The following is a 115,343-nucleotide window of genomic DNA, read 5'->3' on the forward strand; positions in this document are numbered from 1 at the left end:
TTAACTACGTTTTTCATCAATTATTCTACATATAAAGATGCTTTGCTTCTTGCCCATCGTGAAATGGTGGAAAACTTATCTGTCCCGATCATCCCGATCAATACTTCCGTCTGCATTCTTCCGCTTATTGGATCAGTGGATTCGTTCCGCACATCGATTCTCGAAGAAAAAGTTTTGATGGAAATCGGCAGATCCCGCATCCAGACATTGATCATGGATTTGTCTGGCATCGCTGATATGGAGCAAGAAGTGATTTACCATTTGATGAAAATTATCGATGGCACGTCAATGATGGGCTGCAGAACCGTCATTACAGGTTTGCGCGCTGAAGTTGTCCGGAAAATGATCCATCTGGACCTCTCTTTCGACCCAAAAACGCAAACGCTTGGCACTTTGCAGCAAGCCTTAAAAGAATATCTGGTGGTTTAAGAACATAAAAAAAGCGGCAGGATAACCTGCTGCTTTTTCATTTCCTTTATGCATACGTTTTTCTCGGTAAGATCTACTGGAATTTCCCGGCGCCCCTGGCGAGAAAAGCTGGCTTGACCAGGAAAATGGCCGGTTATCGGCTTTTATATCTGTCCCAAAAAGCATCGGCCATGGCTTCATAGCCTTCGCGATTTGGATGGATATCGGCTGCATTCGGCAACTTGTCTATGGCATTTTCACCGAATTCCTCATCTACTGGGACAAATTTTGCTTCCTGTTGCTCCGCAACCCCCTCCAGTATTTCATTGAGCCGATCCAGCTGATCCTCAAGTTCCGCTTTTTGGTTATCTTGAAGATGGGGAAAGGGAAAATAATAACCCAGCACATATATATCGGCAACCGGCGCTTGTTTTCTCAATTCCGCCAGCATAGTTTCCATGTTTATACGGACATCGTCGAGCTTTTCTTCCGCTTGGCTTCTATCAAAGCCCAATTCCCCGCTGGCCGGATCTACCCGCACCAAGCGAAGAAGGTCATTCGCTCCAGCGGAAATGGTGATAAGATCCGCTGTCTGCACTGTTTCTTTTGCATTTTCGGTCTCCAGCTGCTTGAGTATATCGTCAGTTGTATACCCTGGAACCGCCAGCTCTTTCGTATACTTTTCCAATTGTTCTTGGCTTTCAAGTTCTTCGGCAATCAGATCCGCATAGCCGGCATCGATTTCCGAGTATGGGGTCTGCCCTGCCGCCAAAGAATCCCCAAGAGCAACGTAATCGACTGTGGAATCGATTTCCTGCTGTCCGCATGCCGCCGTGCCAAATAGAAGGATGACCGTTAACACCGCTCTTTTCTTTATCACGCTTCCACCTCTCCACTTTCTAGGGTTCCATATTCTTTCTCCAAACAACTTTGAATAATTCATGCAATTTAGTTACAATTAAATATACATACCCAGAAAATTCAAGAAATACGCCACAACGCTATATCAGGATAGGCAGTGATACCAGGTTCTTCCTGCTTGAGGGCTAATTTGTTTTTTCCATTTTAACTTCCTTACTTTTAGACTCCGCTAACTTGAAAATTGCACAAAAGGGGGATGCCCATTGGATCCGTTAGAAATTCTTGAAAACTTGCATAAAGTCCGCCCTGCCTTCCAACCCATTATAAGTGCAGTAAAGCATGATGTTATCGGCTACGAAGTGCTTGGCCGTTATCAGTGTGAAAATGGCCAATGGACCAGTTTGGGCGATTTTTTCCATGATGGTGATGTTCCGGATGAATATAAAACCGAAGTTGATCAGCATATCTTGCATTTGGCGATCACAAAAATGCTTGAAGAAAAAAATGAAGGCTCGCTCTTCATCAACCGCAACGCCAAACAGCTGCTTATAAACAGCGGCGAAGATTTTTTGCAGACCTTAAAAGCCTACGAGAAAAAAGGCTTTGCGATGAACCGGATTGTACTGGAAATCACAGAACATGATTTTGATGAAGATTTTGGTGTACTGGAACATTTGTTGATTTATTACAAAACGTATGGGATTCAAATTGCAGTGGACCATGTCGGTGCGAAAAGCTCGAATATCGACCGCATCCGGCAGCTTAAGCCCCATATACTCAAAATCGATACGAGCATTGTTCGCCACCATAACCCGGAAGTATTTCAGGACATCATTTATTCCTTATCTGTTTTAGCTCGGCGAATCGGCGCGAAATTATCTTATGAAAATATCGAAGACAATCATCAGCTCTATTTTGCCTGGAAGCACGGCGGCCATTATTACCAAGGATTCTATTTGGCGCATCCTGATTTCGGCTTTTTGTCGACCAATTCACTGGCGGTCAATGTAGGTGAAAAAGTGAAGGCGTTTGTGCAGCTGGAAAAATCCCGCGTTGAAGGGCGTTTGGCATTTACCCTTTCCTGTGAGGAGAAAGTCAAAAAACTGTTAAATCAGTGGCAAGGGCCTGAAACGGCCGATTCTTTCATAGAAGCGGTGAAAAATTCGTTCAATGAGGAAAGCTTCCGTATATACGTATGCGACAGCAACGGACAGCAAATTTCTTCAAACTTCAGGAAACGGCTTCAGTCGTGGGAAGTGGAAAAGGACCAGCATGGTTCCCATTGGGCGTTCCGCCCATATTTCCTGGAAAATACGATGCATATGAAAACATGGAACAAAGGAATATTGTCTGATACATATTCGGATATCGAGACCGGCGAAATGGTGCGCACATTCAGCTATCCATTATCTGACCAGTATTTCTTGTTCATTGACATCAGTTATTCCTTGCTGTTGGAAAACGATTATTTGTATTTCCAGTAAGAAGACATGAAAGAGGTACAAGGGAAATCACTCGGTTTCCTCTGTACCTCTTTTATCTTTCTTCTGATCCATAGACATCTTTTTTTGAATGGAAGCCGTCCGCAATGATGGTATCTTCAATATTCGCCTTATCCACCGCCACAGGAGGCAATAAAACGGCCGGCACTTCCACCTTTCCATTGTTGATCTTTTGTTCTGTTTCTACGCTCCCGCCTTTTGCCAGGCGGACCACAAGCTCTGCAGACTCTTTGGTCAGCAATTTGATTGGCTTATATACGGTCATGGTTTGGGTGCCTTCCACAATGCTGCGTACACCAGCCAATTCTGCGTCTTGGCCGGCAACCGGAATTTCGCCCGCCAGCCCTTTTGCTTCAAGTGCCTTTATAACGCCTGCTGCCGTAGCATCGTTGGCTGCAATGACAGCGTCAATCCGGCCGCCATTCGCTTCAAGTGCATCCATCATATTCTCCTCTGCACTTGCTGGCGACCAATCTTTTGTCCATTGGTCATAAGCGACCGTAATCTTTCCGCTGTCAATAAACGGCTGCAAGACGTTGAAAACGCCCTTTTTCAATAGATGGGCATTGTTGTCCGTGTCAGCACCGCCAATATAAACATAGTTCCCTTCCGGTACCAGCCTGGTCATGGCCTTTGCCTGCAGTTCCCCCACTTTTTCATTGTCAAATGAAACATACAAATCAACATCGGCATTTTTGATCAAGCGGTCATAAGCAATAACCTTAATACCCGCTTTATGGGCTTTATGGACAATAGCTGCAATGGCTTCGGCATTATGGGGCACCACAACCAAGAGATCCACGCCTTCATCGATTAAGGTTTCCGCTTGGGAAATTTGCAAAGCGTCATCTCCACTTGCTGCCATTATTTCAATTTCCGCCCCCAACGCTTCCACTTCTTTTTTGAACAAATCCCTGTCTTTCAACCAGCGCTCTTCCAGCAGGGTATCCATGGAAAAGCCGATTTTTATCTTCTCTTCCGCCTCTCCAGCTTTTTTCACTTCAGTGGACGGTGTAGGGGAAATTTTCTGCTGAACTACTCGTTCACCTGTTCCGTCCTGCTCACATGCGGAGGCACCAAGCATCAACATCAGCAAAAACAGAGCAATTCTGCAACTGATCCAAAATCGTCCCATCGGGCTCTCCCCTTTTTTGTCAATTGTCCCCAACGGGTAAACTTTTTTTGCTTAAAAGTGTTCTCCGATACTCTTTAGGCGAAACTGCCGCTATTTTCTTGAAGACCTTGCTAAAGTAGTTGGGTTCATGATAACCGACTTCAAATGTGATTTCTTTAATGCTTTTCTCTGGGTCTCCAAGCAGTTTTTTCGCTTTTTCGATCCGGCATTCTGTCAGAAAATCAATGTAATTGACGCCCAGCTTTTCCTTGAACATTTTGCTGATATATATCGGACTGAGCTTCACTTTCTGCGCCAGTGCTTCCAATGAAATATCTTGATGGGAGTGCTCCATGATATACTGCTTGATCTGGTAAATGGTATCAGTTTCGAGATCGCCGTAATGGGCGAAATAATGCTGCTTCATGCGTTCCAGCAAACGGCTGGTTTCCTGGCGGAGCTGCCAGTAATTCTGCGCCTGAAAAGAAAACAGCGGCTTCTCTGTCTCAATGCCGATTTCATCCATAACCCTGGAGACGATCCACAGCAATTCCAGCACACGCTGCTGCGTCTGCAGGAGGTCCGCTCTTTCCGTTTCATAGCATTGAATCAAATCAAGAGCATGAAGATCGACTTGCTCCCATTCCCCGAGACGGATCTGGTCGAACAGCTCTTTTTCCCCGAGCTTTGCCAAATGCCCGCACCGAGCAGTTCCTACAGCCGGTACATCCGAATAGAATCGGTATTTCACCGGAAGGCTCGAATCCATCGTCGCAATCAAAGACTCCTGGTAAGACTGCCTAATTTGGCCAAGCGAACCGCACACGTTCCCAATTCCGATAAACCAGCCGGTTTCGCCATCCAATTTCGCAACGGATAAAATTTCGTTCGCCAAGGAAACACCTTGCGAGCGGAATGATTCCCCCGCTTCCCGGAATACGATGATAGGAAGCTGGCGGCCATACAAAGCACCGACCCATCCGCTTTTAGATTGGCGCACTTTTTCTTTGATTGCGGAATAATAGGCGCCCGAACCTTCAGCCAGCAATACGCTCATGACAAATTTTTCGTTTGTCGACTGGATATCGAGCATTTCAACCAACATATCCAAATGCACTTCATGGACATGGTCAAACAGCAATTGTGTAACAACGTCGGTCTCGACGAGTGTCAGCGCTTTTTGCAGCGCTTCTTTCTGGGACATGCTGACGGCCAATACCTTTTGTTCTTCTTCGTTCTGGTTCAGCACTTTCCCGACAGTCGCGATGATTTCACTGGCCTTGCTCGGTTTCAGCAAATAGTCCTTGACGCCAAGCTTGATCGCCTGCCTCGCGTAGTCGAACGTATCAAAAGCCGTCACCATGACGAATTTGATGGCGGGATGGTCGGCACTAATCTTTTCAACCGCCTCTAATCCGCTCATGCCGGGCATCTTAATATCCATTAAGATTAGATCCGGCTTGAATTTCCCGGCCAGCTCCACCGCAAGTTTACCGTTTTTTGATTGTTCGATGACGAGATCAGGATAGGCTTTCTGCAAAATCATCTGCAGCCCTTCACGCTCGATTTGTTCGTCATCCACAATTAGGAGTCTAGTCATTTTCGTCATTTCTCCTCTTTTTCGGTATTTTCAGTTTCACGTTCGTACCTTTCCCTTGCATACTCTGGATTTCAATTACATCTTCCAGGCCATAGAAAAGCCGGAGCCTTTTTACGACATTGCTAAAACCGATTCCTGTCGACTGCCCTTCGGTTTGCTCAGAATCGCCTCCAAGAATTTGTGCAATTTTCTCTTGCACCATTCCTTGTCCATCATCCTCGATTTCAATTGTCACCAAGTTTTCGCTGTCCAAGATGCGAAACCAAATGTTGCCTCCGTCCTCTGAAGGCTCAATTGTATGAATGACGGCGTTTTCAATAATCGGCTGCAGCGTTAATCCTGGAATTTGCACGCTTAGAGATGCTTCGTCAATTTCCATATGCAAATGCAGCCGCTCCGTGAATCTTGCTTTTTGGATTTCCATGTATTGTTTCAGAACAATCACTTCCTCATGCAGCGTCACCGGTTTGTCCAAACGTTTCAAGTTATAGCGAAGCAAGCCCGCCACACTTACAAGCAAATCGCTCGTTTCTTCCGCGCCTTCTAAATATGCTTTTTTTGACATGATGTTCAATGTATTGAACAGGAAATGGGGATTGATCTGGTTTTGCAAGCTTTTCAGCTGGCTTTCCTTCAACAACAGCTTGTTTTGTTGAAGCTCCCGTTCAAGCTGCGCTTTTTCTTGAATTTCCAAAAACAAATTGTTGATGTTGACCCGCATCCGGTCAAATGTTTCCGCAAGAAAAGAAATTTCATCGTTGGATTCGACTTTGATCGGCAGATCAAATCTGCCTTTTGCCAGCTCATTCGCTGATTGAGTCAACTTCTGGACAGGCTTGGTGATGCTTTTTGAAAACCAATAGGTCATCAACAACAGTAAAAAGGTGATAAGCAAGAGCAGCCAGATTCCAAGCCGTTTCAGTTCGTTCGATTGCTCGATAACTTGCCGGTAAAGGCGTTCATATGTTTTCAACTCGGTATCGATCAAAGTCAGCGTCGTTTCAGAAATGTAATTGGAGATGCGCGCCGCTTCGGAAAAATCATTTGTCGAGGCTTCAGTCTCCTGTTGTTTGTGATGCATAAGCGACCGGTCTGCTGTTTCTGTCAAACTGTCGATCAAATTCATGTAATTTGCCATCGCAAATTCATTGTCCTTATTTTTCAAGATGAGAATCTCGCCTTTCGCATCTTGGACATTCGCTTTGCTGGCATCTACTTGAGTTAAATTCGCCTCAGAAGGCTGAAGCAAATAATCATTCAAATCGGTTATAAGGTCTTGGCTCGCAACCGTCACTTCGTTCAAACTTAAATAACGCTGCAAAATAGCATTATACTGGTCCTGCGTTTTTTGATTGTAATAAGTCAAGGCAATCCAAATAATCGCCATGATGAACAATACAACTAAGGTAAGCGACCATATCTTCTTCTGGATTCTATTCATCGCGCTTCCTTCTCTTTCAGCATCCGGATATCGGTGAGATATCCTTCTTTATCAAAAGGAACCTCCTCATCCCTCAGCAACTTGATGATCAGCTCCGCACTGACATTGCCCATTGTTTTCGGTGATTGCCCAATTATTCCATCCAGTTTTCCTTGCTCCAGCAGCTGCAAAGAATCAGATCCGTCATCAAATGAGTAAATATAATAAGGTTCAACTTGAAAGCGCTTACTAATTTCCTGGACTATCACTCCTGTAAAATCGGCATTTACTGCAATAAAAGCTTCAGCATCCGGTTTTTGGTTCAGTACATCCTGAGTTGCAGAAATGATTTGTTCCCTTGAATCGGAGATCTCAACGTTGACAGCATGGATATCCGGATAGTCTTTTAATCCATCCTGTATGCCTTGGAGCCGCTGCTTTTGGTAATATTCCTGGTTGCTGTCACTCATTAATACGACTTCTCCAGCCGGTCCCATATCAGCCAATAGCTGCTTGGCAATCATCTGCCCGGCCAAATACTGGTCTGAGCCCACATACGTTCTTCTTAAACTTTTTTCTATCGGCACATCATTCGCCACTGTGATAATCGGGATGTTATAAAAAGAAGCTTTGATTTTTGTTAACTCATTGAACTCTTCAGAATCCATGCCTTGGACGATAATGCCATCCACTTTCGAATAAATCGCCACTTCAATTTTTTTCAAAAACTCATCTTGGTTGTTGCCGTAGCTGCCCCATACTTCCAGGCTAACGCCTTCTTTTTGCGCTTGTTCCCGGGCACCTTGGGCGACTTGATCCCAAAAAGGCGTATCCAGATTTTTGGTGATCAGAATCAAGCGATGCTGATTTACAGGTTCGATGGCATGTTCAGGCATTTCCCAATTCGACCGAAAAACTTTTCCCGCTGACTGAAAGGTAAAATAAAAAAGGACAAGACCTAAGAAACACAATAAAACTATGCCTGTTTTCCGCAAGTTGAGTGTCCCCTTTTTTGAATAATTAATTATTTTCATCATACCACATGCTTTATCTTGCACAAGACCTTATTAGCCTTTTAGTCCTATTAATCCTTCGCAGTAAATTCAGATCGGATGCCAATAAAAAAACAGAAAGACCTTTTACCGCCTTTCTGTTTCTTTCCAAGTCATCCTCTTTTTCTGCGGGTCATAACATCAAAGATTACAGCTGCAGCCAGCACGCCGCCCCGGATGATGTACTGATATGATATTCCGACACCCATCAAATTCATCCCGCTTGTCAATGATGCCATGACGATGGCGCCGATGATTGCACCTGTCACTTTCCCGACACCGCCAGCTGAAGATACGCCGCCGACATAAGCCGCTGCAATAGCATCAAGCTCAAATAAGGTGCCGGCTGTAGTGGTCGCCGACTGGAGACGGGAAGTGAACAAAATTCCCGAAAGCGCAGCGAGCATCCCCATTGAACCGAAAACGATATAAGTAATTTTTTTTACGTTGATCCCACTCAAGTGAGCGGCTTCCGGATTGCTTCCAACTGCATATATATGCCTGCCAAGAACGGTCTTCGTCGTAAGGAAGTGATAGATGACAACAACTGCCAACATGATGACAACCGTCCATGAAAAGCCGTTATATCCAGCCAATATCCAAGTGATATAAGCAATAACCGCCGAAACCAAAACCAGCTTCATGGCAAAGATCCCTTTGGAAACCACGTCAAATTGATATTTTTTCTTGTTTCGCCGGTTAGAAAACTCGCTGTAAATGTAAAGCAAAATCCCGGCCAATCCAATAATTAATGTGAGTAAGTGCAAGCCGTTCACTTCAGCGATCGACGGGATAAATCCGTTGCCAAGTGCATTGAATTTCTCATCGTTGACGATAATCGTACCGGTTCTTTCCGTTACTCTGAGAAGCGCCCCTCTAAAGATAAGCATGGCTGCCAATGTGGCAACAAATGCCGGAATGCCGATTTGAGCGATCAAAAATCCATTGAATAAGCCTGCAAATATCCCGAAAACGAGAATGACAGGAATTGTGATGTACACGGATACACCCATTTGCGTAAGAAAAATTGCTGCGATTGCGCCAAGAAATCCAGCCGCAAAACCGACGGACAAGTCAATATGGCGGATGACAATGACGAGGGTCATCCCGACAGCCAGCACCGCAATATATCCTGCAGAATCCAACAAATTGCTGATGTTCCGCGAAGACATGAACAAACCATCTGTTAAAATCGAGAATGTCAGCAAAATGACGAACAATGCAATATACATTCCATAATCCCGTATATTTTCTTTTATTAAAAACTTTGCCTCATTGAAAAATGTCACCGAAATCCCCCCTATTGCGTAGCAAGATGCATAATCTTTTCCTGGCTGGCCTCTTCAATTGCCAGCTCTCCTTTAATTTCACCTTCACCCATCACATAAATGCGGTCGCTCATTCCAAGCACTTCTCCAAGCTCGGAAGAAATCATGATGATGCTCAAACCTTCACTGATCAGCTTGTTCATAATCGTGTATATTTCAAATTTCGCGCCTACATCGATGCCTCGCGTCGGCTCATCAAGAATCAGCAGTCTCGGCCCGACGAACAGCCACTTGCCGATTGATACTTTTTGCTGGTTTCCGCCACTTAAATTGCCGACATTCTGTTCGAGCGAAGAGGCTTTGATGTTGATCGATTTTCTATACTCACCAGCCACTTTGATTTCTTCGTTGTCGTTAATAATGCCGTTCGAAGAAATACCTTTCAAGTTTGCGACCGTCACATTGTTTTTAATGTCTTGAAGCAAGAATAGGCCATTGCCTTTCCGGTCTTCCGTCACATATGCAATTCCCGCTTTGATGGCGTCTCTGGTATGCGGCAGTTTTTTTTCTTTGCCGTTCCACAACAGTTCTCCGCTCAGCTTGTAATTTTTCGGATTCCCGAAAATACTTAAAGCAAGTTCTGTTCGGCCTGATCCCATCAGTCCTGCGATACCGACAATTTCTCCTTTCTTGATATGGAAATTGACGTTTTTCGCGACATACCGACCTAATTCGACATCATAAGCATTCCAGTTGAATAATTGCAGAAGATCGTCCCCGATTTTTTTATTGAGCCGTTTTGGATAGATATCTTCGATTTCCCGCCCCACCATGTTTTTGATGATGACGCTCTCGGAAATCGGTTCCTCGGCTGCGTCCAATGTACAAATGGTCTTTCCGTCCCTCAACACTGTCGCTTTATCTGCAATTGAAATAACTTCTTTTAACTTATGCGAAATCATAATGCAAGTGATGCCTTGCTGTTTCAAGTCCTTCAACAAGTTCAATAAGTTTTCGCTGTCATCTTCGTTAAGGGCTGCAGTCGGCTCGTCCAAAATAAGCAGCTTCACGTCCTTGCTGAGCGCTTTGGCAATCTCAACCAGCTGCTGTTTGCCGACGCTCAAATCTTTGACCAAGGTTTCCGGATTGACCTTCAACTTCACTTTTTGCAGCAATTTTTTTGCTTGTACGATAGTTTCGTTCCAATCGACAAAAGAGCCGCGTTTTACTTCATTGCCGGCAAAGATGTTTTCATAGACAGTCAAATCCGGAAATAATGCGAGTTCCTGATGAATAATAACAATGCCTGCCCCGACGCTGTCGTTTATTGTGTTGAACTCTTGCGCCTTTCCTTCATAGATAATATCGCCTTGGTATGCACCATGAGGATAGACGCCGCTCAATACTTTCATCAACGTAGACTTTCCAGCCCCATTCTCACCGATCAAACAGTGAATTTCACCTTTTTCCACCTTGAAATTCACATCGCTGAGCGCTTTGACACCTGTAAATTCTTTGGAGATTCCTTTCATCTCCAAAATATATCCGCTCATCAAATTCCCTCCTTTAAGCAAACCGCCACAGCAATAGCGAAATAGTGATAGATGGCTCTATCACTATTTCAGGCATCACTATGGGCAATGTTATTGCAGTCCAGTAAACTCGCTTGCTTCATAATAGCCGGAATCCACAAGCTCTTCTTTTACGTTTTCATTGTCAACAGTGATAACATCTGTTTGTTTCGCTTTCACTTCTACAGCTCCATTATCGTAAGAACCAGTTGTTTCAGGCTCATTTCCTTCGAGAACGGTCACAGCCATATCCATTGCATCTTTGACCAATGTACGAACATCTTTGAATACGGTCATCGACTGTTTTTCGTCGATAATGTATTGAACAGAAGCTTTTTCCGCGTCTTGCCCAGTGATGACATAGTTTGTCACTTCATCATCAGAAGCAAACACGTCTGCAATTGCACGGGCAGTCCCATCATTTGGAGCCAGTACCGCTACATCGCCCTTCAAATCAGCTCCAACACCAGTCAAATGTGTCTGTGCTTTGTTTTTCGCTTCATTTGGATCCCAGTTCGTTGTAACTTGGCCCAGTACTTTGCTCAGCTGATCACGCGAAAGTTCAGCTGTATCTTTCAATGCTTCCGCTTCGCTTGAGTTGGCGATTTTGAATGTGCCATCAGCGATTTTCGGCTGCAGCACACTCCATGCCCCTTGGAAGAACAAGAAAGCGTTGTTGTCAGAAGAAGCTCCTGCATACAAGTACAACGGAACGCCAGACCCTTCAACATTGTCGATCAAGTATTGTGCTTGAGCCGCCCCAACCGCAAGGCTGTCAAACGTCACATAGTAATCCACTGCCTCTGTATCAGTGATCAAACGGTCGTAAGCAATGACAGTGACATCATCTTGTTTGGCAGATTCTACTGCAGCTGCCGCCGCCGCACCGTCATGCGGAGCGATGATCAGCACTTTGATGCCTTTGTTCAACAGGATATCAACATTCTCTTTTTCTTTAGCTGAAGATCCTTGGCTGAACAAAATTTCGGTGGAATAATCCGTTTCAGCTAATGCATCTTTGAACCGCTGTTCATCTTGGACCCATCTTGGTTCATCTTTTGTAGGCAATACGATTCCAACGTCGACTTGGCCACCTCCGCCACCTCCGCCTTCGCTGCCGCTTCCGCCTTCACTGCCTCCTCCACACGCTGCTATAACGAGCGTCACTGCCATCAGCACCAGCAGAAGAGAGAATTTTCTCCAAGTTTTAATCATTTCCATTCCCCTTTCAACTTGTAGTTTGTTTTGCTACATATTCATTATATCCAGAGCGCCAGCTAATGTAAGCGCTATCACTAGCAATCTTTTAGCATTGCCTATACTTTTTTAACATAGAAGGCTTTATAGTAATCAAGCAAATTTCCGCATGAAAAAACCCGCTGCGGAAATTGTTTCCCGCTGCGGGTTATGTGCATTATTCTTCCTTTTCGAGAAGTTTGATCGCCTCATCAAGTTTTTCTTTTTCCTCGCCGGACATCGAAGGATATTTAGGGTTGATTTTTTCAAGCAGCTCCACCATTACTTCCGAAACAATATATCGTGAGTACCATTCATCGTCAGCGGGCAGCACATACCAAGGCGCATACTCGGTCGAAGTATGGTTGAGCATATCTTCGAATATATGCTGATAGCCATCCCAATGCTGCCGTTCCTTGACATCGTTGAACGAAAACTCCCAATTTTTGTCCGGATTCTTCATCCGTTCGAGCAGCCGTTTTTTCTGCTCTTCTTTCGACATATTAAAAAAGAACTTAACAACAGGAAAACCATTTTCCACAAGATATCTTTCAAAGTTATTGATTTGGCGATAACGGATCGCCCAAATGTTCTCATCAATCAGTTCATCAGGAAGAGGCGTCGATTCAAGCAAATCATGAATACGCGGCGCAATCACTTCTTCATAATAAGAACGGTTGAAGACGCCGATTTCCCCCCTCGCCGGCAACCCTTTGTGGAAGCGCCACATATAATCATGTGCAAGCTCTTCATCAGTCGGCTTTTTGAATGAGGTGACCTTCAGCCCTTGGGCAGTTAGGTTGGAAAAAATATAGCTGACGGCTTCGTCTTTTCCTGCTGCATCCATTGCCTGCAGGACGACAACCACTCCTTTTTCCTCTTCCGCCTGGAGCTTCAGATGCAATTCTTTCAGTTTTTGAATGCTTTCAGGAATCAGCTTTTCCTTCAGTTCTTTCTCGGCAATGCCATTCTTCACTGAGGTCGGATACATTTTCAAGTCTATTTTTTGGTCTTGCTTTGCTAAATATTTGCTTGTGTCCATTGAACCCCTCCTCGCTCTTTTCAACTGTCTATCAATGATGTTATTGCCGTTGTGATAGGAATGAAACATCTTAATAATTGGTTGGGCAAAGTTTTTTTCAGTTTACAATATCATATTTTTATCTTTTCGGCACATCATTGATTAACCTTTCGTTATCACCTATACTTCTTTTAACAATAAGAATAGTTTCTGTAATTTCCATTTCCCTTCGACATTCGCCTGCATAAAAGAGGAGGAAATCATATGAAATCGACGAGACGGGTTCCATTTGTTCTTTCCACCCTTTTGCTTGCTGCTCTCGCTTTTGGCGTCTTTTGGTATAGATCCTTTACTTCAGCTGACGATGCACCGAAAGAAATGGTAATCGATGAAGAAATAACGAATTTGGAAGTCAATGCCGAAAACACCGATATTCTTCTTCTTCCGTCCGAAAATGAAAATACGAAGCTGAACGTTACCGGAGACAGCAGAAATTTCAGTTTGAATACACATATACAAGGAAAAAATTTATCGATCGAAACCGAAAACAAAACTCAAGCCTTTGGTGCAGTTTTAGAAAAGCAACCGCTGCTGACTGTTTATCTTGGACAGCCACATCTGCTTTCGCTTACGTTAACAAGTACGAATGGAGACATACGAGCCGGGGATATCGAGGCATACGAAATTTCCGCTGAAACCAGCAAAGGCGATGTGGATTTTGAAAACATGAGTATGAAATATATCATCGCCAGAACGGACGATGGAAAAATCAGCATGAGAAAATTGGAAGCTCATTTGATAAAAGCAGAATCTGACGGAAATCTGGACATGGAGAATATATTCGGCTCCCTGACAGGAATAGCTTCCAATGGAAACATCGATATAGCACTGGATGGAGTAGCGTATTCCATGGATCTTACCGCGGAAAATGGAGGAATTGCCATTCGGAGTAAAGAACCTCCCACAGATGTCCGGTTTGAGGCGCAAGCCGAAAATGGAGAAGTTGATATTATGGGGGAAAACTCCAACAACCTTGTTTATGGTGATGGAATCTATCTGATTAAATTGGCAGCGGCAGACGGCGATATCCTCTTCACTAGCGAAAAGTAGGTAAGTTTCTTCTATAAATAACATATTGGACGGGCTGTGCCTTGATGGTGGAGGCCCAGCCCGTTCAAGCATTCATTTTAAAATCGTTTCAAATACAGCTCAAGGCGGTCGTATGTTTCGCCCATGCCTTCAATGGCCCCCATTCCGACTACTTTTTGCAGCTCTTCTTGTGAGGCAAACAGTGTCCGGCTGATAACTTTTGTGCCGTTTCCTTCTTCTAAAAAATCCGTTGTAATTTTCATAACTGGCATCCCTTCGGCCTCATTGCCGTTTTCATCAGAAAAAGCGTCTGTGTATACAAGCCGTTTCGGCCTTGTTATTTCTTCGTATACACTCTTTCCCCATGCCTCCTGTCCATCATCCGAACGCATGCAGTAATGCCACACTCCTCCGGGACGGACGTCCATTTGAGAAATGATTGTTGTCCAGCCCACCGGACCCCACCAATTCACAATATGCTCCCTTTCCGTATACATTGAAAACACCAGCTCCCCTGAGGCCATGAAAAACCGTTCCATGATCAATTCGCGTTCTTCAATTCTCGTAATTGCCGTATTTGATCCATTGTCGGCTGCCATTGGACATCCTCCTTAGTATTCGCTTGTTTCCAGCGTCAGGCAACGGGCAAGACAGCTTTCCTTTCCGATTTCTGTACCTTTTCCATCCACTCTGTTGGCAGGTTTGGCAGTGCCAGTGAATTCGTTAAAGTTCCATATCTACGATATACCCGGAAAGGAATGTTCCTGTCAAGTTGCATTCAGACTATTCAGCAAGTTTTTCCAGAAGAAAAACCGCTTAGGAAGCTTTCTCCTAAACGGTTCTCGATTTTAGCATCTTAAGATTTCGGTGCAAGTTCGACCGCTTGGCGCAAAGCTTCAACCAGGCTTTTCTCATCCGCAATGCCTGTCCCGGCAATATCGAATGCTGTTCCATGGTCAACGCTTGTACGGATGATCGGCAAGCCGACTGTAATGTTGACGCCTGACTCTAATCCAAGAACTTTGATCGGTGCATGTCCTTGGTCGTGGTACATTGCAACAACAATATCAAAATCTCCTCTTCTCGCCCGGAAGAACAATGTATCCGCAGGAAGCGGCCCTTGGACATCAATGCCTTGAGCCACAGCCTTTTCTACTGCGGGAATAATTTTCTCTTCTTCCTCCCCGTAGCCGAACAAGCCATTTTCGCCTGCATGCGGGTTGATGCCGCAGACAGCGATTTTCGGTTTTTCAATACCGGCTTTAGACAGCGTATCATGCGCCAATTGAATAACGTAGAAAACCCGTTCCGGATTGATCATATTGACGGCATCAATAATGCCGACGTGCGTTGTAACATGGATAACTTTCAAATCCGGCGCGGACAACATCATGGAATAGTCTTTTGTGCCAGTCAATTCCGCCAGAATTTCAGTATGCCCCGGATACATATGCCCGCCTTTTTGCAAAGCTTCTTTGTTCAATGGTGCTGTGCAGATCGCGTCGATTTCTTTGGCATTCGCCAGAGAGATCGCTTTCGCCAAGTATTGGAATGCTGCATTTCCGGCTTCGGGCGATACTTTGCCAATCGGAAGATCGTCTGACAATAAGTTCAGATCAAGACAATCAATAACCCCTTTTTCGAATTTCGCTTCGGAAACGTGGGTGATACGCCGAATCCCTTTTGCACTGCCGGTAAATGTTTTTGCGCGTTCCAAAATTGCTGCATCGCCAATGACGAATGAGCGGCTTGTTTCATGAACGGCGTCATGTTCAAAACTTTTCAGTATGATTTCGGGGCCGACTCCGGCCGCGTCCCCCATGGTAATCCCGATAATCGGTTTATTTGCTTGCATGCAACCCCGCTCCTTTCAAATAATCGACGGCGTTGGCAAGAGTACCCGCATTCCCGAATCCTCCCGCCTTCGTAATCGCCACTAACTCTTTCTTATTCCATTTTACCATTCCAAGAGGCACTCCCGCTTCCACTTCAAAACGCAGTTCCATATCTAAAATGTCCAATACGTTGCAGATGTCCTTGGCAGTGTCCCCTCCCGTCATGATGATGGCATCGAATTCCGCCAAGTGCAAGGCTGATTGCACCAGATGCCCAAGACCCTGGGAGATGCCTTTGCCTGTCTGGTTGACTGACCAGTCGTTTTCTTTAGCCCACGCGCTTACTTTTTCACGGTTCTCTTGTGAACCGCTAACATAAATGACTGCACTGTCCCACTTTTCGAAGTCATCCAAAGTCGCCACTCTTTGGCCTGCGTGCACCGGATCAATCAATAGTTCCAATGGATCGATTTCGATCATTTTTGTTGCCGGCCTTGCTTTTAGCACTTCTAATTGTTCTTGTGTTCTGCCCGATAAACTGCCGGAAACGACCAATACTTTGCCGATGGAGTGCGAAAGTGAATTTTTGTGGCCGCCCCTGGACAAATCCATGTACAGATGGTCAATCATCCCCGCCGATCCTGCCCAGCCGATGGAAAGCTTTAAGTTTGCTTCGATTTGTGCAAGTACCGGAAAATCTTCATCTTTTACTATATCGCACACAATCCATTTTACACCTGCCTCCACTTGTTCAAGCACCCAGTTTTCGGGATTGGCTGCATGTAAAATGTTGCGGCTCAAAACAGCCGTTTCAATGTTTTCTGCAGCGAGCAAATCCGGGATATAGCTATGGAGAACAGGGGTTTTCGGATCTTTTGCAAATTCGGTTTCCGAAACCGGAATGCCATTGACGTATAGCGTTCCTCCCTCTACTGTCCGGCCCATGCTTGGAAATGAGGGGGTGATGAATATTACATCCATTGCCGCCGCATCTTGCATTGCTTTCAATTCGGCAGCCACACTGCCGCGAAGCGTGGAATCGACTTTCTTATAGAAGGTCATGACACCCAGCTTTTTCAGCCGTTCAATTTCTTCGTATACAGCCCGATAGGCGTCTTTTGGCTGCATAGCCCGACTTTCCGTATCCACAATCCATACATCTATATCCGCATCCAACACAGCCGCACGGTCTGTGCTGTCCGCTAAAAGAACACGCGATTTCAAACCTTTTTGCGCCAGCCGAACGCCGCTGTCATTCGCTCCTGTAAAATCATCCGCAATGATGCCGATCTTAGTTGCCATAGTCCGCCACTCCTTTAAACACCTTTTCTCATCAGGCTTCCATTGTTAAAGCTGAAGCCCCGTTTTTCCAAGCGTTTCACTAAGAACGCAATGTATAAAGGCAGTAAAATTGCCGTTGTTACTGTTGAAGCCGCAACCTGTACAGTTGCAATATCAACCATTGAAGCAAAGCTCGCATTTGCCGCCGCAATAGCCGCCGGCGTCGCTACCGCATTGCCGGCCGTCGAACCTTCCGCAGCTCCAACAATCGGATTCCATTTTAATGCTTTGAAGATGAAATATCCCGCAGTTCCTGTGATGAATACGGTCATCAAGCCTAACACAATACCGCCAAGTCCGCCTTGGATAATTGCATTAAAGTCGATGCCCATTCCAAGAGCAAAGGCAAAAAACGGAATCAGTATTGAACTCCCCTGATCCAGGAAAGAACGCATATCCTCATCCAGGTTTCCAAGAATCATCCCGATTAAAATCGGCAGCAGAACGGCAATGAACGTAATTGGCGAAAACAGGCCTTCTACAAACCCCATAAAACCGAAAATAACTAAAGCTACCATCGTCAAAAATGGTCCATCGTTCAATGCTAGCAGAGAATAAGCGGCGCGGTCATCTTTGCCACCGTATTGGCCGACAAGTGCCATATACAATCCGCCATTGCTGTTGGTCATAGCTGCGATTACGGCAATCGGAGCTATGCCAAGCCACAACCCATTTTCACCGGCAAACATATAAGCGATAAGCCCGACAGCTGCACCGACTACCCATTTTGTCGTTAGTAAGGTTGCGCCTTTTGCAAGGGAGACGCCAAACATTCTTACGTTGATCTGTGCACCAGTACATAACAGGAATAAGGCAATGAGAGCGCTTGCACTATCGACGAAAAGCGCCTCTGTAAACCCGCCAATCCGAAGTAAATTCGGTGCAAAAGTATTGATTGTAGCTGCCAAAAGCAATGGAACGACCATCATTCCGCCTGGAATCCGCTCAAGAGTTGCTTTGATTTTCATTTCTTTCCCCTCTTTCATTTTTAATGAACGTTTTAAAGAAAACGCTTTCAATAATCACTATAAAACATTTGTTATAAAAAGCAACATGTAACTAATATTTTTTAGTCTAAATTTTAAAATAGTTTAATTTTGCAACATCAAGCAGAAAATAGAAACGCAAACTTAGTTTTTAAGTTTGCGCCATAGTGTCGCCCGATTTATTCCTAACCGCTTTGCAGCCTTGGTTTGATTGAACTCTTCTTCCTTCAGGACTTGTTCAATAACTTTCTGTTCTATTGCTTTTAAATCATCTTCCTTATTCAGAATAAGGAAGCCCTCATCTTGGCGCATTTGAGATCGGACAGGCACCTTAAGCAATGTGCTTTTTTCAATCACATAGTCTTTTTCAATCAGAGCCAGTTTTTTCACATAACCCTTCAATTCATCGATATTGCCGCTCCATTGAATCTTTTCCAATTCCCTCATCGCCTCATCCCGTACTTTGATCGGCTGCGTACCGAGTAATTGATGGAATTCTGTTAGAAATTGGCGTACAAGGAACGCAATATCTTCTTTCCTTTCGTTCAACTCCGGCAAATCCACTATAATGGCATCTTGCAGGCCTAATTTCTCCAAATTCTCCATTGGCATTTCCTGGACCAGCAAAATAAGCTGTACACCTGTTTCTTGGAGCGCCGTCAGTATTTTCTTGAAGTTACGCAGTTTAGTGCTTTCAATAAGCCTTGGAAATTTTAAAACTAAAGTAGAAAGGTGAAAAGACAAGAGTTCTTCCAAAGATGCTTCCAATTTCTCAACAGGCAGTGTCGCAAAGCCGCCTGTTTTCCGATGAAAGGCATGGACATAACGTGCCGTGATTTCTTTTCCGCTTCCTGTATTTCCGGCCAGCACAATTGATTCATTTGCAAGTGCCGGCTGTTCAAGCAATTGTTTGATGGCTTTCATCCGCAGGCTTTCCGCTACTAACGGAGGCAACTGCTTGATTTCTTCGAATGTCACTCCGTTCGGGTCGTGCATTGAAACGGGAAGACGCTTGAAAAAGAAGGAAACGGTTTTTCCATCTCGGTCATCGAACAAATCCGCACGTACACTCACAGCCTCCCCCTTATCATAGATGGTCCTTTGCATAGGGGAATTTCCCGCAAATGCTTGCTGGGCCAAAGAAGCCAGCTCTTCTTTTGAAAGAGGTGCCTGTTCAAAAGAAGTCCAATTCTCAAAAAGACTTTGTCCTTGATCGCCAAGGATAAGAACGTCTTGCTCCCGTTCCTTCAGCAAATGCCGCATGATTCTAAAAAGCTGCTGGTTTTTTTGCTGTGATTTGAACAGCCGGCGTGCTTCTTCAAGCGATTCCAAAATGGCTTCCCGCCCTGATTGAATCAGAAGGCCGTTCAATCCAAGCTGCGCCGCCGCATTGACAGTCACAACATCCCCCAGAATTTGCGTATATCCATCATTTTTCAGCTTCGACAATATTTTTTCCACTTCAGCAGCTTCTGTTATGGTGACAACTTTCATATCGATTTCCAATAGACTGACAATCGAAACAGCCCCTAAGGTAATATTCGAAAACCCGACCAACGCCTTTTTCTCCTGCGAATGGCCGCTTGCCAGCATGATAGAACGCAATAGATCGTAGCCTGACATATGGACATCGATAACGGGCAATCCCACAGATTCACGGATCAGCTTGGCCGTCCCACCTCGGCTGATGATGATATCAGCGCCTCCGCGTTCCATTTCACGCGCGAATTCCATTCCTTTTTCCAGATTGCCCACCTTCGCGGTTATATTCAGATCGTCATGGCCCCTCTTCAACTCTTCAATCATCGGAACCATCGCCTCGTATGGTGAAATAAATCCTATGTTGATTTTTCTCATCACGACAGCCCTCCTTTTTATTTTTCTTTTCCCTCATTATACTTCTGTTTTCAAACCTAACAGTAAAAATTATCAGTATAAAAAAACGTTCCTGAGAACAAATCCTCAGAAACGGCTGACAGTAGTGGAAGTTATATGGTTATTGGAGAAATTTTATCATCTGTCATTAGAAATTTGCGACAGTTCAACAGCTTTGTTCTGAACGATTCTGTGAGCCTGTCATCATCGCAAGCGCAAACCGATATTGCTTATGTTTCAGGCATCTTCTGTTCAATGCATTTTTTAAATTCTTCTATATCATAGATGATTTCCTGTTCATCTCCCCACTCGATATGTCCTCATGTCCAGAAAGAGACTCCTTTTTCAATGAAGGAAGTTTCGATATCGGAAAAGCAAGCTAAAATAGTGGGCGGGTAAAACTTGCCGTTTTGCCGATGAAAAGTGAATCTCTTCTTTTAAATTCAATTGGCCCCTTTGCGAATGCATTATAGCCATTTGTACATTCCTGAATTTTTTTCTATAGATTATATAACGCTAAAAGTACAATAAGGAAAATTTCAGCCTTTGCCAGTACATTCTGCCTCCTGCCTAAAAAGCCGGCCATGATTGTTCATGGCCGGCTTTTTCTTTAGAGCGCCAAAGTCATCGATAAGATGCTGTATCAGGCGTTTCAGCAGTCTTAACTTTTGCCAAAAGAACATTCGCTAAAACAAAACCTCCGGCAACGGCAATGAGCATGGTGATCAAAGAACCGAGCAGCGGCAGCTTGACCGCCATCAGGAAAAGGATGCCCACAATGATCATTGACATGATTGATACTGAGGTCCATAGAATACGGTCCCTCACTTTACTAAGCAATTCAGCGGATGGAGCTGAATTCGTTTCGGAATTAGCGGCGCTCAAAATGCCCTTTAGCCGCCGCAAATTGATGACCGGCCCCAAAAAGCTGTTGGCGAGAAGCGCTGCCAGCGATACATTTATCCACGCCATTCCCCAGCCCCATGCCGAGAACACTAAATATAAAGCCGGCGCCAAAATGATCAGCGTGCTCAACGGAAACAAGGCATCGATTTTCACAGCCAAGTTCGACCATAACCGGATTTTTTCCGTTTCTTTTGCATACAGCATGGACAACATTGCCGTTGCTAGTATGGCTATCGCCATAAACATGATCACCGCTCCTAATATGTGGAGAAATAAAACGACGTTATAGAGCATTTTACTCTTCTCCTTCAAAAAGCTTTATCCAGAAGTTTCAATTACCCTTGTATTTCAATGCCGTATTTCTGGGCAGCCGCCATCAACTTATCCATATCAGGAACGACAGTATCCGGAGGCAATTTATACTCATCTGCCGGTACACTTGCTTCAACAAAAAACTGTTCAAATCCAGCTGGCGTTACCATGAGCAAAATTCTTGAAGGAACCGTTCCTTCGCTCTTATACATATGGGCAATGCCCCGCGGTGCATAAAGGAACGTTCCAGGTTTGGCCATGATTGTTTTTTCTCCGACGGTGAATGTCAATTCTCCTTCTAAAACATAAAAAACTTCATCTTCATTCTGGTGAACATGCAACGGTGTTGCGTAGCCAGCTGGATGCAGGGATTCAATCATACCAAATGCGCCGTCCGTGTCCTTGGCAGTCGCCTTCATTTCCAGTAAGGTGCCAAGAAACCAATACGCTTTGCCTTCATCACGAGCAAATGCAAAAGCGTTATTCAGTTGCTGTCCCACTCTTCTTCCCTCCTAAGAGTTCAGCCGGATAAACGGCATTGCCATTCGTATTTTTTTACGTGTTGAAAAAAAAGCATTTCTCATAGGCCCCGGAATCTTCTAGAGCAGCTTTTCTTGATGCGTCTCCTGTATTTCTCTTGAATCGCTTTACAAAACCCCCTCCTTTAGGCAAGAGACTCATAAACAACAGCGGCAATTGTAACATCAACATTATTTTTCATCGCTTTTGAATAGGGACATGCCGCATGCGTTCTGTCCGCCAGCGCCTGCACCTTCCCCCTCTCCATGCCTTTGATTGCCACTTCCAGCCGCACCGCCAGTTTGAATCCGTTGTCTGATGAATCTGGCTGAAGCTCAACGGTCGTGGTGGTCATTGGTTCGCCATCAAGCCCTTCCGCTTTCATGATTCTGGCTAACGTAAAATTGAAACTGGTGCTGTAACCGAGCGCCAAAAAGTTTCCGGGATTAAGCCCTTCCCCAGATCCCCCCAATTCGGGTGGATGGGTAACCTTGGTGGAAAATGAACCATCCCCTAAATAACTGACTCCCTCCGGTCCGCCGACATTGGTTGCTGCTGTCTGAAATATAAACTCAGAACCAGCCATTTCGAACATCTCCTTACACGTTTTAAATTCGATTTTATTATACGCCTTTTCTTATCCAATCTCTACAATATTCAAAATATTCAATTTAATATTACAAAAACATTTACAATAAAAATTTTAATTATTTAGTCTAATCTGACTTTTTTGTGTTAAGATAACTTCATTCATTACACAACCATCAATCCAGGGCTAAGGAGGCCATCATATGACACAAAAATTGGATGCACTAAAAAAGTTGGTAGACAGCCTGCTCGAAGTTTCAGAAAAAAATGGCCACTATATCGTTGCCGAACCTTATAATATTTACTTGCGCGATCTTCAGTATTCGTTCCTTTACAAAAATTATTCGGTTGAACAAATCCAGGAAATGATCCAGATGAATTCAACGCCCTTTTCCATTGCAGAAGATGCTGAAGCCGCAGACGCTGAAAGTTTTGAAACCGAAGCCTCTGCCCCTCTCCTTCAGGAAGTGACAGAAAAATATAAAGTGATTTACAAAATCATGGCTGTTGTCGATGCAAAAAACATCAATTTTCTTGGCCAAAACTATAATATCTTCTTCAAAGTGGACACAGATGAAGATTTGATTGAAAACTTTACTGTCACCCAGCTTCAAAATATTTTAGAGCTTGTCGAAAAACAGGATGATGTTGCCTTTATCAAAGAAAGAAACCGCCAGGAAAGCAATGAAATGGATGCTTGGTGGCGAAAAAACAGCCCTTCGCGCGCCTTGAAAATTCTTCCTACCGACAGCATGGAAACAGTGTACGGCAAAGCGAAAGCGGTGCTTGAAAAAACCTCAAGCAGTTCGCCGGCCTATTCAAAAATCTTTGACTATATGAATGATCTTTATGAAATGATAGAGGCTAGCGAAGAACAGGAAAACCGTGATGAAACACTAACCTAAAAAACATCTTGGAATTTTCATTTCCAAGATGTTTTTTTTATTGCCTGCAAAAGCTGGTAAGTTACAGCAATCCGGTCTTTTCTAGCCCCCCCTCTTAAACAAGGAAATATTATTCATGCAAGTTAAAACCATCTAGTCATTTCAGCTTACATGGAGTACGATATGTTTAAAGTTTCATTTTGAACAGAAAAAATCGATTCATGAAGTCCTATATCTTCTCAAATCTTTTTGATACTTATTGCAATATTCCCTTTTAGGAGTGAAACCGTTGAGACCATTTCAATTCCTGTCCCTGTTTTTTCTGCTGATCCTTTCTATTCTGTTGGGAGCTTGCACGGCTGCCGAGGAAAATTCCTCGAATGAAAACATAGAAATGGCTATCCGCAAAACTCCTGCCGCCATTATGCCGAAAGACCTTTCTAAAACAGCGACCGCTTCTTTGTCGGCTATTGGCGATGTACTGATTCATGATTCGGTTTATTTGGATGCTGAAACAGAGAGCGGGTATGATTTCAACCCGATGTTCGCTAAAATAAAACCTTACTTGGAAAAATCCGATATTACCGTCGCCAATTCCGAAAGCATCATTGGGGGAAGCGAAATCGGGGTTTCCACCTATCCTTCCTTCAACAGTCCTTTCGAGGTGGGCGATGCATTAAAGACTGCTGGAGTGGATGTAGTAACAATGGCCAATAATCACACACTCGACCGTGGTGAAAAAGCGATTGCCAACGCCATCAATTACTGGGACAAGATTGGAATGACCCGTACCGGATCGGCTCTCTCCATTGAAGAAAGCGCTAACATAGCCACCCATACTGAAAACGGCATCACCTTTTCCTTTCTTTCTTATACTTATGGAACAAACGGCATTCCTACACCAAGCGGAAAAGACTATTTGGTCAATCGGATCGACAAAGCAAAAATCAAGGAAGATATAAAGCGGGCCAAAGCGCAGTCTGATGCGGTCGTCTTAAGTCTCCATTTCGGACAAGAATATGAACGCCTGCCTAACGATGAGCAAAAAAAATTAGCAAAGTTTTCAGCCGAACAAGGCGCGGATATCATTCTCGGCTCCCATCCGCACGTTCTTCAGCCCCCAGAATGGATTGAAACTGCAGACGGCCGGAAGAGTTTTGTCATTTACTCGCTGGGCAATTTCATTTCCCATCAACAAGACGTATATCGAAGAATCGGAGGCATTCTTCACATTACAATTGAAAAAACAGTGGATAAAGACGGATCGGAAATTCGGTTGAAAGATCCGGCATTCACCGCCACTTACGTGAAAAACACCGGCAATAGAAATTTTAAAATCGATTTGCTCGCAAATATCGATCCTGGCAGAAACAAGGAAATCCAAAAACATCTCTCCACTTGGACAAAAGATCTGAACTTCGAGTAAGTTTTCCGGCAAAGCAAAACCGGCAGTTTATCTGGCTTTCGCTGACAGCTGGATGAAAAAGAAGAAGCTGTTGCCGGCTTTGTATAAGAGTCTCAAAAGGCGCAGCAGACTATGTCTGTTGCGTCTTTTTTGATCTTCATAGCAAAAGAGAGCCGCCTCCAGCAATCTCTCGCCAAACTCCATTATCAAGTTATCAGAATATATCCGACTACTTAGCATGAACAGGGTATATTAACCTATTATAATCCTTATATTTTTAATAATAGTTTTAGAAAAAAGGTTAAACCTGTCTTTTGTACTTTTATTTAGGATGAATCAAGTAAGTCTGTTGGATATAAATTTGATATTTTGCTCTTTATACTAGAACTAGTCTCCATTGCTCTATGGATGGAAAGGAGAGAAAGAATGAAAAAGATAAAGGTAATTGTTTTCGGGTTATTATTGATCGGATTTTTTGGTTTTTCTCAACTTGAGGCCTCGGCGCATGATTCTGATCTGCATAACGGTTCTACTGGACAACAAGTAAGCGAATTGCAATCAACATTAAAAAAATTAGGGTATTTCAAAACAGGTGTTACGGGATATTACGGTCCTGTCACAGCAACCGCAGTCACGAAATTCCAGCGGGACTTCGGGATTCCTGCTACCGGCTATACCGGACCGCTTACCAATGGAATGCTTGATAAATTACATATGATGGCCCGTGTCGTTCATGGCGAGGCACGCGGGGAAAGTTATACAGGCCAAGTTGCAGTAGCGGCGGTCATTTTGAACCGTGTGGATTCTTTCCGTTTCCCGAATTCAATCAACGGCGTCATTTTCCAGCGAAACGCCTTCACTGCTGTGAACGATGGCCAGTATTGGCTAACGCCAAACACTTCTGCCTACCTGGCAGTCAAAGACGCGATGCTTGGCTGGGACCCTTCTTCGGGGGCGACATATTACTATAATCCCGCGCAGGTTTCCGACAATTGGATCTTCACACGCAACTTCATCAAACAAATCGGCAAGCATCACTTTGCCAACTAAAAAAGCTGCCCTAATGGGGCAGCTTTTTGATTTAGTTCTTATTGTCCGACCAATTCCCTAATCTGATCGACGATATTCTTGATTTCGCCAAGGGATTTGAACGCCTCATTATTCTCAAGCACGGCAGGATCCAGCGTTCCGTCTTTGATGTTATTCAAGTACAGATCAATGCCATCGAGCGCTTTGTTGTTCTGGTTCATCACCTGCTGGTGAAGGTTCGCTGCCATTTCCGGCGGTTCCAGTTCGTTGAATTCTTCTATATTGGTTTTCATCACTTGCAGACTTGCTTCCAGTTCTGCAGCCGCTTCTTTATCGCTGACCGCTTGCTTCGCCAATGCCGGTGTATCTTTTGCGAAAATTGTAGCCTCATTCGCAAATTCCGTCACTTCCGTTGCATATGTCAGTGTATTGCTTGCTCCTTCAAGGGCTGAGCAGCCGCCAAGAAATGCACCGATAAGCACCCAAAAAGCGATAGCTGTTTTCTTCAAGAAAAACCCTCCCCTATTGTTCCTATTCCAGTTGATTATACCATGAACACCGGCCACTACATAAAAAGGCGGCTTTCCATTTTGAAAACCGCTATAATGGAAAATATAAAAATGTGTATTTGTAAGGAGAAAAAAATGGCTGCTATTAAAAATTACGGAGCAATCGGCCTTATTCCCGGCTTGATCGCTTGTTTCATCATCATGCTGGCAGGAATCTATGGGGCAAAAGGAATTGGGGAACTGCTGCTGGCAACCGGCGTTTTGCCGGAAGGCAGCGCAAGCCCTGTTTCCGGGATATTTGTAGCGATACTGCTCGGAATCCTCATCCGCAACACTATCGGATTGCCAGACCTCTTCAAAACCGGCATCGGCTTTTCCGTCAAATACGCTTTGCGCGCCGGGATCATTCTGCTTGGCCTGCGATTGAGTTTAACGGAAGCCTTGAAGCTTGGCGCTTGGGGGCTGCCACTTATTGTCGCATGCATCTCAGCCGGGCTTTTCGTCACGTTATATTTTACAAGCAAACTCAATCAGTCCCAACGCCTTGGCACTTTGATTGCGACAGGAACCGGCATCTGCGGTGTGACTGCCATCATGGCGACAGCTCCAGTCATCGGGGCAAAAGAAAACGAAGTTTCCTATGCGGTTGCGAACATTACGATTTTTGGCTTGGTCGGCATGTTGTTTTATCCATATCTGGCGCATTTCTTTTTTGCCGAAGAACCGATCAAAGCAGGCTTGTTTTTGGGTACCGCCATCCATGATACAGCGCAAGTGACCGGCGCGGCCCTCATCTATGGCCAAATATACGAGTCGCCTGTGGTTGTCGATGTAGCGACTATCACAAAATTAACGCGCAATGTCTTTATCATCGCTGTGGTGCCGTTCATTTCCTTTCTATTTTTCCGCAGCAACTCAAGAAATGGCCAAGAAAAAGCTGGAACTCTCCCTAAATGGTATAAATTATTTCCCCTGTTCATCTTAGGTTTTCTGTTCCTGGCGTTCGTGCGGACAGCCGGTGATGCTACTCTTTCAGCAAGCGGCGAGGCATTCGGTTTGTTCGGCTCTGGCGCTTGGGAAAGCTTCTACAGCTTTTGGAGTTCATTCGGTTCGACGTATATGCTCGGCCTTGCAATGGCGGGTGTCGGTTTGTCGACGAATCTGAAAATCTTTAAAGGGCTCGGCATCAAGCCATTTTATATCGGATTTATTGCAGCACTATCCGTCGGTGCAGTTAGTTTACTGTTGATTTCGCTGTTCGGGGATTTGATCACAATCTAAAAAGGAGCCGCTCTCTTAGAGCGGCTCCTTTATTTCTCGCTAAAAGCGATATTGAAGGCAATAAGCGCAAATAGCGATCCCTGCAGCTGGTTGATCCGTTTAGACATGGAAGGGCTTTTTTGCAGGAAAGCGCCGACACTTCCGGCAAACATGCTGATCAAGGAAAAAATCACGAGCGCTTGAAGCAGAAACACCAGTCCGTAAACAAGCATCTGTCCCGGGATATTGCCCAGGGAATAATTGATGAATTGAGGGAACAGCGCGAGAAAAAACAGCGAAACTTTCGGGTTCAGGAGATTCATGATGACCCCTCTTTTATACAGTGCTGTGTAGCTCAAGGAACTTTCCCCGTCCAAAGAAAACCCGGAACTTTTATCGCGGAAAGATTTATAAGCCAAATACAGCAAATAAGCCGCGCCCGCATACTTGACAAGCGTAAAGGCCAAAGACGATTGGTAGACCAAAGCGGACAAGCCTACGGTCGCGGCCCCAATATGAAACAGCAGCCCCGTACACAGGCCAAGTGAAGTGGATAGCCCTGCTTTTTTCCCTTTTGCGATGCTTTGGGCCAGAACAAACAAATTGTCCGGACCAGGCATCAATGTCAATAATACTGCCGCCCCTAAAAATGCGGCGATCGATAGAAAATCCATAAGTGCCCTTTCCTTTCGCGAATTACAGAATTTATGCCATTATAGCAAACAATCTTGGCGCTGTGGACAAATTTCAGCGCAATGGATTGCAAAGTTCAAGATCGATATCAACCGGCTTGCCTGTTGCGATGTCGGCTGCCAGTTTTCCGATATAAGGGCCCATCGCTAAACCGGAAGGCCCCAATCCCGTTGCCAGCACCAATCCCTTATAAGGTTTCACTTCCCCAAGCAGCGGCAATGCATCCGGACCCATCGGACGAAAACCGATCCGGACATCTTCCAACACTCCTGCAGAAAGGCCAGGCGCCACTTTCAGCGCTTCTGACAAGACCTCATGAATTCCTCCAGCCGTTTTGCGGTAATCAAAACCTGATCCGGTTTCCCGGGTAGCTCCGGCAACAACTCTCGAATCATCAAATGCCAGCATATAATGGGTGCTTTCAGGGATGACGACCGGCCAATCGGCTGTATCTTCCCCAGGCAGCTTGATATGGGCAATCTGTCCACGCTGCGGCTCCACTTTCAATGGGATGCCGAGCGGTTCAAGAAGAGCGGGTGCCCAAGCCCCAGCAGCTGCCAGTACGGCATCCGCCAGTATCGCTTCTCCGTTTACGCTGCCGCCTGTTATCCGGTTGCCTTCCCTCAATAACACCGCTTCTCCTGAAATCAGTTCAGCGCCGTTCTTTTGTGCTGCACGCAGCAGCGCCTTCTGAAGCAAGCGCCCGTCTACACGCGCGCCTCCCGAAACAAATACCGCCTCATCAGTTCCATTCAATGGGGGAAACAGCTTTCTCGCTCCCTGGTTATTCAGCCTTGAAATCTCCCCCACTTCCGGAGCTTCTTTCTTGTTCGATTCCAGTTCGTTCTGGATCCTGTCCAATTCCTCACGTATGGAACTGATGTAAAGGGCGCCCGTTTTCCTATAGCCGAACTCCGTTTCCCCTTCTTGTTGCAAATCGGCGATCAATGACGGATAAAAAGCCGCGCCCCGTTTGGCCAGTTCGTACCAATCTTTTCCCCGCTCACTCGGGCCCCACGGACAGACGATGCCGGCACCAGCGGATGTTGCTTTTCCGGGATGTTCCTTATCTGCAATTACCACCTCTATATTCTGCTTCGCTAAATAATAGGCGGCGCTTGCACCCGCAATGCCGCTTCCTACTACAAGTACCTTCACATAAACACCTCGCCAATCGTTAGTATGTATGAGCAGTTTTTTCCTGCTTATCGGGATTCAACTGAGATTTGTATAAAATCATACCATTCGCAGAAAAATCAACCAAGGGGCAACCTGACAGATATCCATTCAAACATCCTGAACAGGTAAAGGCACCAAAAAGAGGGCACCCGTAAGGAACCGCCCTCTTTTCTCCAGATATTGATCACAGTGCCGGATGATGGCAGGCTGCCCAGTGCCCGGGCTCCACTTCCTGCATGGCGGGAGCTTCCATTTTACAGCGGCTTGTCGCGGCTGGACAGCGTGTATGGAAACGGCAGCCGGAAGGCGGTCTGGAAGGAGAAGGGATTTCGCCTTGGACAGAAGCCAGCTTTTCTCTTTTGCCTATATCAGCGACCGGAATCGAAGAAATCAACCCTTTTGTATAATGATGGGCCGGACGTTGGAATAAGGTTTCGCTGGCCGCGATTTCAACGAGCTGGCCCATATACATGACGCCGATCCGATCGGAAATGTGGCGCACGACATTCAGCCCGTGGCCGATGAACAAATACGTCAATCCAAGATCTTGCTGCAAGTCTTTCATCAAATTGACAACCTGGGCTTGTACCGAAACATCGAGTGCCGATACCGCTTCATCCGCTAAGATGAATTTCGGGTTCAAGGCAATGGCGCGGGCAATCGCAATGCGCTGGCGCTGGCCTCCTGAGAATTCATGCGGATACCGTTCATAGGCATTGCCGCTCAAGCCGACTGCATCCAGCAATTGCTTTGCCTTTTCTTGGTTTTCCTTCGCATTTGACGGCTCATGGACTTTCAGCGGCTCTTCAATGATATCCCCCACCTTCCAGCGTGGATTTACCGAGCCGTATGGGTCTTGGTAAATCATTTGCATATGCCGGCGCTGCTGGCGCAAGTCTTTGGCGCCAAGTGAAGCAAGGTCAGTTCCTTCAAACAGGACTTTTCCGCTCGTCGCTTTTTCAAGCTGCAGCAAGACACGTCCGAGCGTCGATTTTCCGCTTCCCGATTCACCGATAAGGCCAAATGTTTCGCCTTCTTTAATGGAAAACGACACATCTTCAACCGCATGCGTATAAGCGCGCGGGCGCCAAAATCCACGGCCTTGTCCAATCCGATAAAATTTGCTTAAGCCTTCCACCACAATCAAATCTTCCCCGCTTGCAGAAACAATGGCTTTTGGCGGAAGCAACACCGGTTCTGCTTTTGTTCCGGAACCCATCCAGTCCGCCCGGTCAACCAGCTGTTCAGAATGCCAGCAAGCCGTTTCCCGGCCATTGACGGTTCGCAGCGGAGGCTTTTCGTTTCGGCATTGTTCGGTGGCAAAGGGGCAGCGCGGATGAAACGAACAGCCTGAAGGCAGATCAGAGAGGGGCGGAATGGTACCCGCGATTGAAAACAGCGGCTTGCTTCGATCGCTATCGAGCTTGGTCACTGATTGCAGCAAGCCGTTCGTATACGGATGATGCGGCAGTCCGAACAATTGGGCAGTTGTCGCTTGTTCCACAATTTCGCCGGTATACATGACAACAATGCGGTCAGCAACTTCCGCTGCAACACCCATATCATGCGTAATCAGTAAGATTGACATGCCGAACTCCAGCTTCAATTCTTCCAATAGCTGCAAAATCTGCGCTTGTATTGTCACATCAAGCGCAGTCGTGGGTTCGTCCGCAATCAGCAAATCAGGACCGCACGCCAGGGCCATTGCAATCATGGCCCGCTGCAGCATGCCGCCCGACAATTCATTCGGGTATTGCGCAAAGCGCAAGCTGGCATCCGCAATCCCTACCCGCTCCAACAAGTAGATTGCCCGCTTTTTCGCCTCAGCTTTGTTCGACTGCCTGTGGGCTAGAATCGTTTCGACAATTTGCTGTCCGATTGTGAACAGTGGATCGAACGCTGACATCGGCTCCTGAAAAATCATCGCCACTTTTTCTCCGCGGATGGCACTCAACTCTTTTTGGGAAAGACCGGTCAATTCCGTACCGTCCAATAAAATGCGCCCATCCGCAATCCTGCCATTCTCGTGATCAATGAGCCGTAAAATCGATTTTGACAGGACGGTCTTCCCGCTGCCGGATTCGCCGACAATACACACCGTCTCCCCTTTTTTCATTTGCAGGGAAACGCCTTTAAGAGCAGTCAAATCCCTGTCCTTTGCAGCAAAGTCCACCTTCAGGTTTTGTACTTCCAGTAATTGAGGCATCCCATTCACCTATCTTCCCTTGCTCGTTTTTGGATTTGCGAAATCCTGTACTTTGTCTCCGGCAATGTTGATCGACAGCACAAAAGCGGTAATCGCAAGGCCGGGGAATGTCGCCATCCACCAGCCGGCCGTCAAATAATTCCGTCCCTGCGACAACAATGCGCCCCAATCCGGCACTTCCTTAATGACGCCAAGCCCGAGAAAACTAAGGCCGGCACCTGTTAAAATCGCCGAACCAAGACCGATTGTCGCCATGACGAGAATCGGGGACCAGGCGTTAGGCAAAATATGCCAAAAAAGGATCCGTGCGTTTGACGCGCCAATCGAACGCGAAGCTGCAACATACGGACGCTTCTTGATGCTGATCATCTGCCCTCTCATGATGCGGGCATATCCCGGAATTGACGAAATCGCGATAGCCAAAACAATATTCTTCAAACTTGGTCCGAGAGCCGCTGCAATCGCAAGCGCCAGCAGAACTCCCGGAATAGTCATCAATATCTCGATGACGCGCATAAAGATGGCGTCAATAATTCCGCCGATGTAACCGGCTAGCGCCCCGATCCCTCCGCCTGCCACGGCGCCGATCAGGACTGCTGAAACACCGATGATCATTGAATCACGGCTGCCGTGGACAACCAAGCTGAAGACATCCCGGCCGAAATAATCGGTTCCAAACAAATGGGCCAAGCTCGGCGCAACCAAAATTTCATCTGAAAACATGAATGTCGGCGCGTATGGAGCAATCCATGATGGAACAATGGCACAAACCGTGATAAACACTAAAACGAATCCGGCTATTAATACGGAAAGGTTGGAAGCCGATAATCCCCCTTTTATCTTGGTGCCTCTCCACTTCGGCAACCTTACGGCCGAACGTTCGCTAGTTATGTCTTTCAAAGTGAAGCCTCTCCCTTCTTATCTCGTCCCGGCGGATTTGCGGATCCGCGGATCAATTACGGAATAAGACAAATCCACTAACAGATTGATGATGACATAAACGATGGCGCTGAAAAAAATGACTCCTTGAATAACTGGCATATCTTTCGACATAATGGCGTCAGCCACGATGCGGCCAATTCCTTGACGCGAAAAGACGGTTTCAATTACGACAGTGCCTGCGAGCAATTCACCGATATGCAAGCCGATGACAGTGACTGCTGGAATCAAGGCATTCCGCAAAGCATGGCGATACATGATCAGACGTTCAGAAAGGCCCTTCGCCCGAAGCGTCAAAATGAATTGTTCATCCAACACTTCCACCATACTTGACCGGACCATGCGGATGATAAACCCGGCACCGACAAAACCGAGGGCCAACGATGGTAAGACGAGCGCAGCCAAGCTATCAGAACCCATTACTGGCAGCCAGTTCAATTGCACAGAAAAAATCAGGATCAGCAAAATTCCCGACCAGAATGTCGGCATTGAAATTCCGAACAATCCAATGATCCGCACCGCAGAATCCAGCCAGCGATTGCGGTAAACTGCTGACAATACGCCAAATGCGACACCGATCACGATGGAGAAGATGACGCTTGCCAGTGTCAAAGCCAGCGTTGCTGGCAGGTGCAGCAGAATTTTGTCGAGAACCGGTTCGCTCGTTATAAGGGACTGGCCAAAATCTCCTTGGACCATATTGGTGAAATAATCAGCAAACTGCGCATAGAATGGCCGGTCAAGGCCAAGTTGGATCCTCATGTTTTCAATAGCTTCCGGTGTTGCAGTAGACGGATCCAGCATGGAGAGGACCGGGTCCCCGGGCATCATGTAAATAATGAAAAACACCAGTACCAGCGATCCTAAAATGGAAAGTGCCGCATTCAGCAGCCGGGCGAACGCTTTATTGAACAACGCCATCTCTTCCCCTCCTTTTATTGGCTGACGGTTGCGTCATTGAATAACGGATAGCCCAATGCGTCAAAAACGATGCCGTCGACTTTGTTGGAAGCAGCAACTGTATAAGGGAAAACGTAAATCGGGATGATCATCGCTTGTTCAATGATGATATGCTGGGCTTCTTTATAAATTTCTTCACGTTTCGCAGGATCGGCTTCCACCGTCCCTTGTTCAAGCAATTCGTCCAATCTGTCGTCATAGCCGCCGACCAGTGACTCCAACACCTGGGTTTCCTCCGGTGTATGGTAAATGCCTCGAAGAGCGTTCGGATCAGAGTTCATCATGCTATTGCCGTACAAATCATAGTCGCTGTTTTCATAAATGACGCTTCTAAAATCCGGAGTGATATTCACTTCAACTGCAATGCCGACTTTTTTGAGCTGCTGCTGGACAATAACGGCAATATCGTTGCGTTTTTCCCGATTCGGAGATGAATCGACATAATTCAAGGTCAATTTTTCGCCGTTTTTCTCACGGATGCCATCTGCCCCAACCTTGTATCCTGCTTCATCAAGTAATTTGTTCGCTGCAGCGACATCGACTTTCCAGCTGTTTTCAAGCGACTTGTCATACCCCAATATTCCTGGGGTCAACGGCGACCAAGCTCTATCATATGTCCCCATATACAAAGTTTTGACGATAGCGTCAACATCTACCGCCTGCAAGACAGCTTTCCGGACATTGACATCGCTCCATGGCTCTTCGCGCTGGTTGAAGAATAAGGTATATGGAAGGCCAAGTGTATTAACTTTAAGCAGGTTGTAGTTTGGATCTTTTTCCAGCGCTGCAATATTTTGCGGCGGCACCGTCTCGGCTGCAAGCACTTGGCCGCTTTGAACGCTGCCGATGCGCGTCGCTTCTTCCGGTATGATTTTAAAGGTCAGAGTATCCAAATACGGTGCCCCTTCGTTTTTCACATAAGATGGCGCCCAGTTATAATCCGTATTTTTTTCCACTTTGATTTCTGCATTCTCTGTCCAGCTGACGAATTCAAAAGGTCCGGTGCCTACAGGATTTTTCCCGAATTGCTCGCCGTATTTTTCAGCTGCCGTCGGAGAGACGATTCCGAGCATCGCTTGGCTCAAGTTGCTGAGGAACGATGCCGAAGGCGATTTCAAGTTCAGTTTAACGGTATGGTCATCGAGCACTTCCGCTGATTCGTATGGAGCTAAAAGCGCAACTGAATTTAACGCTTTTGTTTTTGGATCGATAATCCGGTCGAAGCTGTATTTCACTGCTTCGGCGTTGAAAGGTGTACCATCATGGAATTTCACATCTTCCCGAAGTTTGAACGTGTAGCTCTTGCCGTCTTCTGAAACTACCCATTCGGTTGCCAGCCAGGGCTGGATTTCATTGTTTTCGTCTTGAACAACCAAGCTGTCGTAAATGGTCCGGAACGCCCGGACTGAAACTGCTAAACTGCTGCGATGCGGGTCAAGCGTATCTGGTGAAGTTGCCAATGCATAAGTCAAATCGCCTCCTGCTGGCGGGTTGCCTCCACTTTGGCTTGCAGAGGCTTGGCTATCTTTCGCTGCTGACTGAGAGCAGCCTGAAACAATCAACAGCAAACTGATCAATATGAATAAGAACTTCGTTCCGCCTATAATTTTTTTCATCCTTTATCTTCCCCTGTCCTATTTTCTAATTGACCGCTCCAACCGCTTGTTGCGCCGCTTCTTCCAAAGCTTTTTCCAAATGTTCAATCCCTAGTTCTATTACACCTTTATAAATGCCGTCCCAGCCGATTTCAACGACCGGTACATAACGCACTCCATATTTAACTTCCAGAATATCGCGGCGGTCGTCGTGTTCCGTGACATCCACTGTTTGATACGGCAAGTGGTTCGCTTCTAAATATCCTTTGACTTCTGCGCAATAATGGCAGCCTTGTTTTGACCAAACTATGATAGATAATGCATTTGACATTCCAAATTCCTCCTCTTATTGATAAATCGTTTGTTTTTGGTTGGCGTAGCGATTTTCGATGTACGGCAAACCTAATTGGCCGCGCAAAGTCCCGCTTTCATAGCTGCGGCTGTAATATCCACGGCTCTCAAGAATCGGAATGACGTTGTCCAAGAAAGCATCAAAATCATTGCCGAGCACAGGAGGACCGAGAATAAAACCGTCCGCTCCCCCTTTTTCCACCCATTGGATCAATTGTTCCGCAACTTGTTCATATGTACCGAAAAATGCGCCTCTCCGTGTTGTTTCTTCCATTGCCACTTCACGCAAAGTCAACTTTTTTTCGCGGGCTCTTTCTTTGATCTTATCGGTTGCCGATTGGAAACTGTTTTTTCCAACGTCGCCGATATCAGGAAACGGTTCATCCAGAGGAAACTGGCTAAAATCGAAATGGTCGAAATAACGCCCGAGGTAGCTCAATGCTTCGTCAATCGTCACCAAGTTTTGAATGGCTTGATATTTGGCTTCTGCTTCTTCAAGTGTTGCACCGACGATAGGGCTTAAAGCGGGATAGATAAAGACATCGTCACGGCTGCGTCCATTCGCCTCCGCTTTCCCTTTGACGTCATTATAGTAAGCTTGCGCTTGCGCCAACGTTCCAGCCTGTGCAAAAATCGCTTCTGCATGCTTTGCCGCAAAGCTTTTGCCGGATTCTGAAGCCCCTGCTTGAAAAATGACCGGCTGACCTTGTTGGGATCGTCCAATATTCAATGGCCCTGCGACTGAAAAAAAGCGGCCTTTATGGTTCAACTCATGCATCTTTTCCGGATCGAAAAATTGGCCAGTTTCCCGGTTCCGCACAAATGCATCGTCTTCCCAGGAATCCCATAAGCCTTTGACCACTTCCAAATATTCATCGGCTATTTCATAACGCACCGAATGTTCCGGGTGTTCACCTTTGTTGTAATTGGTTGCCGAACCTTCCAAAGGGGACGTGACAACATTCCACCCCGCGCGGCCGCCGCTTATTTTATCAAGTGAAGCAAATTGCCGAGCGACCGTAAACGGTTCGCTGTAAGAAGTGGATAAAGTGCCGACAAGCCCGATTTTGGACGTGACTGCAGCTAGCGCCGATAATATTGTCAATGGCTCAAAACGGTTCAGGAAATGAGGAATCGACTTTTCGTTGATGAAAAGCCCGTCCGCTACAAAGACAAAAGCGAGCCCAGCTTCTTCCGCTTTCTGCGCCACCCGCAAATAGTGCTGGAAATTGACGCTGGCATCTGCGGGAACAGAAGGATCTTTCCAAGCATTCATATGGCCGCCTGCACCATGGAGCATCACCCCAAATTTGATTTGTTTTTTAGTAGACATAGACAGTTTCCTCCTTTTTTATATTTGAATGGATGGGGCTTAAAAGTTCAAATGAGCGGAGACGCTCTTGCTGTTTTTCAATCGGTGTATGGATGATGAATTCGGCTATATTGAATTGCCGATGCAACTGTCCGAAAATTTCATGGATTTTTTGGGGTGTTCCTTTTAAAATATTTGCCTCCTGTGTGGTAACTGTAAAAGCTTCGCCTGCTTGTTTGCCAAATGCCTGGGCACTCTCGGCCGATACGACGGTTACGCTCTTGCCGCTTTGAAGATGCACTTTATAAATCTTCTTATCACCGGCTAACCGCTCCGCTTCTTCTTCGGTATCGGCAGCTACAACTGCAGCTGCGACAAAGAGACGGCCGTTCTTGCTTGAACCATGAAAAGCGGCAGCTGCTTTTTCAAGCGTTTTCCGGTCGCTATTGATAAACAACGCATAGACAAAATTCCAGCCAAGATTTGCCGCCAGCTCCGCGCTTTCTGGACTAGCGCCCAATAAATAGTTTTCCGTTTTCTCAGGGGGAATCGGAGTCGCCTTTACTCCCGCAAGCGGATGGCTATCTGCTACAGTTCCTTCCAGCAAATCATTCAACAAACCGATTCGTTCGTTAAAGTCGATGCCTTGGTTTGCAGATCCAAAATTCAGCGCCTTTGTTGAAACCGGAAGGCCGCCGGGCGCCTTGCCGATACCAAGATCGACTCTTCCAGGCGCGAGTGACGACAGCAGATTAAAATTTTCCGCTACTTTATATGGGCTATAATGCTGGAGCATGACACCCCCGGAACCTACACGAATGGTTTCAGTCTTTGCGAGCAAATGAGAAATCAATAATTCCGGCGACGAACCGGCCAATAGTTCCGTATCGTGATGTTCCGATACCCAAAAACGCTTATAACCCCATTGTTCTGCTTGTTGTGCCAACCGGATAGTATGCTGCAGAGCATCTGTACTTGAATTCCCTGAAAAAATTGGGCTTTGGTCTAAGATCCCCAGTCGATAGCTCATCTTTTTCCCTCCATCTGATTATTTATTAATCCTATAAAAATAGTCGGCTTTAGCCATAAAAAAAAGCAACGACCCTTCTTGAAGAAGAGCCTTTGCATGGTTATACAAATTATCTTCTTATCTATCAAGTAAAAAACTTGCTGGAATTAGCACCTTTGCCGTCTTTAGGGACGGCAGGTTGCTGAGGTTTCATCGGACCAGTTCCTCGACCTCTCTTGATAAGAAAAATTATGGAATTATTTGAATAATTGTTGTTTTTTACCTTATCACCTCTCTCGGGATAAAGCAATGCTTTTTTTAAAATTAATAAGTATAATCGATTTTTCCGACAATCTGCTGCACTTTCCATAAGGCCTGTTTGATATCTGCGAGCAGATCATCAATATGCTCAAGTCCGACGGACAGACGCAGCAAACCTTCGGTGATTCCGCGTTTTTCGCGCTCTTCTTGTGGCATGGCGGCATGGGACATTGTCGCCGGATAAGATAAAATCGACTCGACCGCACCGAGACTGACGGCAAATACCGGAATCCTTAGGTTTTCCTTGAAAATTCGCGCCGCTTCTTTTGAAGGCAGTCGAAACGACAAAACAGCGCCAAAGCCGCTTGCTTGCCGGGCTTGGATCGGGTAGCCGGGATGAAAGGAAAATCCGGGATAGTACACGTCTTCCACTAAAGGGCTTTTATGCAGATACTCTGCTATGGCCTGCGCAGATTCAGAGGACTGATTCAGACGCGCCCCCAATGTCTTGATGCCTTGGAGCAGCAGATAAGAATCCTGTGCGCTCAATACTGCGCCAAATGAATTTTGGATAAAAGCGAGCCGGTTGCCGAGTTCTTCATCTTTTGTAACAGCAAGGCCCGCGACGATATCGCTATGGCCCGACAAAAACTTCGTAGCACTGTGCAAAACAATATCCGCCCCAAGGGCAAGCGGGTTTTGATAGAGCGGCGTCATAAAAGTGTTGTCGACAAACGTCAAACAATCATTCGCTTTTGCCAGTTTCGCCGCAATTTCAATATCGGTAATATTCATCGTTGGATTTGAAGGCGTCTCGATGTAGATGACTTTCGTATTCGGGCGGATCGCTTCAGCCATCTCCCCGAGGTCGGTCATGTTGACAAAAGTATATTCCACTCCGAATTTATTCAGCACTTCAGTAATAAAGCGGTATGTGCCACCGTAAACATCTTCCGATACCAGCACATGGTCGCCGGCAGACAGCAGCATGAAAGCGGAAGAAATCGCAGCCATTCCGGAAGCAAACGCGAAACCGCGGGTGCCCCCTTCAAGCTCAGCAATCGTTTCTTCCAAGGCAAGGCGCGTCGGATTGCCTGATCGGCTGTAGTCGAAAGGCCCGAATTTATCAAAGTTCTCTTGATGGAAAGTTGATGACAAATAAATTGGAACATTGACCGCCCCTGTGGTCTTGTCCACACCGGCTGAGTGTATGAATTTTGTTTCCAAATGATCGGTCATAATTGAAGAGCCCCCTTTTCTAAAGTCACAAAAGCTTGCTTTAAATCAGCGATCAAATCTTCCACTTCTTCAATCCCTACAGAGAATCGCAGCAATCGGTCGCAGACTCCTCTTTCCACGCGTTCTTCATATGGGATTTCAGCGTGAGTCTGAGTAGCGGGGTATGTGATAAAACTTTCAACCCCGCCAAGGCTTTCGGCGAAAGTGATGAGGCTGATGTTCGTCAAAAAAGCATCTACCCATTCCGCTTTCTTCAGACGAAACGAAACCATTCCGCCTTTTCCTGGATAAAACACATCTGTGACAACGGATACTTCTTCCAAATAGGCGGCGATTTTCTTGGCGTTTTCCTCATGCTGACGCATTCTTAACGGCAGGGTTTTCAACCCGCGCACCAATAGCCAGGAATCGAAAGGAGAAAGAACAGCACCGGCAGCGTTATGCATGACATTCAATTTTGCGCATATGGCTTCGCCTTTCGCGACGACAAGACCTGCCAACACATCGTTGTGCCCGCCAATGTATTTCGTGGCGCTATGTAAGACAATATCCGCTCCGAGGAGGAGAGGCTGCTGTAAATAAGGCGTTAAAAATGTGTTATCCACTATGAAAAGCAGATCGTGTTTCTTGGCCAGCCCAGCATAAGCGGCAATGTCGATTTCCTGCATAAGCGGATTGGTCGGAGTTTCGATGAACAATGCCCGTGTATTTTCATTGATCAACTGCTCAGTAGCAGCCACATCCGTGAATTCAGCGTAAGTTGTGCGGATATTGTATGCATCTGAAAAATGGCCGAGCAGGCGGTAAGTTCCGCCGTAGACATCTTTGGGCACCAACAATTCATCTCCGGGACGGAACAGCGACAGAATGAGCTGGATAGCCGCCATTCCGGAACTACAGGCAAATCCTGCATCTCCGCCTTCAAGTTGCGCAATGCCTTCTTCCAAAATTGTCCGTGTCGGATTTTTTGTTCGTGTGTAATCATAGCCTGTCGACTTTCCAAGCCCTTGATGTTCGTAGGCCGTTGATAGATAGATAGGCGGGTTCACCGCTCCAGTCGCCGCGTCGCTCCGATTTCCCAGTTGAACCAATTGCGTCTCCATGCTTCGTTCCGTCATCTTCCTCATCCTTTCAAAATAAAAGCAGGGGGGCTTTCTTCTATAAGAAGAAAGCCCCCCTGCTAAGGAAATACCGTCTTCTCATCTTTTAGGCATATGCCTATTGGAGTTAGCACCGTGTCCTTCCTCAGGCCGGTTGCTGAGACTTCTCAGGGCCAAATCCCTCCGTCTCTCTTGATAAGAAATAAATATGAAGTTTGATAATACTGAATGTTTTATACATTACCCTATCTTCCAATAAATTGCAAGGGCAACTGGAAATTATTGTCCTATTTTTTTCATGATGAAACTCATGTGCCTGCCGCTCTTGCGGTCTTGCCGATAAGAAAAACCAGCCGGGCTCATGTATGTACACGTCCGGTCGATTTCGATTTGCTCCGCCGGTATGCCTGCCAGTTCGCATTGTCTTTTCACGGCCAACTGATTGTCGATATGATACTTCCCAGTCTGCTCATTAAAATACATGAATTCTTCCGCATAGCCAAGATTTTTAAATTTCAAATAAACGTCTTCGTCGACTTCAAATTTCTCCTGGCTTAGTGCAGCGCCGATCTGGACATGAAAACTGCCAGGGGTGCACCCTTCCTCTTGCTTAAGATGTTCGAACAGCTTCAATGTAATCTCTTTGACTGTCCCTTGCCAGCCGGAATGGATGGCGCCTATCAGCCCAGATTCTTCATGAAAAAAAAGGAGCGGCACGCAGTCGGCGGAAAAGCTGGTCAACAAAACATTGGGTTCATGCGTATAAAGCGCGTCAGTTTCCTCTACCGCTGTCTCCAATCGATAAGAGCCTTTCCCCGCATCATTAAGCGTCACTTTATGGAAATTCGCGCTATGAGTCTGGTTGGCGCAGACGAAATCTTTCACCTGGATATTCAGGTCAGCTGCCAATTCCCGGCGGTTTTGCAGCACTTTTTCCGGGTCTTTGCAGACATGGAGCGCCATGTTGTTGAGTTCCGGTTCCGCCTTATCTTTCATCGTCATGCCCGCTATGAATTTTTCATTGTTTATGTACATGGTTGTTTTCATCTTCATCACCTTGTTTTACTATAATATAGAGCAAGCTTGATGTATAGAAAAGCACCGGAAAGGGGCCGACGCATGAACTTTAAATTAGAAGAAGCGATTGAAATCCTGGAACGTACGCCCGCATCTTTGGAGGCGCTGTTGTCCGGGTTATCCCCCGGCTGGCTGCACAGCAGCGAAGGCGAAGGGACATGGAATCCGTCCCAAGTGATCGGCCACCTTATTGAAGGCGAGAAAAACGATTGGATCCCGCGGCTGGAAATGATTCTTCAAGAAGGAGAAACCAAACCTTTTTCGCCGTTTGACCGCTTTGCCCACTTGAAAGAAAATCAGGAGAAGCCGGTGGAAGAAAAGCTGCAAGAGTTCAAAAACCTCCGGCTGGAAAGCATCGCTAGATTAAAGCAACTGGTTTCTTCTGAAACTCAACTTGAGCTGGCTGGTCTGCATCCTGATTTCGGCCCTGTAAAATTGCGCGAACTCCTTTCCACCTGGGTCGTCCATGACTTCACCCACATCAGCCAAATTGTCCGGACCATGGCAGAAAGATACCGGGAAGACGTCGGTCCATGGGAAGCTTATTTGGGTGTTTTAAAAAGAAATCCAAAAATCAACTAGGTTCGTCTTGAAGAACGATAAAGAAGAAGAGCCTCTCCTTATAAGGTTTGGAGAGACTCTTCTTCTATTGTGACCACGCGGTTTGTATCCGCTGCTTCAATAATGCCTAAAATGACCTTAAGCGAGGCGAGGGCGTCTTCTCCTGTGACAATCGGCGTTTCGTCCAAACGCACTGCATCGACAAAGGCATCAATTACACCGCTTGGCGTCTGATTATCGTTTGTCTGAATCGCTTCCAATTCATAGTGGACCTTTTCCCCCGTTTTTGTCAGCACTTCGATTTGATATTTGTCATCGTGATAGATTTTCAAAATGCCTTTTTGGCAGTATATGACTGTGCTATTGTCCTCTTCCCCATAATACGTCCACGAAAAGGAGCCGGTCCCAAGCCGCCCTTTTTTTGTTTTCAGGCTGCAGACAATATTGTCGCACACTTCGATCGGCTTGCCGTTTTCATCCACTTTGTCGAGCGCCCCTTGAAAAGCGCTGACTTGTTCGATTTCATCATCCAGCAGATAATGCAGCAAATCCACTTTATGGACGCCAAGGTCACCAGCGACACCGTGGCCTGAACGCTCTTTTTTAAAGAACCAGGTGGAATTTGTTTTGTTGAAGCCCCAGTCTTCCGGACCCGAATGCCCAAACGTCGTCTGAAACGTCAGCACTTTCCCAAGTTCTCCGCTTTGGAGAATTTCCCGTGCTTTTTGATGGGCACGTGTAAAGCGCTGGTTATGGTCGACCATCAGTTTTTTGCCCGATTTTTTTTGAGCTTCGATAATTTCGCGCGCATGCTCCACTGTAAGTGCGATCGGCTTTTCGCACAGTACATGCTTGCCGCTAAGCAGCGCTTGGGAAGAAAACAGGTGATGGTGCTCATTCGACGAACAATCGCTTATAGCCTGGATTTCCGGATCTTCGTACAACTCATCCACAGTCTTGGCGACCTTGCCGCCGAACATAACCGCCAATGCTTCGGCGCGTTCGGGATTGCGGTCGTAAAAAACAATTTCATCCACATATGGATTGGCTTTATATTCCGGCGCATGGCGCGCTTTTGTTATCGAGCCGCATCCGATAATGCCCACTTTGATCCCCATATATACGCCCCCTATTCCCGTTTTTGAAATACCACTGCGATGATGATGATCAAGCCTTTCACAAACCCTTGAAGGTGAGGCGAGACGTTCATTAAATTCATCATGTTGTTCAGAATTCCCAGGATCAATACACCAAACAGGGTTCCGATAATCTTGCCGCGGCCGCCCGTCATTCGGGTGCCCCCGATAATAACGGCTGCAATGGCATCAAGTTCATATTGCGCTCCCGAACTCGATGAAGAAATCGAATTCAAACGGGATGTTTCAATAACAGCTGCCACCCCTACCAATGTGCCGATCAATGTATAGACGCCGATTTTCATCCGGTCCACCCGGATCGCTGACAGCAAAGCCGCCTTTTCGTTGCTTCCGAGCGCATAGACATATCGGCCAAAGCGGATTTTATGCATCAGCACATAAACCAGCGCGGTCATTGCGAAAAATATGAGGACCGGAACATCGAATATCCAAAAATCGCTGTTCGCAATCGCCGTAAAACCGGATACTTCACCGGAAACACTGCCCCCGTCCGCAATATATAACGCGATGGACCGGGCGCCCGCCATCATGCCGAGCGTTGCAATAAATGAAGCAATCCTGCCTTTTGCCACCATGAGCCCATTCAAGAAACCGGCAAACGAACCGACAAGCAAGGCCGTAAGTACCCCTACCAGAATACTCCCTGAAGCATTCAATGCCAAAACCGAGATGACTCCAGCAAGCGCTAGAACTGACCCGACCGACAAATCGATTCCGCCTGACAGCATAACGACGGTCATGCCCATTGCGATGATGCCGATGATGGATACCTGCATCAAAATATTCAGCTGGTTATTGATGTCGAGAAAGCGAGGATTTAAAACTGAAGAACCGATGAATAAAATGATGAAAGCAATAATGACACTATATTCCGCCCATAGCCAAGACAGCCGGTTTTTTGTCGTCCGGGCTTCAGGCTGATATTCTTTCACATTGATATTAGCCAATTTTTGCGACCTCCCTTTTCGAACCCGTTGCGTAATTCATGATTTCTTCTTCGTTTGCCTCTTCTGCGCTAAAGCGGGCCGTGATTTCGCCTTGGAACATGACATTGATGGTATGGCAAATGCGCAATACTTCCGGAGCCTCGGATGACAGAATAATGACCGCTTTTCCAAGCTTGGCGAGTTCGACGATTTGCTGGTAGATTTCCTGCTTTGCGCCAATATCGATTCCTTGTGTCGGATTGTCAAAAATCAACAGCTCAGTTTCCGCTTCGAGCCATTTTGCGATGATGACTTTTTGCTGATTTCCGCCGCTCAGCTTGTCGATGGTGATCCGCGGATTGTGCACTTTGATATTCAGGGCTTCCTTATAGAACTGGAATTTTTTCCGTTCTTCCTTGTCCCTGATAAAGCCTCTTTTTTCAAAGTTTCCCATGGAACTCAAGCTCATATTATGGAGCACGCTCAAGTCCTTGATGATGGCGTTTTCCTTGCGGTCTCTCGGCACCAAACCAAGTCCTGCTTTCAACGCTTTCCGCGGATGATCTATCTTCACCGCCTGGCCGTTGATTTTGACTTCTCCCGTGTATTTTTTCCGAAAACCAAACAGGCTCTCAAAAAGTTCCGTTCTGCCATCGCCTGCAAGTCCTGTGAATCCGACAATTTCACCTTTTCGAACCGTAAAATCAATATTCTTGAATGCATCACTTGTTAATCCGTCCACTTCCAGCACGACTCGCCCAAACGGGTGCTCATGCAGAAAACGCTCTTGGGAAATCGCTTTGCCGACCATCGTCTTAGTAATCGTTTCGATATTCTCATGTTCCATACTTCCTGTGCGCACGAGTTCACCGTCCCGCAAGACAGTATAGCGATCGCACACTTCCTTGATTTCCTTCAACTTGTGGGAGATGTAGATAATTGATACGCCCGACTTCTTCAAGTTTTTCATCAAACCGAACAGCCGGCTCACTTCATGTTCCGCCAATGAGGTGGTCGGTTCGTCCATAATGATCAATCGGGAATTATGGAGAAGCGCTTTGGAAATTTCGATCAATTGCTTGTAAGAGGTAGCCAGATTCCGGACATATTCCTTGGGATCAATATCGACGCCAAGCTTCGCTAAAATTTCATGCGTTTGCTTGCACATTTCCTCGACTTTCAAGAAACCGACTTTGCTGCGGAGTTCAGATCCCAAAAACATGTTTTCATAGACGCGAAGGTCAGAAACCATATTCAGCTCCTGATGGATAAAGCTGATTCCGTGTTCCTGTGATATTCGGGGATCCAGCATCTTCTCTTCCTTTCCGTCGATGTAGATTGTGCCGCTGTCCGGCTGATGGACGCCGCCGAGAATATTCATCAGTGTGGATTTTCCGGCGCCATTTTCTCCAAGCAATGCGTGGATTTCACCTTTTTGGACTTCCAGCGCCACCCCTTTCAAAACCGGTACGCCGTTGAATGATTTTTTTATCGTCTGCATTTTGATAAAAGGATTTTCAGTCATTGCCTTGATCCCCCTCATAATAGGAAAACAGGAAATACAATAGATCTATTGTATTTCCCGGCATTCAATTTAGAATTTAGATTCTGGGTCATAGTATTCATCCACATTTTCTTTTGTCACTTGCGTCGCTTCTTTTACAACCATTGTTTCTGCAGGTTCTTCGCCTTTTGCAAGATCAGCGGCAATTTTCACTGCATCTTCCACCATTGTCGGCGAGTATAAGAACGTCGCTTTCATTAGCCCATCGTTTTTGATGTCCTCAAACACTTGTTTTGCACCGCCTGCCCCCGTCACGAACTGGATATCGGTGCGTCCTGCTTCTTCAATCGCCTGCAAGACACCTAGAGCCATTCCGTCATCTTGCGTGAAAACAGCATCGATTTGAGGGTTGGCCTGCAGGATATTCTGCATAACTTCCAGTGATTTTTCAGTGGAGAAGTCGCCGCTTTGGGAAGCGATGATTTCCATGCCTTCCGCTCCTTCAACCGCTTCTTTAAAACCGGCTCCGCGCTGCTCGGTCACCGAGCTTGGCGGCCCGGAAATTTCAACGACTTTGCCTTTTCCGCCCAACTGTTCAACAAAGAACTTGCCGGCATTGACGCCGATTCCTTCATTGTCCCCTTTTACCACAACAGTTGCCGCATCGTTCTCAAGTTCCCGGTCTACAATGACTAGGGGGATGCCCGCATCTTTTATCTTTTGTCCGACCGGAGTCAATGCCGCCGATTCGATCGGAAGCATGACGATTGCGTCCACGTCTTGAGCAATCAAGTCATCCACATCGTTCGCTTGCTTGTTGGGGTCTGCTGCATTCGTCATAACGTATTCGATGCCTTCGCTTTCCTGAAGTGCTTTTGCCTGCTTTTCAGCACTGTCGATCAGTGCTCCCATCCACCCGTGCGTTGCAGAAGGAAGTGAGATGCCGATTTTCACCGTATCGTCCGTTTCTCCCCCGCCGGACTCCGAGCTTCCGCTTTCTCCGCTGCTGCCGCACGCAGCCAAGCCAAATACTGTCACTAAAGCCATAAATATAATCCATAATTTCTTCACTCTATTCACCCCTTTGTTTTTTTGAAAAGCTCCCCCTTATTGTAAACGTTTACATTTACAACTAAGGCCAGCGCTCCATCATTAATCCCCTTTAATAACAGAGCGCTGGTCTTAGCTGTTTCACCCTGATGTCGATTCCCGGATAATAAGCTCATGCTCCAAGACAACACTGTCAACTTGTTCCCCCCGAAGCAAATCGATCAACATCCTTGCCGCAATGGCCCCCATTTTGTACATTGGCTGGGCGATCGTTGTCAATGTCGGATTGGTCATATTCGAAAAATCGATTTTATCAAAACCGACCACCGCCATATCATTCGGCACATGAATCCCCGCTGCATTAAGCTCCTTTAACGCGCCGATTGCCAATAAATCCGAGACTGCAAACACCGCAGTCGGCCGGTCTGGCAATGCAAGAATTTTTTTCATCGCCTGTTGCCCATACTCGAATCCCAGCTGCTGCGTGTACAAGATGTAGTCATCGATTACAGGTAGGCCATATTCCGCCAAGGCCCGCTCATAGCCCGCTTTCCGCTCTCTTGCATAAGAGAACTTCTCATCTGAGTTCATCAGCGCGATTTTCCGATGTCCGATTTGGATCAGGTGTTTGACCGCCCGGTAAGACGCTTCCTCACTGTCGATTGTCACATACGGAATGCCGATCCCCCCTCCATATTCGCTGCACTGGATAATTGCGTACTTTTCCGCCAGCTCTTTCAGCGTTTCAATGTTTACTGCAGGGTCCATTGAAATGATGCCATCTGCCATCTTCTTCCGGACAAGATCAAAATAGATATCTTCTTTTTCCGGTCTGGAATCTGTTTCACATAGCAGGATGCTGTAGTTTTGGCTCAGCGCCATGTTTTCAATTCCTTTGATGATTTCGAAATAGAAAGGATTGGAAATTGCCGGGATCAAAATCAGCATGATCCGGCTTTCTGAGTTTCGGAGGTTCCTCCCCAACATGCTTGGTTCGTAATTCAGCTCCTTGATCGCATTTTCAACTTTTTGCTTTGTTCTTGAAGCTACTTTGTTCTGGCCATTCAGGACCCGTGATACGGTTGCGACAGAAACCCCTGCTTGCTTTGCTACTTGTTGGATGTTCGCCATCTTCGTTTTCCTACTTTCCCGGATTCCATCAGTAAAAGAAATGAAATCGATTACATTTTCATAGTATTATCTTCAGAATTATCTGTCAATAACAATTTAAAATTAAATAAAACGGTTGATTTACTTGCAAATTTTATATATGTTAAGAATGTAATGGTTTACATTTCAGTATATTCTGATATTTATTATGGGGGGATTTCTTTGAAATTAGGCGTCTTTACTGTATTATTCTCCGATAAAAACTTTGAGGACATGTTAAGCTACGTTGCTTCGAGAGGAGTGGAAGCGATTGAACTGGGCACTGGCGGCTATGCGAACGCCGTCCACTGCAAAGTGGACGAACTGCTTGCGGACAGCGCCAAGCTGGAGCGATTCAAGCAACAAGTAGCGGATGCCGGCTTGACCATCAGCGCTTTCAGTTGCCATTCCAATCCGCTTCATCCGCAAAAAGGGATTGCCGGCCCCGCCGATGAATTACTGATAAAAACGCTGCAGCTGGCTTCGAAACTCGGTGTTCCTGTTGTCAACACGTTTTCCGGGTGCCCTGGAGACCATGAGAATGCACTATACCCGAACTGGCCTGTAACGCCTTGGCCACATGATTTCCAGGAAGTGTTGAAATGGCAATGGGAAGAAAAACTGATTCCTTATTGGAAAGAGAAAAATGACTTGGCCGAATCGCTCAATGTGAAAATAGGCTTGGAGCTTCACGGCGGCTTTTCAGTTCATACGCCATCGACGATGCTGCGGCTGCGCAATGCATGCGGCCCGGCAATCGGAGCGAATTTGGATCCAAGCCATATGTGGTGGCAAGGCATCGATCCGGTTGAAGCCATAAAAATCCTGGGCCGTGAAGGCGCAATCCACCATTTCCATGCGAAAGATACCATCATCGACCAGCAAAACATGAACCGCAACGGCCTGACCGATATGACAGACTACGGGAACATGCAAGACCGCGCCTGGTATTTTCGCACTGTCGGCTTTGGCCACGATTTGAAAACTTGGGCGGACATCATCAGCACTCTTCGGCTTTATGGCTATGATTATGTCGTCAGCATCGAGCATGAAGACGGTTTGATGTCGATCAACGAGGGCTTTACGAAAGCAGTCGAAAACCTGAAACCGCTCATCGTCAAAGAATCCGTCGGCGAGATGTGGTGGGCTTGAACGAACAAAGCAAAAGCCCCGCTCAAAGACTGAAGCGGGGCTTTTGCTTTGCTAAACATTTCAACATCTGGCTTCAAACCGTTAATCTTTAATGACGTCAATCAGTTCCGTATGTACATCCACAAAAAATGTTTCCAGTAATTCCGAAATCCGGCCGTCGAGCTGATAATATTCTCCGTCCGCTTGTTCGATGACAGCATAAAATTCCTTTTCTTCGATTTCGCCGTTCTCCAGCGCCTTATGCTTTTGCCACATATCATGCCCGTATTTGTTTTCGATCGCGGCGTAATCATATGCGCCTACCGCTTCCAGTGCCGCGACTAAAGCATCCAGATAGCTGGCGGCTCCAACTTCTTCAACGTGTTCAGAAAACCATGTCAACAAACTCTCATGCCCCCCGCTTTCCAGTTCCGAATAGTATTGGAATACCAGAAACGCTTCATCAGCTGTCTGGTTCCCCGTCGGAAAATCGTATTCACTAACAGTCGAAATCATAGCATTCCAAATATCATCATTCGTCAGCAAGTCTTTTCTGTACATTTTCGGCTTCATCCTGTTCCCTCCAGTTGAATAACGCATATCTATATAACCCATTATATCAATTTTCGCTAGTTTGAGTTCCCCCAATAAAAGGGTAATGGTCATTATTACGAAAAAGGTGGGATATTTATGCGTATGGGTTGCATGAGCAGCATCATCATTTCTATTGTCATTTCAGTTCTTCTGACGATTTTGATCAACTTGATCCTATAAATAACAGCATGGCAAGGAGTGTCAGCGGATGGAGCAATCAATCCGGCGTTTAGCCCTCGAGGACCTTCCCTGCCTCGAAGCAATGGAAACCGGCATCGAAGACGATTATGTCAAAAGGATCTTCAAACGGCTCGTCACCACCGAAAACAACCGCCTTTACGGCTTGTTTTTGGGCGAACGGCTTACAAGCGTATGCGGCTATACAACTTTCGCGGGGCATTACGCTATGATCGGGCGCATAAGGAGCGATATCCGTTTCAGGGGCAAGGACCTGGCCACCCAGCTGACCCTCCATGTCCGGGATGAAGCCTTCAAACTGCCGCACATCCAGTGGGTCGGCGCGAACACCCAGGAAGAAAACCTGGCCGCGCGCCGCGTACTTGAAAAAAACGGTTTCAGCAGCTATCCGCCTCTTTATGGCGCTATTGCAAAAGACCTCTCGAAGCTGGTTTCGGACGGCATTCCATGGAAGGAACTTCATGGGCTCAAGGAGAAACAAGCATGGCTGGATAAGCTCTATATTCGAACAGGGGAAGTTTTTCCGTACGAATGCTATTACCCCTTCCCTGCTTCTAAGGAACTGTTTTCCGATGCCAAGCTGGCGGAGTGGTCATTTTACGAGAACCCATCTGGAAGCCGGGTGCTGATAACGAAACAGGATTTCAAAAAGGATTATTATCTCCACGCAATCTACCCTTGGGATGATCCGATGGAACAAGAAGGGCTATGGGAAACAATATCCGCCGATTTTAATGAGTTAGCCTCCCAAACCAAAGAAGCAGCCTCCATCTGGATGGATTTGACGAAAGACCAGGCGCAATCGCTGCCGGACGGGCATTCTTTCAAATTGCCTTCCCCATGGCTGCTTCACGGTATCTGGAGGAAGGAATATAATAACAAAAATGCCGAATTCTCCGCTTTGGCAGTTTCATCAGAAGACCGCACTTGACCTTTCATGAACGTTGAATCGAAAAACGCCTGCATCTTGTGAGAAGATGCAGGCGTTTTTCGTTTACCGCCGTTTCAAGGGCGCTGTCTTGAGATTCCCCTGCAATCAGTTGCCCGGACTGTAGGAAGTCACTGGGATTTCTTCATACTTTTCAGGGTCCAGTGTTTCCACGGATCCATCGGCCACGCTTTCAACAATGGCAGAAAGACCCCGTTCAACCGACTTCACCAACTGCCCCTTTTCCTTTTGCCCCATCATTTGCGTCTGACCTCTCACTTCAAACAGCACGGTCCCGCTGCCATTCAGTGCATAGGAGCCAAGAGCGGTGCCAGGAAGGTCAAGGCCCTGGGAGTAGAGGGAAATGTTTGTGAACTTCGAGTTGCCATACGACTGCAGCTCATTGTAAGCAGCCAAATTCAGCTGCCTGGAGAAATCATAATTGTAATTGTCCGCATACTCCGCATACTTCGCGCCTTCAGGAGTCGATGGATCGGGAACAAACTGAGCAGACAGCGAAAGCGTCACGGGATCATCTGTGCCTCCGACATAATACATCCCTTGATGATGCAAGTCGACAAAGACATCTACATTGCCGAATTCATTTTGCAAGGATTTATAAACATCGCGTGAAGTTTGGGATTCAGGAGTGATGAACCAGCCAGGCAAGTTCGAAGCTCCCGGGAAATCCGCCGCTTCTGGAACATAGTCCAGATCCGGATTGAAATCGCGATTGACATCAAATCCAGGATTTGCGCCGTAGTCATAGCTTTGGCTGATTCCCCGGTCCAGATAGTTCCATGAAGGAGCAGCGCCGGCCAGCTGCGGATATGCCTCGACTGTATCGGCCCATGTCATGCTGTTACGCCGCTTATCCGCTTCGGATGCGTCCGGATTCATCATCGGCATAAATACGACAGTGACTTCTTCACGGATTTGTTTAGCTTGGGCCGAGTTTCCTGAAAGAGTTTTCAACAAGTTCAGCAGAGCGACCGTCCCTGTTTTTTCATTGCCGTGGATTTCGCTTTGAACCAGGATCACTTTGTCGCCCGTCCCGACTCTGGCCGTATAGATATTCCGGCCTTCAAAAGATTGTCCGGCTGCTTCCACCTGCACAGTTCCCTTGCTCGAGGCTTCAATCTGCCGCAAAGTTTTTTGCAGTTCTGCATAATCGACAAACCCTGAAATGCTGTAGTCGTGATGATGTGTTGCCGTTCTTGTTTCTGGTTCTGCCGCATAAACCGGCATTGCCAATGCTGCACATAGTCCTGCAACCCCAATCGTACTTGCCCATTTTTTCCTCAATTTCAATCTCTCCTTTTGTTTTTACTTTACTTTAATTTACTTTTTCTTTTATTTATTTTCCTCCTTATACCAATTTTTCTTATATTAAAAATAACAAAGGAAAAAACAATAGTAAATGTATTTAGAATATTTAATCATTTAGTAGCTCTTTTTAATTGAAATCATTGATTTCCTTGTTTCAAATGGAGCAGTATTTACTAGTTATTTTGGCTTAATGGGTTTAGCATAGCTTTGCTTTGCCATTGGCAAGAACCCTCCCACCCGAAAAAGCCCTTTCAATGTATAACATCGAAAGGGCATTCCAAAATCTATTTACTTAGCTGTCATCTCATGACGCTGCCTCCGGAAATTTTCAACGACTCGCCGACGATATTGCCGGCTGCGTCCGTCAGCAAAAACGCGATTGTATTCGCAACTTCTTCCGGTGTCGACAGCCGGCCTGACGGAATTTCACGGGCTGCATTTTTCATTCCTTCTTCAAAAGAAACACCTTGCGCTTCCGCTCTTTTCCTGATGCTGTTCCATGCCATTTCGGTATCGACATAACCCGGGCATACCGCATTCACCCGGATGCCGTGTTCAATCGCTTCGAGCGCCATCGATTGCGTCCAGCCGATAACCGCAAACTTGCTGGCGGCATAGGCTGTTCCTCCGTAGGTGCCCCGGAGCCCGGAAAGCGAGGCTAGATTGACGATATCGCCTTCCTTTTTTTCCAGCATCTTTCGGTAAACCGCTTGTGTCAGCAAAAATGTGTATTTGAAATTCAAATCCATGACCTGCCCAAGTGTCTCCTCATCCAGTTCTTCGACCACATTGCCGCCGCCGATGCCCGCCGAATTGACCAGGCCGTTGATGAAGCCGAATTTCGCCTCCGCCTGTGCCACTAAAGTTTTCCGGTCCTCCGGCTTTGCCAAATCCGCTTGTTGGAGAAATACTTGATCTTCGCTTGCCATCTCCAGCAATTCCGTTTTCAGTTGCTCCAGTTTCTCTTTGTTTCGGCCAGTCACGGTCACCCGTGCCCCCATAGCTGCCAGCCTCTTCGCCGTTTCATGACCGATACCGCCTGTTGCTCCGGTAATAAGCACATGTTTATGCTGCAATGCATCGTTTGAAAAAATCGACATTTGTCTATCTCCTTTCCCATTTAGCTGTTCATCTTTTCCCTTTACGGTGACAAGATAAAACATGAGGTATATAATTTGAATAATCAAATTATCATTAGGAGGATTACTGTGAACAAAACGGTGGTTGAAACGCTATTCGTCAATCAGTTTGTCGATGGAATTCTGGATCCTGGAAAAGAAATGCTCGGTCCCGTAAAAGACGGCGGTTATATTATCGCAAACACTGCCCCAGGCTGCTGGGGACCCATGATCACCCCTAGCATCAAAGGCGGCCATGAAGTGACCAAGCCTGTTTTTGTGGAAGGGGCGGAGCCTGGAGACGCAATTGCCATCCGGATCAATTCAATCAATGTAACTTCTCAAGCCACTTCTTCAGGGAATGACAGGATGATCGAGGAACGTGCTGATGGCGATGGCTATGTCGCAGCTAAATGCCCTGAATGCGGAACGAAAAATCCTAAAACTGTCATCAAAGGAATCGGCATGGAAGCCATTCGCTGCGCGAATTGCGGAGCGGACGCCACCCCTTTCGTCTTCACAAACGGCTATACGATGTTCTTCGGGGAAAAAGGCGATGTCGGACTTACACTGCCGCGGGAAGCGGCCGAAACCATTGCGGAAGACGGACGGTCCTATATGAAAACACCGGAAGCCTCCGTCCAAAATCCAGTAGTCACTTTTGCGCCGCATGACCTGGTGGGGACAATGGCTCGCATGCGCCCATTTCTTGGACAATTAGGAACGACCCCTTCCCGTCCGACACCGGATTCCCATAACGCAGGTGATTTCGGATCGTTCCTGGTCGGTGCCACGCACGACTATACAAGCACGCAAGAAGAGTTGGAAACTCATCGGACAGACGGGCATTTGGATGTCAACCGCGTCCGTGCCGGGGCTGTCTTGATATGCCCAGTCAAAGTTCCGGGAGGCGGGGTTTATCTTGGGGATATGCACGCCATGCAGGGAGATGGGGAAATCGCGGGGCATACGGCAGACGTTGCCGGCATTGCCCATCTGCAAGTCCATGTCATCAAAGGCCTGAATATCAAAGGGCCGATTCTGCTTCCAAACGCCGAAGATTTGCCTTACACGGCCAGGCCTTTCACCAAAGAAGAGCGCCAGTCCGCACAGCAGATTGCGGATAAATGGAATGTCCTTAAAATTGAGGAATCTTATCCGCTTTCTTTTATTGGATCTGGCCCGAATCTGAACGATGCGACTGAAAACGGATTGAGCCGTGCTGCAGAATTTTTTGGCGTGACCGTCCCGGAAATCATGAACCGCTCGACCATCACAGGAGCGATTGAAATCGGCCGCCATCCCGGCGTGGTAACAGTCACTTTTCTCGCGCCGGAGCAGTATTTGAAAAAAACGGACTTGTTTGAGCTCGTGAAAAACCAATACGCGTAAACAAAAAAGCCAGCCCCCTTCTGCAAGGGGCTGGTTTTATCATGCATTATTGAATTGTTATTCCTTGCTCCTGGTCTTCTACCCAGCTGATGGAGTGGTACCTATCTGTCAAGATAGCTGGATAGTCGTTTTCGATGGGCGCCGCTGCTTCAAGAATTTTATGCAAGCGCTCGTTGAATTGATGGAACAAAAGCTCGTCGTTTTCACACTCTTCCACGGCGTTCGAGTACATGGTGACCAGTTTGGAATAAAACTTTTCTTCCAAATCTGAATGGGTGACGGCAAATTCGGTTCCCGCTTCAACAAAATGCAGCATCAAATCGACCGTCAGCGCTTTGTTGCCAGTCGATTTCCGGAAATCGTCGATTGTCCTTTTCGCCTTGGACAGGCGCGGCTTGAAGGCATCCGCATCAGGGCTTACATATCCAGTTATCGTTTGCTTCGACTCTTCATACAGAGAATGGGTTGCTTCTTCCGCTTTCACTTCAGCGGACAAATGCTTTCTGGCTTTCTTGCTCATTTGCGCTAAATCCGTAATGATTTTAACAAGTTCTTCGCGCTCATACGCCTCTAAATGTTTCTTTAAGTCGTCAGTAGTCAGCTTTGCCATAAATTTTCGCCTCCATTTTTCTGCACTTAATAGATTCGATGTGCCCAAGCCCAAACCCTTTTTAAATTTCAAAATAGCCATCTTCAATTGAAGATGGCTTCGATGGAACCCGTTTTATGCTTGTTTTTTCCTGGATATGTCTTCGAATTCCCGGGCAATCCGCTCTACTGCTTCTTTGATCAATGGACGCGGCGATGGAATGCAAATGCGCTGATACTGCGCGCCTTCCTCACCGAACATGCTGCCATCCTCCAGAACAACATTCGCTTTGTTGTAGATGCGGTCATGGATTTCTTCAGGCGGGAGGTTATAGCCGCTGAAATCGAGCCACATCACATAAGTGCCTTCCGGAATTCGGACTTTCACTTCCGGCATATGTTCAGCGAAAAAGTTCTTCACAAATTCCATCGTGCCGTCGATATACTCCAGCAGCTGATCGAGCCACTCTTCGCCTTCTGTGTAAACCGCGATCAAAGCGGCAATCGTGAAAGGAGAACCGAGTTGCATGCCCATTTCGGTCGCGAAAGTTGCCATTCTGTCCGGGTCTTCTATGATGACATTTGTACAGTGAAGACCGGCAGTGTTGAAGGTTTTATTGATTGCGGTCAATGTCAGGATGTGGCCGGTCTGCTCCGCCACCGTTGCCATCGGTACGAACGTCTGATTTTTGCGGATCAGGTCGCCATGGATTTCATCCGCAACAACGATTACATCATGACGATAGCAAATCTCCGCCAATCTTTTCAGTTCCTCTTCTCTGAAGATTCGTCCTGTCGGATTGTGGGGGTTGCATAGAATGAACATTTTCGTATGCTCTTCTTTCGCTTTCTCTTCAAAATCCTCAAAATCGATGGAATAATAACCCGTGTCGTCCACCTTTAGGGCATTGTTGACTACAACGCGCCCATTCCCTTCAATCGCCCCGGTAAACGGCGGATAAACCGGTCGCTGGATGATGACGCCGTCGCCTGGCTGAGTGAAGGCTTTGACCGCTACATTCAGGGCATGGACCGTTCCCGGACTGTAGACGATCTCTTCTTTTTTGATGTCCCAGTCGTAGCGCTTCTTGAACCACCCTTGGATAGCTTGGTAATATTCTTCCGGAAAAACCGAATAGCCGAAGATCCGGTGGTCCACTGTTTTATGTAAAGCCTCAACCAGCGGCTGCGGCACCGGCAGATCCATATCGGCGGTAAACAGCGGAATCGTGTCTTCGTCAAAGCGTTCGGTTATCCCGAACGCTTTGATCATATCGGCTCCGTCCCACTTCAAGGAATAAGTTCCTCTTCGATTGACGATTTCATCAAAATTATAGTTCATTTAAAAACCCTTCCTTTCTAACTTCGGCTCTATTCTTTTATGTAAACACAGTTGATTGGTTTATACCCGTAATTTGTTTTGTAAAGCTTGCTTAAAATCAAATTTCAATTTCCCGGACAAAATCGGCTTGTTGTATATGTTATTTCAGAGAAATGGGCAGCAGGAATGGCAAGCTGCACTTTCTCTTAAAAGATTTAAGACAAAAAAGGCAGCACTTCAACCTGCTTGGTTTTTCAGTGCTGCCTTTAGTGTCATTCTGCATGTTCTGGAGGCGGAATCGTCAAGCCATACTTGTTGCCGAGTTCGAGCAATCTGCCAAGCTTTTCTTTGGTCGGCGGTTCGGTTGGCATTTCTTCAGCCGTTTGAGCCGGTACAGCAATTTCACTCACAATGTTCTCAAAATCGTCGGCTGTTAAGGACAAAATGGCTGACATGGTTTTTGTCTTCAAACGGAACGTGTGCAATTTGCCTTTAGGGACAAATATTGTATCTCCTGGACCGGCGTCCACCCTTTTATTTTCTAAAAGAAATGTCACTTCCCCTTCAATCACATGCCAAATCTCATCCTCATTCTCATGAATATGAAACGGCGGTTCAAGCCCTTGTACTTCGGTAAACTCGAATACGGAAAACTTCCCGCCTGTTTCTTCACTTAATAAGAGCGGCTTGACGCGTGCTCCCATGAAAATATAATATTCCTGTTTCCGCAATTGCCCCATTTCTAACATCCTTTCTGGTGGTTTTTCCAAATCAGCCAATGAAAGCGACGGTAGTTGGTAACTTCACAGTTATTGTAATTCATTCAGCGGATCATCGAAAGACTAAAGCAAAAAAGTTATCACTTCGGCTACAGTTTAAACCGGTAATGCTTCGCCAAAAAATCTTCAATGACTACACGGTGGCTGCCGACCATGTTTTCGGGCAGTTCATCCGGATAAAAAAACTGGAAACTGAGCGATTCTGCTTCGTCGACGGCCAATTCCCCTTCATAATCTTCCGTATAGTAAGCTGCAGTGACTGTATAGAATTCATCGCCGTTTGCGGCCACCGCAAAATGATTCGGTCCGGAGTAAACGTTGATGAGCTGCAGCTGCCTGATGGTCAATCCTGTTTCTTCATAGACTTCCCTTTTCGCCGCGTCTTCCGTCGACTCCCCAAGCTCCATCAATCCGCCCGCAAGCCCCCATTTGTCTTTCGGATATTTCCGCTCTTCAAGCAATAGCCGCCCCGATCGATCGACAATGACTGTAACCGCACCGACAAGAATCAATGGACGGTGGCCGACAATCGCCCGCAATTCTTCTACATATCCCATAATCGTACGCTCCTTTAGCTTTTCTGCTGTCTCTTCTATAGTGTAGCTCACTTTCCAAGCATAAATAAACCGGCAGCCCGCTGCCTGGACCTTTGGAAGGCTCAATTTGCGGTTGCGCTGGAAGGGCCTTTTCTTTTTCGGCTTCCTCAATTTCTTCAGCTGGCATTTTCGTAATCGTAAAACCAAAAGGGATATGCTGAAGGGGTTTACAAAATCCATACATGCTTGTCACAGTAGCTTTAAGTTCCTTTGTTATGGTTTGGATGAAAATAAAACTGATGGGAGCTGAAGACTACGTGAAAACAATTCAAAAGTTTATTCCCGCAGCCGCAGTATGCGCGCTTTCCCTTTCTATGGCGGCTGCACCTCTACAGATTGCCGCATCCGGGTACCTTACTCATTTCGAAAAAGGCAAGCAAGGCTTGAATGTCGAATTGATCGGCCATTATAAGAGCGGCGCACCGATTGACGAAGGCGGAACCGAGATTGTCGTCTACGACTCCAATACCTTTCGCGCCTTCTCTGTGAATGGTGCAGAAAAAGCGCTTGATATACTTGATATGAGCGTTTTGAAAACCGGCAAAGCGACCGATATCCCGCTGATGGCCCGGATCCCATTGAGTGGACTTGGTGTCGAGGCATCGGATGTTACTAGCGTAGCCATTCACCCGGAGGGCGGATACATCGCTGTGGCAGCTCCCGCCGCCAATAAAGAAGAACCTGGATTTGTCGTCTTTTTGACAGTGGACGGCAAACCGATTGCCAATGTCCGGGTAGGGGCTTTGCCTGATATGCTGACATTCACTCCGGATGGCAGTAAGTTGCTGGTTGCGAATGAAGGTGAACCGGCTGAGGATTATTCGGTAAATCCTGAAGGGTCTATCAGTATCATCGATGTCGGTTCAGGCATCGATGCTATCAGCGACGAGGCTGTCTCGACTATCGCTTTTGATGAAAAAATCATTGAAGACCGTGTTCGGAAAGTCCATCCGGACAGCACATACGCGGAAGATCTGGAACCTGAATACATCACCATAGACAGTGACGGGCGCTACGCCTATGTCGCTTTACAAGAAAACAACGCCATAGCCAGACTTGATATCGAAAAAGAGCAGTTTGTTGCGGTTAAGAGTCTAGGATTCAAAGACTATTCCGTTTCAAAAAATAAGCTTGATGCGTCAAATGAAGATGGTGCAATAAATATCCGCAGCTGGCCGGTATTATCAATGTATCAGCCAGACGGCATCACTAGCTTTGAAGCAGGCGGCAAAACTTACATTTTGTCAGCCAACGAAGGCGATCTGCAGGACTGGAAAGGATTTTCTGAAGAAACCCGCACAGCAGATTTGAAACATGAATACCAGCTGAATGCAGACCTGTATGAAGGATATACCCAAAAGCGCTTGGATAAGCTGGTGGAAGACGGTCTTTTTGAGGATGAAAAATTAGGCCGGTTGACCACTTCCATATCACAGCCCAAAAACGAAGATGGCAAATACGAAGCGATTTACGGCCATGGCGGCCGCTCCTTCTCAGTCTGGCAAGCCGATTCCATGGAACTTGCTTATGACAGCGGCGATGATTTCGAACGGGTTGCCGCTCAAGTTTATCCGGATCATTTCAACAGCAGCAACGATGAAGACAGCTTCGATAACAGAAGCGACGATAAAGGGCCGGAGCCCGAAAGCGTCATTACAGGAAATGTCCAAGGCACCAATTATGCATTTATCGGATTGGAGCGGCAAGGCGGGATTATGGTATATGATTTATCAAAGCCAACCTCTCCAAAATTCGACACTTATTTCTCAAGCCGCATTTTCAACGGCAAGGAAGCCCCGATCACTGAACAAAGCGGCGATGTGGCTCCTGAAGGATTGACTTTTGTAACTTCTGACCAAAGTCCGACTGGCCAGAATCTTCTTCTGGCTGCCCACGAAGTTTCCGGAACCATTGCAGTTTATTCTCTGGAAGAAAAAACGAAGGAAAAGAAAACAGCATCCGGAAAGTCTCTTTCAGATTTAGCAAGTTCCATATTAGTCGCCCCTAAAAGATTGGTGACTTTCCTTTCCAAGTAAATAGAAAAAGCAAAACCGAACCCCAGGACGCAGCCTCCGAGGGTTCGGTTTTTAAAATGCTTTATTGCCTTACGATAAACCAATACACACACATAATCGCAAAGTCCGCGATAGAATGGCCGATGATCGTTGCCGTAATGGATCCAGTCTTTTCACGTATGTACGCCCAAAACAAACCGACGAGCAACACGGGCAAAACTGCGACCAGCGTATATCCTGACTGAAACAAATGCAGCACCGTAAGAACGTGGTAAAGCGTATAGAATATGGATGTCATTATGATGGCATAGGCCGCTGTGCCCTTTATCCGCAGCTTCTCGTACATATAGCCTCTCCAATACACTTCCTCCAAAACCGGATTGACAAAAACGAAAAGCAAAATGAACGCAAACTCCAACGGACCCGCAAAGCCCCAATCCAGCAGCAGCACGCGAAGCTTATTAATATCAAGCAAATAGACGTGCAGCCAGCTTGCTCCACCGTAAACAAAAAGAAAGAAAACCACTCCGCTGCCGACGCCGACTAATAAGGCTTGTTTGTCCAGTTTCATCCGTTCTTTCGGAAAAGCTTTATCGATAAGGGGCACCAAACAAAGCCAGCCAAAAAACAATAAAAACGTTATGACAACATTTTCAAAAAACTGCAAGCCGATCAATATCATGAGCGACGGTCCCACTAAGCGTAAAGCATTTTTCATCTGATTCCCCCATCCTCATTATTTTCTTTTAGAAAATCGGCATTGATTGTCTTTAAATACTGGCGCATGATTGCGTTGAATTCCCGGAAAGAGCCAGGTGGCACTTGATGGGTTCCTTTATCGATATAAGCCACCTCCGTCTGGGGGGCCGCTCTCAAAAACGGGATCTGGTAATGATGCATCGGTTTTTCAAGAGTTCCGTAGATGAGCAAGATCGGCATTTTCAGCCGATGGAGCGAACCAGTGGACTTGTAGTCAAGTCCGTTCCTGCAAAACTCATATGCGCGCTGCGGATCTGTTTTTCTAGCCAGTTCATAGATTTTTTCTTCGTCTTCCGGATAATGTTTGTTCAACTTGGCCTGCAGTTTTGCGGCAAGCGGGATTTGGCGGAACTTCGCCATATACATGACCGACTTGATAAAGAAAATTGGCGAAAAGTTGTTTAGTTCGGAGTATCCGCCGGACAAAATCATGGCAAGCACCCGCTCTGGATACCTTAAAGCAAATTCCTGCGCTATCAGTCCACCATGAGAATAAGCGCAAAGCACTGCTTTTTCGATCCCAAGATGGTCAAGCAGGCTTTTCAAATGTTCTGCAAGCAAGCCGATTGTAACCGGCTTATTGCCTTTTGAACTTTCGCCATGTCCCGCCAAATCATAAAAAATGGTTTTATAATTCTTAGCGAGCTGTTCTTGGTGCATAAAGACGTTATGGCCCATAACAAACGGATGGACAAACACAATCGGCATTCCTTCGCCCTTCATATGATAGTAAATCGAGAGGCCGTCATCAATATTGGCATATGGCATAAGCAGGTTCCACTCCTGACAAAAAAATAATTTCAGTACTATTCATCGGATACCCTTGTTACAGCCTTGTCAAAACAAAGCAACAGACTTTGTCATTGCCGATAATAAAAAATGGAGAAAAATCAAAAAAAATTATTAAAATTTTCAGAAATATATAGTAATTATTTGTTTTTTATAATATAATCGTTGCAGAGACATTGAACTACTTTTCTTTTGCGGCCGCTTAGAAAGTAGGGTTTTCTTGGTTCATTTGTATTAGTTTTTGTTGGGATATGTAAAAGCCTGTGCCCGCTTGAAATGTTGCTGGGGAACACACAAATCCAATTATACAAAGGAGAAAAAACCATGAAAAAACTGGCCATGATTTTAATAGCATTCATGTTGTCGTTCGGATTCACTTCCGGTGCAATCGCAAGCAGCACTGCTTCCTCATACGACAACGACGATAAAGTCACCTATAAAGACGGCATCACGACAGTCGTAACCAAAAAGCAAGAAGTAACCCATGATAAGATTGTTAAAACAGAAAAATTTACCGATTATTCGACTGAAAAGAAACAAGACAAGTCGACTTTTGAAAAAGTGGAAGTAGATGTAACAAAAGAAAAGCATCCTGTGCACAATTGGTATAGAGACGTAACAACCAAAACCACTTATGAAATTACGAAAACAACCACATGGGATGAAGTAACAAAAACTGAAACGATCAAAACAACAACGACTCCTGTGAAAATCATCAAAACCATTATCACGACTAAAAAATACAAAGGCAAGCCTAGCAAAGGCAAGTTGATCAGTAAAAAAACAAAAGTGAAAGTGGATAAAAAATACGGCAAACCTACAGTAGAAATTACAAAAAACAAACAGACCTATAAGGAAAACGAAAAAACACATTTCGATAAAAAAGTCATTGATGTTGAAGTGACCAAAGGCAAATGGGATAGAAAAGGCAAAGATAAAGGCAAGGACAAAGGCGGCAAACATTAAAAGGAAACAAGCTCCTGATTTATCAACCGGGAGCTTGTTTTTTTCTTCACTCTACTGACACATATCAAAGGAGTTATTAGAATACTCAAGTTTGTTAGATATCTTTTCCTTCTCCATCGCTATATGATAAGCCTATACATGGCAACGCATTTTTACATATTCGAACCGCCGCCAGCCTAAGTGCTTCCCTATTCCACTGCAAAGGATGATTCTTATAAAAACGCTGCTGAAAATTCTGTTCGTTTTACTGATCGCTTTTGGACTGTGTTCTTGTTCAGTAGCTGAACCTGCCGCTACAGCAAGTTCAGGCCAAACCAATGATGGCAAAATGGCTCCTTCTTTTGAAGTGGTGGATTTGCAAGGCAAGACTCATCGGCTTTCGGATTATGCAGGCCAAAAGGTGTACATGAAATTTTGGGCTTCTTGGTGCTCTATATGTCTCGCTGGAATGGAAGAATTGAACACACTGGCCGGCGAAGATACGGATTTTGTCGTATTATCTGTTGTTTCTCCAAGTTCGAATGCGGAAAAGAGCAGTGGATCATTTGCCAATTGGTTTACTGGCGTTGAAAACACATCGAACATCGAAGTGCTGCTCGATGAAGGCGGCCCCGTCTTTGAGCAATACGGCATTATCGGCTATCCGACTTCCATCTATATCGGCTCTGACGGCGTATTGGCAAAACGCCAGCAAGGCCACATAAGCAATGAACAAATCAAAGAAGCATTCAAATCGATTCAGTAAGAAAAACACCTGTATCCAAGCATCGGAAAGGACCGATTGAAAATGAAGATGAAATGGCTAGTTCTTCCATTTTTTTTATTGCTGATACTGACCGGCTGTTCATCGCTGCAATCGCTCACTGCTTCCCCAGACGAAAGCAATACTGCATCCGCCGGTTCTTCGAATTTCCCGGAAAATCCAAATACAAAGCTGAAGTTCGATACTGCAAACCTTGAGGACATCTGGCTTGCCGGAGGCTGTTTTTGGGGAGTGGAAGCCTATATGGCCCGCGTTTATGGAGTCTATGATGTGACATCTGGCTATGCCAACGGCGATACGGAAAATCCCACATATGAAGAAGTTACGCGGAAAAACACAGGGCATGCTGAAACGGTCCACGTCCGTTACGATCCGGAGCGCATCGATCTGGAAAAACTCGTGAGCCAATATTTTATCATCATCGATCCAACGCTCTTGAATCAGCAAGGCAATGATCGCGGCGAGCAGTACCGGACCGGCGTCTATTACGACAACGAAGCCGACCGAGCCGTCATAGACAAAGTGATTGAAAACGAAGCAGCCAAATACGATGAACCGATTGTAACGGAGGTAGAACCGCTGGAACATTATTATCTTGCCGAAGAATACCACCAGGATTATCTTGAGAAAAATCCGGATGGCTACTGCCACATCGAATTTGATTCATTGGAAGACCAGGACGTTCCGGCTCTAGTAGATCCAGCAAAGTATCCAAAGCCGAGCGACGAAGAATTAAAGGAAAAACTGACTGAAGCCCAGTACAACGTCACGCAGAAAAACGATACCGAAACCGCTTATTCCAATGATTATTGGAACAATTATCAACCGGGTATTTATGTCGACGTGGCAACCGGCGAGCCGCTTTTTTCATCTGCCGACAAGTATGATTCAAAATGCGGCTGGCCGAGCTTCACCAAACCGATTGAGCCTGATGTGGTGACCGAGCATAAAGACACCAGTTTCAATATGATGCGCGTTGAAGTAAGAAGCCGTTCAGGCGACAGCCATCTTGGGCATGTCTTCGAAGACGGTCCGAAAGATAAAGGCGGCTTGCGCTACTGCATAAACAGTGCCTCTATCCTCTTTATCCCACAAGCGGAAATGCAAGCGGCAGGATACGGGTATTTAGAAGAAATTCTTCAATAGTTCAAATCGAACGGACCTTCTTTCTTTTAGGAAGGTTCGTTTTCCATGAAAATTCACAATAAAAAGCGCCGGATATAGCGCTCACTTATATCCGGTGCTTTTGCTAACTTTTTGTATAGGACCCATCGTCATAGCTGAATTGCCAATCGATTCCAAATTTGTCTGTAAGGGCTCCGTAAGAAGGGCTCCAAAACGTTTTCTGCAGCTCCATTACGATTTTGCCATCCTGTGCCAACCGGTTGAATTCATTTGTCATTTTATCCAGCTCATCTGAAACAATCGTTAAATTAATGTTTCTCCCGAAATGGACGGATGAACCTGGCATTCCATCCGAAAACATCACTTCACTGCCATAGATATTTAAAGCAGTATGCATAACTAGGTCTTTTGCATCTTCAGGCAATTCGTATCCCTCTCCAGGCTGCATATCCCCATACTTCATGATCTCTGGCGCCCCTGTTCCAAACACTTCAGCATAATAATCCACAGCTTCCCGGCAATTGCCATTAAAAATCATATATGGCACTATCGGCATAGAAAACTCTTCCTTTCTTCTATTTTTATTTTATAGGGCAAGCGCATTTTCAGAGTTGAGCAGCTTCCGAAAAACACTTGCAGAAAAACTTAAGCAAAAAACCCCTAAAAAGAACAAACGTTCTTATTTAAATTGATTATATACTAATCCGAACAAGATGAACATAGTTTTTTAATTTTTCTGATTAGAACGGTTCAAACCATCATTCCTTTCCGAATGATGGTTTGAGCGGCTTAGGCTATTGGATTCTCTTTTGCTATTTTGGATAGCGGATATATTTACGCTGACCATCAATGATCCGCTTGTTTTTCCATATGCTGTAGCTGTAATTAAGCTTCTCCATTTTTTCCAGATCTTCATCCACAATCATATTCAGCCTTGCTAGACTAAGTTCCATAACATCTTGATTTTCTGTTATGCCTTTGACGAAGTCCAGTTGATGCTTCGCCAGCTTTTTTCCAGCTTCCGCAGATTCCAAAAATTCCGCGAAAGCGCGGATTTCCATATTGCTGCCAAGCAGTGTGGTTAACGTTAAATACTGGTACATATTGACCCGGTTTGCTGTTTCCTGCACCTTTGCCAAATCTGTTTCACCAATTTGTTTACGGGTTAAAACATCATACTCATAGTAGTATTTGAAGTCTTTTACCAGATGGTTGAACTTTTGCTGAATTTCCCAAAGCCCGGCAAATGCGTCCCTCCCCCGCCTTATGCTCTCGCCTTCTTTAGATACGGCTGTATTCAACGGATTGATATAATAGGCGCTTTCCACTTTCTGCCGCGCTTCCCCGATGATAAAGATATTTGAACTAAGATCAGCGAACAATGCCAGTTTCTGCTGCGCTTCGAACGCTTCTTCCCTGTTTTCTTCACCAAGTGTTATATACGCTGTACCAGCCGGTTTATCATTCTTCATAAAGCCTGCCATAAAATAGGGCTTGCCATTTACTTTCCAGTAAACCGGATTGATAAAAATACTTTCGGCCCATTTCCGGTACTTTTTCAACTTCTTCATAAGCAGTCTGGCTGTTTGATCATCCATCGCATCTCCTGCTTTCTTTCCGGCTTGGTATCCATAGAATTCCTTTTACAAGCATGTGTGAAACGTTTAACGTAAAAGTTACTTTGTTCCAGTGCCCTTCTCTTATTGAAATTATTCTATCTCCAGCATTTTTTTTTGAAGCAAGTACTGAATAGGCACCATCGATTTTCAAGTCAGCAAAGGAGCATCTGTCCAATACAAATGACTTATTGAAAAACTTTAATTCACCATTTTGAAAGCGCTTAAATAAATTTATTAAATTTTCAAAATACTATAGTATTTTTTTGCTTTTTGTTATAGAATGAGGTTGCTAATATCAAATAACTATTATTTATTAATAAAACCAGAAATATTCTATTTCTGTTTTTAAAATCCATTAAAAGGAGGTCATATTCTCTCAGAGTGCATATCGAAGAAGGTTTAAGTCTCTATGCCCCACTAGCCTAGAGGATAGACAAATTTGATTATGAAATGGAGAGATAGAAAATGAAGAAACTCTTTACGATTATGATGGCGATTTTTCTAATATTCGGAGTTAGCTCTACTGCTGCTTTGGCTCATGGTGATCATGATGATGACCATAAGTATGACGATCATGACAAAAAAGATAAAAAACGCGATTATGACAAAGATGATGATTACGATAAAGACAAAAAGTATAAACACCATAAAAAATTCTACTGGCACAAACATTTCTACTACAAACATGGCAAAAAACATTATTACTGGCACAAACATTATTATTCTAAGAAACATAAGAAACATAAGAAACACGATGACGATGATGACGACGATGATGACGACGATGATGACGACGACGATGATGACGATGATCACGGAAAAAAACATGGCAAAAAGAAACGCGGTCATCATTAATGAGTAAAAAAGGAACAAGCCTCTTACATAAGTAAGGGGCTTGTTCCTTTTTGCTGTAGAGTGGATTTTTTCAAAAAGTCCGTTTCAAGAAATGCAGGGTTTGGATACTCTTGATTCTTTGTGCTGCATTATTTTTTCGATATCCATGCCTTCCTCAACCGACAGCAATAAATTCAAACCAAAGCCAGCTTGCTCCATATATAGCAGAATGCCCGGTTCAAATTGCATTAATGGCTGAGCTGAACCAAAAATTTCTCGAAGCATAGTATTGCTTCAACGGGTTGGCTCGGCAATAATATAAAAGAGTTTGTCACAAATAGCATAAGCCGGTGCTGCCCCAGCAACCAAAATCTTTTTGTCATCTTTGGCCAGCACTGTTCCTTTGACTGATTTGGAAACTTGTACCGCTTGCAGCTGTTTAGACCGGCCCGGATAACGGGAATACGATATTATCAATTGGGATTCAAGGAGCATCGGGCATATAGGCGTGCTATACGTTAAGCTTGAATTTGAGCAAAGTGAGGAGTTAAAAACATGAAAAGCGAATTTACAGTTGGCGGAATTGAACTGAAATGGGATTCCGAATCGGGAGAAGTGCTATTTGAAGGCGGAGATGTCGTCTTTTTTTGGATCTCAGCGATGAAGACCTTTTTCGAATCCATCCGTGAAATATCCGGCATCGAAGCCACAAACCTTGTTTTGGAAACTACCGGTTTCCGCCAGGGCGTCATAGTCGGGGAAGGATTCCGGGATATGAAAAATATCGATGCTTCCAACGTCGTTGAATGGATTTCAAATACTTACGCGTCAGCCGGCTGGGGAAAAGTCGAAATTGTGGAAATGAATGGCGAGACGAATCATTTCAAACTACATATTCAAAATGACTGGGAATATAAAATGAACCAATCAGACAACAACCAGAACGAAGGGATTTTTGTGCCTTCCCACTACGCCGGAGTTTTCACCGGCCTTTTTGGACTTGATTTTTGGTACAAAATCGAACAATACCAAACCGACATAAATTCATGCAGCATCGTCAAATACTTCCCTTCCGAAATAACCGTCCAGCAAAATATCCATGAACTTTCGCGGCGCCAGGAAGCGGATAAAATCCGGCAACTTGAGCAGCTGGTCGACCAAAACACGAAGGTCCTGCAGAACTTGGTGAAAGAACTTTCTTCTCCGATCATCCCTGTTCTTGAAGGCATTATCGTTGTCCCGATGATCGGCAACTATGACGAAGATCGGGCAGAAGATTTGATTTTCAAGACACTCGAACATTTGCCGAAACACCAAGCGCGCTATCTGCTCCTGGACCTTACCGGACTGACAAAGCAGCTTTCCGAACATACAGCTGAAATGATCGACAAACTAAGCGCTTCTGCCCGCCTGCTGGGGACTGAAGTTATCCTCGTCGGCGTCTCTCCTGAATTGGCCCTGCTCATTTCGCAGAGCTTTGCCAATTTGAAGAAATTCGAATGTCTGCAATCCCTCCAGCACGGCATCTACTATGCGCTCGGAAAAAGCGGACGCCGAATTGTATAAATCAATAAAGAAAATGCAAAACCGTCTTCGCTGGATCGAAGACGGTTTTTTATTATGCATTATGAAAGATTTGCTGCTTGCTTTACATCTTGGGAAGTTTTCAAGATTTTTTCGATTTCCTCTAATGATTGGCCTTTTGTTTCAGGGATGAATTTCCAGACAAACACAGCAGATAGAGCACTCATGACTCCGTAGAACAAATACGTCATGCCGCTGCTCACTTCCATCATCATCGGGTATGTTGAGGAAATAAAGTAATTGGCAGCCCACTGTGCCGAAACTGCAAGCGCCAGTGCCTGGCCCCGGATTTTGTTTGGAAAGATTTCCGAAAGCAATACCCAGACGACCGGCCCCCAAGACATCATGAAGGAAGCGGTGTAGATGATGATAAACACTAGTGTAGCGATTCCGATTTGCTCGAAAAAGGCTAAGCCTGCCACACCTAGCATGCCGATTGTCATACCGATAGACCCAATGACCAGGAGAGGCTTCCGCCCGAACTTGTCGACCGTTAGAATGGCAAGCACAGTAAACAACACATTAACCAAGCCCATCACAATGGTTTGGAAAAGAGAAGCGTCACGGCCAGCACCCATGCTTTCAAATATTCTCGGTGCATAGTAAAGCGCTACATTGATGCCGACAAATTGCTGGAATACCGAAAGAAGGATTCCGATGGCAATAATCGCCCTTCCATATGCAAATATTTTCTCCCTTTGGTTTTCGTGCTTGAACGACTGCTTGATTTCGTATAAAGTGGCTTTCGCCATAATGCTGTCATATGTTTTAAGCAGGATGCGCATGGCTTTTTCTTCTTTCTTTTGGGAAACCAAGTAGCGTGGCGTTTCAGGCACAAAAAACAGCAGCAGCAGGAACAAAGCGGCCGGAATTGCTTCCGAAGCGAACATATAGCGCCAGCCTAAGGTATTTACCCATTCCAGCGTTTCGCCTTTTGCGATGCCCCAATTGACAAAGTAAACAACAAGCATCCCAAAAATAATGGCAAATTGGTTCAAGGACACAAGGCGCCCCCTCAAGTTGGGAGGAGCGATTTCCCCGATATACATCGGGGCCACCGCAGAAGCGAGGCCGACTCCTATTCCACCGATAATGCGATATATATTGAAAGTGATTAATAGCGACATCGAAGGCTCTCCCGGGGTGAAAAAAATAAACTCAGGATAAGCAGAACCGAGAGCTGAAACCAAAAATAAAATTGCCGCGATGATAAGCGAATATTTCCGCCCGATTTTAGAAGAGCAATACCCCGATAACAGGCCGCCGATAATACAACCGATCAAAGCGCTGGATACTGTTAAACCATGGACGAAAGAGCTGAGCCCAAGGCTGTCGACAAAATAGGTTTGCAAAGAGCCTTCCGCTCCTGAAATGACGGCGGTATCATAACCAAACAGGAGACCTCCTAATGTTGCGACAAGCGTAATCGAAAAAATGTAAAAGTTTTTCATCAGTATCTTTGAGTAGAATAATTCCCCTACTCTTCCTCCCTCCTATTGTAAACGTTATCATTTATTGTACTAATACTCTCTCCCTTAGTACAACTAATAAACTAAGTTTTTTATTTTTTAAAAATAAGCATGATCAATGTACCTCTCATTATTCTTCAACCAACAGCAAAACTAGAAGTAAAAGCTGACCTCGTATACACTTGTTTCAAGGGCACCACTCAAAAGGCCCTGGAGCCATAGAGCATGCTGCACAAACAGGCAACCGCTCGGCAAGAACCATTTGCTAGGCATCGCTTGCCCGATGGCAGGTATTATATATGGAAACTGCATGGACATATGAACAGCGAAATTGGAATATCAAAATAAGATTCGGGACGAGGAGCTGGTAAAATGGCACAAAAACTATTGGCCGGAAAAACGGCAATCGTAACAGGAGGAAATAGCGGAATCGGCTTGGAAGCGGCGAAAGTATTTGCAGAACGGGGCGCGCAGGTTATTTTGGCTGTACGGAACGCAGAAAAAGGAGAAGCTGCCCGTGAAGCGATTTTGAGAGATTGGCCCGAAGCGCAAATCGAAGTGATGAAATTAGACCTTGCCGACCTTTCAACAGTCCGGATATTTGCGGATCAATTCCAAAGCCGTTTTGCTTCACTTGATTTGTTGGTCAACAATGCAGGAGTGATGACTCCGCCGCTTTCAAAAACAAAAGACGGCTTTGAGCTGCAGTTCGGCAGCAATCACCTGGGCCATTTCGCACTCACCGGCCTTCTCTTGCCCCTGCTTTTGAACGCGCCGGATTCCCGTGTGGTCACCGTCAGCAGCTTGGCCCATAAAGGCGCCTCTATTGACTTTGACAATTTGGACGGCTCAAAAGGCTATAAACCGATGAAATTTTACGGCCAAAGCAAGCTGGCGAATTTGTTGTTTGCGATGGAACTGGATAAACGGTTAAAAGCCCATGGCTTCTCCACAAAAAGCTTTGCTTGCCATCCCGGAATTTCTGCGACGAATCTTTTTAAACTTGGCAATCGGGACGCACCCGGATTTTTGAAAAAGCTCGCCAACCGGATCCTTCAGCCTCCTGCCATGGGCGCGCTTCCAACAATCTATGCAGCGACTGAACCCATATTGAACGGCGGCGAATATATCGGCCCCGACGGAAAAGGCCAACGAAAAGGATTCCCGGCACTCGATACTCCCCATTCTTCCGCAAACAACAAAGCGGCATCGGAAAAACTATGGGAAGTCTCCGAAGAGCTGACAGGAGTAAAATTTGATTTCATAGAACAGAGACGGGCATAACTTCCCGAAACGGCATAAGATTTTCTTGAACCTAGGCTTATATTTAGGGAATCGGGTATAAGAATAAGGCAAGATGGCTTTTTATAAAAGGAGGTAATGTCTTGGAATACCAACTTACAATCCGGTTGACGAGTGAAAAGAAAGGCTACTTTTGGCTTTTCGAGAGCGAGGAAGACACAATATCCATTTTTAATGAAGTCGTTGAAACCTTTGAACAATACGAGCCTAAGGATATGGATGGATTCATGAGGGAAAAAAGAAAAGAAATTGAGGAAACAGGCGAAACGCATGCAGTTCAAATTGATGTAACCAAAAAAGAAAAGCATGTCGTCGTCCGCTCTGCTGCTTATAATGAGATGTGGTATGATGGAAAGCACTTTGAAGATATCTTCAATATTCTTACCGAACGATTAGGTAGACCGCAAGAATTGGAATTTGATTCCACTGCCACATGAACCGCCCTTTCCTTTCCCCCTTTGGCTTTTGAATTTGCCAAAGGGGTTTTATGCGGGAAAAGCAATAGGGCAGACAAGGCCAAGCCATTAACATTTCTGCTGTAAAAGCATATAATAAGCCTTGTGTTTTATTCGAGTGATGGCGCAGCCATCGGCTGATATGGAGGAGATTGTTTGAATGCAAAAGCTTTTTCACTGGCATTATTTTCAATTCTGATCTGGGGTTCATCGTTTGCGGCCATCCGCGTCAGTTTGCAGGGCGGATACGACGCAGGACAGAATGTACTTGTCCGTTTTTCGATCGCATCCCTTCTTTTTCTCATATATGCGCTGTGGCCGGGAACGAAATTCCGGCTGCCGCAAAAAAGCGACATTGCACGGATCCTTCTGCTTGGCTGGATCGGCATCAGTGTTTACCATATATGCGTCACGTTCGGCATGGAAACCATCTCAGCCGGAACCGCAGGCATGCTGGTCGGATCCGGTCCCATCTTCACGGCATTGATCGCCGCATTCGTGTTGAAAGAACGCTTGACTGGGATTGGCTGGGTCGGTCTTGGCATCGGTTTTATCGGCATCCTCTTTATCGCCTTTGGTTCTGCAGGAGCATCATTGACGTTAACAAGCGGCGCTTTGCTTGTGCTGATCGCAGCATTTGCCACGTCAATCTTTTTCGTTTTCCAAAAACCCTTGTTCGCCCGCTATTCTGCAATCGAGTTGACGGCTTATTTCACTTGGGCCGGCACGCTGCCATTTTTCATTTTTTCTCCGGGAATTTTTGAAATGCTGCAAAATGCGACGACAGAAGCCCATTTATCCACGCTTTACGTCGGCATATTCCCGGCTGCCATTGCGTATGCCACTTGGTCTACCGCACTGTCCATCGAGAATGCCAGCTCTGTCTCCAGCCTTATCTACTTGGAGCCGGCGGTCGCCATTATTGTCGCTTGGCTGTGGCTTCATGAACTTCCTGCTCCTTTGGCGCTCGTCGGAGGCGTTATTGCCATAGCCGGTGTGATTATCGTCAACGCGCTCGGCAAAAAGAATCATGATGTACCGAGAAAAGCTGCAGAATCTACCATGTGATGAAAGTTGAAAAAGACACCGTCAAAATCATCTGATTTTGACGGTGTCTTTCTGCTTGCTGAAACGACATGCATCGTTTTGGCTACCACCTTAGCATTTGTCTCCTGTATTCTCTAAATGGGTTTCTTCACCCGTCTTGCGGTTTTGATGATCTTATCCCCTTTCGGCACATCGGCTTCATCTTCATCAGGTGCATTTTGGAATGGAGCGTCTGAATTCGTGCCTTCCCCGTCATTAATACCCATAAATTTTTGTGCTCTATCGGCCGCTTTATCCGCCTCAGTTTTGTTTTCTTTTGTTCGCTTGGATGAACCGTGTTCTGCTGAAGCGTCCGGTTTCATTGCAAATTCTTCCTTATTGATTTTCAACTGTTATAGTTTTATGGTTCCTCAGTTTACCCTTCCCTATTTTTTCCTTCAACCTTTTATTTACAGAATAGTTCAATTTTTTAGAACACAAAAAGCCGAATTTTTGTTACACTAATGGTGCAAGGCTACTGCTGATTTTCAGGAAAAATTATCTAAGGAGCTGGGACAATGAATCAAGAACAATTCGATTTAGTGAAGAATGGAAAAGGATTTATCGCCGCACTCGACCAAAGCGGCGGCAGCACACCAAAAGCGTTAAAGCTTTATGGAATTTCCGAAGACCAATATTCCAACGAAGACGAAATGTATGACTTGATCCATGAAATGCGGACGCGGGTCATGACCGCCCCTTCTTTCAATTCCGAGTCAATTCTTGGCGCCATCCTTTTTGAACAGACAATGGACCGCGAAGTGGAAGGACAATATACGCCAGATTATCTATGGAAACAAAAAGGCGTCGTTCCTTTTTTGAAAGTGGACAAAGGGCTGGCTGATGAAAGCGATGGCGTTCAATTGATGAAACCCATTCCAAATTTGGATGAATTGTTGCAGCGAGCTAACGAACGGCATATTTTTGGAACAAAAATGCGTTCCGTCGTTAACGAACCAAATCCTGACGGCATCCGCAAAGTGGTCGACCAGCAATTTGAAGTCGCCAAGCAGATTCTTGCGGCGGGTCTCGTCCCTATCATAGAACCGGAAGTGAATATCCATAGCCAAGACAAAGAAAAATGTGAAGAATTACTGAAACAAGAGCTCCTCAATGGTTTGGACCAGTTGAACGAAGACCAAAACGTCATGCTGAAGCTGACCATACCAACAGTCAACAACTTCTACCGCGAATTGATCGAACATCCTCGAGTCGTTCGAGTCGTTGCCCTTTCCGGCGGCTATTCCCGGAAAGAAGCAAACGAAAAACTGGCTGCCAACCACGGCCTGATTGCCAGCTTCTCCCGCGGCTTGTCTGAAGGAGTAAGCGCAAGCCAATCGGATGAGGAATTCAACGCGGCAATCAAAGATTCAATCCAGACGATTTACGAAGCTTCGATTACTTGAATAAAATATTTTATAAAAATGAATTATAAAAGGCGTTCCCGGCAACCTGTTCGGTTGCCGGGAATGCCTTTTCCGTTTTTATTTTAACGCCATTGTGTTTTGCACTACTTCCCCTAACAGACGAATGCCCTGAATAATCTCCTCTTCACCCGCATAACTGAATGACAGCCTTAAAAATTCCGTTCCTTCTTCCGGATTCAAGAAAAAGTACTTGCCCGGCACAAATGACACACCAGCAGCCAATGCTTTTGGCAACAGTTCCACCGTATCGATTCCAGCAACCTTGACCCAGACGAAATAGCCGCCTTCAGGCGTATACCATGAAACCGACGGCGGCAAGAACTCTTCCAAAGCTTTGATCATCACAGCGCATTTTGATCGGTATGCAGCACTTAATAACTTTAACCGTCCATCAAAATCAATGCTTTCAAGGAAGGCTGCCATTGTCGATTGGGAAAATGGATGGTGCAAATCTTTCTTGAACCAATTGAGTGTCGTAATCAGTTCCTCAGCTCCGGCCACCCATCCGATGCGCATGCCAGGCGCCACCACTTTCGAGAAGGAACCGATATGAAGCACACGATTTTGCTTATCCAGCGATTTTATCAAACGCGGATTGTTTTCGAAGCCAAGTTCGCCATAGGCATCGTCTTCCAAAATGAAAAACCCGTATTCTTCCGCAAGCGCCAAGACATGCTCCCTGCGTTCCTGTGACATTGTCGTCCCAGTGGGATTTTGTGAAGTTGGAATAACATACAGAATACGCGGCAAAGGTAAACCTTGCTCCTTTCGACCTTTTAGCATTTCCTCAAAGACCTCTGTTTGAAGCCCCTTCTCATCTACCGGCACGTCCATAAACCGTTCGGTGTAATTCCGGAAAACTTCCAGCGCCTCCATGTACGTAGGCGATTCCAGCGCAACAAGCGCTTCATCATCCAGCAGCACGCGCGCCACCAAGTCAATCGCCTGGCAAGCTCCTGAAGTGACCAGAAGTTCTTCATCCGAGACCCTTACATCCCGCGCCGCCAGCCGCTTTCGGATAATTTCCTTCAGCTCTGGAATTTTTGGGCTTCCTATGTACTGAAGCGGCAAATCCTTCTCCTTATCGAGCAGATGGACAACTGCCGACTTCAATTCTTCAGACGGCACCAGGGCCGGTTCGGGGTATCCCGAACTGAGGCGGATACAGCCTTTTGGCAGCACCGATAGCCATTGTCCCGGAGGGTCGTTTTTAAAAGCTAAGTTGATATCTTTTGAAAAAGGAATTTCTGCTTTCATATCAGTTGTGCCCCTTTCTTGATGACAGTTTATTCATATTTCCATTCTACAGGTTGAAGCGCCCTTTGGCATTCAAACGCTTGAATAAACAGAAATTTCATATACCCATCTATTGATGCGGCTTCTTTTTCTCCTGTCAGAATCTATATAAAAGCAAAAGCGGAATTCAGTTGTGAATTCCGCTTCTTAACAAATTGCCCTAGAATTTTGAAATGCGTTTGCATACTGTCAAGCAGTTAGATTTTGCCTTCTTCTATTAATACTTTTTCAAAGGCTTCCACCACTTCTTTATCGTAATGGGTACCCACTAAACTCCTTATTTCGTCCAAAGCATATTGGGCATTGAAAGCTTTGCGGTAAGCGCGGTCCTCGGTCATCGCATCATAAGTATCGCTTACGGCAATAATCTTAGCTTCTAACAGGATGTCATTTTTAGTCAAGCCGAAGGGATATCCTCTGCCGTCCAATCGTTCATGATGCTGCGCGATAATTGGGCAAAGCTCTTCATAGACAGTCCCTTTCAGCATTTCCGCCCCATCAGCCGGATGCTTTTTTATAACTGCGAATTCTTCATCGGTAAGCCGGGAAGGTTTATTAAGGACACTTTCTGGAATATGGATTTTTCCAATATCATGCAAATAAGAAGCTTGGGTAATCAATTCTAACTGAACGGTATCTAGTTTCATTTGCTTGGCTATCTTCACCGCATATTCCGCAACCCGATCGCTATGCATATATGTATACCGATCTTTTTCTTCAACTTTCTTAACAATGTCCATTAAAGAAGACATCTCTTTGCTTACATGAACAAAAACCGGTTCGGTTACTACCCAAAGAAAGGTGATATCCGATAAGGTAGTAAAATGGATAGGATCTGTAAGGCCTTGAGCAGTAAAGTGGTCTTGAGGCCCAAAGATCAACTTTTCGCCGTCAATTTCACAAGTCACTTCTCCTGACAAAATAAAGTAAAATTCCATCGCATTTGGATTGTCGGAAGGATAAATATAAAAAAGTTTATTCTTTTCGATTGACTGCAATAACACTTCCGCTCCATTGCCGCGAGCTAGTAAACTAATTTCACTTATGTCGAACCTTACTCTTTCAAGGGAAGCACCCTTTTTACTCGCTCTGAATCCTTTCACATCATTACCCCCAATAATTCAAGAAAAAAGAGTTCAAGGATAAGAACTCTTTTTTCAATTATATCAACTTTTATCAGAAAACACTATGTTTTTAGTGTCTTCCAACTATTCTGATTGGGTCAATCCACACCCATTGATGGCCGAAACGAACCAGTTTCCAGCTGCATTCAGCTAAGACCCCTTTTTTTCCCGCTTTTTCAATGGCATCGTTTGACATGAGAAGCGTCACATCATAGCAATCTTTAATGACTACATCCAATTGTTTAACGTAAACATTTGTAGCTGCCACATACTTATTTGATTTGCTGTTTAGCTTGGCAGTCAAACTTTCAATAGCCGCATACAGATCTTGGTTCGAGACATCAGTTCCTGTGCCTACAAGAGACATAAAAGCTTCAATATCTTGCTGGATCGCTGTAACATTTATTTCGGTTTTTTTGGCAATTACAGCAATTTTTTCTTCTAGTTCCGCAATCTTTTTATTCATTTCAATTACATCTGCCTTACTGTACGAACCTGATTGCACAGCTGCTTTAAGACTTTCTTTTTCTTGTTCTAATTTAAAAATCTCACTTTGTTCTATACTGCGAATTTTACTCAGATAGTCGCTTTGCAATCCATCCGCTTGTTCTACAGCAAGCGCTATTTTTGCGTCAATTGCAATATTTGCATTTTCGATAATCTGTACCCCCTGCTCATACTGTCTGTCTCCTGCTGCAGCAAATACATTTGTACTAAACCCTAGAAACAATGACATAACCAATACAATCGACACTATTTTCTTCATCTAATAACCTCCATTTTTAATGTGCTAAAATCAATTTTTCCGCCTTATTTTCTTCATATAAACACACTTGGTTTTTCCCTTTTCTTTTTGCTTCATAAAGAGCTTCGTCTGCTTTTTGGATCAATGATTGGATATCTTCGGCGTTTTCTGGGAAACTCGCTACACCCAAACTGATGCTCAAAGCAACTTTTTCATTTTTTTCACTTCGCAAGTTCAACTTTTCCACTTTTCTTCTTATGATTTCAGCATGCTGGAAAGCTGCTCCCTTGCTCGTTTCCGGTAAAATCATGACAAATTCCTCGCCGCCAAAACGTGCAGCTGTAAAATCATCCTGCAGACTTTGCTTGAATACTTGCCCTACAGCAGCAATCGCATCGTCGCCTACCGAATGCCCATAAGTATTGTTCACATCACGGAGATAATCCATATCTCCGAAAATCAATGATAAAGACGTGCCATTTTTTTTACAAGCCATATACATTTCATTTATTTTTTCATCAAAATAGCGGTAGTTATGGATTCCGGTCTTTTCATCGATATAAATAAGTTCCGCTTTATTGGCCTTTTGCAGCAAGTTCTGCAGCAACAACGCCGGCGCAATCAAGAAAAGGATCAGATAAGGGTTGAAAAGATAAGTAATTGCCAGAACAGCCCCAGTTATCAATAAGATTCCTTCGGTGAAAACCGTATCCCCTTTGATCGCAGGACCCGTCCTCCAAGCTATGCCTTCATCTAAGCAAATAAGCGTGTTAATCAGAAATATCCGCAAGATACCGAAAAGCGCAGTGTTCATCAGCAAGGCCACTGTAAACAAAAGTTCTGAACTTGGGTTCGCTCCGGCAGTTCCTATAAAAACCGACGAGCTTACAAAACCTACAACAATGGTAGAAGAGGCGTTGAAATCAGGTCCGAGAAAAGGTTCAGGATGCTTTTTCCTTATCCGATCGGCCATATTGATCAAACATGAAATAACAATACTTAAAGCAAAAAGGGGAAAAGGCAAAATTATAAGTGCAGCAAATTCAATCACGCACCCTATTCCTGCCGAAAGTTTGGAATCGACAAAATCGAACAGCCCCCCGTGCCGCGCTAAGCATACCAGCAATAGCCACGTAGCAAACACAGGCGAATAAAGCTGTGATAAGTCTATGCCTCCAAAATGCCAACTGGCTGAAAAAACAGCAATCGCCACTATATTGCAAGTCCAGATAAAATACAATGCCTGTTTTGGATGTCTCTTGTTCATCATCCTTCACCTCTTTAATATGTTCATGCGCTCTTTTCATCAATGCCCTAAGGTCATATTCCCTTGGAAGCGCACGAACAAATCGACCGAATTACTCAAAACACGCTTCGGCATCAATCAAAATTATTCCTCCAAGCCAAATTGGACCACGACATATTTCTCCAAGCTAAATTGGACCAAGAAGTGTCCCCACCTGTTCCCTCTATACTATCTGTACTATTTGATGAAGTCGCTGCATCGACAAGAGGCGACAATTCAAATTTTTGTGCAGCGTCAGCCGGTATATTGCCTGCATTATAGAAGGCTGCCGCATCTGCTGTTACAATTCCGGCGCTGCCGGCTGGCTGTTCTTTATAATTCCTAGCCGTATTTTTCAGAACCCATTTTACCTGGTCAGGCGTCAACCTAGGATTGACTTGCAGCATCAGTGCAACAACTCCACTGACAACCGGTGCCGACATTGAGGTACCGCCCATTTTAAAATAAGTATTATCTACTATATTTTCAGGCCTAATACTTCGAAGTTCACCTTTTGGCATATGCGCAATCAGCTGGGAACCTGGAGCAACAAGTTCCGGCTTGTTGAACCCGTCTGCAGTGATGCCATGGCTTGACCAGCTTTTTAAAGAATCATCACTAATGTCTTTGGTGCCTTTGTCATCGACAGCCCCCACAGTTATAACAAATGGATCGTTTGCTGGGGCATAACATGTAGAGCAAGCCGTTCCTCCCTGGTTCCCTGCTGATACGACAACCACTATCCCCGCTTTCCACAAAAGTTCAACAGCTGCGTTTGTCGCACTTTCTTTGTAGTGTTGCTGGGTTGAGATCTGATTGGAGATATTAACCACTCTTATGTTGTATTCTTTGTGATGCTCATAAATCCACTGAAGCCCGTCTACCAGGTTTTTTTCACCGGTTTTTCCTTCATCATCACTGATTTTCACATTGACGATATTAACACCTGGTGCAATGCCGGGATATTTGCCTTTGCTTTGACTGCCGTCTCCGCCAATGATACTTGCAACATGAGTGCCATGCCCAAAAAAGTCAGCCATAGTACCCGCTGTTGAAAATTTGGCATTCCCTGAGATCCGCCCTTTGAAATCAGAAGCATATGGATTATCCATAACCCCGCTATCAACAACAGCCACTGTCACACCTTTTCCGGTGATTCCTTTTTCCCAAACTTTATCAGCTGCTACAGCCGAGTTATAAGCATTGGCAATCAGCTTAGGGTCTGGCGATCCGCTGGCCTTCCCATTCTTGACCACTTCTTCTTCCTGGCTGGCGAAAACTACCCCTGGAATGGTTTCCAACAGCTTTTCTTTCTGAGGATCCAATTCGACAAGAAATGTATTGATGAATGCCCATCGATCTACAATCCGTCCTCCCAATTCCCGTATTTCTTTATCAATCCCGGAACTGCCGGCTTTCACTCCCACGATAAACTTTGCGGTTGCTTCTCCCTGAACAGAAACTCTTTTATTGTTCGCATCGATCGGAGCTGCGGAAACGGTAAGTCCGCTTAACAAAGTAGAGGCTACCAACACACTTGATAATAGCCAATTAACTTTCATTAACCTTCCTCCTTCTTATAAAACAGTATGTTAGTTTTGAAAGCTTCATTTCTAACGTTGCTCCCTCCTCAATTTCCGGATTCTTTCTATCTGTTTTTCATGATGCATCCATTAAAAAAGGACTATTCTCATGAATAGTCCTTCAACCATTCGGTAACCCAGCCATCATAGATCGTCTTTCCAATCCTTAGATCTGTGGTTTTGCGTCCTTGCTTTTCAGCAAGTATGCCGTTTCGTGTTTTAATTATTTCAAATTTAAGGAAAATTGAAACAATTAGTTAATTTATTTATATTATAGGAATCAAATTGCCTACAGTCAATAGAAAATATAGTTAAAAACTACTTATTCAAAATAGTCAGTTATTTTTTATTGTTTTATTATTTTTCTGCTCAAGTTTATTTACGCTGCAATATTTCGGGCTATTTTTTCAAGACGGATTTCACATTTACTTTCAAACGGTAAAAAAGAACCAATAAATACAAGTTTTTTTTCATGGTTTGCAATTCCCATTCGCCGTGAGGATATTTGTCCGTACGATATGGCGACTATGAATCGGAACTATTTGAAAGAGAGATCAAATAAAGACCCCAAACTGTAACTTTTATCCGCCTATAACGTTCTCATGATAAACAGCATCGTTAGATTCGAGGAGGATTGGCTATGAAGAAAAAGGTTTGGCTTGGCGCATTGATTACCCTTTCGCTTATGCTTCTAGGGGCATGCGGCACAGAAGATCAGGCAACAAATGAACCGCCGGCAGAAGAACCGGAAAGCACAGACGGGCCTTCAGGAGGAATATTGGCAGGAGCAGTGAACCCGGCAATTGAACAGGTAGACGAAGACACATACCGCTATACATTGAAAAACCAAACGGAACAAGTGAAAACGTTCAACTTCACGAGCGGTCAGCGGTTTGATTTTTCTTTGGCAAATAAAGACGACGAGCAAGCGTTCCTCTTCTCTTCCGTTGCTTCATTCACCCAGAATATGGGCGAAGAATCGATCAAGCAAGCTGAAGAGTTAAGCTACGAATTTGATATTCCCGAAGCGGATCTTGAACCTGGCACCTACAAACTCGAAGTCTGGCTGACGCCGGAAGAAGGGCCTGCCTTCAAAGCAGAAGCGGAGCATGTGGTGGAGTGATTCTTCCCTGGATTTAGAATTATGGAACCTCCCATTTAGAATAAGGTTAACTTCGTCGCATACCGGGAAAACATCCGTAACGCAGAAAGGATGATGAGGATGAAAAGCAAAACGGCAGCAGGGCTTCTTGGAATCTTCTTAGGGGATTTTGGAGCCCATAAGTTTTACTTAGGCAAGACCAAGACCGGATTTTTGTATCTAGCTTTCTGTTGGACAGCCATCCCTGCAGTTCTCGGGTTTATCGAAGGTGTATCTTATTTGCTGCAATCTGAAGAAAAGTTCCAAGCAAAACATGGAAGATATTAGACAGCAAAAAACCAGGGATTCCGCACATTGCCGGCTCCCTGGTTTTTTGCATTTATTTGGTTTGTTCAGCAAGTATTGAGCTTGCGGATTCAACCACTTGTTTTCATGAATTGATGGAAACCCTGCTTGAAAAATCCGTACCATTCATCGATTTTCTCTTGAGGAGCCGCATCCAATGCCTGCAGCATCTCTTTTCCGAACTCTAAAAACGCAGTGCCGTTCGCTGTAACCACTTTTCCGCTGCGGACTGCCTGCTGCTGAAGATAGCCTGCTTCATTGCTGTAGTTTGCACCGCCGATTTCCTTCACATCCTCCAGGAAGTTGCCGGTGTGTTCAATGTTGTTCAACAGGCCGTTTTTGCTCAAAAACACAGTTGCATCACAAATCGCGCCAATCACCACTTCGCTCTCCATGGCCTTTTCAACGAGCTCCATGACTCGTTGGCTTTCTTCTTTTCTCCAGGAAGTCCCGCCGATCAAAACGAGGCCCCCAAATCCTTCAGGCACTTCATCGATTGCGAAATCAGGAAGGACTGTAAAGCCGCCCATTGATTTTATGGGCTCTTTGGCCAAAGATACCGTTTTCACATCAAACTCTCCAACCCCCTCCACTTCTCCCATCAACGCTGCAGCAAGAGGTGCGCCTTCCCAATCCGCATACCCGTCCAACACAACAAATAAAATGGTCTGCATATCCACTGAGCCTCCCTTGTATTTTAACTATTCGAATTTTTATGTTCCATGTATTGTAACACAGAAACAAATGTTCGGTTCACTTCAATGCAAAAAACCACACCTTTATTGTAGGATATGGCTCTGATTATTCTTCTTTTTCACCGGAATCTAAATCTCGCTCGTGACTTTCTGCAAATCCTTCATTCTTGTAGCGTTTGCGGGAACGGCCCCTCTATGCTAAAAACTGCCCGATTTACAGCTGGAACAGTTAAGACATCAAAGCCTTCAAAATTCTCTTTAAGCGTCATGATTAGAACCGATCAGATGTCGGTTAAAATTATATTTTAGTAGAAAAGATTGAAGAAGCGCGAAAGGTCTTCATTGAATTCAACCATTTTAACGGTGAAGACGCACCCTTTGATTAGCTCGCGATAACTGTGAAGCTACAATGATAAAACTCCCCAAGGACTGAGTTTGTCCTTGGAGAGTTTCTCTTTACACCGTCTGGTTCCGCAATGGATGCGGCTGTGTAATGTCGACAGCGTATACCTTGATTCGGTTGACCATCAAATCGCGGATACCATAAATCGGCCGCTCGTTTTGCTGGACTTCATCAATATATGCGTTCACCTGTTCTTGAATGAACACGCCCACCGGTTTTGATTTATAATCGTCTTCCAAGCTCTCCGCTGAATGCTGGAATGATGTTTCAAAATACAGGTTTGACACTTCAAGAGCTTTTAACGTGTCTCCCTCCGTATGGATTCCAACCACTTTGTAATAATTTCCGTATTCATCCCGTACCAAATCGGTTTCCTTGATGTGCTGCATACTCATGCATTTCCATCTCCTTTCCAGAATCACGTTAAGATAAATTATGTACCATCTTCTTTTATATACACAAAAAAAGAAGGCCGCAAACCGATTTCAACAGACTGGCCTTCGGCCTCATCAGACATTGGATTGCCCAATCACAGCGATTTTCCCTCAGAATCAACAAAAAGACAGGCGGCGTTTACAACACTCACCTGTCTCCTTTATACACATAGTTTTGAGAAAAATCATCCGTCCACCCCTTTCTTTGCTTTGCAGCAGAATTGCTCCAAGAATGGAGGTGACCGGCATATAGCACGTTTAGTTTTTCAACTTCTTTGTTAGACCGAGCAACGCCTGTATTGATTCGTTCGATCGTTTTATTTATTTCTAGGGAAGTTGCCATGCCTTTTCCTGATTCCAAGGCTGTCATCGCGTGCCGGGTTGCCTGGATCCGATAGCGGATTGCTGAATCCCCTGAAAACATAAATTCTTCTTGAAACCGCGGCATTTTTCCGGAACTATCGTACATGGAGAATTTGAGAAATCGCCGAAGTTCTTCATATTCTACTGCCAAAGCTTTCATGTTCCTGACATCTTCCGAAGTGAGGTCATCCTCTTTTGTCCATACGGCTACCCAATAAACGTCCCACAGGCGATTGAAATCTCGCATGAAATAACCGATGGCCGAGTCCGTATGGATACCGGCGTGAGCAAGTTCCAATTGCAGTCCTGAAGTCATACCGATCCTTGACTTCATTCTTTTTGCAGAAATTGCAAATTCATTTTCTTTCTCAATCCGAACCGGTGTTTCTGAGCCTGGTTCACTAGGAATATGATCTCCCGTATTCTTCAGCAGACCCGCTTCTTGCACATATGCTTCCGAAGGTCCTGGATCAGGATTTTGCAGCGGCGTTTTCACGCTGCCTTCATCGAGCGCCAGTGTACTAAAGATCATAAAGATGAAAAGATACCGTTTGTCCGCCCCCTTTTGATCGGCTGGCATGACAACCCCCTTCTTCCCTATTGTTTCTTCTTGATGGATACAAAAATGCCTTAATTTTCCAGCTTACCGTTCCAGTTCACGTTGATTGTTTTGTCATTCAACTCTTTGGAACATGCAGTGAGAAAACCATTGGTATAGCGCCGGCAAGATAAGGTGAATCGAAAATGTTAGGCAATTGATATGTCGGCTCCTTCCTTTTGATCATGTATGTACTCTGCAGGTTAACCGGTATATGCAATATGACACCCCCATTATATTCCGATTGAGGCGGATAAACAATGAAAGAAATAACATTTTTCTATTCATAATTATTATAAATGATAAATATTTGATTGTTAATCGAGGAATAAATAACTTTACTGGGTATTTAAGCATGATAATTATTCACTTTGTTATAGCTATAACGAAAGTTTAAGAATCAATTTCCTTTTCCATTCCATTGGCTGGAAAATATGAGTCCGTAAAGATTCATTTTAGCGGTTTCAGATAAAATACGCTTCTTTGTGAGAGAGCTAAATAAGAAAGGGCTCCTGTTCCTCTCTTCTGTTTATAAAATTCAAATAGAGGAAAAAGAACCGATAAAGGAGGCGGTTCATCGTGCAATTAGAACCCATATCCGACCATTTGCAGGAAGGGCTGAAAATTCTGTTTGTCGGCTTTAATCCCAGCATCCGTTCTTCTGAAACAGGCTTCCATTACGCCAATCCCAACAACCGCTTCTGGAAGATCCTATTTGAAGCGGGACTGACTCCCCGGAAGTTTTTGCCTCAGGAAAACCGTGGGCTGCTTGCGCTCGGTTACGGGCTGACGAACATCGTTTCCCGGCCTACGAAAGAAGCAGCGGAAATTTCCAAAGCTGAATATGTGGAAGGAGCCGCCCTTCTCGAGCAGAAAATAAAACAATACCGTCCGAAAGTCGTTTGTTTTGTCGGCAAAGGCGTCTACCAGGAATTCAGCAAAAAACGCTCCATCCAATGGGGTGTGCAGGAAGAACCGGTCATTCCGGGAATTGTCGAGTACGTGGCTCCATCATCAAGCGGGTTAGTGCGGATGAAGCAACAGGACATCGTCGAAATTTACAAAGGGCTCCATAACTTTGTATGATATCGTACTGAACCATACTAAACACCGCCATCAGTCATCCTATCTGATGGCGGTTTCTTCTTTGGACGCCAAGCGGATAGTCCACAAAAAGTTCAGCAAGCAGCTCCTTTTATTGGGCATCATAGGGCTCATTGCCAATCTTCCTGGAATCCAGTCTCCCTTATAATCATCCCATATGCCCGTCCTGACACGTTCTTTTTCAGCTCATCCATCAACCGTTCAAGCTCGCCTCTGAATACCTCGTATTCTTCCTTGGCTAAAAGCAATTGGAGCAAACTGACCATAGAGAATACCGTTCCTCTGCTTAAGCTTCCTTTTGGCATTTCCAGCATGATTTCCACTTCGCGAAGCTCAACCGGATGGTCGAGGCGAAAACGGTACAGCACTTCCTCATGTGCCGATTTGTTCCGGTAAGGGAATGCGACGCTTAGAATGGCGTCGAGTTCACTGGCTTTCAAACGGACCTGCCAATGCTCTTCGCTGAACTCTTCCGCAAAGTCCTGGGCAATGCGCTCCCTAAGCTCTTCGTCAATGACCTGATAGAAATTGATGATTTGTCCGAGCGACAGGAAATTGGCAAGCACCCATAGCGGCACGTTCCGGTGCTTGTCAAAAAACTCCCGTATGGCCGGATACCTGACCCGATCGCGCTTCTTATGGCTTTTGATGAGGTTGTATAGCGTCGAGATGATGCGGTCGCGCTCGTGGTGATGCTGGCTGTCCGGACTGAAGTTTCCGGGTTCAAGAAAGCTGTCTTTTTCTTTGAATTTTTCCGAAAAACGGTATGCGATTTTCGATTTGATGTTCTTCTCGAATTTCAATAGCTCATTCAGCAGGAGCATGCGCAGTTCCCTGTCAAAGCGGTATAGTGCGTAAATATGGCCAAACTCGGTGCCTGCCCGGTACTGCTCAAGTCCGTAGGGATTGATCCGTTCGTCGCGCTCGAGAAACGGCTCTTTATAGCCATCGATCAGCGCGTAATAATTTTCACGCGACAGGACCCGTTTTGCCGCTGCCTTGTCCGGAACCGCCAACCCCCGGTTTTGAAGTATAGTGAGCTGTTCATCATGTGAAGCGAAAACTTTCATATTTTTCATCCTTTATCAATTCTTCTATCCTTTTACTCTAAGCTACTTGGGGAATTCTTTCCATCATCAAAAAAGCACCGTTCCCCATAAAGGGGACGGTGCTTTTCACCAGGATTCATTTGCGCCGCGGGCGGACTTCGGTCTGGACGTCCTTCAAAAAAGAGATGCCCATCAAAATGATGACAATTGCAAAAGGCAGGGCAGCGATGATCAGCATGTTCTGCAGCCCCTGTGTCCCACCAAAGTAAACGACGACGGCCGCGACGGCCGACTGGATGAGCCCCCATGTGATTTTCACGGAGTTGCTCGGATTCAGCATGCCATTTGTGCTCAACATACCCAGTACAAATGTTGCCGAATCCGCCGAAGTGATAAAGAAAATGGCGATGACGATGATGGTCAGCATGGACATGAACGTCCCAAGCGGATATTCCGCAAGTACGCCAAAAGTCGATGTTTCCAGAGTGAAACTGGAGATGGTGGCAATTCCGAGCTGCTCAAGCTGAAGGGCAGAAACACCGAACACCGAGAAGAAGATGAAACAAACGAGTGCCGGCAGCAGCAAGACGCTGAACATAAATTCTTTTACCGTCCGCCCTTTGGAGATCCGGGCGATGAAAATGCCGACAAACGGAGCCCAGGAAACCCACCAAGCCCAGTAGAAAATCGTCCAGCCGTTGATCCAGCTGCGATTTTCTTCATCAAGCGGGGCCAGCCTCAAACTCATTCTGAAAAAGTCGGTAATGTAGCTGCCGAGTGTATGCGTGAACATATTGACGATATACATTGTCGGACCTACGATAAATAGCAGAATCATCAGGACAGCAGCCAGCACCATATTGATGTTGCTCAAGTATTTGATGCCCCGGCCGATTCCAGACCAGGCCGACCAGATGAACAGCACCGTCGCAATGGCTAGAACAATCAATTGGACAGTGAAATTATTCGGAGTCCCGAACAGGAAAGAGAGCCCTCCGGTAATTTGTGCGGAACCAAAACCGAGTGTCGCCGCCACCCCAACCACTGTGGCAAAGACCGCGAGCACATCAATCGCTTTTCCAAGCGCCCCGCTCATAAGCTTTTCCCCGAACAGCGGAATCAGTGTGGCACTGATGAGGCCAGGACGTCCGCGGTTGAACTTGAAATACGCAAGGATCAGGCCGACAATGCCATAAACAGCCCATGCGTGTATGCCCCAATGGAAAAAAGAATACTTTAGCGCATCTTGTATTGCCTGATCGGTTCCTTCTTCCGCTACAGGGCTGCTGATGAAAGCGTGGGAAATCGGTTCAGCGGTCGTCCAGAACACCAATCCCATACCCATACCGGCGCTAAAGAGCATTGCAAACCATGACAGCCGGCTGAATTCGGGCTCGTCATCCTTCTTTCCCAGTTTCACATTGCCGAAGCGGGAAAACATCATATAAACACAGAAAAGAAGAATGGCGATAACTAGCAATAGATAGAACCAGCCGAACTTAGCAGTCAGTTGGGCAGTCACGCTCGACGTAAACGATTCCAGATTTCCAGGAGCAATCGCCCCCCATAAAACAACAATCAATGAAATAGCTATAGAATACCAAAATACTTGCGTTGCTTTTTTCATATTTCACCTCTCAAATAAAATAAATTTAAACACAACATTTGTAATTTTAACATAATTGCTAAGAGCATAAAACCGGAGGCCATTGCTCCAGATTCATAGAGTCGTGATCCCCGAAAAAGCAAGCGCATGATTTTCAGGAAATCAACGTACCAAAATAGCATCCCTATCCGCACTTCAAGGCTGTCACACCTTGCGAATCAGGATGCTGGTTCAATTTCTTTGAGCCCTCTACTGATTGTCAAAATTCACTGCAGTGTTCAATTCCTGATCATCTTTGTCCCATCTTTCCTGGATCTGCATCGGCCGGGATACCGCCTTGTTTCCTGAAATCGTCGTCATCATGGCCATTTTGATGCCTTTGAATAGTTTGTTTGCCTTTTCCGCTGCCTCCTGATCCGATGATGCGTTCCCACTCATTCCGCTTTTCCCTCTTTTCGAGAAATCGCATCTCTGCCAGATTCGTAGACAACCATGTTTCAAAAGATTTCCCGATTCTCCAAATTATTAAACGCTTAACATGCCGAACCGCAAGAAAACCTATCAGCCTTTCCACCCGCAGATCATCCCTAGCTTTTAGAAGAAGCCTATGGTGCAGCAGTCCTTCCAGTCCGCCTCTTCCGCTCTCCCTTCAATTATCGAAATACTTGTAATACAATGAAAATATGTAAAGAAGCTGCCAAAACTAAAATTCAAAAAAGGAGGAAATCTAAGTGGAAAATTCACTGATCAAATCGGACGACCTTATTACTCTTTGGGGAATTATTGTCATAGTTGCGGCCATGAGCATTGTGCTGGAGCAAAAATACAGCTGGGCTGGAAAAGTTTCCGGCGCCATTATCGCTCTCGTTTCAGCAATCATCTTATCCAACACAGGAATCATTCCGACCGCTTCACCGGTTTACGACGCAGTCTGGTCATTCATCATTCCGCTGGCGATCCCGCTATTGCTCTTTCATGTGAATTTCAAGAGGATATGGCAAGAAAGCGGCCGGATGCTGCTTATTTTTCTCATCAGCTCTGTCGGGACAATCGCCGGAACAATCATCAGCTTCTTCATATTGAAAGATCACATCCCATTTCTTGATAGAATCGGCGCAATGATGAGCGCATCCTATGTCGGCGGCGGCGTCAACTTTGCCGCAATGACCGCTAAATTCGATGCTCCAGAAGATATGGTATCGGCCGCCATTGTTGCAGATAACCTGATGATGGCGACATTCTTTGTCATCTTGATGGCCATTCCGACACTCAGTTTCTTCAGAAATCGCTTTCCACATCCGCATGTCCTGCAAGTGGAAAAAGAATCGGAGACAGCCGGCGGAAAAACCAATGCGGAAAGCTTTTGGAAACGCCAGGATATTTCTTTGAAAGATATTGCATTATCGATTGGGACAGCCTTTTTCCTCGTAATCATTTCATTTAAAATCGCCGGTTTTTTTGCGGAACTCATCCCGTCCGGAGACGGCGTATCGTTTGGCTGGAACTTGCTTAACGGCTTGTTCGGAGACAACTACCTGATTTTGACGACTTTGACGTTTATGGCACTGGCCTTTTTCCCGCGCTATTTTGACAGCATCAACGGAAGCCAGGAAATCGGGACGTTCTTGATTTATCTTTTTTTCGTTGTCATCGGAATAACGGCTTCCATTCCGCTCATCATCCAAAACGCGCCGTTGCTGTTGGTATTCGTCGCTATTATCGTAACTTTCAACTTGCTGCTGTCTTTAACGGCCGGAAAGCTTTTCAAATATGATCTGGAAGAGATTCTGCTTGTCACCAACGCCAATATCGGCGGGCCCACAACCGCTGCTGCCATGGCAATCGCCAAAGGCTGGAAAGAGCTGATTGGACCCATCTTGGTGGTCGGCACTATCGGCTATATTATCGGCAATTATATCGGCACAACACTCGGCCTGTGGTTTGGAACGATGATGTGATTTCAGCATCAGGCGTTTTTAGCCAGGCAGAAATCCCAATTCAAAACTCCATAAGCCAGCAAGATCAGTTTTGTATTTTTATACAAATTCCATAAATACTATTTTATTAACTAGATTTTCTTCTCCTTAAAAAAGAATAAAAAACCCTTATTAATTCATAAATAATTGCTTATCCTCTATATTCTTTTAAATTTTTCTTGTATTCACTTTGTATATTAATGTATATTTTATACATTGATAATCAAGGAGGAAAATATATGGCCCTGCTCCAGCGTGATAACAAAAAAATTTCCCCCTCCGATACATGGAAGTTTTTGATTCCTTCCATTATTGGAGCGTTACTGTTCTTATGTCCGCTCCCTTATAACGGCGAAGTGAACATAGGTGTCGGGATTTTAGCATCTTTTCTATTATCCGTTTTCGGCGAAATGATTCCTGCATTCATCTTATTCTTACTTGGATTTTCAGCACTTGCCAGTATAATGGCTACCATTCTGAAACCCGCTTTCGTTGGGAATTCACCTTTTTTGCGTGCCACGTTCATAGTCGGGCCGTTCGGGCTCACTGTCCGGGTGCTCGGTTTCCTATTCGGAATCATGGCTTTCTATGAAATCGGTCCGGAAGCAATCGCTTCCCGCGCAACAGGCGGGGTCGTCCTGTATGATCTAGCCCCTGTCCTGTTGACTTGGTTTTTGTTTGCCGGTTTCCTATTGCCGTTGCTTGTGGAATTCGGGTTGATGGAATTTGTCGGCGCTCTCGTCAACAAGTTCATGCGTCCGGTCTTCACCTTGCCGGGCCGTTCCTCGATCGACGCCATGGCATCCTGGATGGGTGCGGCGCCGGTCGGTGTCTTGGTGACGATGAAGCAATATGATGAAGGGTATTACACGCAGCGCGAAGCTTCGGTTATTGCTACGACTTTCTCGATTGCTTCCGTCGCATTCAGTTTGGTTGTGGCGAATGTTGTGGGCATCGGGCATTTGTTCCTGCCGTTTTACCTTGCCGTATCGGTCGCTTGTTTGGCAGCAGCCATCATCATGCCACGCATTCCCCCGTTATCCCGTAAAAAGGATGACTATTATGCGCCAGTCGGCAAACAGATCGATGACACAATCCCGGAAGGCGTGTCATTGGTGAAATGGGGTTTTGACGAGGCCCGCCTTAAAGCAAGCCGTACTGCAAGCCCGAAAAAATTAATGCAGTCAGGCGTTGAAACTGTACTCGATATATGGCTGGCGCTGATTCCCTTGGTCATGGCGCTTGGCACAGTGGCTTTGGTGGTCGCAGAATACACACCCTTGTTCAATATCATTTCCTATCCATTGATTCCGGTGCTGACATTGCTTGGATTGCCGGAAGCTGCGGAAGCCGCACCAACTTTCCTCGTCGGTTTTGCCGATATGTTCCTGCCGGCAGTTCTTGGCAGCGGCATTGAAAGCGAATTGACCCGTTTCGTCCTCGCGGGCGTATCTCTGACGCAAATCATTTACATGTCCGAAATCGGCATCTTGATCCTTCGTTCAAATATACCTGTTAAGTTTTGGGAACTCGCTGTTATTTTCATCTTGCGTACAGTGATCACCTTGCCGATTCTTGTTGTATTCGCCCATCTGTTCCTGTAAACAACCAAAAATCCACTTTCTGGAAACCAAGGTTTCCAGAAAGTGGATTTTTTGTTTTATGCTTTTGCTGCCTGAAATTCTGCCTCAGTTCGAAACTAGCACTTTTTCAGGTTTCACAGCTTTTTTCAATCCGACTGTCACTTCATCGCCGACATAGAACCGTGGGGAATATACCGATTCATGGACCGTCCATGTTTCGCCTGAAATTTCGACCGTATAATGGATTTCATGGCCTTGGTATTGGACGAATGTCACACGGCCGTGCACACCATTCAAGGCCACCATCGACAGCTGCAGCTGTTCCGGACGCACCGGATAAATGCCGTTCTTTTTGAAAGTTTTCGCGACACCCAAATCCGGCCATAGGCAATGCGGATTGATTTTCGGTATAAAGCTACCGTCTTGCCATTGTCCTTTAACCAGATTGCATTTTCCGACGAATGTCGCGACGAATTCCGTTTCCGGCCGGGTATAGATCATTTCAGGAGACGCAATCTGTTCAATCCGCCCCTGGTTCATGACGACGATTCGGTCTGCGATGGCCAGCGCCTCGCCCTGGTCGTGTGTGACAAACACAATAGAAGCACCCGTTTCCCGGTGAAGCTTCTGAATCTCTTTCCGCATTTCCATGCGAAGCTCGACATCAAGCGCGCTGAATGGTTCATCCATCAACATCAAGTTCGGTTTTGGCGCAATCGCCCGTGCCAGCGCCACCCGCTGCTTCTGGCCGCCGGACAGCTCGGAAGGATAGCGGTCCGAAAAACTGTCCAAGCCGACAAGCCGCAGCACTTCGCCCATTCGCTCCTGCACTTCCTGCCTGCTTTCTTTTTTCCGGTTCGGGTGATGGTCTAGCGGGAATTTGATGTGATCTGCGATTGTCATGTGAGGCCATAGCGCAAATGATTGAAATACCATGCCAATGTTCCGCTTTTCAGGCGGTGTGACTCGTTTGGCCGAAGCTACTGTAGAGTCATCCATGACGATAAATCCGTCCGTCGGCCCCATAAAGCCCGCAAGGAGTTTCAGCAGCGTCGTCTTGCCGCAGCCGGACGGCCCAAGAATCGCGATAAATTCACCTTGCTCGATTTCCAAATCCACTTCATGCAACGCCGTAAACGACCCGTATTTTTTTGAAACGCCCACCAATTCGATCATTTCGCCTTCAGCACCTTTCTGTCCCATAGTTTGCCTAATGCCATAAACAACAATCCTCCAAGCAATATACCAAGCACCAAGACCGTAGAAAAGGCGGTCGAATAGGTGGAGTAGCCCGCTTGCTCATAGCCGAAGATGACAACCCCGACCGTTTCCGTACCGCTCGACCATAAAAGACTTGAAACCGTCAGTTCGGTCAGCGCCATTAAAAACACGAGAAGCGCGCCGCTTAAAATTCCCGGGAACAATAGCGGCAACAGAACCTTCCGCCACCTGACCCAGCCTGTTGCACCAGAAATCCTTGCCGCTTCATCCATCGACGGGTCAATCTGCAAAAGAGCGGTGTAACTCCCTCTGATTTGCAGCACCATGAACCTTGTGGCATACGCAATGAACAAAATTAGCGCAGTGCCGTAAATACCAGGATTCCATCCTGGAACCGGCTCCATCCACATGAAAATCATGCATAGCGCGAAAACGGTCCCCGGCAATGCGTACGGGATGGTGATAAAGAGTTCTGCCGTCTTCGTGCTCCAGCCCGGAAATTTAAAACGGAGGCAAGCGAACAGCGTCCCAAGCACCAAACAGATCGCCATCGTCACTATCGCCAGCCCCAAGCTGTTCGACAAGGCGGCCAGCGGCTTCATATCCGTGAAAAATACATATTCGTAATTTTTCAAAGACAAGTTTCCCCATTCGAACGGTACGCCGTAAGCGGAAATCAACGACAGCGCCCCCATCGCAACAAGCGGCATCAAACTTGTTACAAGCAAGAACGTCCATAGTCCGATTTCCAGCAGCGTCTGGCGGACAGGCTTCAGGAAAATACGCGGGCTCATATCGCCCCGCACCGTTTCAGTGACACGGCTGCGCCGAAGCAAAAACCATTGAAGCAAGGTGCCGAAAAGCGCAATGACGCCAAGCATAACGGACAAAACCGCCGCTCTTGAAAAAGCTTCCGGCCCAAAGCCGACCACTTGTTCATAAATGTATGTGCTGAGCACCCGGATATTCGACGGCGTCCCTAAAAAGGCAGGAATGCCGAAATTATCGAGATTCGATAGAAAGGCGATCAGCCCGCCGCTCGCGATTCCAGGAAGCGCCAGCGGCAGCACAACTTTGCGGAGCGTCTGCTTTTTCGACAAGCCGGACGTCGCCGCCGCTTCTTCCAAGTCACGCGGAATTTTCCGGAACACGTTGACCGTGAACAAAAAGACAAGCGGATAATGCGACAGCCCAAGCAGCAGGATGATTCCGCCGATGCTGTACAGGTTCGGCACCTGCAGATTTCCCGGCAATAAAGCAAGAATCGCCGCCACCGGACCAGCTCCTCCGAAAAATTGCGTCCAGGCCAATGTTGTAATATAGGAAGGGATGATGAACGGCAAAAAGATGAACAATTGCATTGCCCGCTTCCCTCTGATTTGGACATAAGCGACAATCCAGGAAAATGCCACGCCTAAAACAAGCGCCAGAATTGTTGAACCCATCACGATGACCAATGTGTTCCGGACGGTTGCCCATGTTGCCTGTTCCCTCAGGATTTCCGAATAGTAGCCGAAAGTCAAAGAACCTTCGTTCACAAAACTTAGCCAGATGAGCCGGAGAACCGGCAGCAAAAACAGCAGAAAGACCGCCAGCAAACCAATTCCTTTATAGAAGTTTTTATTTTGAAAAAAGAGAGAGAAAGGGGGCAAGCCCTTTCTTCTCTCTTCGGCCATTCGCTGTTTGATAATCATCGCGTTAGCTCCTTATAACCAAAATCCAGAGAGCCGATCATTGGCCAAAAATATCCCCGAATTTCGCTTTGTCGTCTTCACGGGTTTTCAAAAGCTCACCCGTGTCCGCTTCCAGCACGGCCATTTCATCCAAGGTTTTCAGTCCTTCCGGCGCGTCAATGCCTTCACGGATCGGTGTATAGCCCAGCTCTGATGCCAATTTCTGGCCTTCTTCAGACAAGATGAAATCGACAAATGCTTTCGCCGCTTCTTCGTTATCCGTATTTTCCATGATTCCTACCGGCTCTGTGATGACCGGCACGCCTTCTTTCGGATACACCAGCTCAACAGGGCTTCCTTCACTCTTCGCGCGTGCTGCCAAGTAATCGACAATCATGCCGTAGTTCTGTTCGCCCATCGCAACGCCTTCAAGCACCGCGCCGTTGCCTTGTGTAATGGTGATATCGTTCGAACGCAGGCTTTCATACAGTTCCCAGCCCATTCCCTCTTGCTTTGTCATAACTCCAAGATTGTACGCCGCAGCTCCTGAGTAAAGCGGGCTAGGCATGACAGCCTGGCCTTTTGTTGCTTCATCTGTCAAAATCGTCCAGCTGTCCGGAAGCTCTTTAACATTGTTCGTGTTTACTACAATTCCCGTCGCCATTACTTTCGTGCCTGTATAAGCTCCGTCCGGATCCACGAAAGCTTCATCAATCGCTTCAGCTTCCGGGGACTTGTACCCCATCAGCAAATCCTCTTCCTTGAAGTTTTCGAACGTCACCGAGTCCGCCACCAGCAAGACATCCGCCTGGATGTCCCCTGCCTGATTTTCCGCTTGGATTTTCGACACCACTTCTTCTGTGCCAGAACGGAACGTGCTCACTTTCACATCCGGATTTTTTTCGACAAATGCGTTGACGAGCGCCTGTGCGTCTGCGTCCGGCTGAGATGTATAAAAATCGAGAGTGCCGGAGACCGCTGAACCGCTTTCCGCTTCTGCGCTGTTGCCCACTTCTTCCTGTGTGCTTCCGCATGCCGCCAAAAGCGCGGTCATCGTAAGAATCCCGACCCCTGAAAAAATCTTATTCATATAATTTCCTCCTCTGTTTTCCTGTTTTGCTCTCCTTTCAGTGTAGAGCCCTAATGTGAAGGGATTGTTAAGGAAGCATTAAGAAGTGTGAGGATTGTGCAAAGAATAATGCATGGTTAAAGATATTCTGCCAGGCAGATGCGCTTGTCCACAATATTGGTTGGAAGAATGAACAGTTCCGTCAATGCAATAAAAGCCGCACCGACAGATTGTGTCGGGTGCGGCTTTGCCTGCTGTTATTCAACTTGCATCAGTTCATACAGCTTGCGGACGGTGTTGATGTTCCGGATGGTGACGAGTTTATAAAGCGGAGTGCCGATGATTTTTGCCATTCCGCTTCTTGTGGCCTTGTCCCGGTCCACCGACCAGAGCACCGCTCCCTGGACATAGTAGACGGAATCAATTTCCGGTTTGGCGGTCAGTCCGTCCAGCACAGATTCCGCGTTGACTTCTTCCCAAAGAAACAGGACATCGCTTTTCATCGCGTCATCATTGGTCCATTCAGCGGGAATCGCTTCCGCAATCACTCTAAATTCCTCGAAGCTGTAAACCAGCACCTTGATCCGCAAACCGAAATGGGTGAAAATCGCCTCTTCCAAAATGGCTGTTATGCCTTTTTTTGAGCGGCTGGCATCGGTGAAGATGATGTTGCCGGAATTGATGTACGTTTTGACAGCGGTCATGCCGGCCTCTTCAAACATCCGCTTCAGCATTTTCATGTCTATTTTATTGTTTCCGCCGACGTTGATGCCCCGCAGCAATGCAACATAAACCATAAAATCCCCTCCTTTCAACAAATGGTTCCCAAGTCCGGATCAGACACAAAATGGACACTTACGAAGGAAGCATCCCTTTTGCTATAGTAGCCTCTAGACCCAACTGACTACTCCCTTTAGTCCGAGTTTACACCTCTCTATCGGTCCGCAACAGTGTATTTTATAATCATTTGCGCGTTGTTTTTGTGTATAAACCCGGTCGAGTATAAACACTTTGAAAGGAAGAACATCATGCACCAAGAAAAAAGACTGCCGCAAAACGGCAAAGAAGGCTTCTTATACGGAGCTATCATCTGTACATTGACCGTGCTGTTGATGGTATCATTCAACGCCATCTACTTTGCCGGCACATTCAACAAGGAAATCGCGTTCGCTATCTTGAAAATCCTGCCGCTCGTCTGGGTGATTGTCATGATCCTTGAACCGGTTGTGATTGGACGCCTTGCGGAAGCATTGACCGCAAAATTCACTGAGCCGACAGACAGCTTCAACTCCAAAGTCCTTTTCCGCATCCTGTTCACCGTTTTAGGGATGTCGATCATCATGACATTTATCGGCGATATCATCAGCAATGGTTTCCACGCAGAATTTTTAAGCAACTGGCTGAACAATTGGCCGCGGAATTTTGCGATTGCCTTGATCGCTGAAAGCATTGCCATTCAACCGCTTGCCCGTTTGGCAATGGTGAAGCTGCACGAAGCACAGGATAAAAAAGCAGCAGCCGCAGCAAATGCCCAAGCACAGTAATAAAAGAAGCTTACAGACAATATCCCCTTGTCTGGAGCTTCTTTTATTATTTACAGATCATTTTTAAGCATATGGCCCTAAAGCCGATTGTTTTCATTTGAATTTTCTGGGGCGTATAATAAAAAAAGCAGCAACAATTGTTTTTTCTAAATAATAATTGGAGGATGATTTTATTATGAGTAAAGTTGCGGTTATTACAGGAGCAGGAAGCGGTTTAGGGCAGGCTACAGCAGTTCGGCTGGCAGAAGAAGGCGTTAACATTGCAGTGGTCGATGTGAATGAAAAAGGCGGCAATGAAACGGTCGAGATGGTGAAGAACTTAGGCCCTGACGCCATTTTCATCAAAGCGGATGTTTCAAAAGCCGAAGAAGTTAAAAACTATGTTGATAAAACAGTTGAGCATTTTGGCACCATCGATTATTTCTTCAATAACGCAGGGATTTCCGGCAGCGGTAAGTACTATTTGGATACCGATATCAAAGAAATCGAACAGATTGTAGGCATTAACTTGATGGGCGCATTGTATGGCGTCCGCTATGTCGCAGAAGTTATGCTGAAAAACGGCGGCGGTTCGATTGTCAACACCGCTTCAAGCGCAGGCGTCATCGGCCAGGACTCCGTAGTCACTTATTCCGCGACCAAGCACGGCATCATCGGCATCACGAAGAGCATGGTTGCGGAATACGCAAAAGACGGCCTGCGGGTCAACGCCATTGCGCCAGGGCCAACAGAAACACCGATGGTTAAAACGTTCTTCGAAGCCAATCCGGAAATGAAAGCCAATGCAACAGCCGGGATTCCGCAGAAGCGCCTCGGTACTCCTGAAGAAGTCGCTGAACTCGTTGCATTCTTATTGACATCCAAAGCCCAGTACATCAACGGCGAAGTGATCCGGATTGATGGCGGATTTACGAATACGAAGTGAATTTCAAAACCACATTCCGAGCAAACCGCCATCTTTCGGCGGTTTGCTTTTTTTTATGGCCAGCTGTTTTCCTGTCTCCGATTCTCCCCTTCGTATATGGTATTATTACAAAAGCAGATATTCATTAAGGAGATTCCTCTTATGATTCAATTTGATAGCACCGATATTCAAAAACAGCTCATTCAGCCAAGCAGTTCGCTGAACTTAAAAGCGACTATGATTTTATTGATCGGCTCGCTGATTTTAGCTGTTGTCCTGGTGATGGGAGTTTTTCTCAATTATTTTATGACGGATACTTTGGAAGCCCAATTGGGCGAGCAGGCCTTGAGTGTAGCGGAGAGTATAGCGCTCAACCCGGCTATTGCCCTGGCATTTTCGGAAGATGATCCAGCGGCTATTATCCAGCCGCTCGTTTCTCCGATTCAGCAATCGATTGACGCTGAATTCATCGTGGTCGGCAATATGGACGAAATCCGCTATTCGCATCCGAATCCCGGACAGATCGGCCAAAAGATGGTAGGCGAAGACAACGCACGGGCGCTTTTCTTCGGAGAAACCTACCTTTCCAAAGCGACCGGTTCACTCGGCAATTCGCTGCGCGCCAAAGTCCCGATCTACTCAGATGACAAAATTATCGGCGTTGTCTCCGTCGGTTTTCTGGCGGATGATATCCAAACACTAATCGGCAACTACAACAAGGAATTATGGCTGATGCTGCTGTCGATCGGATTGGTCGCCGCCTTGGCGGCCATCGGCATAGCTTCCTATCTTAAGCATAAACTGCACGGGCTGGAGCCTGAAGAAATTTCCCGGCTATTGCTTCAAAAAGAAACGATTCTGCAATCGACCCACGAAGGCATTATCGCGGTCAATTCGAAAGGACAGATCACCCTTCTTAACCACATGGCACAGCAATTGCTGTTTGGCGGTGATGCCTCGGCTGATAAACTGATCGGCGAGCCTATCGGCCGGGTCTTGCCCACTTCCGACCTGCCTGAAATCCTCGCCACCCAAAAAAGCCATTATGATAAGGAGCACCGGTATGGCGGCCACGCAGTCTATGTCAATTCAGGCCCGATTTTTTACGAAAACACATTGATCGGAGCCGTTTCCACTTTCCGCAACAAGACCGAAATCGATCAGCTGACCAAAGAATTATCCCAAGTGAAGCAATACGCCAATGCGCTGCGGGCACAGACGCATGAATTTTCAAACAAGCTTTATACTATTTCCGGGCTTGTTCATCTAAACAAAAAACAGGAAGTGCTCGAGTTTATCCGCATGGAAAATGACATTCAGCAAGAATGGATCCAGCAATTGATCGGCAAAGTTTCAGATCCATTGATCAGCGGCATTTTGCTTGGAAAACTCAATCAGGCGAGCGAACAGCAAGCCAACCTGGCTATCAGTCCGGACAGCCGCCTCAAAACCCCTTTGACCGATCCGCAGAAGGAGGCACTCCTTGCAGCAATCGGGAACCTTATCGACAATGCGCTTGACGCCGTGAAAGAAAACCCGGCCGGCAATCGGCGCATTTCGCTGTATTTTACCGATGTCGGAACCGATATTCTGTTGGAAATCGACGATTCTGGACCTGGCATTCCAATGGAGTCCGAAGGCCGGTTGTTCAACGAAGGCTTTTCATCAAAAACCGGCAAGGACCGGGGCTATGGCTTGAGCACTACTAGACGCTTGGCAATGCTTGCCGGCGGCGAGTTGCATATGGAAGAAAGCGATCTCGGAGGCGCCTGCTTTGTAGTGTCATTACCAAAAAGGAGAAGTGAAGATGAACGAGAACTTGCACGTTTTAATCATAGAAGATGACTTCCGTGTAGCCGAAATCAACCGCCAGCTGGTTGAACAAATCGATGGCTTTCAAGTGAAGGCTGTTGCAAAAACTGCAGCTGAAGCCATAGGATCCTTGAACAGCGGCGGCCGGTTGCCGGAGCTGATTTTACTGGATGTCTTCATTCCAGACCGGACGGGCCTTGAACTGTATTGGGAGATCCGCCGCACTTTCCCTCAGATTGATATCATCATGCTGTCGGCGGCAAAAGAAACGGCAACCATCGAGGAAGTGTGGCGCGGAGGAGTATTCGATTACCTCATCAAACCGGTTGATTTTGAGCGTTTTGAAAAGGCGCTAATACGCTATCGCGAGCAAAAAAACATCTTTTCTTCAAATCAGGAACTGGAACAGTCAGACATCGACCGGCTGGCAGGCTGGCAGCCAACTCCCTCTCTTTTCCTGCCAGTTCATCGGGATGGCCCGTTGCCCAAAGGCATCGACCAATTGACACTGATCGGTGTATTGAACATTCTGCAAGAATCAGGGCCACATGGCGTTAATGCCATGGAAACCGGCAAAGCGGTCGGCGTCAGCCGTTCCACCGCACGCCGCTATCTTGAACATCTGGTTTCCATCGGCGAAGCAACTGCCCAATTGAATTATGGGGAAATCGGCCGGCCTGAAAGACGCTATGTTCCGTGGACAAAATGAACAAAACTCTCAAAAGGTTCATTAGTTCTCTTAGTTGAATAATCTTATTTTTCAAATCTCTCTGTGATAAGTTAAATTCTATAACTTTGAACCAGAGGGATTTTAAAAATGAAAACTTTTTTGTATGCGTTTTCATTTCTCCCTGCAATTCAACTTTCATCCAAAGGGAGGAACTTCTATGTTAAGCATCATCGGTTTATTGACTATCGTGGTTATTGTCGCCTTGCTCATCAGCAACAAGATCACCCCAATCATCGCACTCGTTCTCGTGCCAATCGCCGCAGCATTTGCGGCAGGTTTTAACTTTTCCGAAATCGGCGGCTTTTTCAATAGCGGGATTGAATCCGTCATGAGTGTCGTCATCATGTTCATCTTTGCCATCTTGTTTTTTGGAATCATGCAGGATGTCGGTTTGTTTGACCCATTGATCAATAAAATGATTGCGGTTTCACGCGGAAATGTTATTGCAGTGGCTATCGGAACCGTGTTGATCGCTGCGGTTGCCCAACTTGACGGCTCCGGCGCCTCAACATTCCTCATCACGATTCCGGCTTTGCTGCCGCTTTACAAACGCCTGAAAATGAATCCTTATTTGCTGTTATTATTGGTGGGAACTTCCGCAAGCATCATGAACATGCTGCCATGGGGCGGTCCGCTCGGACGGACAGCAGCCGTTCTTGGCGTCGATGTCACAGAGCTATGGCGCCCGCTGATCAAAATCCAGGTTATCGGACTCGTGCTGCTGGTTGGTCTTGCAATCTTGCTGGCCCTCCGGGAAAAGCGCATAATTGTCAAACGCGGGGATTTCAATGAAGAACTTTTCCAGGAATCCACTCCACTGGCAAAAAATCCTCAAGACGAGGAGGCCTCCTTGAAGGCCGCAGCCCTGCGCCGTCCAAAATTGCTGTGGGCCAATACACTTTTGGCGCTAGCCGTAATCGGAGTTCTTGTCTGGGGCATCATTCCGGCAGGCTTTGCTTTCATGATCGGGGTCAGCCTTGCTCTGCCATTGAACTACCCGAATATGAAAGATCAAATGGACCGGATCAAAGAGCACGCGCCTAACGCTTTGCTGATGGCGGCTATCATCTTGGCAGCAGGTTCTTTCCTTGGCATTTTGAACGGCACCTTGATGCTCGATTCAATCGCCAACGACCTGGTCAAAATCTTACCGGCTTTTGTTGTACCTTATCTTCACATCATTATCGGATTCTTCGGTGTGCCGTTCGATTTACTGCTCAGTACCGATGCCTATTATTTTGCCCTTTTCCCTATCGTCGAACAAGTCGTGACCGGATTTGGTGTATCGTCCTTGTCCGTCGCCTATACGATGATCATCGGAAACATCATCGGAACTTTCATCAGCCCGTTCTCGCCGGCCCTGTGGCTTGCACTTGGCCTTGCGGGCCTTGAAATGGGCCGCCACATCCGCTATTCGCTTGCGATCATGTGGACATTCAGTATTGTATTACTGGGGATTTCCTTGTTGATAGGAGTCGCATAAGCAAAAACCCCGTTCCGGTTTCGCGCCGGAACGGGGTTTTGTATTTGTTCCGCTATGTTATTAGTCCGGCTGATTTAAACTGCAAGTCATTCAGCCGCTTCCTCGCCCTAATTCTTGACTTGCGCTACCCAGTGCCCTGCAGACACTTCAACAAGATTCGAATTCATCAGGTTGTATCGATCTGCAGCCGTCTGTTCCGGCATCAGAGTCCGCTTTTTCTTCGACTCAATTTTCGGATCAGGAATCGGGATTGCAGACAACAACGATTTCGTGTATTCATGCTGCGGGTTGGAGTACAGTTCTTCACTTTCCGCCAGTTCCACAATTTTTCCGGCATACATGACAGCTACACGGTCACTGATATGTTTGACCATCGACAAGTCATGCGCTATAAACAAATACGTCAACCCGAGCCTATGCTGCAAATCCTCCAGGAGTTCGACAATCTGTGATTGGATCGAAACATCGAGTGCGGACAAGGGTTCATCACAAACGATGAATTTCGGTTCAACAGCAAGTGCGCGGGCAATGCCGATCCGCTGGCGCTGGCCACCGGAAAATTCATGCGGATACCGCTGAGCATGTGAGGCATCGAGCCCCACCAATCCAAGCAGTTCTTCCACCCGCCTTTTTCGTTCTTCTTTGGACGCGCTCAGTTTATGGAGATCCAGCGCTTGCCCGATAATATCGAGCACTTTCAAACGCGGATCAAGCGAAGAATACGGATCCTGGAAAATCATCTGCATATGGCGCCGCATCGTTTTCATTTCTTTTTTGGACAGCCGGCTGACCGACATCCCTTCATATAGGACATTGCCGCCTGTCGGTTCATGCAGGCGCAGGATTGCGCGCCCCGTGGTCGATTTGCCGGAACCTGATTCCCCCACTAGTCCAAGAGTTTCACCGGGGCGGATGAAAAATGAAATATCGTCGACAGCTTTAACGGTATTGCCTTTGCCCATATCAAAATGCTGCTTGAGCGATTTCACTTGGAGCAAAGGTTTTCCTGTTGCATCGCCAACCGGCGCAAGCGGGGTCCGCTTCGGTTTTTTCTTTTCGTCGAGGCGAGGCAATGCATTCAACAATTTTTTTGTGTATGGATGCTTCGGGTTTTCAAAAATTTCTACAGTCGTTCCGGTTTCTACAATTTCCCCGTCTTTCATGACCGCTACCCTGTCGCACATTCCAGCGACAACACCAAGGTCGTGCGTGATCAAAATGATGGAGGTCCCAAGTTTTTGCTGGGTGTCTTTCATGACATTCAAAATCTGGGCTTGAATCGTCACATCAAGAGCTGTTGTAGGTTCGTCCGCGATCAATAGGGTCGGACGGCAAGCAAGGGCGATGGCAATCACGACCCGCTGGCGCATGCCGCCGGAAAATTCGTGCGGGTATTGATGATAGCGTGCTGCGCTGTCCCGAATTCCCACCAATTTCAGGATTTCAATTGCCTGTTCTTTCGCTTCGGCCTTGGAAATCTTTTGGTGCTTGATCAAACTTTCCGCGATTTGTTCCCCGATCCGGATGGTTGGATTCAAGGAAGTCATCGGATCCTGAAAAATCATACCGATATCGCGGCCGCGTATGGCCTCCATTTCCTTTTCTGTTTTATGGGCAAGATTTTCTCCCAAAAACCGGACTTCCCCTTCTTTTATAAACGAAGGAGGCGAAGGCAATAAGCGCATGATTGTACGGGCAGTGACGCTTTTGCCGCTTCCCGACTCTCCGACAATCCCTAATGTCTCGCCTTTTTTCACTTCAAAGCTCACGCCTCGCACCGCTTCAAACTCTTCTTCTCCTGATTGGAAGGAGACACGCAAATTATCTACCTTTAAAATAGTTTCCACCTTCTCACACCTGCCTATACATAATTATTAATTTCCATTTCAATATAATAAATCATTGACTTCCAAAAATATGTAATTTAAACTTTACTATACCAATCGGAATTAAGCAATATTACTTGAAAGGAGGTTGTCCGGTTGATAAAAGTTGAAAAAGCCCCCGCTCGCACCAACAATCTCTCTTCAGCCATCCACTTTACATATACCAAAATGAGTCTGAGGCCTGCCTACCATTTGTTGTTGCTTGTACTGGGATTGCCCGTGACAGTTTTCGTTTTTTTCTTTTATCTATATCAGAAAAAGAATGACGTCTACCCCCTGTTGCTGGAAGAAACCCGGGAAACCCTTCTTAAGACGGGGTACCGCGAGCGGCTAAAGCAGGAATTCAAGGATCAGCTCGTACAAAAGCAGATTTTTTTCAATAAGCGGATTGTTGAAAGTGACATTGAACAACAAGCGGACCAATGGGCAGACGAAGAGTTCAGCAAGAAAGCACTGGAAGATGCACAGGCTGCATTTGTTGGAGAAGGGCAATCGCGCGTGACTTTCAGGGAAACTTTTCAAAGTTTGTTGAAAAGGCCTGATTTTCTGCTCCTATCCTTTATTCCTGGAATCTTGATGTATGGGCTTATCCTGCTATACAACAATTTTTACTTGAAATACATATTCGAACGCCTCGCCATGAGCGTTCTCGTCATTTTTGGCGTCGTGGTTCTTGTCTTCACCATTTTGTATCTGTCGCCATTCGACCCGGCGGCGAATCTGCTCGGCGAGTCGGCTACGCAACAGCAGATCGACAATTTCAATCGGCTTTATGGGCTTGATCAGTCGTATTTCGCCCAATTATGGAACGCTGTCCAAGGCATTGTGACCTTTGATCTCGGCTCATCTTACGAAGGAAATGAGGATGTGGCGGCAACAATCGCCAGCAAGTTCCCTGTTACATTCATATTGACCGTTTTCGCGCTTTTACTGGCTATCCTTATCGCTATTCCCGTCGGCATTATTTCGGCTACCCGTCCGAATTCATTTTTGGATTATACCTTGATGTTCATCGCATTGATCGGTTTGTCGATTCCAAACTTCTGGCAGGGGCTGATTTTCATCCTTGGTTTCTCGATCAATTTGGAATGGCTGCCGGCGACTTACAATCCGTCCAACTGGCTGTCAATGGTCATGCCGGTCGTTGTTTTAGGTACGGCACTGACCGCTTCTGTCGCTCGGATGACGCGGTCTTCCATGCTCGAAGTGGTCAATGAAGATTATATTATCACCGCAAAAGCAAAAGGGCTGAGTGAACGCCGTGTTCTATGGAAGCATGCTTTCGGCAATGCCATGATCCCGATCATCACCGTCATCGGCTTGCTGTTCGGCGGCATGCTCGGCGGCGCAGCAGTCACTGAAAAGGTTTTTAACATCAGCGGAATTGGCAGCTATATCGTCGATAAGCAATTCATTCCCGATATACCGAGCATTTTGGGAGGCGTGGTTTACATCGCCATCACCATTTCGGTAGTCAATGTCATTATCGATCTGTTGTACGCGTTTATCGACCCGCGCATCCGGTCCAAGATGAAAAAATACTAAAGCAGGTGTTAGGATGTCGATCATCAAAGAAACAGAAAAAACAAATACCGCTGCGCACGCGCTGAAAATGTCGTCCGAGTATACGCAATCGAGTTTCACATCTGTTGTTTCGCTTGCGCTGACGCTTGTTCTGTTGGCCAACAGCTTCAACTTCAGCACCGGCGGCGTAAAGGCGGCCGTTTTTGCGGCAGCACTCGCTTACGCGGTTTTTACCGCCATCCAATGGAGCATCACACTGATGATCAAGCGGGATTTGGCAAAGTCAGGGCATATCAGGAAAAGGACGAGGCGCTTGGGCTATATCCAATTGCTGAGCCTCCTGACAGCGAATGTGTTCACTGCCGTTTTCGGGTTCCAGCTTCTCAAAAAGCAAAAGACGCCTGAATACACGTTTGCTGTCTATATGGTGGTAGTCCAAATTTCCCTCCTTGCTGTTTCGGCATTGAATCTCTTCAAACCGTACGTTGCAGACTTGTTCCCAATCGGGATGCTCGCGTTGATGGCCGTCACGGCATTTCACATTGCAGGGCTGCTGCTTGTCGCTAAATTCGTGACCGGCGATAGTGCGCATCCGCGGTTGATGTTGCTGGCAGTTCCGCTCATCGCCACTGCGCTGACAGGAAATCTATTTGCTCTGATGCTCGGCTTGAGCCTGATTTTCAAAATCCGCAACCAGAATCGAGCGGGCGTTGGGCAATGGCATCTTATCTGGGACAAAATCACCCGCAATATGACGGCCATGCTCGGCATGTTTTTCATTGTTTTCACCTTCGCCATTTCGGTCTGCAGTTACTTGACATTCGATTACGCTTTGGCGGTTGAAAACAATTACGAGGCGTTGCTCGAATCGCCAAGTTTGGCGTATCCGCTCGGAACCGATGATTTCGGCCGGGACCTTTTTTCACGGATTGTCTTCGGCGCACGGATCTCGCTCACGGTCGGAATTGTCTCCACCATTATTCCGGTCATCATCGGCGGGATATTGGGCGCAGTCGCCGGCTATTACGGCCGGCGCACCGACAATGTCATCATGCGGCTGCTTGATGTGCTCTATGCCATTCCCGGCATCCTGCTCGCCATTGCCATCATCGCCGCGTTCGGTGCGAGCACAACCAATCTGATCCTTGCGCTTAGCGTCGGTTCCATTCCGACATACGCCCGAACAATGCGCGCTAATGTCCTGATGGTGTCAAACCTTGAATTTGTTGATTCCGCCCGCGCACTCGGCGCTGGGGATGCGGAAATCATTTTCAAGCATATCGTCCCTAATTCGCTGGCGCCGATGATCGTCAAAGCCACATTGACAATCGGCGGCGCTGTTATCGCGACGAGCAGCTTGAGTTACCTCGGGCTCGGCGTTGAACCCCATATTCCGGAATGGGGCAATATCCTGAAAATTGGCAGCACGTATCTGGAATCGCATTCTTACTTGGCCATCTTCCCCGGCCTTGCGATTATCCTGCTGGTTTTATCGTTCAACTTTTTAGGGGATGGATTGCGTGATGCCCTCGATCCTAAAATGGATTGAGTTTATCTAAATACAAAAAGATATTAGGAGGAACTTAATTTGAAGAAAAGTTTATTGTCATCATTACTTGTTTTTGCACTAATATTGGCGGGCTGTGTCAACACAAAATCCGACGTCGCCGAAGAAAAGGCGAACGACGGAGTGGCTGAAGGCGAAAAGCCGGTCATCGAAATCCTGAGCCAAAGCGCCAATGAAGACGATGTGAATATTGTCCGAGACCAGCTGGTCAAAAACGGCTTTGAGGTGAAGTTGAACATCCAGCCGGATTACGGCAGCTTCACTGCACAAAAAGAAGCCGGCAACTATGATTTGGCCGTATCAAGCTGGACAACGGTTACCGGAAATCCCGACTATGCGGTCCGCGCCCTTTTCAAATCGGACGGTGCCAACAGCATCATGGCTGACAAAGAAATCGATAACTTGATCGACAAGGCAAGCACACAGACAGCCGAAGAATACCAGGAAACCTATAAAGAGCTTGAACAGCTTCTGGTGCTGGACCGTGCGTACATCGCCCCTCTTTATATCTCTTATAAAACGCAAGGCATCAACACGGAAATTTTGGATGCCGATTCTGTCCGTTTATCAAAATCCCGTGCCCTTGCATGGGAACCGATCGACTTTGCCGACCAATCAAAACGTGAAACCGATCCGTTTATCGTGTCACAGGAGATCTCGACGTTGACATCTCTTGACCCGATCAAAGGAAATGACGGTTCCATCAACCAATTGAATACAAACATGTATGTCCGCCTCGTCAACTTGACTGATGACGACCAGATTACCGCTGAAGGTTCTTTGTCCCACAACTTCGCAATGGCGGAAGGAAATTCCGAATACTACTTCTTGCTCCGGGATGATATCAACTTCGCTAAGATTGAAGACCAGCAGGCAGTTGATACAGGTGAGCGTGTCGGCGGAGATGATGTCATCTTCTCACTTGACCGCGCATCAAACCCGGATTCCGTTCCGGATCACCGCACATACAGCCTGCATGAACATATCGCTTCAACCCAGACAGTCACTGATCTTGCAGAGCTTGATGCGCCAACCATTGACGGCGGAACTGTAAGAGAAGCCCTGGAAGCAAATCTGGAAACTGGCATTTCGGAACTGGTTGAAGCAAAAGAAGATGCCAACAATGCAGAAGGGAAATACCAAGTGATCAAATTGACGACCACTGAACCATTCCCGCAAGTGTTGAATTACCTGGCCCACCAATCCGCAGGGATCGTTTCCAAAAAACAAGTGGAAAGCATCAACACATACGATGTCGAGTCGTTCGATATCAACAAAGACATCCCTTACGGCGACCAAAACACTGTAACGGAAGGCGACCAGTACGATAACCACTTGTATGCGAGCGGGCCTTACATCCTTTCCCATAAGAATGATTATGAAGCCGTATTCCGCAAAAACCCGGCTTATATGCCAGGCACAGAAAATGAAGCGAAAATTTCGAATGTCACTGTCCGCTTTATCGCAGATCCGGACAGCGCCCTTTCCGCACTTCGAAACGGCGAAATCCATTTGAATTACGTGATTCCTGAAACGAAATACAGCGTTGTTGAAGATGATCCGAAATTGGCCCTTCAAAAAATGGAAAGCAATGGCGTGCGCTACATGCTCTTCAATACGAAGGGACGCGAAGTTGCTGAAAGCGAAGATTTGAGAAAAGCAGTGCTTTACTCCATCAATCAGGATGAATTCATCAACTATTACCAGGGCAATAAAATCAAAGCAGTTTCTACCGTAAGCCCGCTTGTCGATACGGGCAACGAGCTTGTGGCAGACCCTGAAAAAGTGAAGGAATTCCTAAGCAACTACCAGGAAAGCAAAAAATAAACATGAAACCCGCCCGCGGAAGGGCTTTCCGCGGGCGGGTTTTTTATGTTCTTCTATTCCTGGAAAACTAAAAACCGTTTCCCGAAACCTTTAAGGTTCCTATTTGCGGATTTTTCGGCGTGGACTTCCATACCCCAGTTGCATATCAACTAACAGTTGACAGTCCGTTATTAAAAACCTAAGAACCTCTTATGTAATAATCCCTCTTCTGATCAACTCCGAAACCGCATGAACCCGATTCAGCGCTCCGGTTTTCTTGATTGCCAGTTTCACATACTGTTTTACCGTGAATTCACTGATGCCAAGTGAATCCGCAATTTCCTTTGTTGCGGCTCCTCTTGAGATTTCCTTCATCACTTCCAGTTCCCGGTTGCTCAACACATCCTGCTTGGCATGGTGAGAAAAGGATTGCAGAATTCTTCCTGCCTGTCCTCCAAATTCAGTGAGACAATCCAATGTAGACTGAAGGATTTCCCTTTCTTCCAAGATGTTCATGCTGTAGATAAAACCTATGACACCAGTGCCATTGAAAATTGGCATTACTAAAAACGAAGAAACGTTTGAATCAATAATGTATTGGCTGCTCGTTTTTTCAAAAAGTTCCTGGCTTTCATAATACCGGGCTTGCCGTTCCATGATGGCGACTTCGATGGTCGGCAAAGTTCTTATATCGTATCTCACATCATGTATGTAACTAATCTTTTCCTGCTTTAATGATATGACCCCTTCACCTAAAAACCCAATCGGCGAGTAACGGCATAAGTAGGCGTCCTCAACCAGACACAAACGAGTAAAAGTTCTGAGGATTTCCACGATAAGCTTTTCATGGTTTTCGATTTTTTTAAGATTTTGCAGTTGGTCATAAAAGGCAATAGGTTGAACCATCTTTTCACATCCTTTCGGGGTAAGTGATCTCCACTTATTAGGGAATACCTAAAATATACTGAATATTATAACATCAATAAATGTAAGCGCTATATTTTGTGATTCGTTTCAACTGTTTTACATTTTTCAATGGCTTATAATTCACCGATAAGAAAGGGGAAATCACATGAAAGCTTTAGTAATGGAAGATATTCAGAAAGCGACAGTAAATGTGGTGCCAGATCCGACAATTGAAAAAGACGGAATCCTTATCAAAACAATGGCCAATGGCGTTTGCCGAAGCGACTGGCATGTTTGGGTCGGCGACCACGGCATTGTGCAGCCGATAATCGGCCATGAGTTCTGTGGCGTGATTGAAGAAGTCGGCAGTGATATTAAAAACTTCAAACGGGGAGATCGGGTTATTGTGCCGTTTTCCGGCAGCGATGGCACTTGTCCGCATTGCATAGCAGGAAACACCAATCTTTGTGATTCCTTCATTGTTCCCGGTACGGCTTATCAAGGCGGTTACGGAGAATATGTTGCGGTGCCAAAAGGAGACCGAAATGTCATGAAGCTCCCTGACTCCCTCAGTTTCGCCGATGCCGCTGCTTTAGGATGCCGCTTCATGACTGCTTATCATGGCGTTGTTGACCGTGTCCATGTGCTGCCGGGTGAAAAAGTCGTTGTCTATGGATGCGGCGGCATTGGCCTGTCTGCAATCCATATCGCTTCATCCATGGGCGCTTTTGTTATCGGCGTCGATATCAATCCTTCAAATTTGGAATTGGCTAAAAAACTGGGTGCAGACTATATCGTGAACAGCAAAGAGAATGACCCTGTCGAAGCGGTCAAAGAAATCACCAAAGGCGGAGCTGATGTATCGGTCGATGCGCTTGGTATTACCGAGACGTGTGTGCCTGCCATCAATAGCCTGAAAAAAGGCGGCCGTCATCTGCAGGTTGGCGTCACGTCAAAAAAAGAAGCCGGCTTTATTTCCATCCCGGTTGACCATATGGTGTTGACCGAAAAATCCTTCATCACAACATTGGGCATCCCGGCTTTCCGCTTCACCAAGCTTTTGGAGCAAGTCGCCCTTGGAAAATTGCAGCCTGGAAAAATGGTGACCGGTGAAATCAAATTGTCTGAAGTGGAGGATATTTTCCACGACATGACCAATTTCAGAACGACTGGCACTTTTGTTGTAACTGATTACAATTAAAAACCTGCGTTGGTTATTCTACTAAAAGCAGCAAAGCAAAAAGCGTACTCTTCTACCGGAGTACGCCTTTTGCTTTGCTCTTTTTCTGGTTGCCGGAATCCCTGGACATGAAGGGTTACCTCGTCCATCTTTTCCTAGCGAGCGATTCCGTCCTGTTCCTTAACTGACCCGAAAATCCGCTCCACTTCGCCCAGAACAAAATTTTCCCGGTGGATGAATACGAACCCTGCGTTCCCTTCCACAGCGACTTGATTTTCGCGCATAGCCTGAGCCAGTTCGATCCATACAGCCGAAGTCCCCGGTTCCCATTCATGGTCTTCAGGCTGTTGGCTGACCTTCGTATCGTCCAGCAGCCTGCACCAATAATAATGGGAAACCATTTGAAAATATGTGTTCTCCTCGAAGCGGTCTTGCCGCTTTTCGGTAACGATCCCGATTTTTTTTCCAACCTGGCAGCTGGTGTATCCCGTTTCTTCCGCCACTTCCCGCACAAGTGCCTCTGCAGGGCTTTCCCCTTTTTCCACTCCGCCTCCCGGCAAGCCGTATGTCCCCCGATCCGAACGGACAAGCAGAATTTTTCCTTCACGAATGATTACTGCCCTGGCTGCTGTTCTATGGATTGTTTTTTCAATACTTTCCGGTTTTTCTTCACCGCTCAATAATTTTTCAAAATACATGATGCCTCCATAGTTAATTATAGATTTCAACCGCAATATCGAAGCGTATCCCGCTTTAAAAAAACAATATCCTTCCAGTTATTGTTAGTCCAGTATAAACTTCCTTAAAACTTTTATGAAGACCTTAGCATCATGAGGCAAAAATTCATTTTCTTCACAAAAAAATTTACAAATTCTTGAAACTATTCTCTGGAAGTTTCGTAAAATAGAAATACCAGTTAAGAATCGGAGGCTTTTATGGAAGAAAACAAAATGATACATACCTATCAAGGACCAAAATATGATAAATTTTGGCGAACCGCATTTGTAGTTATCTTACTTGCCGGCGCCCTTATAGGGCTTGCTCTCGTGGCAGCTCCAATTTACTTTTACATGAAGTTTCGGATTGCCTGGCTGTTGATTTTCTTCATCTTCATTCCGTTCGGTGTTTGGCTGGTCCTCAGTATGCTTCGCCATATAAAAAAACTGGAATGGCGCCATAACCATCTGTCATCGTACACATTGTCCGGGGAGAAAATCGAAGCATTGGAATGGGGGGAAGCTCACAGCAAATCACCGATTCAACGGGTGGTTCCGCTCTCAGCTGTATCGTCGGTCATTGCTTCCTCCTACATCATTAGGCAAACCATCAGTCAGGGCGGGTTTAGCCGAAAGATCACAGAAACCGGGCCAATTCTTTACATCCTTTATACAGAAAACGGCCAGCAAAAAGTGTTGAATATTCCGTTTCAGAATCATGGAGACCAAGGCATGAACGCCTGGCTCACCCATCTCCAGAAGCATGGACTGCCGATTCAATACACCGCGCGGCAGCTGTATCGAATCGATACGCAACACTTTACTGACGAGCAGCGCCTCGAATATTTCCAGTCCAGCGGAGAAACAGTGGATTTTCCGTTTACCGGAAACTGGCTCACTGACGAACCGCAGATTTGGGCGAAATGGAAAGAAAAAGACACAGAAAAGCGAGCGCAAGAAGAAGCGCTAGACCCTAAGCTCAAAAAAGCCAGGCAAAAACATACATTCTTCACTTGGATGTTCACCATTTGGCTGGTTTATATGCTGATGTTTCTAGCAGGATTCGTGCAGACGAAAATCGGCGGTTTCCTCCCGTTCCCTGCCGGCAATATCATACCTGGCCTGCTCTTTTTCACCATGGGCGGTTTCTTGTTCTTCTATTGCTTGCGAAGTTATTTGCGCTGGTATTACATGCTGAGCTTTTCACTCCTCGCCGTAATCATCGGGATTTCTTTCGGCATCATTTCGGACGGATTGCCCGGCACCGAAGCTGCCTTGGCCATGGGGATTTGCCTTTCATCTTTCGCTTATCCTTCGCTGGTGTGGATTCCGTATTTTACTGTCAAGACATTAAGAACGCGGAAAAAAACCAGTACAGCCACAGAAACCAGTTCAACCATCCAATAAAAACCGCCGCCTGGATAGTATCCAGGCGGCGGTTTTTCGCTTTTCACTATTCTTGTCAAGCCAGCTTCTGACCGCAATTCGGACAGAACTTCGCGCCGCTGACTTTCTCGCCGCAGTTCGGGCAGAAGTTTGGCGCTTTGCCTGTTCCGGCTTGTGCAGTTTGATCGGCTGGACTGCCAGCTTGATCGCCGGATTCTTTTTGCCCTTCCATCATTTCCTTCGCGATATTCATGCCCATCATCATGCCTGCCATGTCGGAAGCGGTGTTCGAGCCGGAGGATTTGCCCATGGCATCTGCGACCGAAATCTGCTGGTATTTCGCGACATCGCCTACCATGCCGATAGAAGCGTTTTTGTTGATCATGTCCTGAATTTCCTGCGGGTAATTGAAACTCATGATCTGGAACCCGGTAATTTTCATGCCATTGCCCAGCATTTCCATGTCCAGGTCATCCTGTATGCCCTTGCCGATTTCGTGGGCATTCGCCTGCAAGTTGAACATGTTCTGCCCTTCTTTAGTGATCCATTTCATCAAAAGCTGGTCGAGTACAGCCGTGAGCCGGATTTTCACCTCGTCCACGATATAACTGTCGCGTATGCCCGCAATTTTGTCGATAAAGACGGTGTAATCATTGACCTTGAACTGGAAAGTGCCGTTCGCCCGGATCGGCATCCCCCCCGGCATACCAGGCGCCGGGATATTGATCGGGTTTTTCGTCCCCCATCTGACGACAAACTCTTTCGTGTTAACAAAGAGCACTTCCACCCTCATTCCGCTGTTGAAACCGAAACGGAACCCTTTCAATGTCGATAAGAAAGGCACGATTTCCGACTCGATGTCGTAATCTCCGTCATCCTCAAAAATCCCTTCAATCCTGCCATTATTCAGGAAGATGGCATCTTGCCCTGGACGGATGATCAGCCGGCTGCCTTTTTTGATTTCCTGATTGGTCCATTTCCAGAAAATCATATCCTCCCTGAACTCATCCCATTCCACTACATCTGAAAACTGATTTCCGAAAAACGCCATATCATTCATCCCTTTCTGTTATTCGAATAGCCGTTAGAAACTGCGTCCGCCTCCACTGTAGGAACGACCGCCGGCAGATGTTCCGCCGCCGCCAAAACCGCCGCCCCCTCCTTTGTTTTGGGGGACTCTGCGCCGTGACACGGTTTTGTTCCGGAAGCGGTCCATCTCGCTCCTTACCCGGGTCCGGTCATGGTCGACATATGTAGACGGGGTGGTCGTCACCCGTCCGCCTGCGTTGAAGAGCATCGAACCGACAACCAAACCGCCCAAAAGCAGTGACACCGCAAGATGGAACCATGTCTTCAGAAAAATGCTTTCCGGATTGACGCCCGGCTTGTATTCCATATAGCGGCTTGATGTAGCTACCGTCTCACGGAAAGCCCCGCCGTAGTCGCCGGTCCGCAAGTATGGAACTATCCGGTCCAGAACCATGTCGACGCGGCTATCGTCAAGCCTTGCTTCCGCGGTGCCAAAGCCTGCCAAATACACTTCCCGGCTTCCCATATCGATCGTCAAAAGAACAGCATTTTCCTGGTTGTTCTCGGCCGCCCATTGATCAAAGAAATCAGCCATGTATGGCTCGATTGCTTGGCCGTTTGTATCCGCCGTTGTCAGAAACAGAAAATCGGCTCCTTCTTCGCGGCTATGCTCCGCGGCAAAAGCTTCCAACTCCGCGATTTCGGACTCGGTCAAGAGCCCGGCATTGTCCATGATGTGCTGGTCTGTCGCAGCGGATACCGCAACTCCGCCAATAGAAATGAAAAACAGCAGCATAAAAAGCGCCGCCAGTGTTTTAACGCCCGGAATTTTCACCAAAGAACACCCCCCACCGCATAAGAGACGGCTTTCATCACTGCAAAAGCGGAGGCCGCGATGCCGGTGAACCATGCAAAAACTTTGGCTCTGCTGATCGGCGGCCTGCCGACCACTTTTCCAGTCTGGCCATTCATCGCAAAAGTATGTTCTTTGTTCTCGAAATCATAATAGACCATCCACACCGGAAAGAGCGTATAGTAAACGTTGCTTTTGTTCGCTTGGATCCTTTTGTTCGTGAAGCTGACGGTCGAGTAGCCTGAAATTGTCGTATTGATATAAGCATCGATGTACGGCACAATTTTCGATTCCACCCGTGAGAACAGCGCTTCATCATCGTAATCGTATTTCTCCGCGAGAAAACCGGCAAGGTACGGCATCCGGAAATCTTTGAGCTCCCCGTAATCATAGGGCTCGAGCTTGTCCATAAGTTCGTCGTCCATTTTTTCGGACGCGTCCGCCGGCACTTTCAAATAGCTGAGGTCGATTTCCCGGTGGACATCATAAAAGTCTGTTTCCGTATAGATCGTGTCACCCCGCTGATACTGATGGACCCGCGTTGCGACCGCCGCCACTTCCGCCTGCCCCCCGATGTCATAAAGCCAGAACGGCACATACATGCCCGTCATCTTTTTGATCCGGTCACCATTCATGAAGCCGCTTGGCGTCAAGCGCCCATTCTTAGTCCATTTGCGGAAAGCGGCGATGGCTTCGTCTTTGCTGATGGTGAAAGGGATGACTTTCGCAGGGGCGAG

The 115,343-nt window shown here is 46.2% G+C and carries 106 protein-coding genes and 3 riboswitches (2 of these 109 running past the window's edge); of the genes, 36 read left to right on the forward strand and 70 right to left on the reverse strand.

Features of this window, described 5'->3' with window-relative positions; translation table 11 throughout:
• Window positions 1-429, forward strand: the 3' portion of a protein-coding gene (locus FQV30_RS12435; RefSeq protein WP_146500479.1) for an STAS domain-containing protein. 396 nt of this gene lie to the left of the window's left edge; the window shows 429 of its 825 coding nt (coding positions 397-825); the start codon falls outside the window, past its left edge; it ends in the stop codon at window positions 427-429.
• A gap of 133 nt (window positions 430-562) precedes the next feature.
• Here FQV30_RS12435 and FQV30_RS12440 read toward each other — a convergent pair whose 3' ends face one another.
• Window positions 563-1,288 carry an SGNH/GDSL hydrolase family protein gene (locus tag FQV30_RS12440; RefSeq protein WP_186725643.1) on the reverse strand — a complete coding sequence of 242 codons (726 nt, stop codon included), beginning with the start codon at window positions 1,286-1,288 and terminating at the stop codon, window positions 563-565.
• Window positions 1,289-1,532: 244 nt separating this feature from the next.
• On the opposite strand from FQV30_RS12440, the gene FQV30_RS12445 reads away from it, so the two are divergent.
• The gene (locus FQV30_RS12445) at window positions 1,533-2,753 is read left to right on the forward strand and encodes an EAL domain-containing protein (RefSeq protein ID WP_146500481.1); all 1,221 of its coding nucleotides are present in this window, start codon (window positions 1,533-1,535) and stop codon (window positions 2,751-2,753) included.
• 52 nt (window positions 2,754-2,805) lie between these two features.
• Here the strand turns inward: FQV30_RS12445 and xylF are convergent, their stop codons facing one another.
• The 8 genes from xylF to FQV30_RS12485 form a co-directional block, all read right to left on the reverse strand.
• Window positions 2,806-3,906 carry a D-xylose ABC transporter substrate-binding protein gene (gene xylF, locus FQV30_RS12450; RefSeq protein WP_146500482.1) on the reverse strand — a complete coding sequence of 367 codons (1,101 nt, stop codon included), beginning with the start codon at window positions 3,904-3,906 and terminating at the stop codon, window positions 2,806-2,808.
• 19 nt (window positions 3,907-3,925) lie between these two features.
• Entirely contained in the window at window positions 3,926-5,485 is a 1,560-nt protein-coding gene (locus FQV30_RS12455) for a response regulator (protein WP_146500483.1), read from the reverse strand.
• Window positions 5,478-6,926, reverse strand: coding sequence for a sensor histidine kinase (locus FQV30_RS12460; protein WP_146500484.1), 1,449 nt, complete (start codon window positions 6,924-6,926; stop codon window positions 5,478-5,480). The genes FQV30_RS12455 and FQV30_RS12460 overlap by 8 nt, the downstream gene beginning before the upstream one ends.
• Complete coding sequence (locus FQV30_RS12465; RefSeq protein ID WP_146500485.1) at window positions 6,923-7,900, reverse strand: substrate-binding domain-containing protein; 978 nt, start codon at window positions 7,898-7,900, stop codon at window positions 6,923-6,925. The genes FQV30_RS12460 and FQV30_RS12465 overlap by 4 nt, the downstream gene beginning before the upstream one ends.
• Before the next feature lie 170 nt (window positions 7,901-8,070).
• Entirely contained in the window at window positions 8,071-9,246 is a 1,176-nt protein-coding gene (locus FQV30_RS12470) for a sugar ABC transporter permease (RefSeq protein WP_146500486.1), read from the reverse strand.
• 11 nt (window positions 9,247-9,257) lie between these two features.
• Window positions 9,258-10,778 (reverse strand): sugar ABC transporter ATP-binding protein, encoded by a 1,521-nt coding sequence (locus FQV30_RS12475; RefSeq protein WP_146500487.1) that lies wholly within the window; start codon window positions 10,776-10,778, stop codon window positions 9,258-9,260.
• A gap of 90 nt (window positions 10,779-10,868) precedes the next feature.
• Window positions 10,869-12,011, reverse strand: a complete 1,143-nt coding sequence (locus FQV30_RS12480; RefSeq protein WP_146500488.1) for a sugar ABC transporter substrate-binding protein — start codon at window positions 12,009-12,011, stop codon at window positions 10,869-10,871.
• Window positions 12,012-12,210: 199 nt separating this feature from the next.
• Window positions 12,211-13,074 carry a PPK2 family polyphosphate kinase gene (locus tag FQV30_RS12485; RefSeq protein WP_146500489.1) on the reverse strand — a complete coding sequence of 288 codons (864 nt, stop codon included), beginning with the start codon at window positions 13,072-13,074 and terminating at the stop codon, window positions 12,211-12,213.
• A gap of 243 nt (window positions 13,075-13,317) precedes the next feature.
• Here FQV30_RS12485 and FQV30_RS12490 point away from each other — a divergent pair, with 243 nt between their 5' ends.
• Window positions 13,318-14,163 carry a DUF4097 family beta strand repeat-containing protein gene (locus FQV30_RS12490; RefSeq protein ID WP_146500490.1) on the forward strand — a complete coding sequence of 282 codons (846 nt, stop codon included), beginning with the start codon at window positions 13,318-13,320 and terminating at the stop codon, window positions 14,161-14,163.
• A 77-nt stretch (window positions 14,164-14,240) separates the two neighbouring features.
• Here FQV30_RS12490 and FQV30_RS12495 read toward each other — a convergent pair whose 3' ends face one another.
• The 8 genes from FQV30_RS12495 to FQV30_RS12530 form a co-directional block, all read right to left on the reverse strand.
• A complete protein-coding gene (locus FQV30_RS12495) occupies window positions 14,241-14,741 on the reverse strand; it encodes an SRPBCC domain-containing protein (protein ID WP_146500491.1) in 501 nt (166 codons plus the stop codon).
• A 257-nt stretch (window positions 14,742-14,998) separates the two neighbouring features.
• Complete coding sequence (gene pdxA / locus FQV30_RS12500; protein ID WP_146500492.1) at window positions 14,999-15,997, reverse strand: 4-hydroxythreonine-4-phosphate dehydrogenase PdxA; 999 nt, start codon at window positions 15,995-15,997, stop codon at window positions 14,999-15,001.
• A complete protein-coding gene (locus FQV30_RS12505) occupies window positions 15,984-17,279 on the reverse strand; it encodes a four-carbon acid sugar kinase family protein (protein WP_146500493.1) in 1,296 nt (431 codons plus the stop codon). The genes pdxA and FQV30_RS12505 overlap by 14 nt, the downstream gene beginning before the upstream one ends.
• A gap of 14 nt (window positions 17,280-17,293) precedes the next feature.
• A complete protein-coding gene (locus tag FQV30_RS12510; protein ID WP_146500494.1) occupies window positions 17,294-18,286 on the reverse strand; it encodes a 2-keto-3-deoxygluconate permease in 993 nt (330 codons plus the stop codon).
• A 162-nt stretch (window positions 18,287-18,448) separates the two neighbouring features.
• On the reverse strand, window positions 18,449-20,161 hold the full coding sequence (locus FQV30_RS12515) for a sigma-54-dependent transcriptional regulator (protein WP_146500495.1): 1,713 nt from the start codon (window positions 20,159-20,161) through the stop codon (window positions 18,449-18,451).
• Between the two features lie 642 nt (window positions 20,162-20,803).
• Entirely contained in the window at window positions 20,804-21,331 is a 528-nt protein-coding gene (locus tag FQV30_RS12520) for a hypothetical protein (RefSeq protein WP_186725644.1), read from the reverse strand.
• A gap of 89 nt (window positions 21,332-21,420) precedes the next feature.
• Window positions 21,421-21,897 (reverse strand): quercetin 2,3-dioxygenase, encoded by a 477-nt coding sequence (locus FQV30_RS12525; RefSeq protein WP_222434325.1) that lies wholly within the window; start codon window positions 21,895-21,897, stop codon window positions 21,421-21,423.
• A 164-nt stretch (window positions 21,898-22,061) separates the two neighbouring features.
• Window positions 22,062-22,502, reverse strand: a complete 441-nt coding sequence (locus FQV30_RS12530; RefSeq protein ID WP_146500497.1) for an Ohr family peroxiredoxin — start codon at window positions 22,500-22,502, stop codon at window positions 22,062-22,064.
• A gap of 205 nt (window positions 22,503-22,707) precedes the next feature.
• Between FQV30_RS12530 and FQV30_RS12535 the strand changes: the two genes are divergently transcribed.
• The 3 genes from FQV30_RS12535 to FQV30_RS12545 all read left to right on the forward strand — a co-directional run bounded on the left by FQV30_RS12535 (window position 22,708) and on the right by FQV30_RS12545 (window position 25,843).
• Complete coding sequence (locus FQV30_RS12535) at window positions 22,708-23,409, forward strand: hypothetical protein (RefSeq protein WP_146500498.1); 702 nt, start codon at window positions 22,708-22,710, stop codon at window positions 23,407-23,409.
• Between the two features lie 259 nt (window positions 23,410-23,668).
• Window positions 23,669-24,814, forward strand: a complete 1,146-nt coding sequence (locus tag FQV30_RS12540) for a CapA family protein (protein ID WP_370512398.1) — start codon at window positions 23,669-23,671, stop codon at window positions 24,812-24,814.
• Window positions 24,815-25,219: 405 nt separating this feature from the next.
• On the forward strand, window positions 25,220-25,843 hold the full coding sequence (locus FQV30_RS12545) for a cell wall hydrolase (RefSeq protein ID WP_146500499.1): 624 nt from the start codon (window positions 25,220-25,222) through the stop codon (window positions 25,841-25,843).
• Window positions 25,844-25,881: 38 nt separating this feature from the next.
• On the opposite strand, the gene FQV30_RS12550 is transcribed toward FQV30_RS12545, so the two are convergent.
• A complete protein-coding gene (locus FQV30_RS12550; protein WP_146500500.1) occupies window positions 25,882-26,331 on the reverse strand; it encodes a DUF6376 family protein in 450 nt (149 codons plus the stop codon).
• Window positions 26,332-26,466: 135 nt separating this feature from the next.
• Here FQV30_RS12550 and FQV30_RS12555 point away from each other — a divergent pair, with 135 nt between their 5' ends.
• A complete protein-coding gene (locus FQV30_RS12555; protein ID WP_146500501.1) occupies window positions 26,467-27,612 on the forward strand; it encodes a YeiH family protein in 1,146 nt (381 codons plus the stop codon).
• Between the two features lie 29 nt (window positions 27,613-27,641).
• On the opposite strand, the gene FQV30_RS12560 is transcribed toward FQV30_RS12555, so the two are convergent.
• The 12 genes from FQV30_RS12560 to pgeF all read right to left on the reverse strand — a co-directional run bounded on the left by FQV30_RS12560 (window position 27,642) and on the right by pgeF (window position 41,482).
• The gene (locus FQV30_RS12560) at window positions 27,642-28,265 is read right to left on the reverse strand and encodes a LysE family translocator (RefSeq protein WP_146500502.1); all 624 of its coding nucleotides are present in this window, start codon (window positions 28,263-28,265) and stop codon (window positions 27,642-27,644) included.
• 73 nt (window positions 28,266-28,338) lie between these two features.
• Window positions 28,339-29,442: an NAD(P)/FAD-dependent oxidoreductase gene (locus tag FQV30_RS12565; protein ID WP_146500503.1), complete on the reverse strand. Its 1,104-nt coding sequence runs from the start codon at window positions 29,440-29,442 to the stop codon at window positions 28,339-28,341.
• Between the two features lie 205 nt (window positions 29,443-29,647).
• Window positions 29,648-31,669 (reverse strand): ABC transporter ATP-binding protein, encoded by a 2,022-nt coding sequence (locus FQV30_RS12570; protein ID WP_146500504.1) that lies wholly within the window; start codon window positions 31,667-31,669, stop codon window positions 29,648-29,650.
• Between the two features lie 9 nt (window positions 31,670-31,678).
• Complete coding sequence (locus FQV30_RS12575) at window positions 31,679-32,560, reverse strand: ABC transporter permease (RefSeq protein WP_370512402.1); 882 nt, start codon at window positions 32,558-32,560, stop codon at window positions 31,679-31,681.
• Window positions 32,561-32,587: 27 nt separating this feature from the next.
• Window positions 32,588-33,529: an ABC transporter permease gene (locus FQV30_RS12580; RefSeq protein ID WP_146500506.1), complete on the reverse strand. Its 942-nt coding sequence runs from the start codon at window positions 33,527-33,529 to the stop codon at window positions 32,588-32,590.
• A 14-nt stretch (window positions 33,530-33,543) separates the two neighbouring features.
• A complete protein-coding gene (locus tag FQV30_RS12585) occupies window positions 33,544-35,184 on the reverse strand; it encodes an ABC transporter substrate-binding protein (protein WP_146500507.1) in 1,641 nt (546 codons plus the stop codon).
• 25 nt (window positions 35,185-35,209) lie between these two features.
• A complete protein-coding gene (locus tag FQV30_RS12590; RefSeq protein ID WP_146500508.1) occupies window positions 35,210-35,494 on the reverse strand; it encodes a glutaredoxin family protein in 285 nt (94 codons plus the stop codon).
• A 15-nt stretch (window positions 35,495-35,509) separates the two neighbouring features.
• Window positions 35,510-36,847, reverse strand: a complete 1,338-nt coding sequence (locus tag FQV30_RS12595) for an LLM class flavin-dependent oxidoreductase (RefSeq protein ID WP_146500509.1) — start codon at window positions 36,845-36,847, stop codon at window positions 35,510-35,512.
• On the reverse strand, window positions 36,837-37,856 hold the full coding sequence (locus FQV30_RS12600; protein ID WP_146500510.1) for an MsnO8 family LLM class oxidoreductase: 1,020 nt from the start codon (window positions 37,854-37,856) through the stop codon (window positions 36,837-36,839). Before FQV30_RS12600 ends, FQV30_RS12595 begins: the two co-directional genes overlap by 11 nt.
• A gap of 114 nt (window positions 37,857-37,970) precedes the next feature.
• A riboswitch (SAM riboswitch) is annotated at window positions 37,971-38,081 on the reverse strand.
• Between the two features lie 78 nt (window positions 38,082-38,159).
• Window positions 38,160-39,335, reverse strand: a complete 1,176-nt coding sequence (gene metC, locus FQV30_RS12605) for a cystathionine beta-lyase (RefSeq protein ID WP_146500511.1) — start codon at window positions 39,333-39,335, stop codon at window positions 38,160-38,162.
• Window positions 39,332-40,453, reverse strand: coding sequence for a methionine biosynthesis PLP-dependent protein (locus tag FQV30_RS12610; RefSeq protein WP_146500512.1), 1,122 nt, complete (start codon window positions 40,451-40,453; stop codon window positions 39,332-39,334). The genes metC and FQV30_RS12610 overlap by 4 nt, the downstream gene beginning before the upstream one ends.
• Before the next feature lie 78 nt (window positions 40,454-40,531).
• Window positions 40,532-40,637, reverse strand: a riboswitch (SAM riboswitch).
• Between the two features lie 77 nt (window positions 40,638-40,714).
• Window positions 40,715-41,482 carry a peptidoglycan editing factor PgeF gene (gene pgeF / locus FQV30_RS12615; RefSeq protein ID WP_146500513.1) on the reverse strand — a complete coding sequence of 256 codons (768 nt, stop codon included), beginning with the start codon at window positions 41,480-41,482 and terminating at the stop codon, window positions 40,715-40,717.
• A 72-nt stretch (window positions 41,483-41,554) separates the two neighbouring features.
• Here pgeF and FQV30_RS12620 point away from each other — a divergent pair, with 72 nt between their 5' ends.
• Window positions 41,555-42,094 (forward strand): DinB family protein, encoded by a 540-nt coding sequence (locus FQV30_RS12620; protein WP_146500514.1) that lies wholly within the window; start codon window positions 41,555-41,557, stop codon window positions 42,092-42,094.
• A gap of 38 nt (window positions 42,095-42,132) precedes the next feature.
• Here the strand turns inward: FQV30_RS12620 and FQV30_RS12625 are convergent, their stop codons facing one another.
• The 5 genes from FQV30_RS12625 to FQV30_RS12645 form a co-directional block, all read right to left on the reverse strand.
• On the reverse strand, window positions 42,133-43,191 hold the full coding sequence (locus FQV30_RS12625; RefSeq protein ID WP_146500515.1) for a Gfo/Idh/MocA family protein: 1,059 nt from the start codon (window positions 43,189-43,191) through the stop codon (window positions 42,133-42,135).
• A gap of 11 nt (window positions 43,192-43,202) precedes the next feature.
• Window positions 43,203-44,177 carry an ABC transporter permease gene (locus FQV30_RS12630; protein WP_146500516.1) on the reverse strand — a complete coding sequence of 325 codons (975 nt, stop codon included), beginning with the start codon at window positions 44,175-44,177 and terminating at the stop codon, window positions 43,203-43,205.
• Entirely contained in the window at window positions 44,170-45,681 is a 1,512-nt protein-coding gene (locus FQV30_RS12635; RefSeq protein ID WP_146500517.1) for a sugar ABC transporter ATP-binding protein, read from the reverse strand. Before FQV30_RS12635 ends, FQV30_RS12630 begins: the two co-directional genes overlap by 8 nt.
• A 69-nt stretch (window positions 45,682-45,750) precedes the next feature.
• Window positions 45,751-46,731, reverse strand: coding sequence for a substrate-binding domain-containing protein (locus FQV30_RS12640; protein ID WP_146500518.1), 981 nt, complete (start codon window positions 46,729-46,731; stop codon window positions 45,751-45,753).
• A 120-nt stretch (window positions 46,732-46,851) separates the two neighbouring features.
• Window positions 46,852-47,841, reverse strand: a complete 990-nt coding sequence (locus FQV30_RS12645; protein WP_146500519.1) for a LacI family DNA-binding transcriptional regulator — start codon at window positions 47,839-47,841, stop codon at window positions 46,852-46,854.
• A gap of 201 nt (window positions 47,842-48,042) precedes the next feature.
• On the opposite strand from FQV30_RS12645, the gene FQV30_RS12650 reads away from it, so the two are divergent.
• Window positions 48,043-49,011: a sugar phosphate isomerase/epimerase family protein gene (locus FQV30_RS12650; protein ID WP_146500520.1), complete on the forward strand. Its 969-nt coding sequence runs from the start codon at window positions 48,043-48,045 to the stop codon at window positions 49,009-49,011.
• An 81-nt stretch (window positions 49,012-49,092) separates the two neighbouring features.
• Here the strand turns inward: FQV30_RS12650 and FQV30_RS12655 are convergent, their stop codons facing one another.
• Window positions 49,093-49,563, reverse strand: coding sequence for a DMP19 family protein (locus FQV30_RS12655; RefSeq protein ID WP_146500521.1), 471 nt, complete (start codon window positions 49,561-49,563; stop codon window positions 49,093-49,095).
• Between the two features lie 229 nt (window positions 49,564-49,792).
• Between FQV30_RS12655 and FQV30_RS12660 the strand changes: the two genes are divergently transcribed.
• Window positions 49,793-50,713, forward strand: coding sequence for a GNAT family N-acetyltransferase (locus tag FQV30_RS12660; protein ID WP_146500522.1), 921 nt, complete (start codon window positions 49,793-49,795; stop codon window positions 50,711-50,713).
• Between the two features lie 105 nt (window positions 50,714-50,818).
• On the opposite strand, the gene FQV30_RS12665 is transcribed toward FQV30_RS12660, so the two are convergent.
• Together FQV30_RS12665 and FQV30_RS12670 are read right to left on the reverse strand one after the other, a co-directional pair.
• Entirely contained in the window at window positions 50,819-52,015 is a 1,197-nt protein-coding gene (locus FQV30_RS12665; RefSeq protein WP_370512399.1) for a M14 family zinc carboxypeptidase, read from the reverse strand.
• A gap of 323 nt (window positions 52,016-52,338) precedes the next feature.
• Window positions 52,339-53,202 carry an SDR family NAD(P)-dependent oxidoreductase gene (locus FQV30_RS12670; RefSeq protein ID WP_146500523.1) on the reverse strand — a complete coding sequence of 288 codons (864 nt, stop codon included), beginning with the start codon at window positions 53,200-53,202 and terminating at the stop codon, window positions 52,339-52,341.
• Between the two features lie 45 nt (window positions 53,203-53,247).
• On the opposite strand from FQV30_RS12670, the gene FQV30_RS12675 reads away from it, so the two are divergent.
• Window positions 53,248-54,549, forward strand: coding sequence for an acetamidase/formamidase family protein (locus FQV30_RS12675; RefSeq protein WP_255473452.1), 1,302 nt, complete (start codon window positions 53,248-53,250; stop codon window positions 54,547-54,549).
• 46 nt (window positions 54,550-54,595) lie between these two features.
• Here the strand turns inward: FQV30_RS12675 and FQV30_RS12680 are convergent, their stop codons facing one another.
• The 4 genes from FQV30_RS12680 to FQV30_RS12695 all read right to left on the reverse strand — a co-directional run bounded on the left by FQV30_RS12680 (window position 54,596) and on the right by FQV30_RS12695 (window position 57,794).
• Window positions 54,596-55,159 carry a DUF6155 family protein gene (locus FQV30_RS12680; RefSeq protein WP_146500524.1) on the reverse strand — a complete coding sequence of 188 codons (564 nt, stop codon included), beginning with the start codon at window positions 55,157-55,159 and terminating at the stop codon, window positions 54,596-54,598.
• A 114-nt stretch (window positions 55,160-55,273) separates the two neighbouring features.
• Window positions 55,274-56,479, reverse strand: a complete 1,206-nt coding sequence (locus FQV30_RS12685) for a MalY/PatB family protein (RefSeq protein WP_146500525.1) — start codon at window positions 56,477-56,479, stop codon at window positions 55,274-55,276.
• Between the two features lie 251 nt (window positions 56,480-56,730).
• Window positions 56,731-57,198, reverse strand: coding sequence for a cupin domain-containing protein (locus tag FQV30_RS12690; RefSeq protein ID WP_186725645.1), 468 nt, complete (start codon window positions 57,196-57,198; stop codon window positions 56,731-56,733).
• 128 nt (window positions 57,199-57,326) lie between these two features.
• The gene (locus tag FQV30_RS12695) at window positions 57,327-57,794 is read right to left on the reverse strand and encodes an NUDIX hydrolase (RefSeq protein ID WP_146500527.1); all 468 of its coding nucleotides are present in this window, start codon (window positions 57,792-57,794) and stop codon (window positions 57,327-57,329) included.
• Between the two features lie 296 nt (window positions 57,795-58,090).
• Between FQV30_RS12695 and FQV30_RS12700 the strand changes: the two genes are divergently transcribed.
• Window positions 58,091-59,869, forward strand: coding sequence for a choice-of-anchor I family protein (locus FQV30_RS12700; protein ID WP_146500528.1), 1,779 nt, complete (start codon window positions 58,091-58,093; stop codon window positions 59,867-59,869).
• Between the two features lie 61 nt (window positions 59,870-59,930).
• Here the strand turns inward: FQV30_RS12700 and FQV30_RS12705 are convergent, their stop codons facing one another.
• Window positions 59,931-60,566 (reverse strand): CPBP family intramembrane glutamic endopeptidase, encoded by a 636-nt coding sequence (locus tag FQV30_RS12705; protein WP_146500529.1) that lies wholly within the window; start codon window positions 60,564-60,566, stop codon window positions 59,931-59,933.
• Window positions 60,563-61,375, reverse strand: a complete 813-nt coding sequence (locus FQV30_RS12710; RefSeq protein ID WP_146500530.1) for an alpha/beta fold hydrolase — start codon at window positions 61,373-61,375, stop codon at window positions 60,563-60,565. Before FQV30_RS12710 ends, FQV30_RS12705 begins: the two co-directional genes overlap by 4 nt.
• Window positions 61,376-61,720: 345 nt before the next feature.
• Between FQV30_RS12710 and FQV30_RS12715 the strand changes: the two genes are divergently transcribed.
• The 3 genes from FQV30_RS12715 (at window position 61,721) to msrB (ending at window position 64,271) form a co-directional block, all read left to right on the forward strand.
• A complete protein-coding gene (locus FQV30_RS12715; RefSeq protein ID WP_146500531.1) occupies window positions 61,721-62,362 on the forward strand; it encodes a hypothetical protein in 642 nt (213 codons plus the stop codon).
• 205 nt (window positions 62,363-62,567) lie between these two features.
• Window positions 62,568-63,107, forward strand: a complete 540-nt coding sequence (locus tag FQV30_RS12720; RefSeq protein WP_146500532.1) for a TlpA family protein disulfide reductase — start codon at window positions 62,568-62,570, stop codon at window positions 63,105-63,107.
• A 42-nt stretch (window positions 63,108-63,149) separates the two neighbouring features.
• Entirely contained in the window at window positions 63,150-64,271 is a 1,122-nt protein-coding gene (gene msrB / locus FQV30_RS12725; RefSeq protein ID WP_146500533.1) for a peptide-methionine (R)-S-oxide reductase MsrB, read from the forward strand.
• Window positions 64,272-64,374: 103 nt separating this feature from the next.
• Here msrB and FQV30_RS12730 read toward each other — a convergent pair whose 3' ends face one another.
• Together FQV30_RS12730 and FQV30_RS12735 are read right to left on the reverse strand one after the other, a co-directional pair.
• A complete protein-coding gene (locus FQV30_RS12730) occupies window positions 64,375-64,806 on the reverse strand; it encodes a VOC family protein (protein ID WP_146500534.1) in 432 nt (143 codons plus the stop codon).
• 256 nt (window positions 64,807-65,062) lie between these two features.
• Window positions 65,063-65,848 (reverse strand): hypothetical protein, encoded by a 786-nt coding sequence (locus FQV30_RS12735; RefSeq protein ID WP_146500535.1) that lies wholly within the window; start codon window positions 65,846-65,848, stop codon window positions 65,063-65,065.
• 486 nt (window positions 65,849-66,334) lie between these two features.
• Here FQV30_RS12735 and FQV30_RS17990 point away from each other — a divergent pair, with 486 nt between their 5' ends.
• Window positions 66,335-66,724 carry a hypothetical protein gene (locus FQV30_RS17990; RefSeq protein WP_186725646.1) on the forward strand — a complete coding sequence of 130 codons (390 nt, stop codon included), beginning with the start codon at window positions 66,335-66,337 and terminating at the stop codon, window positions 66,722-66,724.
• 84 nt (window positions 66,725-66,808) lie between these two features.
• Here the strand turns inward: FQV30_RS17990 and FQV30_RS12750 are convergent, their stop codons facing one another.
• The gene (locus FQV30_RS12750) at window positions 66,809-66,988 is read right to left on the reverse strand and encodes a hypothetical protein (RefSeq protein WP_146500536.1); all 180 of its coding nucleotides are present in this window, start codon (window positions 66,986-66,988) and stop codon (window positions 66,809-66,811) included.
• A 270-nt stretch (window positions 66,989-67,258) separates the two neighbouring features.
• Between FQV30_RS12750 and FQV30_RS12755 the strand changes: the two genes are divergently transcribed.
• Window positions 67,259-68,269 (forward strand): STAS domain-containing protein, encoded by a 1,011-nt coding sequence (locus FQV30_RS12755; RefSeq protein WP_146500537.1) that lies wholly within the window; start codon window positions 67,259-67,261, stop codon window positions 68,267-68,269.
• A gap of 59 nt (window positions 68,270-68,328) precedes the next feature.
• Here the strand turns inward: FQV30_RS12755 and xylE are convergent, their stop codons facing one another.
• Window positions 68,329-69,738 carry a D-xylose transporter XylE gene (gene xylE / locus FQV30_RS12760; protein ID WP_146500538.1) on the reverse strand — a complete coding sequence of 470 codons (1,410 nt, stop codon included), beginning with the start codon at window positions 69,736-69,738 and terminating at the stop codon, window positions 68,329-68,331.
• Window positions 69,739-70,128: 390 nt separating this feature from the next.
• On the opposite strand from xylE, the gene FQV30_RS12765 reads away from it, so the two are divergent.
• The 3 genes from FQV30_RS12765 to FQV30_RS12775 all read left to right on the forward strand — a co-directional run bounded on the left by FQV30_RS12765 (window position 70,129) and on the right by FQV30_RS12775 (window position 72,581).
• Window positions 70,129-71,040 (forward strand): oxidoreductase, encoded by a 912-nt coding sequence (locus FQV30_RS12765; protein ID WP_146500539.1) that lies wholly within the window; start codon window positions 70,129-70,131, stop codon window positions 71,038-71,040.
• A gap of 101 nt (window positions 71,041-71,141) precedes the next feature.
• Entirely contained in the window at window positions 71,142-71,495 is a 354-nt protein-coding gene (locus FQV30_RS12770; protein ID WP_146500540.1) for a hypothetical protein, read from the forward strand.
• A gap of 174 nt (window positions 71,496-71,669) precedes the next feature.
• Window positions 71,670-72,581 (forward strand): DMT family transporter, encoded by a 912-nt coding sequence (locus FQV30_RS12775; protein ID WP_146500541.1) that lies wholly within the window; start codon window positions 71,670-71,672, stop codon window positions 72,579-72,581.
• Between the two features lie 113 nt (window positions 72,582-72,694).
• On the opposite strand, the gene FQV30_RS12780 is transcribed toward FQV30_RS12775, so the two are convergent.
• On the reverse strand, window positions 72,695-72,922 hold the full coding sequence (locus tag FQV30_RS12780; protein ID WP_146500542.1) for a hypothetical protein: 228 nt from the start codon (window positions 72,920-72,922) through the stop codon (window positions 72,695-72,697).
• Between the two features lie 195 nt (window positions 72,923-73,117).
• Here FQV30_RS12780 and FQV30_RS12785 point away from each other — a divergent pair, with 195 nt between their 5' ends.
• Entirely contained in the window at window positions 73,118-74,005 is an 888-nt protein-coding gene (locus tag FQV30_RS12785; RefSeq protein ID WP_146500543.1) for a fructose bisphosphate aldolase, read from the forward strand.
• A 78-nt stretch (window positions 74,006-74,083) separates the two neighbouring features.
• Here the strand turns inward: FQV30_RS12785 and FQV30_RS12790 are convergent, their stop codons facing one another.
• The 5 genes from FQV30_RS12790 to FQV30_RS12810 all read right to left on the reverse strand — a co-directional run bounded on the left by FQV30_RS12790 (window position 74,084) and on the right by FQV30_RS12810 (window position 80,038).
• Window positions 74,084-75,283 carry an aminotransferase-like domain-containing protein gene (locus tag FQV30_RS12790; RefSeq protein WP_146500544.1) on the reverse strand — a complete coding sequence of 400 codons (1,200 nt, stop codon included), beginning with the start codon at window positions 75,281-75,283 and terminating at the stop codon, window positions 74,084-74,086.
• A gap of 236 nt (window positions 75,284-75,519) precedes the next feature.
• Entirely contained in the window at window positions 75,520-76,425 is a 906-nt protein-coding gene (locus FQV30_RS12795; protein ID WP_146500545.1) for an HD-GYP domain-containing protein, read from the reverse strand.
• Between the two features lie 91 nt (window positions 76,426-76,516).
• Window positions 76,517-77,212 (reverse strand): hypothetical protein, encoded by a 696-nt coding sequence (locus FQV30_RS12800; protein ID WP_146500546.1) that lies wholly within the window; start codon window positions 77,210-77,212, stop codon window positions 76,517-76,519.
• 16 nt (window positions 77,213-77,228) lie between these two features.
• A complete protein-coding gene (locus FQV30_RS12805) occupies window positions 77,229-78,461 on the reverse strand; it encodes a GGDEF domain-containing protein (protein ID WP_255473453.1) in 1,233 nt (410 codons plus the stop codon).
• A gap of 110 nt (window positions 78,462-78,571) precedes the next feature.
• Complete coding sequence (locus FQV30_RS12810) at window positions 78,572-80,038, reverse strand: S8 family peptidase (RefSeq protein ID WP_146500548.1); 1,467 nt, start codon at window positions 80,036-80,038, stop codon at window positions 78,572-78,574.
• 149 nt (window positions 80,039-80,187) lie between these two features.
• A riboswitch (cyclic di-GMP riboswitch) is annotated at window positions 80,188-80,278 on the reverse strand.
• A 421-nt stretch (window positions 80,279-80,699) separates the two neighbouring features.
• Here FQV30_RS12810 and FQV30_RS12815 point away from each other — a divergent pair.
• Window positions 80,700-81,182 (forward strand): BsuPI-related putative proteinase inhibitor, encoded by a 483-nt coding sequence (locus tag FQV30_RS12815; protein WP_146500549.1) that lies wholly within the window; start codon window positions 80,700-80,702, stop codon window positions 81,180-81,182.
• Window positions 81,183-81,281: 99 nt separating this feature from the next.
• Window positions 81,282-81,488, forward strand: a complete 207-nt coding sequence (locus FQV30_RS12820) for a TM2 domain-containing protein (RefSeq protein ID WP_222434326.1) — start codon at window positions 81,282-81,284, stop codon at window positions 81,486-81,488.
• 89 nt (window positions 81,489-81,577) lie between these two features.
• Here the strand turns inward: FQV30_RS12820 and FQV30_RS12825 are convergent, their stop codons facing one another.
• The 3 genes from FQV30_RS12825 to FQV30_RS12835 form a co-directional block, all read right to left on the reverse strand.
• On the reverse strand, window positions 81,578-82,180 hold the full coding sequence (locus FQV30_RS12825; protein ID WP_146500550.1) for a DJ-1/PfpI family protein: 603 nt from the start codon (window positions 82,178-82,180) through the stop codon (window positions 81,578-81,580).
• Between the two features lie 477 nt (window positions 82,181-82,657).
• Window positions 82,658-82,999, reverse strand: coding sequence for a hypothetical protein (locus FQV30_RS12830; protein ID WP_146500551.1), 342 nt, complete (start codon window positions 82,997-82,999; stop codon window positions 82,658-82,660).
• 187 nt (window positions 83,000-83,186) lie between these two features.
• Window positions 83,187-83,981 (reverse strand): hypothetical protein, encoded by a 795-nt coding sequence (locus tag FQV30_RS12835; RefSeq protein ID WP_146500552.1) that lies wholly within the window; start codon window positions 83,979-83,981, stop codon window positions 83,187-83,189.
• 594 nt (window positions 83,982-84,575) lie between these two features.
• Between FQV30_RS12835 and mug the strand changes: the two genes are divergently transcribed.
• Complete coding sequence (gene mug, locus FQV30_RS12840; protein WP_146500553.1) at window positions 84,576-85,085, forward strand: G/U mismatch-specific DNA glycosylase; 510 nt, start codon at window positions 84,576-84,578, stop codon at window positions 85,083-85,085.
• Between the two features lie 128 nt (window positions 85,086-85,213).
• Here the strand turns inward: mug and FQV30_RS12845 are convergent, their stop codons facing one another.
• The 3 genes from FQV30_RS12845 to FQV30_RS12855 form a co-directional block, all read right to left on the reverse strand.
• Complete coding sequence (locus tag FQV30_RS12845) at window positions 85,214-86,173, reverse strand: Abi family protein (RefSeq protein ID WP_146500765.1); 960 nt, start codon at window positions 86,171-86,173, stop codon at window positions 85,214-85,216.
• A gap of 115 nt (window positions 86,174-86,288) precedes the next feature.
• Window positions 86,289-87,779: a glycine betaine uptake BCCT transporter gene (locus tag FQV30_RS12850; protein WP_146500554.1), complete on the reverse strand. Its 1,491-nt coding sequence runs from the start codon at window positions 87,777-87,779 to the stop codon at window positions 86,289-86,291.
• Between the two features lie 228 nt (window positions 87,780-88,007).
• Window positions 88,008-88,196 carry a pyridoxamine 5'-phosphate oxidase family protein gene (locus FQV30_RS12855; RefSeq protein WP_146500555.1) on the reverse strand — a complete coding sequence of 63 codons (189 nt, stop codon included), beginning with the start codon at window positions 88,194-88,196 and terminating at the stop codon, window positions 88,008-88,010.
• 293 nt (window positions 88,197-88,489) lie between these two features.
• Here FQV30_RS12855 and FQV30_RS12860 point away from each other — a divergent pair, with 293 nt between their 5' ends.
• Together FQV30_RS12860 and FQV30_RS12865 are read left to right on the forward strand one after the other, a co-directional pair.
• The gene (locus FQV30_RS12860) at window positions 88,490-89,716 is read left to right on the forward strand and encodes a DUF819 family protein (RefSeq protein ID WP_146500556.1); all 1,227 of its coding nucleotides are present in this window, start codon (window positions 88,490-88,492) and stop codon (window positions 89,714-89,716) included.
• 257 nt (window positions 89,717-89,973) lie between these two features.
• The gene (locus FQV30_RS12865; protein ID WP_146500557.1) at window positions 89,974-91,338 is read left to right on the forward strand and encodes a YjiH family protein; all 1,365 of its coding nucleotides are present in this window, start codon (window positions 89,974-89,976) and stop codon (window positions 91,336-91,338) included.
• A gap of 84 nt (window positions 91,339-91,422) precedes the next feature.
• Here the strand turns inward: FQV30_RS12865 and FQV30_RS12870 are convergent, their stop codons facing one another.
• The 4 genes from FQV30_RS12870 to FQV30_RS12885 form a co-directional block, all read right to left on the reverse strand.
• Window positions 91,423-92,493 (reverse strand): ABC transporter ATP-binding protein, encoded by a 1,071-nt coding sequence (locus FQV30_RS12870; RefSeq protein ID WP_146500558.1) that lies wholly within the window; start codon window positions 92,491-92,493, stop codon window positions 91,423-91,425.
• Window positions 92,490-94,232, reverse strand: a complete 1,743-nt coding sequence (locus FQV30_RS12875; protein ID WP_146500559.1) for an ABC transporter permease — start codon at window positions 94,230-94,232, stop codon at window positions 92,490-92,492. Before FQV30_RS12875 ends, FQV30_RS12870 begins: the two co-directional genes overlap by 4 nt.
• 37 nt (window positions 94,233-94,269) lie before the next feature.
• Entirely contained in the window at window positions 94,270-95,301 is a 1,032-nt protein-coding gene (locus tag FQV30_RS12880; RefSeq protein ID WP_146500560.1) for an ABC transporter substrate-binding protein, read from the reverse strand.
• A gap of 236 nt (window positions 95,302-95,537) precedes the next feature.
• Window positions 95,538-96,077: a DUF1697 domain-containing protein gene (locus FQV30_RS12885; RefSeq protein ID WP_146500561.1), complete on the reverse strand. Its 540-nt coding sequence runs from the start codon at window positions 96,075-96,077 to the stop codon at window positions 95,538-95,540.
• Between the two features lie 231 nt (window positions 96,078-96,308).
• On the opposite strand from FQV30_RS12885, the gene FQV30_RS12890 reads away from it, so the two are divergent.
• The 5 genes from FQV30_RS12890 (at window position 96,309) to FQV30_RS12910 (ending at window position 101,753) form a co-directional block, all read left to right on the forward strand.
• Window positions 96,309-96,824 carry a DUF2798 domain-containing protein gene (locus tag FQV30_RS12890; RefSeq protein ID WP_146500562.1) on the forward strand — a complete coding sequence of 172 codons (516 nt, stop codon included), beginning with the start codon at window positions 96,309-96,311 and terminating at the stop codon, window positions 96,822-96,824.
• A gap of 175 nt (window positions 96,825-96,999) precedes the next feature.
• The gene (locus FQV30_RS12895) at window positions 97,000-97,749 is read left to right on the forward strand and encodes an SDR family NAD(P)-dependent oxidoreductase (protein WP_146500563.1); all 750 of its coding nucleotides are present in this window, start codon (window positions 97,000-97,002) and stop codon (window positions 97,747-97,749) included.
• A 141-nt stretch (window positions 97,750-97,890) separates the two neighbouring features.
• Window positions 97,891-99,573, forward strand: a complete 1,683-nt coding sequence (locus tag FQV30_RS12900; RefSeq protein ID WP_146500564.1) for an ATP-binding protein — start codon at window positions 97,891-97,893, stop codon at window positions 99,571-99,573.
• Window positions 99,536-100,249 carry a response regulator gene (locus tag FQV30_RS12905; protein ID WP_146500565.1) on the forward strand — a complete coding sequence of 238 codons (714 nt, stop codon included), beginning with the start codon at window positions 99,536-99,538 and terminating at the stop codon, window positions 100,247-100,249. The genes FQV30_RS12900 and FQV30_RS12905 overlap by 38 nt, the downstream gene beginning before the upstream one ends.
• Window positions 100,250-100,427: 178 nt before the next feature.
• Window positions 100,428-101,753, forward strand: coding sequence for a CitMHS family transporter (locus FQV30_RS12910; protein WP_146500566.1), 1,326 nt, complete (start codon window positions 100,428-100,430; stop codon window positions 101,751-101,753).
• Window positions 101,754-101,860: 107 nt separating this feature from the next.
• Here FQV30_RS12910 and FQV30_RS18290 read toward each other — a convergent pair whose 3' ends face one another.
• Window positions 101,861-103,600: an ABC transporter ATP-binding protein gene (locus FQV30_RS18290; protein WP_146500567.1), complete on the reverse strand. Its 1,740-nt coding sequence runs from the start codon at window positions 103,598-103,600 to the stop codon at window positions 101,861-101,863.
• 207 nt (window positions 103,601-103,807) lie between these two features.
• Here FQV30_RS18290 and FQV30_RS12920 point away from each other — a divergent pair, with 207 nt between their 5' ends.
• The 3 genes from FQV30_RS12920 to FQV30_RS12930 are packed head-to-tail and all read left to right on the forward strand — an operon-like array spanning window position 103,808 to window position 108,557.
• Window positions 103,808-105,184, forward strand: coding sequence for an ABC transporter permease (locus FQV30_RS12920; RefSeq protein WP_146500766.1), 1,377 nt, complete (start codon window positions 103,808-103,810; stop codon window positions 105,182-105,184).
• Between the two features lie 13 nt (window positions 105,185-105,197).
• Window positions 105,198-106,712 (forward strand): ABC transporter permease, encoded by a 1,515-nt coding sequence (locus FQV30_RS12925; protein ID WP_255473454.1) that lies wholly within the window; start codon window positions 105,198-105,200, stop codon window positions 106,710-106,712.
• A 39-nt stretch (window positions 106,713-106,751) separates the two neighbouring features.
• Window positions 106,752-108,557 (forward strand): ABC transporter substrate-binding protein, encoded by a 1,806-nt coding sequence (locus tag FQV30_RS12930; protein WP_146500568.1) that lies wholly within the window; start codon window positions 106,752-106,754, stop codon window positions 108,555-108,557.
• A gap of 189 nt (window positions 108,558-108,746) precedes the next feature.
• Here the strand turns inward: FQV30_RS12930 and FQV30_RS12935 are convergent, their stop codons facing one another.
• Window positions 108,747-109,442, reverse strand: coding sequence for a response regulator transcription factor (locus tag FQV30_RS12935; RefSeq protein WP_146500569.1), 696 nt, complete (start codon window positions 109,440-109,442; stop codon window positions 108,747-108,749).
• A 166-nt stretch (window positions 109,443-109,608) separates the two neighbouring features.
• Here FQV30_RS12935 and FQV30_RS12940 point away from each other — a divergent pair, with 166 nt between their 5' ends.
• On the forward strand, window positions 109,609-110,643 hold the full coding sequence (locus FQV30_RS12940; protein WP_146500570.1) for a zinc-binding dehydrogenase: 1,035 nt from the start codon (window positions 109,609-109,611) through the stop codon (window positions 110,641-110,643).
• Window positions 110,644-110,777: 134 nt separating this feature from the next.
• Here FQV30_RS12940 and FQV30_RS12945 read toward each other — a convergent pair whose 3' ends face one another.
• On the reverse strand, window positions 110,778-111,320 hold the full coding sequence (locus FQV30_RS12945; RefSeq protein WP_186725647.1) for an NUDIX hydrolase: 543 nt from the start codon (window positions 111,318-111,320) through the stop codon (window positions 110,778-110,780).
• 237 nt (window positions 111,321-111,557) lie between these two features.
• Between FQV30_RS12945 and FQV30_RS12950 the strand changes: the two genes are divergently transcribed.
• Window positions 111,558-112,745, forward strand: coding sequence for a hypothetical protein (locus FQV30_RS12950; RefSeq protein ID WP_146500572.1), 1,188 nt, complete (start codon window positions 111,558-111,560; stop codon window positions 112,743-112,745).
• 55 nt (window positions 112,746-112,800) lie between these two features.
• Here the strand turns inward: FQV30_RS12950 and FQV30_RS12955 are convergent, their stop codons facing one another.
• The 3 genes in view from FQV30_RS12955 to FQV30_RS12965 are tightly spaced (at most 33 nt apart) and all read right to left on the reverse strand, a layout consistent with a single transcriptional unit that may run on beyond the window.
• Entirely contained in the window at window positions 112,801-113,775 is a 975-nt protein-coding gene (locus tag FQV30_RS12955) for an SPFH domain-containing protein (RefSeq protein ID WP_146500573.1), read from the reverse strand.
• A gap of 33 nt (window positions 113,776-113,808) precedes the next feature.
• The gene (locus FQV30_RS12960; protein WP_255473474.1) at window positions 113,809-114,588 is read right to left on the reverse strand and encodes a TPM domain-containing protein; all 780 of its coding nucleotides are present in this window, start codon (window positions 114,586-114,588) and stop codon (window positions 113,809-113,811) included.
• Window positions 114,585-115,343 carry the 3' portion of a TFIIB-type zinc ribbon-containing protein gene (locus tag FQV30_RS12965; protein ID WP_146500574.1) on the reverse strand. The gene runs 270 nt beyond the window's last position, so the window shows 759 of its 1,029 coding nt (coding positions 271-1,029); its start codon lies beyond the right edge, outside the window; it ends in the stop codon at window positions 114,585-114,587. The genes FQV30_RS12960 and FQV30_RS12965 overlap by 4 nt, the downstream gene beginning before the upstream one ends.

The organism is Planomicrobium sp. CPCC 101110 (assembly GCF_007859395.1).
GTDB lineage: Bacteria > Bacillota > Bacilli > Bacillales_A > Planococcaceae > Planococcus.

Bases quoted from the DNA above. Each gene is read 5' to 3' on its own strand.
- FQV30_RS12600 (WP_146500510.1), bottom strand. From the start codon at position 37,856: ATGAGCTATCGACTGGGGATCTTAGACCAAAGCCCAATTTTTTCAGGG.
- FQV30_RS12865 (WP_146500557.1), top strand. From the start codon at position 89,974: ATGGCCCTGCTCCAGCGTGATAACAAAAAAATTTCCCCCTCCGATACA.
- FQV30_RS12920 (WP_146500766.1), top strand. From the start codon at position 103,808: ATGAGTCTGAGGCCTGCCTACCATTTGTTGTTGCTTGTACTGGGATTG.
- FQV30_RS12900 (WP_146500564.1), top strand. From the start codon at position 97,891: ATGATTCAATTTGATAGCACCGATATTCAAAAACAGCTCATTCAGCCA.
- FQV30_RS12850 (WP_146500554.1), bottom strand. From the start codon at position 87,779: ATGAAAAAAGCAACGCAAGTATTTTGGTATTCTATAGCTATTTCATTG.
- FQV30_RS12570 (WP_146500504.1), bottom strand. From the start codon at position 31,669: ATGCCTCAATTACTGGAAGTACAAAACCTGAAGGTGGACTTTGCTGCA.
- FQV30_RS12890 (WP_146500562.1), top strand. From the start codon at position 96,309: ATGCACCAAGAAAAAAGACTGCCGCAAAACGGCAAAGAAGGCTTCTTA.
- FQV30_RS12455 (WP_146500483.1), bottom strand. From the start codon at position 5,485: ATGACTAGACTCCTAATTGTGGATGACGAACAAATCGAGCGTGAAGGG.
- FQV30_RS12780 (WP_146500542.1), bottom strand. From the start codon at position 72,922: ATGAAACCGGACGCTTCAGCAGAACACGGTTCATCCAAGCGAACAAAA.
- FQV30_RS12560 (WP_146500502.1), bottom strand. From the start codon at position 28,265: ATGGATTTTCTATCGATCGCCGCATTTTTAGGGGCGGCAGTATTATTG.
- FQV30_RS12875 (WP_146500559.1), bottom strand. From the start codon at position 94,232: ATGATTATCAAACAGCGAATGGCCGAAGAGAGAAGAAAGGGCTTGCCC.
- FQV30_RS12790 (WP_146500544.1), bottom strand. From the start codon at position 75,283: ATGAAAGCAGAAATTCCTTTTTCAAAAGATATCAACTTAGCTTTTAAA.
- metC (WP_146500511.1), bottom strand. From the start codon at position 39,335: ATGACCGATCATTTGGAAACAAAATTCATACACTCAGCCGGTGTGGAC.
- FQV30_RS12690 (WP_186725645.1), bottom strand. From the start codon at position 57,198: ATGGGGCAATTGCGGAAACAGGAATATTATATTTTCATGGGAGCACGC.
- FQV30_RS12805 (WP_255473453.1), bottom strand. From the start codon at position 78,461: ATGATGAACAAGAGACATCCAAAACAGGCATTGTATTTTATCTGGACT.
- pgeF (WP_146500513.1), bottom strand. From the start codon at position 41,482: ATGAAAACAACCATGTACATAAACAATGAAAAATTCATAGCGGGCATG.
- FQV30_RS12610 (WP_146500512.1), bottom strand. From the start codon at position 40,453: ATGACGGAACGAAGCATGGAGACGCAATTGGTTCAACTGGGAAATCGG.
- FQV30_RS12835 (WP_146500552.1), bottom strand. From the start codon at position 83,981: ATGCCAGCCGATCAAAAGGGGGCGGACAAACGGTATCTTTTCATCTTT.
- FQV30_RS12785 (WP_146500543.1), top strand. From the start codon at position 73,118: ATGAATCAAGAACAATTCGATTTAGTGAAGAATGGAAAAGGATTTATC.
- FQV30_RS12685 (WP_146500525.1), bottom strand. From the start codon at position 56,479: ATGAACTATAATTTTGATGAAATCGTCAATCGAAGAGGAACTTATTCC.
- FQV30_RS12905 (WP_146500565.1), top strand. From the start codon at position 99,536: ATGAACGAGAACTTGCACGTTTTAATCATAGAAGATGACTTCCGTGTA.
- FQV30_RS12950 (WP_146500572.1), top strand. From the start codon at position 111,558: ATGGAAGAAAACAAAATGATACATACCTATCAAGGACCAAAATATGAT.
- FQV30_RS12580 (WP_146500506.1), bottom strand. From the start codon at position 33,529: ATGGCGTTGTTCAATAAAGCGTTCGCCCGGCTGCTGAATGCGGCACTT.
- FQV30_RS12585 (WP_146500507.1), bottom strand. From the start codon at position 35,184: ATGAAAAAAATTATAGGCGGAACGAAGTTCTTATTCATATTGATCAGT.
- FQV30_RS12715 (WP_146500531.1), top strand. From the start codon at position 61,721: ATGAAAAAACTGGCCATGATTTTAATAGCATTCATGTTGTCGTTCGGA.
- FQV30_RS12880 (WP_146500560.1), bottom strand. From the start codon at position 95,301: ATGAATAAGATTTTTTCAGGGGTCGGGATTCTTACGATGACCGCGCTT.
- FQV30_RS12855 (WP_146500555.1), bottom strand. From the start codon at position 88,196: ATGAGTGGGAACGCATCATCGGATCAGGAGGCAGCGGAAAAGGCAAAC.
- FQV30_RS12710 (WP_146500530.1), bottom strand. From the start codon at position 61,375: ATGCCATATGCCAATATTGATGACGGCCTCTCGATTTACTATCATATG.
- FQV30_RS12530 (WP_146500497.1), bottom strand. From the start codon at position 22,502: ATGGCTGGTTCTGAGTTTATATTTCAGACAGCAGCAACCAATGTCGGC.
- FQV30_RS12705 (WP_146500529.1), bottom strand. From the start codon at position 60,566: ATGAAAAATGCTTTACGCTTAGTGGGACCGTCGCTCATGATATTGATC.
- FQV30_RS12885 (WP_146500561.1), bottom strand. From the start codon at position 96,077: ATGGTTTATGTTGCATTGCTGCGGGGCATCAACGTCGGCGGAAACAAT.
- FQV30_RS12555 (WP_146500501.1), top strand. From the start codon at position 26,467: ATGGCTGCTATTAAAAATTACGGAGCAATCGGCCTTATTCCCGGCTTG.
- FQV30_RS12590 (WP_146500508.1), bottom strand. From the start codon at position 35,494: ATGTCAAATGCATTATCTATCATAGTTTGGTCAAAACAAGGCTGCCAT.
- FQV30_RS12910 (WP_146500566.1), top strand. From the start codon at position 100,428: ATGTTAAGCATCATCGGTTTATTGACTATCGTGGTTATTGTCGCCTTG.
- FQV30_RS12820 (WP_222434326.1), top strand. From the start codon at position 81,282: ATGAAAAGCAAAACGGCAGCAGGGCTTCTTGGAATCTTCTTAGGGGAT.
- FQV30_RS12680 (WP_146500524.1), bottom strand. From the start codon at position 55,159: ATGGCAAAGCTGACTACTGACGACTTAAAGAAACATTTAGAGGCGTAT.
- FQV30_RS12750 (WP_146500536.1), bottom strand. From the start codon at position 66,988: ATGCTTCGAGAAATTTTTGGTTCAGCTCAGCCATTAATGCAATTTGAA.
- FQV30_RS12490 (WP_146500490.1), top strand. From the start codon at position 13,318: ATGAAATCGACGAGACGGGTTCCATTTGTTCTTTCCACCCTTTTGCTT.
- FQV30_RS12595 (WP_146500509.1), bottom strand. From the start codon at position 36,847: ATGTCTACTAAAAAACAAATCAAATTTGGGGTGATGCTCCATGGTGCA.
- FQV30_RS12810 (WP_146500548.1), bottom strand. From the start codon at position 80,038: ATGAAAGTTAATTGGCTATTATCAAGTGTGTTGGTAGCCTCTACTTTG.
- FQV30_RS12485 (WP_146500489.1), bottom strand. From the start codon at position 13,074: ATGGACACAAGCAAATATTTAGCAAAGCAAGACCAAAAAATAGACTTG.
- xylE (WP_146500538.1), bottom strand. From the start codon at position 69,738: ATGAAAAACTTTTACATTTTTTCGATTACGCTTGTCGCAACATTAGGA.
- FQV30_RS12475 (WP_146500487.1), bottom strand. From the start codon at position 10,778: ATGAGCGGATATATTTTGGAGATGAAAGGAATCTCCAAAGAATTTACA.
- FQV30_RS12660 (WP_146500522.1), top strand. From the start codon at position 49,793: ATGGAGCAATCAATCCGGCGTTTAGCCCTCGAGGACCTTCCCTGCCTC.
- FQV30_RS12510 (WP_146500494.1), bottom strand. From the start codon at position 18,286: ATGAAAATCAAAGCAACTCTTGAGCGGATTCCAGGCGGAATGATGGTC.
- FQV30_RS12830 (WP_146500551.1), bottom strand. From the start codon at position 82,999: ATGAGTATGCAGCACATCAAGGAAACCGATTTGGTACGGGATGAATAC.
- FQV30_RS12765 (WP_146500539.1), top strand. From the start codon at position 70,129: ATGGCACAAAAACTATTGGCCGGAAAAACGGCAATCGTAACAGGAGGA.
- FQV30_RS12730 (WP_146500534.1), bottom strand. From the start codon at position 64,806: ATGCCGATAGTGCCATATATGATTTTTAATGGCAATTGCCGGGAAGCT.
- FQV30_RS12735 (WP_146500535.1), bottom strand. From the start codon at position 65,848: ATGGATGATCAAACAGCCAGACTGCTTATGAAGAAGTTGAAAAAGTAC.
- pdxA (WP_146500492.1), bottom strand. From the start codon at position 15,997: ATGCAAGCAAATAAACCGATTATCGGGATTACCATGGGGGACGCGGCC.
- FQV30_RS12505 (WP_146500493.1), bottom strand. From the start codon at position 17,279: ATGGCAACTAAGATCGGCATCATTGCGGATGATTTTACAGGAGCGAAT.
- FQV30_RS12515 (WP_146500495.1), bottom strand. From the start codon at position 20,161: ATGAGAAAAATCAACATAGGATTTATTTCACCATACGAGGCGATGGTT.
- FQV30_RS12495 (WP_146500491.1), bottom strand. From the start codon at position 14,741: ATGGCAGCCGACAATGGATCAAATACGGCAATTACGAGAATTGAAGAA.
- msrB (WP_146500533.1), top strand. From the start codon at position 63,150: ATGAAGATGAAATGGCTAGTTCTTCCATTTTTTTTATTGCTGATACTG.
- FQV30_RS12635 (WP_146500517.1), bottom strand. From the start codon at position 45,681: ATGACTGAAAATCCTTTTATCAAAATGCAGACGATAAAAAAATCATTC.
- FQV30_RS17990 (WP_186725646.1), top strand. From the start codon at position 66,335: ATGAAGAAACTCTTTACGATTATGATGGCGATTTTTCTAATATTCGGA.
- FQV30_RS12870 (WP_146500558.1), bottom strand. From the start codon at position 92,493: ATGATCGAATTGGTGGGCGTTTCAAAAAAATACGGGTCGTTTACGGCG.
- FQV30_RS12695 (WP_146500527.1), bottom strand. From the start codon at position 57,794: ATGGGATATGTAGAAGAATTGCGGGCGATTGTCGGCCACCGTCCATTG.
- FQV30_RS12755 (WP_146500537.1), top strand. From the start codon at position 67,259: ATGAAAAGCGAATTTACAGTTGGCGGAATTGAACTGAAATGGGATTCC.
- FQV30_RS12845 (WP_146500765.1), bottom strand. From the start codon at position 86,173: ATGAAAGTTTTCGCTTCACATGATGAACAGCTCACTATACTTCAAAAC.
- FQV30_RS12480 (WP_146500488.1), bottom strand. From the start codon at position 12,011: ATGATTAAAACTTGGAGAAAATTCTCTCTTCTGCTGGTGCTGATGGCA.
- FQV30_RS12670 (WP_146500523.1), bottom strand. From the start codon at position 53,202: ATGTTTTATCTTGTCACCGTAAAGGGAAAAGATGAACAGCTAAATGGG.
- FQV30_RS12645 (WP_146500519.1), bottom strand. From the start codon at position 47,841: ATGGCGAACATCCAACAAGTAGCAAAGCAAGCAGGGGTTTCTGTCGCA.
- FQV30_RS12925 (WP_255473454.1), top strand. From the start codon at position 105,198: ATGTCGATCATCAAAGAAACAGAAAAAACAAATACCGCTGCGCACGCG.
- FQV30_RS12655 (WP_146500521.1), bottom strand. From the start codon at position 49,563: ATGAAGCCGAAAATGTACAGAAAAGACTTGCTGACGAATGATGATATT.
- xylF (WP_146500482.1), bottom strand. From the start codon at position 3,906: ATGGGACGATTTTGGATCAGTTGCAGAATTGCTCTGTTTTTGCTGATG.
- FQV30_RS12625 (WP_146500515.1), bottom strand. From the start codon at position 43,191: ATGGGGATCAAAGTGGGCATTATCGGATGCGGCTCGATAACAAAAGCG.
- FQV30_RS12545 (WP_146500499.1), top strand. From the start codon at position 25,220: ATGAAAAAGATAAAGGTAATTGTTTTCGGGTTATTATTGATCGGATTT.
- FQV30_RS12620 (WP_146500514.1), top strand. From the start codon at position 41,555: ATGAACTTTAAATTAGAAGAAGCGATTGAAATCCTGGAACGTACGCCC.
- FQV30_RS12815 (WP_146500549.1), top strand. From the start codon at position 80,700: ATGAAGAAAAAGGTTTGGCTTGGCGCATTGATTACCCTTTCGCTTATG.
- FQV30_RS12945 (WP_186725647.1), bottom strand. From the start codon at position 111,320: ATGTATTTTGAAAAATTATTGAGCGGTGAAGAAAAACCGGAAAGTATT.
- FQV30_RS12940 (WP_146500570.1), top strand. From the start codon at position 109,609: ATGAAAGCTTTAGTAATGGAAGATATTCAGAAAGCGACAGTAAATGTG.
- FQV30_RS12535 (WP_146500498.1), top strand. From the start codon at position 22,708: ATGACACAAAAATTGGATGCACTAAAAAAGTTGGTAGACAGCCTGCTC.
- FQV30_RS12800 (WP_146500546.1), bottom strand. From the start codon at position 77,212: ATGAAGAAAATAGTGTCGATTGTATTGGTTATGTCATTGTTTCTAGGG.
- FQV30_RS12460 (WP_146500484.1), bottom strand. From the start codon at position 6,926: ATGAATAGAATCCAGAAGAAGATATGGTCGCTTACCTTAGTTGTATTG.
- FQV30_RS12955 (WP_146500573.1), bottom strand. From the start codon at position 113,775: ATGGCGTTTTTCGGAAATCAGTTTTCAGATGTAGTGGAATGGGATGAG.
- FQV30_RS12520 (WP_186725644.1), bottom strand. From the start codon at position 21,331: ATGTTTATGGCGATAGCCATACTAGCAACGGCAATGTTGTCCATGCTG.
- FQV30_RS12825 (WP_146500550.1), bottom strand. From the start codon at position 82,180: ATGCAGACCATTTTATTTGTTGTGTTGGACGGGTATGCGGATTGGGAA.
- FQV30_RS12935 (WP_146500569.1), bottom strand. From the start codon at position 109,442: ATGGTTCAACCTATTGCCTTTTATGACCAACTGCAAAATCTTAAAAAA.
- FQV30_RS12895 (WP_146500563.1), top strand. From the start codon at position 97,000: ATGAGTAAAGTTGCGGTTATTACAGGAGCAGGAAGCGGTTTAGGGCAG.
- FQV30_RS12720 (WP_146500532.1), top strand. From the start codon at position 62,568: ATGATTCTTATAAAAACGCTGCTGAAAATTCTGTTCGTTTTACTGATC.